This is a genomic window from Micrococcus sp. 116 (genome assembly GCF_902506395.1).
GTDB classification, from domain to species: Bacteria; Actinomycetota; Actinomycetes; order Actinomycetales; family Micrococcaceae; genus Micrococcus; species Micrococcus luteus.
Genome location: NZ_LR732370.1, coordinates 295,626 through 398,011, shown reverse-complemented (window position 1 = coordinate 398,011; position 102,386 = coordinate 295,626). Strand labels below are relative to the sequence as shown.

The following is a 102,386-nucleotide window of genomic DNA, read 5'->3' as shown; positions in this document are numbered from 1 at the left end:
CCCCGTCGCGACGCGCCGCACGCCCCCTGACCCGACAGGGGCCTCGAGGAGCACCGAAGGCCCCCGCGACTCGCGGGGGCCTTCTTCCATCCCTAGAATCTCCCCTATTGCATAGTTGCATGCAGTCCGATTGCACCGTAGTGTCTACCGTGTTGCACCCAGGGAACGAGGAGCCGGCAGGAGGATCCGATGCAGCTGCAGTGGGTTGGCACGATCACCACCGATCTGCCGGTGACGTGCGCCCAAGTAGCGCAGTGGGTGGTCCGCGAACGCCCAGAGCTGGTCCGCCGCCTGCATGGTGCCGCTCAGGCTCCCACGGCAGCCCAAGTCGAGACCTTCATGGGCGTTCAACCTCACTTCGCCCAGACACTCGCAGGCCTCTACGCACAGGCACATGGGCTACTCCCCGCGGGTGCCGAGCTGCGCGTGCGCCGCATATGAGCAGGCTCAGTCCGTCGAGCTCGCGGCTCCCGGGGCGTAGCGGTTCTTGAAGCGCCTCGGGTAGGCCGAGTGCTGGACGCGCCAGGACAGGAACGCCTCCACGTCCTTCTCGTCCCAGAGGCGCACCGTCACGGCCGGCGCCGGGAAGTCCGTGACCTTCGACCGGGCCACACGTGCTGCGGGGCGCTCCATGCCCTGCAGCTGCGCCACACGGGCCTCACTCACCAGGCCGATGCTGCGCGGGTCCAGCCCCGCCGAGCGCAGCTGACCGGCTGCGGCGATGACGCGAGCGCGCTGGCCGGCGGTGGCCGTGCGCCAACTGGCGGCCCCGCCTAGATTCGCCAGGATCTCCAACAGCGCCGGCTCAGGGGCGTACTCCCCGGCGTGCTGGTCGGGGTCCAGTCGCGTAGGGCGGTTCTTGGGAGGCGGTGTTGCCTCGGTCATGTCCACCTCGTTCCGGTCCACTTGCGGTTCCATCGGCGGGAGCCGGCCTCGTCCTGGGCCACGCGCTCGGACTTGGAGCGGGTCGCGTTGAAAGTGGTCATGGTGACCGAGACGACGCGGGCCTGACTGCCGAGCTCTTCGACGTACCGGTTCCCCATCTGCCCCCGCAGCCATGCGGTCATGTCGCCGCCGGCGCGGTCGCGCACATCCGAGACGACATCGTTGGCCAGATAACCGGCCTTGTCGCCCACCGTGACCCGGCGGGTCCGACCGCCACCGATGTCCACGGTGGCCTCCAGGCGCACACGCTTGTCCTTGTGCTTGGTGCCGCGAGCGACGTTGACGATCTTCTGGCGCAGTTCCTTGACGCCCTCCTCACGACCCCGGGCGCCCTGGGTCTTGGGCATCTCGATGGTGTGAATGCGGTTACCGTCGGGAAGGTAGGTCGTCTCCGAGGAGAACTGGCGCCGCGGCGAGCGTGACCGACGCGAGCCATCCGAGGGGGCGCCGGGTGCACGGGCATCATCACGGTCCAGCTCTGCACCGTCCTGGGCCGCCGGGGTGGCAGGCAGGTCGGCCGGGGTCACCGTGGTGGATCCGGTGCCGCGCTTGGCGCGGACCTTGACCAGTTCACCGCCCTTGCCCCGGCGTCGCGGGGGTCGGTGCTCGATGCGACCGGACTCGTGGAGCTCGGTCAGAGCGGCCCGGTAGGACTCTCCACTGGTCTCCTCGCGGGCGATCTTGCGCATCATGCGGCCCGAGCGCCCCATGGCTGCACCCATCTCGTCCCAGGTCATGCCGTAGGAGCTGCGGATCTGGTTTACCAGCTGGGCGGGGCTCAGCTGCGTCTGCTCGCTCATGCTTCGGCGCCCTCCATGTCGATCTCGTAGCTGGAGTTGTCCCCGGGGGTGGTGAACTCGTGGTCGCTGAATGCGCCGTCCACGCCGCGGGCGGCGGCCTTCTGGCGCAGGGTGTTGCGGTCGGCCTCGGTCAGGGGCGTCTTGATGGGTCCGTCGAGCCAGCCCTGCAGGCGCATGCGGCCGATCTTGCCGTCGTCGCCGCCACCACGCTCCACAGGCAGGGACCACTGGGGCAGCTCGGTGGTGTAGATGGCATCACCGCGCACGCCCAGCAGCGTGTGGGCAGGCACGTGCAGTGCCCCGCCCTTGAGGCCGTTGGCCATGGGACCAGAGAGCAGGCGCGCCCGGCCCCGAGCCCAGACCTGCATAGCCAGCTCGGGCCGGTAGAACTTCTGGGTGGCTGGATCGACCACCGGGGTGGTGGTCCACACGAACGCCTTGCCCTGCCGGCGCACGTCGGAGGCGTTCGGGTCAACGTCCTTGGGGTCGTAGCTCACGAACGTCTGGCGGCGGCCGCGGGAGGCGAAGTTGCCGATCGTCTGGATCAGCATCGCGCGCATCGCCCCAGACACGGCGGTCTTGATGATCTGGGGCATCTCCATGTCGGCGTCCACGGCCTCGCGGGCCTTGATCAGGCGGCTGGCCCAGGTGTCCAGAGGGCGGGCGGTCACGGTCTTGGTCTTGTCGTGCAGCCCTGGCACCCGCGTGGTGAAGACCACCGCTTCCTGGGGGTCCACCATCCATCCGTGGGCACGGGCGATCTGGATCTCCGCGGCATCGGCCCAGGTCTCACCGATCGCGCCGGGACGGTTGGGGTAGTACCAACCGTGGCGCACGTCGGCATGTTGGCATCCGAAGATGCCGATGTGGTTCCAGGTCTCCGGGACGCGGAACTGCACGTAGATGCGAGCTCGGGCGTAGGGGTCGCGCTCGAGCATGTCCCAGGTGTCGGCCTTGTTCAGGCGGATCGCCGGCCCGATGCCGAGCTCGCGACAGAGCGCCGCGTACATGAACCGGCCGTCTACATATCCGAAGCCGGGGATTTTGGGGGTCTGTTCTGGATCGACCAGCGCCACGCAGTCTTCGTGGGTGTCCAGCGAAGGACCGGCGACCAGATGCTCGATGTGGTGCTGGCCCGAGGTGCGGTGGAGCTCCTCCGCGATGTCCGATGTCACGGGCATGGGATCGACGTTGGCCGGCAGGGACAGCGCCCAGAGGTTGGCGCCGGTGCGGGCGGGGGTCTTCATCAACTTGGCGTCGGGGAAGAACGCTCCCACCACGGTCTCGAGCGCGTCCCATGCGGTGCGGGCCTGGTCGGGGTTCAGGGGGGTGGAGCCGAACCACTCGCTGGCCGTGCGCACCTCGACCTTCTGACCAGTGGCGGTGCGCTCGAAGCGGCCGGTAATCGGGGTGCCCAGCCAGTGGCCGTGACTGCTCCAGCCCGGGGTCTGCACGAGCAGCCAGTGCCGCTGACCCTGGTCCGCCGCCGGCACCTTGCCGGTGAACATGATGCGCTCGGCACCCACGTCGGCGGCGGTGTCGAGCATGTCCTGCAGGTTCGGATTCTTACGTCGCGCCCCGATCTTCGGCTGCACGCGCTGTCCGTTGCCGAGCACTCCCTGGCCGGTCGTGTAGTCGGCCCAGAGTGTGGGGATCCGGCCGACATGACGGAACGGCGTGGGACGGAATCGCGCACTCTCACGCTTCGGCGCGGACCCCCTGCCCCGGTTCCCCGTGGTGCGGTTCTGGTAGGGCATCGGTGCCTCCTGATCGGTGAGATGCAACAACCCTCGTGAGGTAACCCTATATTACCTCACGAGAGTTGGTTGGTGCAGCTGGTGTTGCCCTCAGCGGTCGAGGAGCTCGTCGGGGAGCATGTCGAACAAGTCCACCTGCCCAGGCAACAGAGGCGGCTGATCCGAGGGGAGCGCCTCAACGCTCACATCCCTTACCGGCCCCCCGGCCGGCAGGCGGTCTTGGGAACTCGCCGCCACCATGGGATCAGGCATGGGCCGGGATCGGGTGGGAGGCCCCCAGCATCACCAGCTGTTGATCGCCGACAGGGGTGCGCAGCACCGCGTGGGAGGCATCACCCCAGGCGGTTCCTTCGCCCCACTCCTCCGAGTGGCCGGCCGTCAGGGACGTGAGGGTCGTCAGGTAGCTGTCCTGCGCCATGAAGGCGCTGGACCGCTCCGACATGGAGACGCAGAGGTGCACACCGAGCGTGTTGCCGTACTCCGCGAGGGTTTCCAGAGTGAGCAGCGCATCGGCCGTCCGACGGTAGCCCCCGGGGCCCTGGGACCAGCGGTGGAATAGGGCCTCGAGCCGGTCCACGAGTACCAGCGTGGGGGTGAAGCCGGGCCGGCTGCCGCCCAGGGGGGCCGCCTGCGCCTGGGCATGCCGGGAGTCAATGAGCTCACGCACCTCCTGGAGCAGCGCGTGCTGGGCGATCGTGTCGGCGGCGACCTGAACAGACGGATGCTGCGCGGTGCTCGCCACCGCGGTGCCCGGGGAGACGAGTACACGCACCTGCCACTGCGCCGCGGCAGCGTCCTCGATCAGCCGACGGCATAGAGCGGTGGTGTCCTCACGGGTGATCACGAGAAGGGAACCGTCGGTGACGGGGCCCCAATGGACTGGGGTGCCATCCTCCGTGACCCCCAGGGAGAACTCGACGGCCGCCGGCGAAGGGGACTGGGAAGGGACGGGAGCGGTGTACCGGTCAGGGAGGAAACCGCTCCAGCACTCACCGGTGTCCTCGTTGACCGTGAAGGGGGTTCCGGTGCCACCGAGCGCGGCGACGCGCTCAGCTGCCCCAGGATCCTCACGGATGTTGACGATGGTGTGCGCGATGCCGCGGCGCTTGAGCATGGCGGCCAGGCTGATGCAGGGGCCGCATCCGGGCTGGGAGTAGATCGTGTAGCTCACGGGGTGTCCTCTCCGGTGGGGGGTGTCTCCACTCCAGGCAGGCCACTGGCGGGGGGCAGGTGTTTCAGAGCGGAAGGTAGTGGGAGACCAAGGGCAGGTCTATGCCGGCGTGGACCAGGGCGGGCAGTAGCTGAGCCATCACGACGAGGGTGTAGAGGGTGATGGGGGTGATCAGCAACCACTCGCGCCAGGATCCCGTGGTGCCCACGAGCATGATGCGGAACCGGCCGTCCTGGCCCCAGACGGGGTTGGGGACGGGAGGAGCAGGCTTGGCCGGCCAGAGCAGGGGGACACCCTCCTTGGTGAGCCCGTCTCCGATGATGTGCAGGCTCACCCCCAGTGCAACGGACACCGGGATCCACCAGGCGCCCGGGGCGGTCGTGGCAGCCAGCGCACCGACGGCCAGCCCGATGGCCCAGGCGCTGATGTAGCCGGAGGGGGGGATGATGCGCAGCGCCTTGGCTGCCACTGCGACCAGGAACGCGGCGACGATGCCCTGACCGATGGCATAGGTCTGACCGTCGAGGGTGATGCGCAGCGGAGTCAAGGCTGCGGTCAGTGCGGTGAAGGCGACCACGGCGAGCAGAGAGTGGGTGCCCTGGCGGTGGCCGCCGGCGATCGCTCGGATGCCGGCGGCGAGCACGTTGGTGATCGGAGGCAGGGCGTAGGCGATGGTGGCACGGGGGTGGTCCCAATCGCTGATCAGGGCTGCGCCGGCTGTTGTGAGGGCGCCGATGATCTGCAGCTGTGGGTCCGCGTGGATGCCCACGGCCGCCGCCAGGGGACCGGTGAGCACCAGCCACCCCGCGGCGCCGGTGATCGCGTGGGAGGCGCCCATCATCGTCGGTCCCCGTTCTTGGGGTGGCGCACCTTGGGGCCGACCACGATCAGCAGGCAGACCAGGCCCAGCAGCGTGAGGAGGGACCAAGCGGAGGGCCCGGTGCCGGTGTCGGCTAACTCGAACACGGCCTGGCTGGCAGGGACCAGGATGCCGTTGTCCATGAGGAACGCCTGGACAGGGGGGAAGACGGCGCCGGCCACCATGGACAGTCCGCCGCCCATCAGGAACAGGGTGCCCACCAGCATCAGGGTCATCTGGTCTTTGGTGTTCTCGTCCATCACGCCTCCTGCAGGACTCGTCGGGTGTGGACCATCTCGGTTGCGGACAGGGACACGCCTTCGGGTTCACCGGTGCTCCAGTCCACGAGATCCAGGAACACCTCATCCTCGGCGTCCGCCTCCGGGTCTTCCTGCACGACGGCCCAGCGGCCGGCGCCGGGGTCGATCAGCACCAGATCCCCGGCTGTGAGCTCAAGCACGCCCACCTCGTCGGACTCGTCCTCGAAGCCCTCGAACTCGCCCTCCGTGGCCGCCTCGAACTCCAGGGGCGCCAGGGGCTCCTCGACGCGCTCCGGGCTGAGCCCGGGTGGGATTCCGCCGTGGGTCTCGGGCTTGGGGGTGATCTTGTCCTTGGAGCCGGTGAGGTTCTGCAGCACGCTCAGCGCGGAGGGGGCCGGGGCCGCCACGGTCGGATCGACGACGCCCCCGACCCGGGGCTGGTCCTCGGCCACGTACACGCGGGCGTCCATGTAGTCGTCATAGCTCAGGGGCACCTCGTCGCCGTCGATGTCGGTCTGCGTGGAGCCGAGCACCTCGATCAGCTTGCGGGGGTAGAGCAGTTCGCGCGGACGGACCGCCTCGGTGGCCTTCTCGTCGTAGCCCGGGGCGTTGGGGTCAGGGTTCTGGGCGAGGTAGGTCTGCAGGGCCACGGGAGTGCCGTTGGCATTCAGGGCGGTGCCGCGGCCCTTGATATGGCGAGGCACCGCGGTGCCGATGGCCGCGGAGTCCCACATCATCATCGCGCCCTGTGGGGAGAGCCGGCCCATGGCCACACGGGCGCCGAAGTTGTCGCGCATCTCGCCTCCGATGAACTCCACATCAGGACGCTGCAGGCCCAGCACGAGGTGGATCTTCGCGGAGCGGGCCAGGCGGGCCATGTCCGCCATCAGGTCCAGCACGGGCGGCTTGGCCGGGGCACCCTTGGGCTTGACCTGCTTCCACCACCGGTCCACTCCCTTGAGGAAGGTTGTTGCCTCGTCAATGATCAGGGCGAGGGGCTCGAAGTCAGCCAGGCTGGCCGAGCCGTCCTCGATCTTCTCGTAGCGCTCCATCATCAGCGCGTGGGCGTCCACGATCATCTTGACCTGATGCTCCAGGCGCGATGCCACGAGCTCCACGTTCGGCCACGACCTGAAGCCGATGAACTCGATGCGCTTGCCGTCCAGGATCCACGTGCGCCACCCGGCCTGAGTCAGACGCTCTGCCACGTTGTGCTGCACGACCGTTTTTCCAGAACCGGACTGGCCGGTGATCAGCAGGTGCGCCTGCTTTCGCGGGAACCACGTGAGCACCTCGCGGTCCTCGTCCACCCCCAGCGGCACCTGGAAATCCTGGTAGGCCTCATGTGCCACAGCGGTGGAGGAGTGCTCCTCCGGCGGGAAAAGCAGAGTCGGCATCGGGGTGCGGATGAAGAACTCCACGGTGTCCTGCTGCAGATCCCATCGGGCCTGCCACTCCCCCGGGATACGAGTCGCCAGGATCCGCTGCACGCGCTGACGGCGGTTCGCCATGGCCATCGCATTGCCCTGGTCGTGGGAGACCTGGATGCGAGCCGGTTCGCCCTCGTTGTCCAGCTCGATCTTCACCTGAGCCGACTCCCCCAGCAGCTCACCCACAACCTGCCGGGTCCGCGAGATGGCCTGCTCCTCCTGCGGCGCCTGCTCCGGCTCGAACCGTTCCAGCTCCAGCCGATGCTTGCGCTCCTGCAGGGACTTCACCCGGTACCGCCCGCCCAGGCTGTTCTCCACCACCGCGGTGACCTTGCCCGTCCAGATCGCATCCGGGATCACCCGCGCGGGGTAGACCAACGTGACCTTGCCCGGCTCCCCGACGAAACCCTCCGACCAACCGGAGAGCTGCACCGCCTTGCGCGAGGGCACGGAGAGCCCCAGCACCGGGCAGACCTGTTCGGTGAGGTGATCGTGCAGCTCCTGCCGCTTCACCCCTCGACGGTTCGACGCACCGGCCAGCGCCGCCACCGCCACCCCCGCAGCCGAAGCGCTCAGCAACCCCGGGTCCGAGCCAACCACCGCCAGGGCCGTAGCCCCTACCGCGAACAGCCCGCCGGCTACCGCCGCACGGCCGTCCATGCGCTCCACCGGTTCCAGCCGGCGCACACCTTCATCGAGTTCCCAGTCCCCCTGCACCTGGCCGGCCTTCATCGTCTGGCTCATACTCGCCGCTCTCCTCGTCCGCTGGGCTGGCTTCCTACCCAGGTAGGCCGCAACGGAGACTGCGGCGTTTCACGCTGCCTGCCGCTCCACTTCCACGCCGACCGCCCACGACGACCCCATGCGGCCGGCACCCATTCTTGATCGGGCTTGACAGGGTGGGTATGCTCGCAACTGTGAGCGGAGCGAATCAGGCTGCGAGCAACCACCCCGCAAACCCCGCTCCAGAGGGTTGAATATCCCGTAGCCACCTGGGTGCCCACCTTCCAGAAACGGCTCGATGCCCACGCCCTCCAGTTGTCGAGATGCAACGAAGATTTCAGAAACGCGCCAATTTGATTCATACGCCGATCAGGCCCTGAAGGGTTGACACCGGCTCCTCCTGCCCCTCGCCTGACCAGCGCACGGGATCACGGTCGCTACGCTCGATCCATGCCCGTCCGTCTGCGCCCTACCGTCCTCGACGACGCCGAGGCCCTCGCCGCCCTGGCACGGAGCCAACGCGAGCACCTGGGCCCGTGGGAGCCGGAGCGCCCCGCCCACTGGTTCACGGAGGCCGGGCAGCGCGAGGCCCTCGAACAGGCAGACCGTGACCGGGCCGCCGGCCGCTCCTACGCCTTCGTCATCACCGACGACGCCGGGCACCTGCTCGGCCGTCTCACCCTGGCCAGCGTGGTCCGCGGGGCCGGCCAGTTCTGCTCGATCGGCTACTGGGTCGCCCGCGAGGCGACGGGCCGCGGTGTGGCAACCGCCGCCGTCGGGCAGGCCCTGCAGATCGCCTTCGGCGAGCTCGGCCTGCACCGCGTGCAGGCAGAGATCCTCCCCCACAACCACGCCTCCCGCCGCGTGCTGGAACACCACGGGTTCCAGCGGTACGGCCTGGCTCCGCAGTACCTGCGGATCGCCGGCCGCTGGCAGGACCACGAGCTCTGGCAGCTCCTCGCGCCGGCGGAGGGGCAGCAGTGACCCCTGACGACGCCGCCCGGGAAGGACTTCTCACCAACCGGGCCGCCTATGACGCCCGCGCGGCCGAGTACACGGAGCTGCTGGGGACCATGGACGCCGTGGCCGAGGACGACAGGCTGCTGGTCGAAGCCTGGGCCGACCGGGTGGATGGGGTTCTGGCCGACGTCGGCTGCGGGCCGGCCCACTGGACCGCGCACCTGGCCTCGCTGGACCATGAGGTGACGGGCATCGAGCCGGTCGAAGAGTTCGTGACCCACGCACACCGAACCCACCCGGAGGTACGCGTGGAGCCGGGCTCGTTCCAGACCCTGCCCGTAGCCGCCGTCGACGGGATCCTGGGCTGGTACTCAATCATCCACACGCCGCCGGTGGAGATGCCTCTCCTCCTGGAGCGCGCACACCAGGCACTGCGCCCTGGCGGGTCACTGCTGCTGGGCTTCTTCGCGTCAGACCAGGTAGAGGCCTTCGATCACGCCGTCACCACGGCGTGGTACTGGCCGGTCGATGAGCTCGCGGGCGTGATGACCGCGGCGGGGTTCACCGTGGTCAGCCGCGGCACACGGCAGGACACGGGGGCCCGCCGGCACGGGTGGATCGAGGCTGTCAGGGAATGAATCGTCTGGCGCTTTCCGCCCCAAATTTTCCAGGGAACCGTCCTTCGCGATTCGCGTTCGATCTTCACCGCGTCTGGACAGTCAGCGAGCGCTCCCCTTGGGCGCCGCGAACCGTCGTTTGTGGCCGGCGTTCCGGCCCTCCTGCCGCGGGCCGCCCCGACTCCACGCGTCCTGCACCGCCACCTTCCCAATGCCGACAACGACGCCCCCGACCCGCACGGTGAAGCGGTCCCCCGCCGTGAGGTAAGACCCCCGTAGCATGTTCGCGCTCTCCGGACGACCGGAGCTCCTGGACCACGCCTACTCAAGACGGCAGAAGCCCCATACGGCGGGTGCCTCGAGACCTCTGGACAGGGTGGCGGGGGTAACCGACGGGCTCGCAGCAGGAAGCAGACGCCTCGACTCCCGGCAAGCTCCAGTGGAGGGGTGGCCATGACAGACAAAATACGAACACAAGTCCTCGAGCCAGCCCCCGGGCAGGCCAGTGCCCACACCCGCAACCGTCAACGTCTAGGGGATGGGCACCATTGCGGCCGTGCAGGCTCAGTACCGGGTCACCTTAAGGGTGGCGTTCGCGCAGGACGCGGCCTTCTTCACCAGAAACGCCTTCTCCGTGGCATCAGCCTTCAACCCCCAGCGGATCTTCACCGCCGTCCAGTCCGCGATGTACTGGCACTGGTTCTTCGGCGGCAGCCACTGCTCCGGACCGCGGGCCTGCTTGGCCGAGTTCAACGCCGAGGTCTGCACGTTCAGCGACCGGGCATCCCCCAAGTCGTTGTAGAACGCCACCCGCTTGGCCTTGGTCCAGTACCGGGCTCCCGAGCCCCACGCCTCATGCACGGGCACCATGTGATCGATCTGCACCGTCGACGCCGAGGTGTGCGTGACCAGATCCCAACCGGTCACCCACTTGCCCTTGGCCACCGTGCACTTACGGGTCGTGGTGTACGTCGGGGACACCTTGGACTCGGCGATCAGCACCTCAGCCCGCGTGTTCTGGCAGTCCTTGTTCACGTCCTTCCAGCCACCGAACTGGGCGTCCCGGTCATAGCCGGTGTTCACCTCAGCGGCGACCGGCAACGACGACACCGCCGTGCGCAACGGGGCCGAATACGTGGTGCCGGCCGAAGCAGGAGTAGCACCCCCGAAGACAGCGGTGGCGACGAAAACAGCAGCAGTGGCCAGAGAAGCCAAAGAGCGTCGTGACAGGGGCGAGTTCCTTGCTCGAGTGAACGGGGATGCGCAACTGCATCAGCGCTGATCCTAAGCAGAACCAGCCGGCGCCCATAAACGGCCCTTCTACGCCGTCCCCAGCGCCTTGTAGATCGTGGGCCGGGAGACTCCGAACGAGCGGGCCACCGCTGCCACGGGCTGCCCGCCTGCCACCGCCGCCCGGACAGCAGCGATCTTCTCCTCATCCAACTTCGGCTTCGGGCCCGGCCGGCGCCCGGCCGCACGGGCCCGAGCCACACCCTCCCGGGTGCGCTCACGCAACAGATCCCGCTCCCACTCGGCCAGCATCAACAGCATGTTCAACATCAGCCGGCCCGAGGCCGTGGAGGTGTCCAGGTCCACGTCCAACGCCTGCAAACCGATCCCCCGATCAGCCAGGGCCTGCACGGTACGCAACGCATCCGGCAGGGACCGGCCCAACCGGTCCAGACGCGTGACGACGAGGGCGTCCTCGCCATCACACAGGTAGGCCAGCGCCTCGGCCAGGCCGGGCCGGTCGGCTCTGGCACCGGAGAGGCGGTCCCGGAAGATCTTCGAGCAGCCGGCCTGCCTCAGGGCGGCCTCCTGGCCCTCCAGGGATCCTTCCTGGTCCCGCGTGCTCACCCGGGCGTAGCCGACCTTCACGCTCGCACCCGACCGTCCATCAGTAGTGCTCCGCGATGTAGGCGTAGGCCTTCTCGAAAAGACCGTCGGCCGTGTGGAGCTGATGCTTGCGGAGTACCTGGCGCACGTGCCGGCGCACCAGCTTGTCTCCCTCGAGCGTGGCCTCCCACCCGTCGTAGGAGACCTGCTTCACGATGGCGTCGATGTCCTTCACGACACGTTCGACCAGCATCGGCGCATCGGCCGGCGCGTACTCCTGGAAGATCTGCGTCAGTGCCCCGATGCGGGGGTCCGGCAGGAGCTCGAGAGTGCCCTCGTCGTCGGCCTTCTCCGCGGCCGTGAGGTCCTTGGCCAACGTGAAGGCCTCACGCAGCCAGTCGATCGACTGCTGGGCGGCCGCCATCGTGCGCTCACGCAGACGGTCGAGCCGCTCCGCCAGGGACTTGAACTGCGGGCTCTGTCCCGAGGGCCCGGCCAGCCGCTTCTTCAGCCGCTCGGCGATCGAGTCGATGAGGTCGTCCGCGCTCTTGCCCTCGACTTCCTTCGGGTCATCCAAGAGGCCCTCGTCGATGAGCGTGCGCACCGTGTCCTCGTCGGCGACCACGACGTCGTCGGCGCGAGTGACGATGATGTCGTCCATGTGCCGGTGGACCAGCTCGAGCGTCTTCACACCCAGCCGATGCCATAGATGGTCTCCCTCGCCCGGGGAGGGCTGCAGGGAGGCGTAGACCTGGGACAGGAACCGGTACGCGCCCCGATGCGGCCGCAGGCCCTCGGTGGGCCACAGCGACTCCCATACACCCTCGAGCATCGCGTAGTCCGCAGCGAACTGATCCTGGTCGGCCTGGCCCGGGATGCGCGCCTGGGCGTCCATCAGTGTCTGGGGCCCGGGCTCGTCGATGTCGATGCCGGCGAACCGGGCCATCATGTGCTCGAGCTGGCCCTTGAACATCTCGATCAGGCCGGACACCTCGATCTGCGGTGCCACCTGGTCGGGGTTGGCCGGGGCCATCGCCTTGGCGAAGCCCGCGCCGAGGCCCACGTAGTCCACGATGATGCCGTAACGCTTGTCCGCGTCCGTCTGCGGGTTGCGCCAGGTGCGGTTCGCGCGCGTGATCGTCTGGAAGAGGGTGTGGTCCTTCAAAGGCTTGTCCAGGTACATCACCCCCTCGATGGGGGCATTGAACCCGGTGCCCAGCTTCGAGGTGCACACCAGAAACTTCAGCGGGTCATCGAAGGTGCGGAACCGCTTGAGCAGCGCCGCCTCCTGGGCGTCCGTGAGGGCGTACTTCTGCCACGCCGGGTCCTCACCCTTAGCCGTCCCGACGGTCATCACGACCCCGACCTCATCGCGCACGGGCGGCTCCGCGGAGGGATCCGTGCACGCGGCGACGCTCTGGCGTTCGTACCGTTCCTGGAGCAGACGGTCCAGCTCCTCGGTGTAGGCCACGCATGCGGCACGGTCGATCACCACGATCTGGGCCTTCATGCCCAGCGGGTCCACCGTCTCGTAGAAGTGGTCCACGATGTCGGCGCAGACTGCACGGATGCGCTCCGGGTTGGCGAAGAACGTCGCCGCCCGCGAGGCCCGGCGCGCGATCTGATCCTGCTGCTCGTCGCTGAGGTTCTCATCGGCGGCCATGACGGCGAAGGCCTGGTCCAAAGTCTCCTTGTCCAAGGAGAACTCCACCTTCCGAGGGGCCACATGGATCGGCACGGTCATGCCGTCACGGATGGACTCATCCGTCCCGTAGGTGTGCAGCGCGCTGCCCGGGTCGAACTCGTCCCCGAACGTGGCGAAGGTGTTGCGGTCCACATCGGCGATCGGCGTCCCGGTGAAGGCGAACAGGTTGGCGTTCGGCAGGGCCGCGCGCATGGTCTGGCCCAGGTCGCCCTCCTGCGTGCGGTGGGCCTCATCGACCATCACAACGACGTTCTCCCGGGTGTTCAGCACCCCGGCGCCGGCGAACTTGTGCACCGTCGTGAAGATCAACCCGCGCCGATCCGAGGACAGCGCAGACCGCAGGCCGGCCGCGGTGCCGGGCACCTGCAGCCGCGGCATGGACGTGGTGCGGAACTGGTCCCACAACTGCTGCACGAGCTGCACACGGTCCGCGACCAGCACGATCGTCGGGTTCTTCAGCTCCGGGTCACGCAGCAGCTTGCCGGCGGCGAAGACCATCGCCAGCGTCTTGCCCGAACCCTGGGTGTGGTAGATCAGGCCCTTGCGCTTGTCCGGGTCCTTCACGCGCTCGACGATGCGGTTGACGGCCTCGTACTGGGTGTAGCGGGCCAGGAGCTTGTTCAGCGAGCCGGCAGCCGACTGGGAGACCTCGAAGATGCTGAAGTCCTGCAAGAAGTCCAGCACGACGGCAGGCGTAAGCATGGAGGCTACGGTCTCCAGGACGTGGCTCAGCCGCGGCTGGTCGGAGACAGCACCCCACGTGTACCAGTGCTGCAAGGGTGTGCCCACGCCGGCGTACCGGTACTGCTTGCCCTCGGTAGCGAAGCACAACACGTTCGACACGAAGAACGGCGACCAGCCCGGCTGGTAGATCTTCACCAGCTCCCGCGCACCCGTGGCCCACGACTTGCCCTTCTGCAGGGGCGTCTTCAGCTCGCCGACGACCAGGGGGAAGCCGTTGACCCAGAGGACGATGTCGAACCGGGCGATGTGCCCGGGCGTGCCGTAGCGGACCTCCTCCGAGACGACGTAGCGGTTCTTCGAGAGGTCCTCGAAGTCGATCAGCCGGACCGGGACTGAGCCCTTCGTGCCCACGTACTCGTGGGTGATCTCGCCCTTGAGCCAGGCGGCGAAGTCCCGGTTCGCATCAACGAGCCCCGACTCGAGGGCCGTCAGCGGCAGTGTCCGCAGCCGGCGCAGGACCTCATGAACCCGCTCGGGTTCCTCGGCGATGGCCGGGTTCAGCCGCACCAGGGCGGCCTCGACTTCAGCCGGGATGAACGGGTCCTCGTCAGGACGGCCCAGCTGCTCACCGGGGACGTAGTCCCAGCCGTTCTCGGCCAAGGTCTTGACCAAGGGTGCCTGGACGCTGAGGAGCTCTCCCATGCCGCTCACGCGCTCACCTCCAGCAGTTCGTCGTAGGACTCAGGGATCACGTGTTCCCCGGACAGGAGCGCGGTGAGCAGATTGGAACGGAGGCCGCGGAGGCGGGTGACCGTGGACTCGCTTGCCTGCACAACAGCATCGACAGCGTCCGACAACTCCATCAGCTCCTGTTCGCGAGCCTCGGAAACCAACGGGATCGGGAACTCACGGAGCATCGCCCGGTTGATATTCCTCTGGGTCGCCCCGCGTCCGAGAGCGTCAAGCTTCACGCGATTCAAACGAATCCACGCAAAGATGAACTCACCGGTATGTCCGGCCTTCGGAACGCCCCAGGCGATGGCCTGGTTCGTGGTCATCTCTGTGGTGACGATGGCGCTGCGCCCGATGGTTCCGTACATGGACACCAGCACCGATCCGACGGGGGCTTTGCGGCCCACAACCGCGGCTCCGGCCTCAGTGAGGGACTTGGCCGTGCCGGAAATCGGCTTGTCCTGCACGTCGGCAATCACGGCCCAGGGGATGGTGCCGCCCTCGTAGAACTCAGGTTTCCCTGCCTTAGGAGTGGCCCCGCTGTACCACTTCGCAACATCATCCAAGATCCCCATGTCCGGGTCTCCAGCCAGCATGGCCTCGCCAACGACCTGCGCCCCTGCAACGAGCCCTTCACGATGATTAGCCTCAGCGGCAGCGGTCGCGTCGTCAACCGCACCGATCAGGTCCACGATCCGGTGCTGTTCCTCTACCGGCGGCAACGACACGATGGCCCCTGCGAGGGACCGCTGAGATAGGGAGACGTTGGCTGTCCCCTTCATCAAGGGCACAATGATGGAGTCTCGCTGGTGGTCCAACAACAGATGTAGGTACTTCATGTCGACCGGCGCATCATTACGCTTCTGCAAGGCGGTAATGATGTTGGCTACAGCGAACTTGCCGGAGGCGTAGTGGACACGCTTGAGAGATGCGTGCCCATGACCTGTGGAGGACACCATCGGCACGCAGACTGCTTCGCCTTCGAACTGATAATGGTCCGACGACAGGAACTCTGCGGCGGTGACGACCAGGGGATATTTACCGGGAATCGCTTTCTGAGTTGCGGTCGAGCCCTTGGTCATGGTCACGATGTCGCCCAGAGTGACCTTGATCCAGTCTTCAGACATCGAAGCCCGCCGCCTTCAGCTTCTCGTCCAGCACGCGCTCGGCTGCGCGCAGCTCGGCGCGGGCGTCCTGGTAGGCCGCCAAGGCTGCCTCCACGTTGACCTCGGCCGCGGCCTCGGTCGTGATGTATCGGCCGATGTTGAGGTCGAACCCGTTGTCCGCGATCTCGTCCACCTCGACCAGTCGAAGGTGCAGGCCCTGGTCTTCACCGTCGATGTCTTCACCGCGGGCGTACGCCGCGTGGACCGCCTCAATGTCCGAGTCGCCCATGGTGTTCTGGTTCTTGCCCGGCTGGAACTTCGCTGAGGCGTCCACGAACAAGACCTTGCCCTGCCGCTCGGCCGGCTTCGCCTTGCGCAGGATGAGCAGGCACACCGGGATCGAGGTGGAGTAGAACAAATTGGTCGGCAAGCCGATCACGGCCTCGATCAGGTCCTTCTCCAGCAGGCACTGGCGGATTGCCCCCTCCTTGCCTCCGCGGAACAGCACGCCGTGCGGCATCACGACGCCGACTCGGCCCGTGTCGTCTTTCATCGTGGCAACCATGTGCTGGATCCAAGCGAAGTCGCCGTTCTTGACCGGCGGGACGCCGCAGAACGCCCGCCCCCACGGGTCGTTCGACCACTGCGCCGCCCCCCAGTTCTGCAGGCTGAACGGTGGGTTGGCGATGACCACATCGAATTGGTCCAGCCGGCCGCCGGCCACGAAGCGAGGCTCGCGGAAGGTGTCGCCGCGGCGAATCGAGAAGTCGTGCAGCCCGTGAAGGTACAGATTCATTTTGGCGATCGCCGAGGTCGTGAGGTTGACCTCTTGGCCGTTGAGCTTGAGGGTGCGGGGGTCTCCACCCGCGGCGCGCACGGCGTTGACGGTCTCCACCAGCATGCCGCCGGAGCCACACGCCGGGTCGATCACGGACTCACCGGCCTGGGGATCGAGGATCTTTACGAGCAGGTGCACGACGTGGCGGGGCGTGAAGAACTCGCCGGCCTTCTTGCCCGAGGCCTCCGCGAACTCGCGCAGCAGATACTCGTAGGCGGCGCCGAGCATGTCGCCGCGGACGTGGTCCGGATCAAGCCGCACTTCGTGGAAGGTGTCCAGGAGGGTCACCAGGGCCGTCTCCGGCAGGCGGTCCTTGTTCGCCCAGTTCACGTCGCCGAACACGCCGGTGAGGTCGGGGTTGGCCTGTTCGATGCGCTGGAGGGCGCCGTTGAGCTCGACGCCGACGTTCGTCGTCTTATTGTGGACGTCGCTCCAGTGGCAGCCGTCCGGGATCGTGAAGGGCTGGTAGTCGGCCTCGATCTCCTCGGTCAGCTCATCACCCCACTCCTCGAGCGCGGTCGCGTGATGGAAGTCCCAGGTGTCGGAGATCCACTTGAAGAACATCACAGGGAAGACGTACGCCTTGAAGTCCCCGGGTTCGACCGGGCCGCGCAGCGCGTTCGCCGCAGCCCACAGGATGGACTCCAGCTGCCGCTGGGTCATGTAGGTGCCGTGGGTACTCTCCAGGGACACGCCGTCTCCTCACGCTCAAGCCGACCTGTCGATAATCGGTCGATCTGTTGCCAGTCTCACACGAGGGCGGCCACAGGCCGCCAGGCAAGGCATGGACCGTCAAAAACCCACGCAGAAGATAACTACGACCCAGGCATCATCTGCGACACCATCCCCTTACATGCCTAGCGCGTATGCAGAGCCAGGAACTGGAGAGGAGGCGGCGGAGAGCCGTCCGCGCGCCGGCCACCCCCGTCCAGTCATTTCGAAGGCCCTCCGCCGTGTATGTCCAATGGTCCAGTTCGGGGCCGAGGGGTGGTGTATTGGTGGAAAACCACCCGCCTTCACGAGGCCCTGGGCTACCGCACTCCCTCGGAAGTCGAAGCCGCCTAAACTAACGACCAGGACTCACCGCCCGTTGCATCCTGGCCCTGGAACGAAACCCAGCGCGCTTCAGTCCTCGCGAACGACGTAGTGGACGAGCCGGCTCGCTGGGTGTCGAGCCCTCACGGACGGTCCCTTCAGTGGTCACCCTGCTTCGGGAGGTACCGGGCGAATGCCAGAAGGTCGGCGCAGAGGCTGTTCACGGTCATCACGAGCTGGTCACGATCCTCGTAGTCATTGCCATAGGTGTCGGGCACCCCGGATACCTGGGCCTGAAAGGCATCGACCTCACGCTTCCTGGCAAGCGCGCCCAGCACCCGTACCGTCGCGGCCACGTCCTCAGAGGCGGCCTCGCGCTCGATGTGAGCAGCGATGATCTTGTAGGCGTCGTCGAGCACCTCAAGTGCAGTGGGGCTGCTCTTCGGTGTTTCAGGGGCGCTCATGCTGTCCTCCTGTGGTGGTGGCTAGTTGTAAGAGGTCATGACGTTGTTGACTCGTGCCGGGACCAACGAGGCCGGCGGGGCGTCCCCTATGAATGTAGGCCTCCCTCTCCGCGTTTTTCCACGTTCGATCGGCCTGGGGCGTCCCAGCACCCTCCCTCCTACGGGTGTGGGCCGATTATTCACCAACCTTTACACGCATGACCCCCGATAGAGCCTTAGCCCTCATTGAAAAGAATTACCAATGGATCGGTCAGTCTTGAATTTTGTTTCCAGTCTCGCCTGTATTCACGTCCTGGTGATCTCCGACGAGACCATTTAGTTCCAAGTCATCGTCGGAGTCGTTGCGTTTCTTAATATCATTTGCACTATTGCTATTAGGTGCCACTCCGCTGGAAGTGGCGCGGTCCAGTGAGGGAGCGCCACTGAACTTCTCCTGCTGTGACCGCTCCACCGATTCACGCATGGCGTCAGCTATATCGAGTCCCGTCGAAATTGCCTGAAATCCGACCCCTGTCAATGCAATAAGGAGCGCGATCAGAGCAAGAGTAAAGCTGACTTCTTGAGACCGTGCTTGTTTCGCGAACCATGAGCCAAATCCTGGCTTGGTCTGATCCAAGTCCCGGGCTGTATCTGCGATAACGCGCTTGAGGTCTTCGCCGTTCTCAAGTTTTTGTCGAGCACGCCCTAGCACTCTTTGCGCGTTCGCATACGTCTTCCGCGTCCAGTCTGGCCCGCTGAGGACTGTCGCTATCCCGTCCTTGTCAAAGTCGAACGTGCCCGGAAACACCTGCGAGGCTTGCTCGCAGACAGGGCACGGTTCCCAGAAGGGGCCGATGGTGACGTCGGTACTGTCGACGACCTCAATGGCTCTGGAGGTGAACGTGCCGTGTAGGCGACAGTGAGAGTAGACGGGTGACATGCCTGACAGTAAACCGTGACTCACGGTTAGGAGACACGCCCTAGGGCCTCGGCCAACTCGTAGCGGTACGAGATCCAGAGCGAGGCCGCCCTACTGGTGGGTTGATGCTCGACGGGCAATCGAGGTGTAGAGGGTCTGCCGACTCACCCCGAACGTGCGCGCCACCTCCGCCTTCGGGATCCCCATCTGGATCATCGCTTCGACCTGCTCCACATCAGTGTCCGAGAGCTTCGGGGTCTGTACGTACTTCCCGCGGGCCTTGGCCAAGGCGATGCCCTCGGCCTGACGCTCCTTGATCCGCCGGCGCTCGAACTCCGCGAACGCGGCCAGGATGCCCAGCATCAGCCCGTCCACCGGGGAGGTCCCGGACTTGTCCACGGTGATCCGCTCGGACACGAACCGCACCGCGCACCCCTTGTCCGTGAGCTCGTCCACGATCGCGTACAAGTCCCGGGTGTCACGGCCCAGCCGATCCATGGAGGCGACCTTCACCAGGTCCCCCTCCCGCACGTACGCCATCAGCTCCGCCAACCCGGCGCGCTTGGCGCGGGAGCTGCCGGAGATCTTGTCTTCGAAGATCCGATCACACTCCCCCACTGCCTCGAGCTGGCGGTCAAGGTTCTGCTCGGCCGAGCTCACCCGCACGTACCCCACAGTCTGTCCAACCACGTTTAAGACCCTCCGCCACTTGTGTCCAAGGGGTTCAAAATGGACCCACTCTGACGTGATCCTCTCTGTGAACAGCTTCGCTCTGTGTCGTCCTTCAAGCTTCTCTCCCTGTCGTCCCGCGTCACGAAGCGGACCGGTTCTCGAGGTGCGGAAGATCGTCGGTGCGGGCATGGGGTGGTGGGTGCATACTGGTGGTGTCTTCGGACCCGGCAGTGGGGCTTGCCGGACCCAACCTCGACACTCGTCGACAACAGTCCCTATCTCAGCTGGTTGCGCTTCTGTGCGCCTGAGGTAGGGAGATGTCATGGTCGAGTCGAACACTGCCGGTGTTGTCGTGGTCGGTGTGCAGTCCGGGCAGGGGCACGACGTCGTCGGTGTCGCGGCTGCCGTCGCTGAACGCTTCAGCGCCCGCCTGGTGTGTGTGGTCGTCGATCCGGCGCTGCTGTCAGCGGGGGTGCGTGCGGACGGGTCGGAGATCATCGAACCGATCGACCCGGACACGGCGGACAGCGACCCGCAGCAGCTCCCCGACGAAGACATGCGGGTCATCAGAGATCTTGCTGCGGCGCGATCGGTCGACGTGGACTTCGTCTCCCGCGTCGGGGACCCGAGTCACGCACTCGCTGCGGTGGCTGAGGAACGTGACGCGGTGATGATCGTCGTCGGATCCCAGGCTGGCCGACGCCGGATAGCGGAACTGCTCACCGGGTCCGTCGCCGCGCACCTGACGCATCAGCAGCACCGGCCGATACTGGTCGTCCCGCACGACCCGGTCGGCGCCACCGTCCTCCTCCCGTCGGAAGCCCCGTGACGGGCATGCTGACGCTCCTGCGGCATGGGGAGAGCACCGCGAACGAAGCCGGCACCTTCACCGGGCTCCTCGACGTCCCGCTCACGCACCGCGGCGAACGGCAAGCATCCGCAGCCGGACAGCTCCTCCGGTCGAACCACATCACGCCGGACGTCGTGGTCACCTCCACATTGCGCCGTGCCGTCCGCACCGCCGAACTGGTCTGCGACGCCCTCGGGACACAGCTGCCCACGGAAGCGGTGTGGCAGCTCAACGAACGCAACTACGGTGCCCTGACCGGGATGACGAAGACCGACGCCCGTCGGATGCTCGGTGACGACGAGTACGTGCGGCTCCGCAGGTCCCGTACCGGCACACCGCCACCGATGTCGCTGCACCTGTGGGAGGAACTGCGGTCGAGCTCCGCGCTGCGCGGCCTGCCCGACGGCGCCCTCCGACGCACCGAGGCACTCTCGGACGTCATCAAGCGGGTCCGCCCCGTCTTGCACGACCGGCTCCTGCCGATGGTGCGGTCAGGGCGGAGCGTCCTCGTCGTCGCGCACGGGAACTCGCTCCGCGCACTCTGCGCATGCATCGACGACCTCACCGACCCGGAGCTCGAGCAGCTCAACCTGCCGACCGGGCAACCCGTGCAGTACCACCTCGCCCCGACGGGTGCTCTCGTCCCGCGGGGTGGGGCGTTCCTGGATCCGGTAGCAGCACAGCACGCCGCGGCGCTGGTCGCGGCAGAAGGCGGAACATGACCACCCGAACGGACACCCCGATGCCCGACGACCAGCTCCCTCCCGACCCGGACGTCGACGTCTCCGACCCGGCAACGACCATGCGGCCGGTGCATCTGCGGTGGCGGTACGTCGGCCTCGTCGCCGTCGGTGGGGCCGGCGGTACTGCCCTCCGCGACGTCATCAGTAGCGTGCTCCCTGCCGATGGCGGGGTGAGTTGGTCGATCTTCTGGATCAACATCACCGGGGCGCTGGCCCTCGGTGTGCTGTTGGAAGCGCTCGCGCACCGTGGGCCCGATGCCGGTCGCCGGAGGGTGCTGCGGCTGCTCCTCGGGACAGGGGTCCTCGGCGGGTTCACCACCTACAGCACCCTCGCCGAGTCCACCGCCGCCCTGTTCCTCGACGGCCACGGCCTCGCTGGCACCGGCTACGCGCTCCTCACTGTCCTATCCGGCGCGATCGCGACCGCCTGCGGTCTCGTCGTCGCCGGCTGGTTCCGTCCCCGAACGGAGGAAGCATGAACGCCGCCCTCATCGTCGTCGTCGCCCTCGGTGGCGGTGCCGGCGCTGCCGGTCGGTTCCTCCTCGACGGGCTGATCAACACCGGCCGGGAGTTCCGGCTCCCCGTCGGCACGCTGACGATCAACATCACCGGGTCGCTGCTGCTGGGGATCATCGTCGGCGCCGCCACGCACCTCGGCGCGGTGCCGGTCGCGGTCCTCGGCACCGGGGTGATGGGCGGCTACACCACGTTCAGCACCGCCAGCTTCGAAACCGTCCGCCTCGCCCGCAGCGGACGGATCACCGCCGCCGCGATCAACGGTCTCGGAATGCTCGTCGTCTCCGTCGCCGCCGCGACCGCCGGCATCCTCCTCGGCGGCACCCTGTGACCACCCCACTCACTGACCACCCACCCGCTCCAGCACCGGAGGTACCCATGCTGTTCGACGTCACGATCGAGATTCCCCGCGGCAGCGGCAACAAGTACGAGGTCGACCACACCACCGGCCGGATCCGGCTCGACCGGGCGGTGTTCACCAGCATGGTGTTCCCCCAGGACTACGGCTCCATCGACAACACCCTCGGCGATGACGGCGACCCCCTCGACGCCCTGGTGCTCCTGCCCCGTCCCACGTTCCCCGGCGTCGTCATCACGGTCCGGCCGGTCGGGATGCTGCGCATGGTCGACGAGAACGGCGGCGACGACAAGATCCTCACCGTTCCCGCTGGCGACGACCGCTTCGCGCAGCTGCGGGACATCACCGATGTGCCGGAACACACGCTGGCGGAGATCGAGCACTTCTTCGCCCACTACAAGGAGATCGAGCACGGCAAGCACGTCACCACCAACGGGTGGGCCGACCGTGCTGCTGCCGAAGCCGTCATCCGCACCGCACAGAACGCCCACACCCGACACCCGTGACCCACGGGTCCACAGACTGCCGCGGGGAGGCACTGGCGCTGAGTGATCGCCAGCAGGTCGTCCCTCCGCCTCCCCGCGGCTTCCCCTTCCAACCACAGACCAGCTCGACGCATGACCCGAACCGAACCGAAGGAGCGTCACCATGAACGACTACATCAGCGGCATCCACCACCACGGAGCCCATCAGGGTGAGTACGTCACCCACCACGACCACCCCGTCACCATCGACGCCGTCCACGGCGCCCGCATCCTCGACTCCCGCGGCTACCCGACCGTCCGCGTGTCCCTCGAGCTCGACGACGGCCGCACCGTCACCGGGGACGCCCCCGCGGGCGCATCCACCGGCGCCCACGAAGCCGTCGAGCTCCGCGACGGCGGTTCCGCGTTCGGCGGCCGCGACGTCACCCAGGCGCTCCACCTGATCGACACCGACATCTCAGGGCTCCTCACCGGCCGGTCGTGGTCGGCGATCGGGCAGATCGACGCCGCCCTTGCCGAACTCGACGGCACCACCGGGTACCGCCGGCTCGGCGCGAACAGCGTTGTCGCCACCTCGATCGCCGCATCCAGGGCCCTCGCCCATGCCGCGGACCTCCCGCTCTGGCAGTGGATCGCTGAGATCACCGGCTCGACGCCGCGGATGCCGGTCCCGCACTTCAACGTCCTCAACGGCGGCGCGCACGCAGCGAACGAGCTGGACTTCCAGGAGTTCATGATCGCTCCCGTCAACGCAGGCTCGATGGCAGACGCCGTCCGAATCGGCGCAGACGTGTACCACGCTCTCGCGGCGCTGGTTCGGGACCGGTTCGGCAGCCTCGGCCTCGGCGACGAGGGCGGTTTCGCACCGTCGATCGCTGCGCCCGAGGAAGCGCTCGACCTGCTCGTCGACGCGATCCGTACCGCCGGCTACGAGCCGGGCGTCGATCAGGTGGCGATCGCGCTCGATCCGGCCGCGAACGAGTTCTCCCAGGGCGACGGCTCCTACCGGGTGCTCAACGACAGCCTCGACCGGGACGGGCTGGTCGACTACTACCGGCACCTCATCGACACGTATCCGATCCGGAGCATCGAAGACGCGTTCGCGGAAGACGACCATGAGGGGTTCCGCCGCATGCAAGCGGCGCTCGGCGACCGGATCCAGATCGTCGGCGACGACCTCTACGTCACCGACCCACAGCGGATCCGCGACGGCGGCGAGCAGCAGCTGACGAACGCGGCACTGATCAAGCCGAACCAGATCGGGACCGTCTCCCAGACCCTCGGCGCGATCGCCACCGCCAAGAGCATCGGGATGGCCAGCATGGTCTCCCACCGTTCTGGGGAGACCACGGACACGTTCATCGCGGACCTCGTTGTCGGGACCGGCACCGGGCAGATCAAGTCCGGCGCACCCGGCCGCGGGGAACGCGTCGCGAAGTACAACCGGCTCACCGAGATCGCCGAGCAGCACCCGGAGCTGCCCTACGGACTGATCTGACCACCGGTACTCGAGCTGCGAGCAGTGTCCAGGAACGCCGTCACAGCGGGCCCCGGGCGGCCTGACCAGATCGCTCGCAGCGGCCGGATCAGTGGCGGGCCGAGCAGTAGCGCCCGGACGAGGGCACCGTCTTCGAGGTCAGTGTCGACGGTGCGGAGACTCATCACCGCGGGCGCGATGCCCGCTCGAGCGTTGGCGCGGATGATGCCAGTCGTTTCCAGCACTGCAGCCGGCGGGACCAGGGTCAGACCCGCGTCGTCGAGCCACGCTTCGACCGTGGAGCGGGTGCCGGACCCTTCCTCACGGAGCAGCAGGGGTGTCTCCGCGAGGTCATCCGAGGTGATGGCCGAAGCGCTTGCCCAAGGATGGTGCGGGGCGACGACGACCACGAGTTCGTCCTCATCGACCACCAACGATGAGAGGCCAATCGGCGCAGCAGGAGTCTCCGTGAACCCGACGTCGGCAGCGCCGGAACGGACGAGGTCGGTCACGTCGGCGGAGTTCCCCGCGATCAAACGCACCGACGCATCCGGCGTGGCAGCACGGTGGGTGAGCAGCCATCCGGGCAGCAGGAGTTCGGCGATCGTCTGCGACGCTGCGATCACGAGGGATCCCGCCGGTTCCCGCAGCGCGGCGACGCCTGCTTCAAGCCGCCGGGAGGCCTCCAACACCGGGACGGCGAGACCGAGCACCACCCGGCCGGCGTCGGTCAGCGCGGTCCCGGATGCCGTCCGGTGCGCCAGCGGCTGACCGGTCGCCTGCTCCGCGGCACGCAAGCGCGCAGACACCGCCTGCTGTGTCACCCCCAACACCTCGGCCGCGCGGGTCAACGACCCGGTCTCCGCGACGCGGACGAGGACCTCGAGGGTGTCGAGGTCCAGGATCCGGTCCGTCAACCGCCGCAGTGCCACAAGCAACCATTGTGCCCTGCCAACGAGTCCGCCGTTCCCGAACCACGGGGCACACGCGCACGATGGGTGCATGTCCGCTCACCTCGCCCACGCACCCGCAGCCTCTGAGCACGGTGTGCGCGACCGGCGGCTGTTCCGGGAGCTGGAGCGGCCCGGCCTGATCGTGTCGAACCTGACCCCGAACTGGTTCGCGTCGATCATGGGGACCGGGATCGTCGCCGTCGCGGCCGCGTCGTTACCGCTGCAGTTCCCCGGTCTGCGCACGGCGGCGACGGTCGTCTGGGCGATCGCGGCGGTCCTGCTCGTCGCCCTCACCATCGCGACGGTCCTGCACTGGGTCCGCTACCGGAGCACCGCAGCGAAGCACCACCTCAACCCGGTGATTTCCCACTTCTACGGCGCACCGCCCATGGCGTTCCTCACCGTCGGCGCCGGCACGATCCTCCTCGGCAAGGACTGGATCGGCCTCCCCGCCGCCGTCACCGTCGACTGGGTCCTCTGGACCATCGGCACCATCGGCGGCCTGCTCACCGCGGTCCTGGTGCCGTACCTGGCGTTCACCCGCCACGAGAACACGCCCGAATCCGCGTTCGGCGGCTGGCTGATGCCGATCGTCCCGCCGATGGTGTCCGCCTCGACCGGTGCGCTCCTCCTGCCGTATGCCCCCGCCGGGCAGGCACGGGAGACCCTGCTGTGGTCCTGCTACGGCTTCTTCGGCCTCAGCCTCATCACGTCCCTGGTCGTCATTACGCTGATCTGGAACCGTCTCGCGCAACACAAGGTCGGTGCCGCCGGTATGGTGCCGACCCTGTGGATCGTCCTCGGACCGGTCGGACAGTCCATCACCGCGGTAAACCTCCTCGCATCGAACGCCCCCGCCGTCGTCGACGCGTCGACCGCCCACGCACTGCTGGTCGTGGCGCTGGTGTACGGGTTCGCGATGCTCGGCTTCGCGCTGCTGTGGACCGTCATCGCCCTCGCCATCACCATCCGCACCGCCCGCGAACACCTGCTGTTCAGCCTGACCTGGTGGTCATTCACGTTCCCCGTCGGCACCTGCGTCACCGGCCTGAACGGCCTGGCCCTGCACTCCGGACTCACCGTCGTCGCCGTCCTCGCAGTCGTCTACTACGTGGGCCTCGTCGCCGCGTGGATCACCGTTGCCGTCCGCACCTTCCACGGCTCCGTCATCCGCGGCACACTCCTCGCACCACCACAGCCGGCATGAGCACCCCCGACGAACTCGCGGACGAGGTCGCGGACGTTCGATCCCTGAACGCCCTCGCCGAGGCATGGCGCACCGCACCCGACGGTTCACGGCGGTTCGTCCCGAACTTCGACCCGAGATCCGGCGGCACATCCAGCCGCGTCCTGGTCCTCATGCAGTCGCCCGGCCCCCAGACGATCGCCGCAGCGCACACGGCGATCTGCAGCGAGGACAACCCGGGCCCGACCGCGGCCGCGTTCCGCGCAGCCCGCATCGAGTCCGGACTCGCACGCAACGACTACCTCCGCTGGAACCTCATCCCGTGGGAGATTCTCGGCCGCGTCCGACCTGTGGACATCGACGAGGGGCGACACGCCCTCGAAACTCTGCTCAAGGTGCTCCCCGTGCTCGATGCCATCGTCACGTACGGTACCGCCGCCCTCAACGGAGTCATGCGGCACCTCACCCTGGACGAGCACCCCCGACTCGTACCCGTCATCGCGGCACCACACCCCTCTCCGGCCAACGGCCGCCATCGCGCGGAACAACAACGACGTTCCGTCCAAGCGCTCCGGCTCGCGGCGCTGACTCACCGGCTGTAGCAAATACGAACGACTCCGCTACAACTGCCCGTGCCGACGGTTCGGCAGCGTGTGAGGCGGCGTGTCTTGTAACGGAACCCAATCCCGGAATCTACGTGCCGCCACTACCCCTCCTGGTCGAGTTTCGCTACGTTCTCTCCATGGGTCACCTCCTCGGGTACGCGCGCGTGTCCACCACCGACCAGGACGCGTCGCTACAGATCGACGCGCTGGGCGCCGCCGGCTGCTACCGCGTGTTCGTCGACACCATGTCCGGGTCGCTGCAACACCGGCCCGAGCTCGACAAGCTCCTCGACCAGCTCCGCCCCGGCGACACTCTCGTCGTCTGGCGACTCGACCGGCTCGGTCGATCCATCCGGCACCTCATCGACCAGCTGCACGCACTCGCCGAACGCGGCATCGGGTTCCGGTCGCTGCAGGAGACCATTGACACCACCTCACCCGGTGGCCGGCTTGTGTTCCACGTCTTCGCTGCGCTGGCGGAGTTCGAACGGGACCTCATCAAGGAACGCACCAACGCCGGCCTCGCCGCCGCCCGAGCCCGCGGCAGAACCGGCGGCCGACCATCTCGGCTCTCCGCGGACCAGGTGCGCACCGCACGCCGGCTCTACGAACAGCAGGACATGACCGTCGCGCAGATCGGCGATGTCCTCGGCGTCAGCCGCACCACCATCTACCGGACGCTCGCGAAGCACGCCGAACCCGTCGCCCGCCGACGCGCAAAGCCCTCACCGACGATGTAGCCGGTCATGGACGCGAGCGAGCGGTGGCGAATCCTTCGACTGCACGTCGAGGACGCAATCCCGCTTGCCACTCTGGCCCGCAGCACGGGCGTCACCGAGCGCACCCTGCAACGCTGGCTCGCCCGCTACCGGACAGGCGGATACGCCGCCCTCGCCGACGACGCTCGCGCCGACCATGGCGTCCGACGCACAGCACCGGAACTCGTCCGCCTGGTCGAAGGGCTTGCGCTCACCAAGCCGCGGCCGTCGATCGCCACCATTCACCGTCAGGTTGGCGTCCACTGCGCTGAACGGGGACTGCCGTCGCCGTCGTACTCCGCCGTGCGGTCGATCGTGAACGGGCTCGATCCCGGAATGGTGACGCTCGCACTCGAGGGGCCAGCGTCATACCGTGACAAACACGAGCTGCTGCTCCGACGTCGCGCGGACCGCCCGAACGCGATCTGGCAGGCGGACCACACGATGCTTGACCTGCTCATCGTCGGGCCCAACGGCAAGCCCGCACGGCCGTGGTTGACGGTGATCCTCGACGACTACTCCCGCGCGATCTGCGGGTACATGGTGTTCCTCGGTGCCCCGTCAGCGGCGAACACCGCGCTCGCGCTGCGCCAAGCGATCTGGCACAAGCCGGAACCGGACTGGCCCGTCTGCGGGATCCCGGACGTGCTCTACACGGACCACGGGTCCGACTTCACCAGCCATCGTCTCGGCGACACCGCCGCTGTGCTGCACCTCCGCATCATCCACTCGCAGGTCGCCCGGCCCCAGGGGCGCGGGAAGATCGAGCGGTTCTTCGGCACGATCAACACCGAACTGCTCCCAACGCTCCCCGGCCATTTCGCAGCCGGATCCTCGGCGCCGACGCCGGCGCTGGATCTCGGCGGCGTCGACAGTGCCATCAGCACGTTCATCCGCAGCTACAACGCCCGCACCCACCGCGAGCTCCGGACGAGCCCACTGCACGCGTGGATTGCAGACGGGTGGCTGCCACGGCTCCCGGAGTCCCTTGAACAGCTCGACGGGTTCCTGCTCACCGTCCCCACGACGCGGGTCGTGCAGCGCGATGGCATCCACTTCGAGGGCCTCCGCTACACCGCGGCCACTCTCGCGCCGTTCGTCGGTAGCACCGTGAGTGTCCGGTACGACCCACGCGACGTCACCGAGATCCGCGTCTTCCACCGCGACGTGTTCCTCTGCACCGCGATCAGCACCGAGCACCAGACCGAGACGATCAGCCTCAAGCAGATCCAAGCCGCCAGGAACGCTCACCGCCGGGCTTTACGCGGGCAGATCCACGAACGCATCGCGATCGTCAATCCCAAACTCGACGACACCACCACACCGGCAGCCGTCGAGACGGATCGGCCGCGACTGAAGACCTACGAGGAGGACCGGTCATGACGAGCCAGTTCATCGTCACCAAGGAGCACCGCCGGTTCGCAGAGTTTGCCGACGCGGTCCGGAAGCAGAACACCATCGGCGTCTGCTTCGGGCCCGCCGGCGTCGGCAAGACCCTCTCAGCGCGCCGCTACGCGCACTGGGACAGCATCGGCCCGTTCATCGCCAGGTGGGCCGCACGCAGTGAAGACGACACCAAGATCTATGCCGCGGCCCACCGCGCCCGGACCGTCTTCTACACGCCCGAGGTCTCCGCGACGATGCGCGCCCTGCAAGAGGACCTCCGGCACGACATGATCCGCACCGAACGCTGCATCGAGGAACACCTCGTCCTCCACGGCGGCCACGTCGACCACGCGCACGGCCCCAACCCGTCACTGCTCGAGCTGATCATCATCGATGAGTCCGAACGCCTCACCGGCAACGCCATCGAGTGGCTCCGCGACCAGTACGACCGAACAGGCATCGCGATGATCCTGATCGGCATGCCCGGCATCGAGAAGCAGTTCACTCACTACCCACAGCTCTACAGCCGACTCGGGTTCGCCCACCAGTACCGCCCCCTCGGCCACGACGAGCTGCTGTTCGTCCTCGAACGTCAATGGCGCAAGCTCGGCAAGACCCTCGACCCCGACGACTTCACTGACGCGCAAGCCATCGCCGCCGTCGAACGCATCACCCGCGGCAACTTCCGTCTCCTCGAACGTCTCCTCCCACAGATTCAACGTGTCCTGAAGATCAACGAGCTCGACGTCATCACCAACGACGTCGTCGAAGCCGCCCGCAGCACCCTCGTCATCGGCACCACCTAACCCGACACGGAACGCAGCGAAAACCGCGACACAGAGCGAAGCTGCTCACACGGGACACTCGGCGCCGCGGATTTTCGCGGCGCTCGGCGTCGTATCTGTGTGTGCCGGTAAGCGATCCCCTTACGGGACGCCTGCTACCCATAGCGCTATGTCACTTGACCGACCAAACGTTTGGTCGGTACTCTCGGGGCATGGCAAAGACGACCGAGCAGCTGCTCGATGATGCGATCGCCGTGCTGCGGCGCGGTGGCGTGGTGACGATCGATTCCGTCGCCTCCGAAGCAGGCATGAGTAAGGCGGGGGTGGTGCATCACTTCTCCTCGAAGGAGGCGCTGATGGTCGGCGTCGTCAATCGGGTGATGGACCTCTGGGAGGGACAGCTCGCCGCGACGATCGGGGAGGTCACCGATCCGGTCGAGCGGCTGCGCGCGTATGTGGACTTCGAGGTGCTCTCCGATTTCGACGGGGGCGATCTCGCGCTGCTCGCGGATGTGAAGCTGCGCGACACTCTCGCCGCCCAGTGGCGGGAGCGCCTGCGGCCCTGGTTCGGGGAGGACGCACCCGGCGACGCTGGCCAGAAAGCCGCGTTGCAGTCGGCGCGTCTGATCGCTGACGGCGCCTGGACCGACCAGGCGCTCGGACTTCTGAGCATGACCGGTGAGCAGCGTGCACTCGTGCGCGGCATCGCCCAACGACTGATCGATGAAGGAGTACAGAAATGAAGTGGGTGTTCCTCGCCGGGGCGATCGCGCTCGAGGTGACAGGCTCCCTGTCACTGAAAGCTGCCGTCGACGCCCCCGGATTCTTCGCGCTCGTCGCGGTCGGCTACATCGGAGCGTTCACGCTCCTGGCCGGCGCGCTCAAGCAGGGCATGCCCCTCGGCGTCGGGTACGGCATCTGGGGAGCCGCCGGAGTGGCCCTGACCGCGATCCTCTCCGCAGTCATCTTCGGAGAGCCGCTGACCGCGCTGATGACCCTCGGCATCGCCGTCGTCATCGGCGGGGTCCTGTGCGTCGAGCTCGGCTCGCAGGCCGCGACGAAGAAGCGTGAAGGGACCGTCTGATGGCCTACCTGTTCCTCATCATCGCGATCATCTTCGAGGTCGCCGGCATCCTCTCGCTGCGCATGGCGACCTCCGGCTCCAAGAAGAAGGGCCTGTGGCTGCTCGCCGTCCTCGGCGGCTACGGCATCGCGTTCTTCGGCATCACCATGGCCCTCGTGGAGGGCCTGGCCCTCGGAGTCGCCTACGGCATCTGGGCCGCGTCCGGTGTCGCGCTCACCGCGGTCCTCAGCCGCATCCTCTTCAAGGAACCGCTGACCAAGGTGATGGCGGCCGGTATCGGCCTGATCATCGTCGGGGTGCTCATGATCGAGCTCGGAGCCGCGCACTGACCCCCGCGCCGGTGGCCGCCGATCCATCTCAGGCGCGATCCGCGGCCGCCGGCGCCTCAGAGCCTGCGGCGGCACGATGTCCAGACGACGCGCCCCGTCTCTCTAGCCAGTTCCGCCTCGCAGCTACGCTCACCTCATGACCCGGATGAGCGTGCTCGAGGCCTGGACCTGGATCAACGAGTACGGCAGCGCGATCGGCGCCGTCGCCGGCGTTGTCGCCGCGCTCGTCGCGATCATCGCGCTCATCTCCGCCGCCCTGGACAGCAAAGCCCGATCCCAGCCGATGATCGCCGCCGAGTTCCGCCCCGCGGTCGATAGCGACTCCTCCATCGACTTCATCATCACCAACCTCGGACCGACCCCCGCGCGAGACATCACCGTCACCTTTAATCCGCCCATAGTCATCCCCGACGACTCCGACCGGCTCCTCGCGCCCTACCTCGTCAAGCGCTACGAACGCCCCATCCCGGTTCTTAACCCGGGCCAGATTCTCTCGAACACCTGGTGGGCCGGCCGCGCCGGCACCGGGAACGAGCTCACAAACCACGAACCGACGCCCGACGAGGTGAACGTCACCAAGATCTATGCCGCGGCCCACCGCGCCCGGACCGTCTTCTACACGCCCGAGGTCTCCGCGACGATGCGCGCCCTGCAAGAGGACCTCCGGCACGACATGATCCGCACCGAACGCTGCATCGAGGAACACCTCGTCCTCCACGGCGGCCACGTCGACCACGCGCACGGCCCCAACCCGTCACTGCTCGAGCTGATCATCATCGATGAGTCCGAACGCCTCACCGGCAACGCCATCGAGTGGCTCCGCGACCAGTACGACCGAACAGGCATCGCGATGATCCTGATCGGCATGCCCGGCATCGAGAAGCAGTTCACTCACTACCCACAGCTCTACAGCCGACTCGGGTTCGCCCACCAGTACCGCCCCCTCGGCCACGACGAGCTGCTGTTCGTCCTCGAACGTCAATGGCGCAAGCTCGGCAAGACCCTCGACCCCGACGACTTCACTGACGCGCAAGCCATCGCCGCCGTCGAACGCATCACCCGCGGCAACTTCCGTCTCCTCGAACGTCTCCTCCCACAGATTCAACGTGTCCTGAAGATCAACGAGCTCGACGTCATCACCAACGACGTCGTCGAAGCCGCCCGCAGCACCCTCGTCATCGGCACCACCTAACCCGACACGGAACGCAGCGAAAACCGCGACACAGAGCGAAGCTGCTCACAATCCTCTCGTGTCGGCGGGGGGGTGTGTAAAGGGGTATACCCCCTTGGACAGCCTGCTTCTCGACGGGGGCGGCACCGATGCGCAATGAAGGTGAGGACGATTCATCCTCGAGTCGCGCTCGGCACCAGCCAGATGGCAGCCGCATCCGTCTCGATGAGTTCCACGGGCCCGACTGCGACCACGCGCAGTCGGGAGTGGCCCGCCTCGGTCACCTCGACGACAGTGCCGGGAACGAGTCCGGCCTGCTGGAAGCGGACCAGACGCTGCGGGTCGGCGTCGGAGATGCGTAGGACCCGGTAGAACCCCGGCTCGGCCACGTCCAGGCGGACCGCGTGGGCTGGCTGTGCCCGCTGCCCTTCGGGAGTGGGAATGGGGTCGCCGTGGGGATCGCGCGTGGGGCGGCCCAGCATCTGGTCGATCCGCTCGATCAGCTCGTCGGAGGCGGCGTGCTCGAGTCGTTCGGCTTCCGCGTGGACTTCGTCCCAGGAGTAGCCCAGGGTCGCGGCGAGGAAGCTTTCCAGCAGCCGGTGTCGGCGCACCATCGCGATCGCGTGCTCGCGTCCCTTCCCGGTGAGGGTCACGGGCTTGTAGGGCTGGTACTCGACCAGGCCCTGAGCTGCCAGGCGCTTGACCGTCTCGGTGACGTTGGGCGCGGTGGTGCCCATTCGTGCGGCCAGGCTATTCGTGCTCAGCGGCGCGTCTCCCCACTCCGTGGCAGACCAGATTGCCTTGAGGTAGTCCTGGGCCACCGGAGTGATCTCGTCAAGGCTCATGGCCTGCACGATAGCGGGGCCTCCTTCACTCCTGCCCGGTCAACGTCAGCCACAGCAGCACGGCGTTCAGGGCCACGATCAGAGCCACGACCACCCATGCCGCCGTCTGCAGGGGCGCGGAGTTCACGTGTCGGCCCATCACGGCCCGGGCGCCGGTCAGGCGGACTAGGGGGATCATGGCGAAGGGGATGCCGACACTGAGCAGCACCTGGGAGAGGACGAGCGCCCAGGTGGGATCCACCCCGGAGGCGATGACCAACAGCGCGGGGATCAGCGTGAGCACCCGTCGCACCATCTGAGGGATGCGCCAGTGCAGCAGCCCGCCCATGATCTCCGACCCCGCATAGGAGCCCACCGCGGTGGAGGCCAGCCCGGAGGCCAGCAGGCCGACGCCGAAAAGGACACCCACCGTGGGGCCCAGCGCGGCCGTAATCGCCGCATGGGCACCTTCGATGCTGTCCGTCCCGGAGACCCCGGAGAGGTTGGCCGCCGCCAGCAACAGCATCGCGATGTTCACCGACCCTGCCACCAGAAGGGACAGTCCCACATCCCACCGGGTGGCCCGCAGCAGCCCGCCAAGCGTGGCCGGATTGGTGTGGGCTCCCTGGTGGCGGTCGCGCGCCAGAGCTGAGTGCACATAGATCGCGTGGGGCATCACTGTGGCCCCCAACATGCCGGCCGCCAAGAGCACGGTCTGGGTTCCCTCGAACCGGGGGGCCATGCCCGCCACGGCCTCACCCCAGGAGATGGGCCCGTAGAACAGCCCCGAGACGAACCCGAGGGTGATCACGGCCAGCAGGCCCACGACGACGAACTCGAAGGGCCGCTGCCCGCGCCGGGACTGCACACCCAGCAGGATCATCGAGACCACCCCGACGATCACCCCGCCGGCCAGCAGGGGGATGCCGAAGAGGATGTGCAGAGCGATGGCCCCTCCGATCACCTCGGCCAGATCCGTGGCGGCGGCCACGATCTCCGCCTGCACCCAGTACGCCAGACGCCGCCCGCGCGGCATCCGGTGTCCCAGCAGCTCGGGCAGCGAGCGGCCGGTGACGAGCCCGAGCTTCGCTGAGAGGTACTGCACAAGCATGGCCATCAGGTTCGCTGCGACCAGCACCCAGACCAGCAGATATCCGTACTGGGCCCCGGCCGTCAGGTTCGCCGCGACATTGCCGGGGTCCACATAGGCCACCGCCGCCACGAAGGCTGGTCCCAACAGCCGCACTCCCTGACGACTTGGCCGATCCGATCCGACGGCCATCCGGAGCTCGCGTGACGATGCAGGCATAAGATTTAATATAGCTGAACTCTTGGGGCGCCGGCCCTACGCTCACACAGGACGCGGACCGGCGTCCAAGCGAGTTGCGGGCTCAACCCTTCTTGCCGCGGTTGCGGTAGGCGTCCATGACCTCGACCGGGATGCGTCCGCGGTCCTTGACGTCGAACCCGTTCTCCACGGCCCACAGCCGCACGGTAGAGGCATCCACGCCGGAACCCGAGGAACGGCGAGCCGGGGTCCGCCCGGTGGACGCGGCGCGGCCGGCCGGCCGGGCGACGTCGGTGAACTTCTTCAGCCGGTCCTGGAACTCGGCCATGATCGCGTCCAGCTCGGCCCGGTGCTCCTTGGACAGGTCGATCTCGTAATCACGCCCCGCCACGGAGAAACGCACCGCCTCAGCAGGGGTCGAGCCGTCGAAGTCATCGGCCACGGTGGAGATGATCGCCATTGTCTTTCCTTTCACGAAATGGATTCTTTCCTGATGAACGTATTCCCTTATAAAGTGGACGTCAAATTCCACCCCACCCCCGAGAACGCTCACCGTAATTCCTGGGCGGATCGGAAGACGCCGTGATAGGCGACACCAGCCCGGGCCTTACCCGGCGCTGTTCACCTCGTGGGATCCTGTCCCCAAGAAGTCCGCCTCCGACACCGGGAATCTCCGCCTTCCAGACGAAGGGATCCCCATGCCCCGCAGAGACTCACACCAAGACCTCCGCCAGAAGCTCGAGGCGGTGGAGACGAAGATCTCCCACCACCTCTTTCAGTCACCGGGCATCGCAGAATCCCTGCGCATCGTGGACCAGTCCACGGGAAAGGAGGCCGACGCCGTCGATGCCGTCCTCACATCGCGCGGCCCGGCCTGAAAGAGCTGGGGGCGGAGGCAGCTTCGTACGGCAACCGCCTGGCCAGTCTCGGAGCGAGAATCACTCTCGAGCTCACTGAGGGGGCCAACCCCGAGCTGCACGTGCACGCGCCGTTCTACTCTCGCGCCATCCCTGTCCATCAGATCGCCACGATCACCTGCGGACCCGACGACGGCATGAACCATGGCCTGCTCAACTGGTTCGTCACCGGGCTGGCCACCTCCCCAGACGGGCTGCGGATCAACAACGGAGGCCAGGCCCACATCGACATGAGCACCACTGAGGGGCTGCGCTCTGTCGTGGTCGTCGACGACCTCAGTCAGACCGAGCAGCTCATATGTGCCGTGCGGACGACTTGCTCGCGTTGAGCCCGCCCAAACGGTCGTTTGTGGCGAGGGACCCCGCCATGCGCCGTGCGCGCCACATCCGACCCTGTCCGCCCGCCACATGACTCGCCACAACCGACCCGCCAGAGCGGCAGCCGCCCGTACGTTTCTGGCGGGCCCTGGGGCGCGCGGGAGCGCCCACCGGGACACCCAGATTTCACGCCGACCGGATCCCGCCTGATATGCGAAGAGTTCACCGCGCGTCGTGTGAACTCTTCGCTGCATCTCGACACCAGTCGGTCATCGACGCCGAGCCGGGACCGCCGTTTAGTACCACCAGTACCACTGGTACCTCCACATGTGTTGTCGCGAGTAGCCGACACGCACGAACCGACGGGACCAGTGGAACCGGTGGGACCAGTGGAACCGGTGGGACCGGTGGGACCGGCGAGACCAGTGGCACCGGTGGCACCGGTGGGACCAGTGGGACCAGTGGGGCCAGCGGGACCAGTGGGACCGGTGGGACCAGTGGGACCGGTGGGACCGGTGGGGCCAGCGGGACCAGCGGGACCAGTGGGACCGGTGGGACCGATGGGACCAGCGGGACCAGTGGGACCAGTGGGACCGATGGGACCAGCGGGACCAGTGGGACCAGTGGGACCGGTGAGACCGGTGAGACCGGTGGGACCAGTGGGGCCAGCGGGACCAGCAGGACCTCCGCGGCGCATGCAAGTACCTCCGGTACCAGTAGTACCGGTGGGCAACGCCTCGGGTGCGCGCCTCACGCGCCGAGATCCGGCCAGGGGTGGACCTATCCCATGAAGGCGCCCAGCAGCTCGACCGCCCCAGCGGCTTCCCTGCCGTTTTCCCGACACCGGCGCCGCCGTTTTTCCAGATGGTCATCCCCCTTGGGTAGGTACCAGTAGTACCTTCGGGCCCCAGGCGACATAAGTACCCCCAGTACCCGGGGTACTACCAGTACCGTGGGTACTTGTAGTACCACCCATAAACAACTAGCCTGGTACCAGAGGTACCAGCGGTACCTTTGAGACCCGTAGTACCACCATCGACAGAGGACATCTCATGGCGCACACGCTTGCGGTTGCCAATCAGAAGGGCGGGGTCGGGAAGACCTCCACGACGTTCCACCTGGCCGGTGCGGCCGCTCGTCGGGGTCTGCGGACTCTGGTGATCGACGCTGACCCCCAGGGCAATCTGACCTCCTCGCTGGGGCCGGCCGACTTGGCCGCGGACTCTGTGGGCCTGGCCGATGCGCTCTCCCCGAACACCGACGAGACGCTCTCGGATGTGATCGTCCAGACCGAGTGGGAGGGTGTGGATCTGGTCCCCACAACCGGCACCACTCTGGCCGCGGTGCAGCAGGAGATCGCGTCGCTCTCTCTTGGCCGCGAGCACGTGCTGCGGCAGCGCCTCGAGCTGCTGGGGGACACCTACGAGCTCGTGCTGATCGACTGCCCGCCGAGCCTGGACGCGCTCTCCATCAACGCATTCACGGCCGCCAGTGAGGTCGTGGTGATCACCCACGCCGACAAGTACGCGGGGGAGGGCCTGATCAAGCTCGCCGGAACCATGTCCCAGGTGCGCCAGTTCTGCGCCCGCCCCGACTTGCGGATCGCCGGGATCATCTTCAACGCCTACGACCCGAACGTGAAGGAGCAGGCGCACTGGTACCGGGAGATCAACGCGGCTGCCGAGCAGATGGAGATCCCGGTGGTGCATCCTCCGGTCCCCAAGCGGATCACTCTCGTGGAGTGCACGTTCTCCGGCACGCGCCTGGACCTGTCCAGAGACCGGCGCGCAGCCGATCTGGTGCCGATCTTCGACCGCCACCTGCAGACACTGCACCCTGCCTCCTGACCCTGCCCCTACGACTGAAAGAGACCACCATGAGCGACAAGCGCAGCCTGCTGAACGGGAACAACTCGATGTTCAGCCAGAACGCCCCGCAGCGGGGGCCCTCGAGCACAGCGGCCATGTCCCTCGCCGACGGCGCTGGTACTTCGACGCCGGCCCCGGAGGTCGTCAAGAAGACCCCTCGCCAGCAGGTGAAGTTCTACGCGGAGCAGGAGCCCTACGAGGAGTTCAAGCGGGCCCACCGGCTCCTGCAGGTGTACGACGAGTCCCTGGGATCACTGAGTGACCACCTCAACCGGCTCATGGTCGAGGAGACCGCACGGATCAACCGCGAGCACGGCGGCGCCAGCGACCGCGCTTCCTGATCAGCACCGGCGCCCGTCTCGAGTGGCGCACATGAAGAAGGCCCCCGCCGTCTCGGCGGGGGCCCTTGCTTGTCCGGGTCATGCACTGCGGCGCAGGGCCTTCTTCCGCTTGCGAGCGACATGAGTGGCGGAGGGGTGCAGCCGCAGCCCGGCATCGGTGACGGCCACACGGGCGCGCGGGTACACCACGCGCACGGCATCCAGGTGCTTGATCAACTTGGCCTTGAACTGACGCAGCTGGGCGTACTCCCCGCCGAACTGGCCCGCCAGCTGCGCCCAGGTGATCGTCACAGGACCTCGCAGGGTCGCCATGCGGTAGGCAAGCCACACGTAGAGATCCATCCGCAGGGGGGAGCCGGAGAGGGCTTTGAGGGCTGCGGTGTAGACCGGGACGGGAGCGGCGATCACGTCAGCGAAGTAGTCCTCGCTGAGCACGATCGAGGCGGTGGTGGCCTGAGCCTCGGCGGCGCGCGGGAACACGAGCTCATAGCGGCTGGCCACGTGGATGTTCGCCCCGGAGACGCGACGAGTCTGCTCCGTGACCCGAGTGTCCTCGACGGTGATCGAGCAGGTCGCAAGGCGGTGCAGCTGGTCCGCCACCCGGCGGGCGCTGGCGCCGGAAGTGTTCATGCCCAGGGCACGCAGAAAGGCATTCAGGGACTGCCCCGGGTTCAGGTGGCGGTCTTGAGTGCGCACCGCTTCGGTGGACATCCAGATCAGCAGGTACCGCGCCACGACTCCGAACGGGTAGCCGGCGGGTCCGGGGGTGACGGTCACGGTGATCGAGCCGTTCTGCCTGCTCCAGCGCGGCAGGTCTCCGGGGTCGCGGTAGGGCAGGGAGAGCTGGGCCCACAGGCGCGCGGAGAAGGAGATCTCACCGGGGTTGAGCTCGATCTGCTCGCCGGCTTCGACCAAGCGCAGCTGACGGTCCGAGATCAGCGTCGGCGTGGCGGAGATAGCGGTGGGGTTGGTCATCGTGGAGGGGCTTTCTGGTCGAGTCATGGAGCGTGCGCCGCGGGAGGGGTCAGGGCTGTGGACGGAGGTAGTTATCCACGTGCATTTGGTGACGCACCCACTCACGACCGCCCTGCAGGGTGCAAGGGGGGAGACGATCGGCCTGATAGGCGGGAAGGAGCGCGTGCATTTGGTGACGCCCCCCTCGGAACGGCCGAAGTTGTCCACGTGCATCTGGTGACGGGCAGTACGTGCATTTGGTGACGCATAGCCCCCTCTTTCCCCGCTCTGACAAGGCGCGATGCGATTCCCCCATGTAGTAAGAACCCATGTAGTTACTCCCTGTAGTGGGTGGGGTGCGTCGTGTGGATCCGTGGATAGCCATCACTCAAGCCGCCATCTGAGGCATCAGATCAGTGCGCTGCAGGGCATGCGTCTGCACCGCCTGACGAAGGCTCTGCCGCACGCGGTGCACACGCAGACGCAGCGCCTGGGACTCGATACCGAGCGTGGCTGCCAGACGCTTGCGCTCCTGGCAGTTCGCGAGCTCGTAGGACACCAGCAGGGAGGTCTCGGCCTCGGTGAGCACCTCACGGTCACGAGCCCAAGCCGCCAGTGCGAGCACCTGCTGCGTCGCCGCCTCGGTCGAGGACACCTCGTTGTCGATCCTGGCGAGCTCGTTGAGGGTGCGGGGCTCGAACATGGCGCCGTCGGTGGTGTCTGCGGGGATCTCGGCGTCCGCCGCGGTGTAGTACGCCAGGGAGAGCTTGAGCAGGTCCATGGCGAGGTTGCCCAGTACGCTGCCGCGGCGGTGCAGGGGGGCGTTCTTGATGCGCTCCAGAGCCAGGGCCACGGTCACTGCCAGCGGCTCCTCGTAGACACCTGCGTGCTGCACGCGCTGACGCCGGGCGCACTGGGCGGCGATGGACACCACGCGGGGAAGGATGATCTGCAGCGCCGTACGCGCGCACACAGTGTCGTTCGGGCCGTCCTGGGCTGCGGAGGTAAGCAGGCCGCGCAGCACGGCATCCGCGTTCTCCTCGCGGCGGGAGACGATCTGCAAAGTCTGCTCGCACGTCATGCGCCCGTGAGGGAAGTCGTACTCGTGCTGGGCCCAGCGCGCCTGCCATTCGCGGTTCAGGCGGGTGATGACGGACGGGGCGGCGGCGGTGATCATGTGCGGTTCTCCACGGTCATGGCCGCGGGGGAGCGGCCGGGGTAGGGGATCGCACTCAGCCTGTTCAGCGGGTCGGGAAGTGAATCGGGATAGCGGAAGCGGCTGGATTTCCAGATCCGCGCTGGCGCGCGCAACCGCATGACGATGCCGATTTCGGCGGGGGTGAAACGTCTATGGGCCCAGAACGGCATACCTGGGTAGAGAGACGCCGAACTGCCCCTGCCCGTGCGAGGAGACACCGATGACGGAGCGACCCACCCCCCAGAACGAGGCCCTGGACGACGCCGAGCTCCAGACGCTCTACGGCGATGCCGTGGTCATGTTCGACGCCGAGCGCGAGCTGGACAGTGCTGTGGCCGATCTCGTCCAGGCCCCCTTCGACGCCCGGGTGCAGCAGACCCTGGCCAACTACCTCGGATCCGAGCAGCTGCAGCGGGCGACTGAGGCCGCCCGGCGGATCGGTGGGCAGGGCTGATGAAGCTCTGGAAGAAGCAGGGGAAGGACAGCCCCGTGGAGGCCGGTGCGGACCGTGCTCTGCCGACGACCGACGGCAAGGGCAAGAAGTCCCGCTCAGAACGCCAGCCAACGGGGCCGGAGCGCACGGGTGTGAACTCCGTGGCGACCCGGGCGATGGTCGCGGGGGTGTACGGGCTGATCGGGCTCGGCGCCCTCGGCGGGGTAGTGGGTGTGGCCGGCGCGCTCAGCCCGGCCGAGACTGTCGCTGCCCCGGTGGAGTACGTCCCCACGACCTCCGCGGAGGGGGCCGCGTTGACCTACGTGACGGCGTGGCTGCAGGCGACCCAGGCCGACCAGGAGCTCGTGAAGGAGACCTCCGGGTCGGGCCTTCCGGTGGCTCCGTTGAAGCCTCTGCGTTTCTCCAACGTGGCTGTGGCTGATGCCCAGCGCAGCCCGGATTCCGACGTGGTGGCGGTGACTGTCTCCGCTCTCGTGGAGTCCGGTGGCTCGGACACAGCTGACGAGGGGGAGACGGCTGCCCCGAAGTCAGGGCCAGCCTCGTCCGCGGCGGCTTTGCCTTCCGCCCCTGGCACGCAGGCCGAGCAGACCGCCCAGGAGGCCGAGCAGCTGGCAGAGGAGGCCAAGCGGGACGCCGAAGGGCCGCGGCTCGGTGAGGGCAGCCAGTTCGAGGTGCGCTACTGGCAGGTGGCGGTCCATGTGGGCAGCGGCGGCCAGGTGCAGGTGGTGGGGTACCCCACGCCTGTGCCGGCGCCGCCGGGCACCGACAAGGAGCTCGTCCTGGACTACTCCGAGCGCCTGGACCCGACCACGGAGCTCGGTCAGACCGTCAACGGCTTCCTGCAGTCCTACGTCGCTGGGCAGGGCGACACGAGCCGCTACGTGGCGTCCGGCTCCACTGTGCGTGGCATCGAACCGGCCCCCTATGCCCAGGCGCATCTGAGGGAGTTGCGCGCCGACCAGCCGGTCGAAGACGCCGCCGGTCAGCCCGTGCGCCTGCTCGTCCAGGCCGAGGCAGAGCTTCCCTCCAGCGAGGGAGACCGACAGGCGATCACGATCGCCTTGACCATGCAGAAACGAGAGGACCGCTGGGAGGTAACCACCGTCGATCCGGCGCCGCTGATCACCGCCAAGGACATCTCCTGAGTCCCCACGACTCCACCCGCATCTGAACCAGAAGGAAGACCCATGAACTTCACCTCGAACATCACCTCCGGCCTCCACGACTCCATCGTGGTCGGCAACATCTTCACCGAGATCAACCGCCTGGTGGGCCAGGCCACCACCACCGTGCAGGTCGTCGTCGCCCTGCTGGGCATCATCGCCGCCCTGGTCATCGCCGCGAAGGGATCCTGGCGCATCAACTCCATCGTCATTGGCGTGCTCGTGGGCGGCCTGCTGATCTGGGGCGCCGTCGCTGGTGTGCCGTGGATGGCCGATCAGGCCCAGTCCACGATCGGCGCGGCCGTGATCATCCCGGCCCTGGCCGGCTGAACCCGCACGGAGTCCGGCCCCCATGAGCGAGTACGGCAGGTTCTTCACCTCCACGCGGCACATCCCGATGACCTTCGGGACCAACCCCGCCACCGGCGAACGGCTGCCCGGAGGGCCCTACACCTCGGTGCAGGCCTTCGGCGGCATCGGGGTGGGGCTGCTGCTGTGGCTGACGAACTCGCTCTGGGGGACCGGCCTCGTGATCGCGGATCTGGTCATCGGGGCGGGACTGACCGCCCTCACCGTGTGGCTGCTGCGGTTCATGCCCGATGACCTGACCGAGCTGTGGACCCTGGGCATCGGGGCCACCAAGATCCTGGACGCCCCCTCCGGGGGCACCTACGAGGGCAAGCCCCTCAAGACCAGCCGCCCGCCCAAGGTGCCTGCGGGGCTGGTCGTCCCGACCCTGGCCGACACCGGGACGGTAGAGGAGATCCGTGCAGAGCACGAGCTGGATGACCCGCAGCCGCGCCGCCACCTGGGCACCTCGTCCGTCGATCGCCTGCTGGCGCACACCTCCGAGGAGACACCGCGATGAGCTTCCGCAATCCGATCCAGCACCTGCACTCCAACCTGCTGTGGACCCGGCAGGGCACCGTGTGGGCGATGTGGAGGCTGCACCCGATCCCCTACGGCTTCGGCAACGAGGAGGAGAAGCAGCGCGTGCTGCTCTCTCACCAGCACCTGTTCCAGGCGTTGCCCGGCGAGTCGATGCTGTTGGGGTTCTGTGCCGACCTGGACCCTGCAGCCGTGGTCGAGCGCATGCTCGAGGGCCTGGACCTCAACGCCTGCCAGACCTACCTGGAGGAGGTCGAGCTGACCCTGGCCGAGCTCGAGGAGATGCCGGTGGGCGAGCGGGCCTTGTGGCTGGCTGTCCCGCTGCGCAACGCCACCAGCGCCGACCGCGCCAAGACGCGCCTGGCCTCCGTGGACGCCGTGCTGCGTGAGCGGCTGGCCTTGCCCACCCGCGTTCCCTCCGTGGAGGAGATTCGCGCCTGGCAACAGTCGGCCGACGCCGTGCAGGAGGCCATCCCCGCGGTGTTCACCCCTCGCCGGGCCACAGCCGCCGAGTACGCCTGGATCACCGCGCACTGCCACAGCCGTGGGCTGGGCATCGACCAGGGTGTGCCGGCGGAGAAGTCGGCCGAGCCTGGGGTGACCCGAACCAGCTCCTACGTGCCGGCGCCGTGGCTGGACGAGGGCGGCCGCTCCGACCGCGACCCCAAGGACCGCACCTCCAAGGCCAACCCGTTCCGTGACCGCTTCATCAAGGTCGCCTCCGAGACCACCGACGGTCAGGCCTCCTATCAGGTGCTCATGGCGCTCACCGGCACCCCCGTGGGCGGCTTCGCCTTCCCCGGCGGGGAGTACATCTCCTACCTGGACCGCCTGCCCGTGGACGCCGACTGGGCGATCCGCATGACCATCTCCCCGGCCTCCAAGGTCGGCCGGCGCAACCGCCGCGCCGAGACCCACCTGCAGGAAGAGGTCAAGCAGCAGGGCGAGGGCACCACGATCACCGGCGCCTCCACCAAGCTGGACCGGCTCGCCGCGGACCTGGGCGAGTACCACGCCGCGCTCAACGCCTCCGAGCGGGAGGTCGAGGTGCAGGCCACCATCATCGTCGCCGTGGGCGGGCCCACCCCCGACGACGCCGAGGCCGACGCCCGCTACATCGCCCGGCACTACGCCGATCGGGAGTTCAAGCTGACCGCACCTCTGGGGCATCAGGAAGATCTGTGGGGGGCCATGATCCCCGGCACCGCGTTGACCCGAGAGGTACAGAGATTCCAGCAGGTCACGACCGGCCGGTACTTCGCCATGGGCGTGCCGCTGGTCTCCGACGACCTGGGCACCGAGACCGGGTTCCAGATCGCCACCAACATCTCCTCCAGCCGCCGCTCGCCGGTCTACATGGACATCGGCGGCCTCATGGAGCAGGACGGCTCCGGCTCGTTCGGAGTCACCGGGGAGAACGGGTCGGGCAAGTCCACCTTCCTCAAGATCATCGCCGGCAACGTCTACGACCGGGGCGGTCAGATCATGGCCGTGGATCGCTCCGACAACCTCGAATGGGCCGCCCTGGGCAAGCTCCTGACCTCCGCTGCCGGGGCCACTCCCACCGTGGTGGACATCTCCGACCCCATGTGGTCCCTGGACCCGATGCGCATCTTCGAGGACCGTGAGGCCTTCCGCATCACCCAGTCCCTGTGCGCGGTCATGCTCGGCGTGCACCCCCAGTCCGACCGCGGCGCCCTGATGGGCCGCATGCTGAGGGAGGACTACCGGGCAGAGCACGGGATCGACTCCCTGAACGCGCTGCGCCGGCACCTCGAGGCTGGCGACGCGGGCCTGGCACGGGAGAACGCCCAGGTCGCCCGCGACATCGGCTTCCTGATGTCCAACATGGCGGCCACCGACCTGGGCCGGGTCATGTTCGACGAGTCCCTGCCGCCGCTGCAGATCCACTCCCGCTGCCTGGTGTTCTGCACGCACGGCGTGGACCTGCCCAGCGCCGACGAGCTCAACTCCGCCTCCCTCAAGGCCGAGATGCCCGTGGAAAAGATCATGGGCCGCGGCATTTACGCCCTGATCGTGGCGATCTGCAAGGCCGTGGGCTTCGCCGACGACTCCCAGGAGTCGCTGTTCATCGTGGACGAGGCCCACCACGCCACCGGCTCTCCCGAGACGGTCAAGGAGATCAAGGACATCGTCCGGTACGGCCGCAAGCACAAGCACGCCGTTGGCCTGGGATCCCATGACGCCTCCTCGGACTTCGGCCCCCAGGAGCTGCAGGCGCTGATCCCCATCCGATTCGTCTTCCGATCCCGCGACGAGGGCATGGCCCGCCGCAACCTCAAGTGGCTGGACTCCATGGACCAGGACGAGTGGGTGGAGATGGTCATGGAGGACATGTCTCCAATGGGCGTGGACGGTGTGCCTATGGAACGCCGAGGAGAGGCACTGATGCGCGACGCCCGCGGCCGCGTCGGCAAGATCCAAGCCCGCCTGCCCCGCTCCGAAGTGCGTCGCAAGGCCGTTCTGACCACCCCGCCCAAGCGCAAGAGTTCCACCCTGGCCAGCCACGCCGCTCACACGCTGACCAGTGCCCCTCAGACGATGGCGGTGACCCCGTGACCACCACCCAGCGCGCCCGCCCGATCGCCGCCCTGATGGCCGTGATGGCACTCAGCGCGATCATCGCCCCCGGCGCTTCCGCGGAGACCGTGGGCCTGCAAGAGTGGCTGTCTCAGACCACCGACGCCTACGGCGTCCCCTTGGACCACTACCAGACCCTGCCCCTGGACCGCGGGGATCTCCTGCACTCCGACCTCATGCTGCTGGCCGGCATCATGGGCTTCATCTGGGGTCTGCACTACAGCCTCGTTACCGCCCTGCTGTGGCTGCTGCAGTTCCTGCTCAGCTTCGAGTGGGTCTCGATGATCATCACCCCCATCAAGCCCATGGCCGAGCAGATCCAGGCCCTGCTCTCAGGCCTGAACTGGGTGCCCTTCGCCGCCACCGTCGCTGGAGCCACCATCGGCCTGCTGTTCATCGCCGGCCGCCGCAACCAAGGCTGGGGCGAGCTCGTCCTGAGCGTGACCATGGTGGTGCTGGCCACCGGAGCCCTGATGAACCCCGTCACGTGGATCACCGGCCCCGGCGGCATGCTCGAGAAGTCCCAGATCTTCGGCGCCCAGATGGCCGTCGAGATCGTCGGAGGCGACAGCAGCCAGGTCACCAGCCCCGAGGATGCCTCCGCCGCCCTCAACGAGACGGTGATGACCGACCTCGGCACCCTGCTGCTCCGCAACCCGGCCCAGACCTCCGCCTTCGGGCACATCCTGGATGGCGAGTGCGGGCAGGCCTTCACCGACGCCACCATCGCCGCCGACCCCCTGGACACCACCTCCACGGACGTGCGCGACGCAGTGAGCGACTGCGACGAAGCAGCCAAGGCTTACGTCTCCGCGGCGGACTTCTTCAAACCCGCCCAGATGCTGTTCATCGGCGGCGGCGTCCTGGTGCTGCTGGTACTCGGGTTCGCCCTGGCGCTGATCTTCATCATCAGCGTGCTGCTGGCCATGTTCTACGGCACCTGGCAGATGATCTCGGTGCTGATCGCCATCCTCCCGGGCAGCTCCCGCACCTCGTTCCTCCGCGCGTTCTTCGGCGTCCTTGCCTGCATGGCCGCCATCATCACCACCACCGTGCTCACCGCAGCCGCGGTCAACCTGCTGGTCTCAGTGCTGGAGGCCACCACCGGCCTGGGCGTCGTCCTGCAGATGATGATCCTGTTCCTGGTCACCGTCGCCGTGATCGCCCTCGTCTTCAAGATCCGCAACGACCTCCACAAGAAGGGCAAGTCCCTGGCCGACTGGGCCGCCCGGCTGGGCCTGTCCAAGACCACCCCCACCAAGCCCTCCAAGCTCGCCCGCTTCCCCCGGGCCGCAGCCCAGCTCAGCCGAGACGAGCTGAACCGGCGGCTGACGGCCCGCCGGCTGAACCCGAAGCCCGCAGGGACGAACCCGGGCGTGTCAACTTGTCTGTGTAAGCGGGGTGGTCACAGGTAGGGGTTGATCCGGTCGGGGTAGGCCGCGGCGAGCTGGGCGAGGGCCTGCTTCCAGTTCGTGACGGCCTGGCCTTCGACGAGCCGGCCCTGGGCTTTGCGCTGGCCGGCGGGTTTGCCCCGGTCCCGAGCGCGTTCGGCGGCGCGTTTGTCTTCGATGTTGCAGATCGCCAGCCAGAGCAGCTTCACCGCCGCCTCGGTCGAGGGGAAGTGGCCGCGGTTCTTGGTCACCTTCCGTAGCTGGAAGTTCAGCGACTCGATGCTGTTGGTCGTGTAGATGACCTTGCGGAGCATGGGTGGGAACTGCAGGAACGGGATGAACCGCTCCCAGGAGTTCGCCCAGGTCGCGGCTGCAGACGGGTACTTCGTGCCGAGCTCGGAGGCCTCGAACTCGGCCAGCGCCTTCCTCGCGGTCTCTTCGTTGGGGGCGGTGTAGATCGGCTTCAGCGCGGCGGCGACCTTCTTGCGGTCCTGGTAGGCCACGAACCGCATCGCGGCCCGGATCAGGTGAACCACGCAGGTCTGGACCATCGAGTCCGGCCACGTCGCCTCGATCGCCTCCGGCAGGCCCTTGAGCCCGTCGCAGCACACGATCAGCACGTCCTGCACGCCCCGGTTGGCGAGATCGGCGCAGACGTGGGCCCAGAACGCCGAGCCCTCGGTGTCCTGGACCCAGATCCCCAGCACGTGCTTGATGCCCTCGAGGTCCACGCCGACGGCGATGTAGGCGGCACGGTTGAGGACCTGGCTGTTCTCTCGGATCTTGATCCGGATTGCGTCGAGATAGATCACCGGATAGAACTCCTCCAGCGGCCGCGACTGCCACGCCAGGACCTCTTCGCTCACGGCGTCGGTGATGTTGGAGATCGTCTCGTGCGACAGGTCCGTGCCGATCGTGGAGGCCAGGTGGTGCTGGATGTCCCGGATCGTCATTCCGCCGGCATAGAGGCTGATGATCATGTCATCCAGGCCCCCGAGGCGCCGCTGGCCCTTGGGCACCAGGCGCGGGGTGAACGACCCGCCCCGGTCTCGCGGGACGTCCAGCTCGATCGGCCCGACCTCGGACTCCACGGTCTTCGGGGTGGTCCCGTTGCGGGAGTTGGCGTGCTTCGGCGCCTCGCTCGAGCCCTTCTCGTAGCCCAGATGGCTGGTCAGCTCGGCCTGCAGGCCCCGCTCGAGCGCGGCCTTGACCAGCGCGGGCACGAACCCGCCGTCACCGGTGAGCTCGACGCCGCCCGCGTCGATCTGCGCGAACAGGGCATCAAGCTGCCCTGAGGCTTTCAGCTGCTCGACCAGGTCCTGGCCCGAGGGCTCGCCTGGGTTCTTCTCGTCGATCATGGTCATGATTCTTACCGTTCCTCTCGGTACGGCTTACACAGACCATCTGACACGCCCCCCCTGAGGCTTTCAGCTGCTCGACCAGGTCCTGGCCCGAGGGCTCGCCTGGGTTCTTCTCGTCGATCATGGTCATGATTCTTACCGTTCCTCTCGGTACGGCTTACACAGACCATCTGACACGCCCCGGCGGCACCGGCGATGGCCCGCACGGATGCGCCCTCATAGCCGAGTTCGGCGAACAGTTCCTTCGCGGCGTCGAGGATCGCGTCTCGGGTGCCGCTGTCGCCCGAGCGGCGCCCGCTTGGCCGCGCGCCATAACGGAAAGGTCGAGCGGTACAACCGGCTGATGGTCGATGAGGTCCTCTACGCCCGCCCGTACTCCTCAGAGCAAGCTCGGCGTGAGGCCCTGGCGGTGTGGGTGAACCACTACAACTACCATCGGCCTCATACCTCCTGCGGAGACGCTCCTCNCCTAGGGCGTGTCTGAGAATAGATGCACGAGTCAGCTGAGACCCTGGGGACATGTCCCGGTTCCAGATGCTCTCCGACGCCCAATGGGAGTTGATCGCCCCGATGCTCCCGACCCGGACCGGCCGCGCCGGCAGGCCGTTCGCCGACGCCCGCGCCATGGTGGAGGCGATCATCTACCGGTACCGGTGCGGAATCGCTTGGAGGGATCTGCCCGAGGTCTACGGGCCCTGGCAGACCGTGTGGACCTGGCATCGGCGCTTGGCCGAAGAAGGCACCTGGGACACGGTGCTGGCCACGCTGACCGCCGCCGCTGACGCCGAAGGCCTGATCGATTGGTCGGTCTCGGTGGACTCCACGATCGCCCGCGCCCACCAGCACGCGACGAACATCACCCGCCACACAGGGGGATGGATCGAACTACAAGAATCCGCGTGAGGAGCCGGCCGATCACGGCATCGGGCGCTCCCGTGGCGGGCTGAGCACGAAGATCCATCAGCTCGTCGATGGGACCGGGCTGCCGCTGGTCAGCCTGATCACCCCCGGCCAGGCAGGGGACTCCCCGATGCTGCTTCCTCTTCTGGAGCAGCTGCGCGTGACCCGGCCAGTAGGGCGGCCCCGGACCCGCCCCGAGGCCGTGCTGGGCGATAAGGCGTACTCCTCCCGGGCGATCCGCACCCACCTACGAAGCGGTCATCCCCGAACCGGCCGACCAGCAGGGCCACCGCAGACGGCGCGGTGCCCGCGGCGGGCGCCCCGTCAGCCTCGACGCGGACGCCTACAAGGGCCGCAACGTCATCGAGCGTCAGTACGCGCACCTGAAGCAGTGGCGGGGTCTGGCGACCCGGTATGACAAGTACGCGATCGTCTACCGGTCCGCTGTGGTGCTGAATGCTGTGATCGCATGGTCCAAACGATTGTCAGACATGCCCTAGTCGGTCATCCTCAAAGTGACGCTGCCGGAGCGGGCGGACTTCTACCGCGAGTTCGTGGACCATCCCCGAGTGATCCGCGTCCTGGCCCTGTCGGGCGGCTATACCCGGGCCCAGGCCACCACCCTGCTGGCCCGCAACCACGGCGTGATCGCCAGCTTCTCCCGCGCCCTGACCGAAGGGCTGAGTACGGCCCAGAGCCCAGCGCAGTTCAATGCGGTGTTGGATGAGGCCATCAACGCGATCGCGACGGCCTCTCGCACCTGACCGGAGGCCATAGGACCGCTGCGGTAGTCTGCGGCCGCCGAAGCGGTGTCCGACCACCCCCCATTCCTGGGGCCGGGCACCGCCTCAGCGGCGTCTGCCGCGCAGTTCAACGGGCAGCCACCGAGGAGCGCACGAAGTCCTGGCGCACCCCCAAGGCGCGGTCGGTGCGCCGGATGGACTCGCCGCCGTCGTCGACGGTTCCGGTGAGGGCCCGGATCGCGTCGATGTTCTCGGGGACGACGATCGCCTGGTTGTCCACCGTGTAGGTGTAGTACAGCTCGTTGCCGTCCACGGTGAGGATGTCTTCCCAGAGGGCCACCTCATACATATCACCCCGGGGCCGGCCCAGGTCCTCCATGAGTTCCACGGTGCTATTGACCGCCACGACGCCGTCCGAGCGCCGGACGAAGGCGATCCGCGGCATCGCCCGGAACGCCTCCAACACCTCCTGCTTCTCGGCCGGGCGGGTGAGCTCGATCGTCCAGTAGTGCAGGTGGTTCTGAGTGTGGGCTCCCTTGGCGGCCATGGTGACCACGTCCAGGTCCGGGACCACCGACTGGGCGTCGGGCCCCTGATGGCTGGGGATTCGGCCCTCGGGGACGATGGTGTTCATGATCCCCGAGTGGTCCGATTCCCACGGATCGGTGGCCCGGCGGATGAGCACCCCCCGGGCCTTGGACAGCAGTCCGACGTCCTTCAGCGCGGTAAGGGCCCGGACGGTGGCGGTGGTATTGCAGGACACCACCCGGGTGCTGTCCCGGCCCAGGGCGGTGGCGTAGTTGGCGTGGGCGACGAAGGAGTGGCCGGTGAGATCGTGCTTCTCCCCGCCCTGGAACACGGATTTGACCCCGTGGGCACGGTAGAGCTCCAGGTTGCCGGCGCCCACCTGGGCCGGGGTGCAGTCCACCACGACGTCAACGTTCTCGAGCAGGTCGTGCAGGCCTCCGACGACGGGAAGGCCGGCATCCGCCATCACCGGTAGGGCCTGCTCGGTAGAGGCGTAGACGGGGATACCCTTCCCGGCCGCAGTCGCGATCCGGTAGTCAGCGATGACGTCACTGACTCCGACCAGCGCCATGTCCTCCTGGGCCCGGACCGCGTCGGCGACGCGTTTGCCGATGACCCCGTACCCGTTCACCGCGACCTTGATCTTGTCCTGCATGCTCGTCTCCTTTCCTGGAGGACCCGTTCCGGTTTCGGGGTCTATCGCCAGCCGCGTCTCACCGGATGCCCGCAGCGGACGACGGTGCTCAGAGCTTGTCGAGCATCTGTTGCATTTCGGTAATCTCGGCCTCCTGGTCGGCGATGACCTGCTCGGCGAGCTGCACGGCCTGCGGGTTCTGGCCGTCCTCGACCTCGTCCTTGGCCATGTCCACGGCGCCCTTGTGGTGGGCGGTCATCTGCTCCAGGTACAACCGGGCGGCCTCGGTGCCCTGGGCCTGCTCCAGGGCGGCCATGTCCTCCTCGGACATCATCCCGGACATCCCGCCGTGGTCCATGCCCTCCATACCGTCCGTGTCCACGGGGTCTTGGCCCCAGGCGGTGAGCATGGCGTTCATGCGCTCGATCTCCGGGCCCTGGGCGTCGATGACCTTCTGGGCGAACGCGGCCACCTCCGCCGGGACGTCATCCTTGGCCAGCAGCATCTCGCTCATCTCAACGGCCTGCTGGTGGTGCGGGATCATCATTTGGGCGAACATCACGTCCGCGTCGTTGTGCTCGGCGGAGACCTCCTCGGCCGAACCGGTCGCCGTGGTGGACGGTGTCGCGGTGGCCGTGGCCGCAGGGGTGGCGGCGGGGGCGGAGCTGGTCGCGGTGGCCGAGGCCTCAGCGCCGGCGTTCTCGTCCTGGGCGCCGGTGCCGCAGGCGGTCAAGGTCAGGGCGGAGGCCAGGGCCAGGGCGGTCAGCGTCATGGTGCGTTTCATGGTGGGTCCTTCCACAGTGGGTTGAGGGTTCATATCAGAGTTAGCGCCAAGAGGCGCGATCAGGAGGTCGCGGGTTGAAGGGCAGCCTGCGACCGGGGGCGCTCGAGAGGAGCCAGGTGCTCCGGGTCCAGGTCGATCCGGCGCAGCAGCTGGGCGTTGAGGGCCACCACGATGGTGGAGACGGACATCAGGATCGCGCCCACCGCGGGGGAGAGCACGAACCCGATCGGGGCGAGCACGCCGGCGGCCAGCGGCACGGCGAGCACGTTGTAGCCGGTGGCCCACACCAGGTTCTGGATCATCTTGGTGTAGCTGGCCTGGGAGAGCTCGATCATCGACAGCACCGCGCGGGGGTCGTTGCTGGCCAGCACAACGCCGGCGGACTCCATGGCCACGTCGGTGCCGGCGCCGATGGCGATGCCGACCTCGGCCCGCGCCAGCGCCGGGGCGTCGTTGACGCCGTCGCCCACCATGGCCACGGACAGTCCCCGGGACTGCAACTCGGTGACCTTGGTGTCCTTGTCCTGGGGGAGGACCTCGGCGAAGACCTCGTCGATGCCCAGGTCCGCCCCGACGGCCTCGGCGACCTGGCGGGCATCGCCGGTGATCATCGCGACCTTGATGCCGCGGGCGTGCAGGGCGGCCACGGCGGCCCGGGACTCGGGGCGGACCTTGTCCTCCACGGCGACCGCGCCGATAACGGACCCCTCGCGCAGCACGTGCAACACCCCGGCCCCGCGCGCGGTCCAGGAGGCGGTGTGCTCAGTGATCTCCGCCGGCATGGTCAGGTTAAGCTCGCGCAGCATGTTCGGGCCCCCGACGAGGATCTCGGAGCCGTCCACGGTGGCGCGCACCCCGCGGCCCATGGCAGCACTGAAGTCCGTGCCGCGCTTGCGCAACGTGCTGGCCTGCGGGTGCTGCCCGGCGGCGGTGACGATGGCCCGGGCCACGGGGTGCTCGCTGTCAGCCTCGGCCGCGGCGGCCACCGCCAGCAGTTCTGCCTCGGACACGCCGGGCATCGCGGTGACGGCGGTGACGACGTGGGCGCCCTCGGTCAGGGTGCCGGTCTTGTCGAACAGGACCACGTCGATGGTGCGCATCCGCTCCAGGGCCATCCGGTCCTTGATCAGGACCCCGGACTTGGCGGCCTTCTCCGTGGAGAGGGCGATCACCAGCGGGATGGCCAGGCCCAGGGCGTGCGGGCAGGCGATGACCAGCACGGTCACGGTGCGGGTGACCGCGTCGGTGGGCTGGCCGATCGCGGTCCACACGATCGCGGTGATGATCGCCGCGACCAGGGCGAACCAGAACAGCAGGGCCGCCGCCCGGTCGGCCAACGCCTGGGCGCGGGAGGAGGATTCCTGGGCGTCAGCGACCATCCGCTGGATCCCGGCCAGGGTCGTGTCGGTCCCGACGGCGGCCACCTTCACCCGCACGGTGTTGTCGGTGGCCACGGTCCCAGCGACCACCGTGTCCCCGGCCTGGCGCAGCACAGGCTTCGACTCCCCGGTGATCATCGCCTCGTCGAACTCCGCGGCGCCCTCGAGGATGGTCCCGTCGGCCGGCACCCGGGCCCCGGCCCGCACTAGCACCACATCGCCCACGGCCAACTCGGTGATCGGCACGGTGATGGTGTCACCGTCCACGACCTTCTCGGCCTCCTCCGGCAGCAGCGCCGCCAGCGCGTCCAAGGCGGAGGAGGCCGCGCCCAGGGCGCGCATCTCCATCCAGTGGCCCAGCAGCATGATGACCACCAGCAGCGCCAGCTCCCACCAGAAGTCCAGCATCAGGTCCCCGATGCCCAGGGTCGTGACCCAGGAGGCGACGAAGGCCACCGTGATGGCCATCGCGATCAGCAGCATCATCCCGGGCTGGCGGGCGCGCAACTCGGTCAGCCCGCCCTTCAGGAAGGGCATGCCGCCATAGAGGTAGATCACGGTGCCCAGCACCGGGGCGATCCACGCCGAGCCCGGGAACTCGGGGACGTGGTAGCCCAGCAGCTGCCCGACCATGTGGCTGAAGAACACCACCGGGATGGAGAGCACCAGTGAGACCCAGAACCGGTTCTTGAACATCGCGGTGGAATGCCCGGCGTGCTGACCGTGGTCGTGGACCTGGTGCTCCTCGTCCAGGGCCGAGTGGGCGTGGCCCTGGGGCATGGCCTGCCCGTGGGTGGCCGCGTCCGCGGGGTGGTGGGCGGCATGGTCGGTGTGGTTGGCGTGGCCGGCGTGGGGGTTCGGGTCTGGGTGTTCGGCGGTCTGGTCGGTGGGGTGATCGTGGTGGTGCGGGGTGCTCATGGTGTTCCTTCTGCTCGGCGGTCTGTTCGGCGACCGGCTCGGCGGTGGGGCGCCGACCTCGAGGGGATGGGTCGGTTAGATCCGGACGCGGTAGCCGGCCGCTTCGATGGCCGTCCGCACGGAGTCCGCGGAGGCGGGCCCGGTCACGGTGACGGGGGAGGCCCCGCCGGCGACCAGTTCGACCCGGACATCGTCCACCCCGTCCAGGGCGCTCACGGCCTCGGCGACGGAGCCCACGCAGTGTCCGCAGGTCATGCCCTCCACCTGGTAGGTCGCGTCGCCGGCGCTCGTCCCGGTTGGGTCGGCACTCTGGTGCCCGGCGGGGGCGGTGGCGTCGGCGGCTGGGGCGCAGCACGAGCAGCCGTTGGTGGCCCCCGGCAGCGGGGTGCGGGCGGATTCGGTCATGACGGTCTCCTTCAGGTCTGAGGGCGGCGCCGGACGGCGCCTCTCCTCTTGGTATATACCCCCCGGGGGTATCATTCAAGGGGTGGAGCGCCGGTGTTCACGGTGGATAAACGGGTGCGCCGGTAGGTGGGCTGGTCGGGGGCTGCTTGGTGGGCAGGTCGATGGTGAACGTCGCCCCGGCCGTGGTGGAGGTGGCGCTCAAGGTGCCGCCGTGGGTCTGGATGAGAGCTCGGGAGATGGCCAGGCCGACCCCGGAGCCGCCGTGGTCACGGTCGCGGGCGGTGTCCCCGCGGTAGAAGCGTTCGAAGACGTGCGGCAGGTGCTCGGGAGAGATCCCCTCCCCGGTGTCGGTGACGCTGAGCGTGACCCCGGACGGGCTTTGTCGGGCCTCGAGGGTGACCCGGCCCCCGGCCGGGGTGTGGCGCAGGGCGTTGGTGAGCAGGTTGCCCAGGACCTGGCCCATGCGCTGGCGGTCCACGTCCACGGCCAGGCCCGGATCGGCGTCCATGGTCAGGGCCACGCCCTTGGTGGCGTAGGCCTCCTTGTGGGCCTCGGTCGCGGCATGCAGCAGCCCGCTGACCCCTTGGGGGCTGCGGTCCAGTTCGATCCGGCCCTCCTCGGCGCGGGAGACGTCGTTGATGTCCTCCACCAGCCGGGTCAACCGGGCCAGCTGCTCGCCCATCAGCTCACCGGTGGGCTCGTCCCAGTGGGACACCCCGTCTTGCAGGGCCTCGTGGTAGACGGTCAGCACGGAGACGGGGGTGCGCAGCTCGTGGGCCAGGTCCGAGAGCATCCGTCGACGGGTGTCCTCGGTGCGCTGAAGCCGTGCGGCCATGGTGTTGAAAGACCCTGCCAGCTCCTCCACCTCGGTGCCGGCGCCCATGGCCGGCACGCGGGTGTCGTACCGTCCACCGGCCATGGCCTTGGCCGCCTGGGTCAGGGCGTTGATCGGACTCTGGATCCGGCGGGCGACATGCCAGGTCAATGCCAGACAACAGATCAAGGCCGTGGCCAGGGCCACGCCCAGGGTCCAGAAATTGGCGTCCCGGTAGGCCTGCTCCACGTGCAGCATCTGGGCTGCATCGTGTCCGGCCCCGGCCTGTTCCAGGTGCTCGTGGAACAGTGGTGGGCCGGCCAGGGAGGCCACCACCACCGCGGCCAGCACGCTGGCCCCCACCACCAGCAGCTGGGCGAGGAAGAACCGGGCCGCTAATCCTTGGTAGCGCCGCCGGCCGGTCATTGCTCCGCCATCCGGTAGCCGACCCCGCGGACGGTGTCGATATAGCGGGCCGGGTCCGCGTCGAGCTTGCGGCGCAGGTTCTTGATGTGCACGTCCACGAGCCGTTCATCGCCCACCCAGGCCGGGTCCCAGACGATATCGATCAGCTGGCGCCGGGAGAAGGCCTGGTGCGGGCGCCCCGACAAGGCGGCCAGCAGGTCGAACTCCGTGCGCGTTAGTTGCACCACCTGGCCCGACACGCGGGCCTCGTGGGCGGCCAGGTCGATGACCAGGTCACCGCAGACCCGTTCCGGTTCGGGGGCTGACACCGTTGTGCGCGGCCGGCGCATGACCGCCCCCACCCGGGCGACCAGCTCCCGGACGCTGAAGGGTTTGGTGATGTAGTCATCGGCCCCCACCGCCAATCCCTCCAACCGGTGGTGCTCATCGCCGCGGGCGGTGAGCATCAGCACATAGCACTCGGAGAAGGCCCGCACCCGCCGGCACACCTCGATCCCGTCCAGCCCGGGCAGGCCCAGGTCCAGGACTATCACGTCGGGCTCGTGAACCCGGGCGGCCTGCACTGCGGCCGGGCCGGTGTGGGTGAGGGCCACCTCGTAGCCGGCCCGCTCCAGGTAGGTGGCCACCATGCGCGCCAGCGGCTTCTCGTCATCGACCACCAACACCCGGCCGGCCGCCGGACCAGTCCCAGTGTCAGTCCCAGTGCCAGTGCCAGAGTTCATGGGTCCAGTCTCGCTCTGTCTCGCGCCCCGGCGGCTCAGAACGGTGCCGGGGCGGGGAATCTTCATCGAATCTTCAAGGCAAACCGCCCCATCCCGGCGCGTCACCGGCCGACAATGGTAGAAGCCCCGCCTTTTGGCCCGGGGCGGAAAGGCTCCATGACCCCCCTGACCCGCAGAACCCTGATCGCCGGCGGGCTGACCCTGCTCGGCGCTGGCACCCTCACCGCCTGCGCCGCGCCGAACCCCGCGACATCCCCGGCGGCCGGCACCGGCACGCAGGGCACCGGCACGGCCATCACCCACGTCCATGCCCTCACCCGGGACCCCGAGTCCGGTGAGGTGCTGCTGGCCACCCACCAGGGCCTGTTCCGGCTCCAGGACGGGGAGCTGACCCAGGTCGGTCCGGTCGTGGACTTCATGGGTTTCACTCTGACTCCCGAGGGCCGCTACCTGGCCTCGGGTCACCCCGCGCCGCGCACCGACCTGCCCGAGCCGCTGGGCCTGGCCGAGTCCACCGACCGGGGCCAGAGCTGGACGGTGCTCTCCCGCGGCGGCGCATCCGATTTCCACGCCCTGGCCGCCGGCCCGAACGGGGTCCTCGGCTTCGATGGGCAACTGCGCGCCAGCACCGACGGCCTCACCTGGCAGAGCCTTGAGATCCCCGTCGCCCCGGCATCGCTGGCGATCTCCCCCAAAACCGGGACCGTGCTGGCCACCACCGAAACCGGCATGTTGCGCTCGACCGACCACGGCGCGACCTGGACCACCCTGGACACCCCCCAGCTGATGCACCTGGTCGCCTGGGCCGATGACACCACCGCCGTGGGCGCCGGCACCGAGGGACACCTGCTGACCAGCACCGACGCCGGCGACACCTGGACCGCCAGCGACCGCCCGGTCGGCACGGCCACCGCCCTGGGAACGGGCATCACCGACGACGGGCAGACCGAAGCACTGCTGGTCGTCGGCTCGACCGTGCTGTCCACCACGGACGGCGGGAACACCACCGAATCGCTGCTGTGACCTCCCCCCGCCGCCCCCTGTCCGGCTGGCCCGCCCTTCGAACCGTTCTGGGCACCCTCGTGTTGATCCTGGGCCTGCTCGGGATGCACGCTGGTACGGGCACCAGCGCGGCTTGGGCCGCCACCGGTACGGCCGCCGCCACAACTGTTCATCACCTCGGGCCGGGGCCATCGGTCCGGCCGGCATGGTGCCCGAGGTCGTGCTCCCGGCCGAGCCTGCCGGGGATGAGGCAGCCGACCCCGGGCTGCCGGTCTGTGCCCTGGAGGCCGTGGACGATACCTGCGCCTCGGCCCTGACCAAGGCACCTGTCGTGTCCCACTTGGCCTCCCGGGCCCTCCTGCCTAGCCCCGGTGGGGGACTGACCGCACCACCCCTGCCCTGGGTTGCCCATTTCCGGCCCCCGTGGACCCTTCACTGGCTCAACTGGCCGTCAGCCGCACCTAAAGCCCCCGGCCGCGCCCCACCGGTGAGCGCAGGGTCCGCCAATACCTCCGGGTGACAGCGGCACGCAGCCCCGGTACGCCACCGGCCTCACCCAGCAACTGATCAGCCATGCCCGGCCCCGTCGCGCCCGCCTGCGACACGGGGCCGGATGACGGAAAGAAGAACCGATGACCTCCTCACTGACCACCCGCCGCACCTTCCTGGGCGCCTCCGTCGGGGCCCTGGCGCTGGCCGGGCTGGCCGCCTGCGCCGATCCCGCCATCAGCCCCCAACCGTCAGGGCGCATCCTGCCCACCGACCCGCTGGTCGCCGAGTACGAGAAACGACGCGCCGCCTCGGGCACCACCGTCACCCACCGGCTCTCCGCCGCACCCCTCGAGACCTCCCTCCAGGGTCGGGGCCTGACCACCTGGGGATACAACGACGGCCTCAACGGGCCGCTGCTGCGCGCCCAGACCGGGGACCTGCTCAAGGTCAGCGTCGCCAACGACCTGCCCGAGGACACGAGCGTGCACTGGCACGGGCTGGCCCTGCGCAACGACGCCGACGGAGTCCAGGGGGTGACCCAGGACCCCATCGCCGCCGGAGGACGCTATACGTACGGCTTCCGGCTGTCCCATCCGGGCACGTACTGGTACCACTCCCACTTCGACACCCAGCGCGAACGCGCCCTGTACGGGGCCCTGATCGTCGAGGACCCCAACGAGCCCCTCAGCTACGACCAGGAATGGGTCGTGATCCTGGACGACTGGCTCGACGGGATCACCGGAACACCGCAGGACGTCGTCGAGGAACTCTCCGCCGGGATGGACATGTCCGGCGACATGGAGGGCATGGCCGGCATGGCGGGCATGGACCACGGGTCCATGAGCCAGGACAGCTCCTCGGGCATGCCCATGAAGCACATGCTCATGGGCGCTGAGAGCGACTATCTGGGCGGGGACGCCGGCGACGTGAAGATCCCCGTGCACCTGTTCAACGGCCGCCCCCCATCCGACCCGGACACCTTCTCCAGCACCCCGGGCAACCGGATCCGCCTGCGCTTGATCAACGCGGCCGGAGACACCGCCTACCGGGTCGGGATCCCCGGCCAGGAACTGACCATCACCCACACCGACGGGTTCCCGGTCCAGCCCCGCCAGGCCGATGCCGTCGTCCTGGGGATGGGCGAACGCCTGGACGTGCTGATCACCCTCGGCGACCAGGCGGTGCCCGTACTGGCCCTGCCCGAGGGCAAGACCGGCCACGCCTACGGCATCATCGCAGCCGGTCCAAAGACCACGCTCTCCGGTCGGCTCCCGCAGACCCTGGGCGGAACCGTGCTCGATGGCAGCCGACTGAAGGCACACGAATCCGTCCTGCTCCCACCCAAGGACCCGACCAGGACCCACGAGGTACGCCTCACCGGATCGATGATGGAGTACGACTGGGGCATCAACGGGCGACGCTTCGACCCGGCCAACCCCTTCGAGGGCGCCTTCGAACTCCGGTTGGACGAACGCGTGCGGGTCACGATGACCAACGACACCGACATGTGGCACCCCATGCACCTGCACGGCCACACCTTCCAGCTGGCCGACCATGGCGCCCGCAAGGACACGGTCATCATCAAACCCCGGCATACCATCGTCTTCGACTTCGAGGCGGACAACCCGGGCCAGTGGCTAACCCACTGCCACAACGCTTACCACGCCGAGGCCGGGATGATGGGCGTCTTCTCCTACATCCACTGACCCTCCCGCCCGGCCCACACCCCTCCATCCACGGGGGGATCGCACGGTGGCCGCCCAGGAAAGAACATGCCTTTATCGCTCACCCCGCATCACCGTGGACCGGGTGATCACGGACAACGGGAACAACTATCGGGCTGCGGACTTCACCGCGAAGGTGGTCTCGCTCGGGGGCCGGCATCACCGGATCCGCCCCTACACCCCGCGCCATAACGGGAAGGTCGAGCGGTACAACCGGCTGATGGTCGATGAGGTCCTCTACGCCCGCCCGTANCCCGCTCGAGCGCGGCCTTGACCAGCGCGGGCACGAACCCGCCGTCACCGGTGAGCTCGACGCCGCCCGCGTCGATCTGCGCGAACAGGGCATCAAGCTGCCCTGAGGCTTTCAGCTGCTCGACCAGGTCCTGGCCCGAGGGCTCGCCTGGGTTCTTCTCGTCGATCATGGTCATGATTCTTACCGTTCCTCTCGGTACGGCTTACACAGACCATCTGACACGCCCCAAGCCGATCCGCCCGCGCCCGTCCCCGTAGCGAGACTCGGTGTCCACCAGGCCCAGGTCTCGCAGGCGGGCGATGTGCCGCTCCACCGAACGCACCGTCTGGGCCGACCGCCGGGCCAACAACTCCTGGCTCGGGTGGCACGACCACGCCTCGTCCGCATGGTCACCCAGCAGCAAAAGCACGAACGCCTGGCCGGTGTTGAGTTGGCCTGTCTCCGCGACTTTCTGCGCCCACTTCATCGCTTCGATGCTCATGCCTGCTCCTCCTCGGTCCCGAATGCCTCGGCGTGCGCCTCACGGGCATCGGCCAAGCGGCGGCGCCCGGTGCGCTCTGAGCACCCGAACTTCTCTGCGACCTCCGCCGCCGAGGGCACCTGGCCCTCCTGCGCACGGGCCACGATCCATGCGGTGATGTCCGCACCCGATGCCTTCTCCACCGTCTTCGTCTCTGCGGCGACCGGCTCTGACGACGCCACGGTCTCGACGACCTCGATCCCCTGGGCGACCTGCGATTCCTCGACCACGGCCTGCGGAACCTCGCGGGCCTCGCGTTCGGTCTCGAGTTTGGCTTGACGCTCCATCCGTTCCAGCTCCTGCCGGTGCCGAGCCTCGGCCACCTCGGCCTCCCGCTCGGCCTCGCGCCGCTGGGCCTCGATCTGCCAGCGGCTCGCTGCGAGTTCGGCCTCCAGCTCCGCGCGCTGACGATCCAGCTCCGCCTGAGCCTTCAGCTGCTCTGCTTCCTCCGACACCTGCGATGCGCGCTCGGCCCGCCGCGAGTCCGGGTTCTCCACCGCGACCCGCGCCAGCTGATCCGTGGCCACGAACACCGCCACCGGAACCATCACCGCGATGAGCGCACCCACCACGGACTGCCACACGCTCGCGTTCTCAGCACTCCACGCATGCGCCCCGTTGGCGATCATCGACAGCCCCGTGAACGCCCCCAGCGCCCACCACGACGCCCGCGCGGACTCCCCTCGAGACTCGTGCACCAGTACGGAGCCTGCGTAGACCAGGATCGCCAGGTCTATGAAGACCGGCACTGCCCAATGCATGAACGGCGGCAGCCCCAGCCACGCCGCGACCTCGTACAGCGCCGCGAACGAAATGGAGAACGCCACCAGCCCGGCCACAGCGGTCCCGGCCACCACGGCCCGGATGAACCGCCCATCGTTCGGGTTGACCCGGCGCGGAAGCGTCCGAATCCCACTGTCCGTGGGCCGCGCCCCGGTGCTATCCTTTGAGTGCTCGACCAGCGTGTTCTTTGGAATGTGCACCGTCTCGGATTGAGCGTTTTCGGAAGCCCCGACAGCCTGCCCGCTGGCCGGGGCTTCCGCCCTTTTCGGCCCAGACGTTCGGGCCTCCCACATCTGCTGCGCGCTCATCGCGTGCCCTCCTCGATCTTCTTCAGCACCTCATCCAGGTCGTCCACCGCGTCCCGCAGCGTCGACCGGATCTCCGCCTGGGACTCGCCCTCGACATGCCCCACGGACCGGATCACGTGCGCCAGCGTCCGCACGCACCGCACCGAGTCCCACACGACCCCGTGCAAGTCCTCGTCTTCGACCAGCGCCTTACCCGTCGCCGGAGACACCAGCGAGGCCACCGGGGTAGCCGCCTTGATCAGCGCTGGCACCGCGGCCGCACCCGACCCGTTGAACGCAGTCAGCACACGACGCGCGCGGCCCTTCTGTTCCTCGTCGTGCCGGACCAAGTTCAGCGGCTCGATCCCGAAGTCCTCGGCCGGCATGTCCAGCACCGAGTCCAGGCCCATCTGGCCCTCGAGCACCGCCTCTGGCCCTTCGGACGACGTCGCGGCTCGCTCGCGCACCGGCTGATAGGTCTTCCCGTCCGTGCCAGTCACCCGCCGAGCGTTTCCAGGTGTCCCATTTGGGACATCTCGACCCGCCGTCGCGTCGAGTTCCCGGTGCACGGTGCTCTTAGACAACTGAGTGGCGGTTGCGATGGCGCGTGCGCTCATGCCGGCCTCACGAAGTGAGAGGACCACGTCCTGCCGATATTCCAAGGGCGGACGGAGGTGGAGGTTTCCGAACTCACGGGTCACGTAGTCGTCCCAGCTGCGGTAGCCAAGAACGGCCCAGGCCCGTCCTCGATATGCCGAACGGATGAGGTGGTAGACCGACTCCATGCCAGTCTTAATCTGGTCCGTGAGGTCACGCGCTGCCGCAGCAGTCATGGACGCGCCGTGGTCAGGGTCAACCACTGTCGCCGTCACGGCTTCCCCTCCTCGGCCTCGAACACGAAGAGGTCTCGCATCGACAACCCAAGAAAGTCAGCGACGGTCTCGAGTTCCGTGAAGGTGAAATCGCGGTGCCCGTTCATACGTGCTGACACCGATGCGCGGCTTAGACCGAGGGCTTCGCCCAGGTCCCCCATGCTTTTGTCGGCCAGGGCCAACCTGGAGCGGATTTGCAGAGTTAACTGCTTCTGTCTCGTCATGGCCACCAGTGTTGTGCTACCCGCAACACTGGTCAAGCCGTATGTTGCTTATGTAGCAATTTTTTTTCGTATCCCATGACGACTGGCCTGCCCTTCGCTACGCTGGACACATGGATGAGTCAGAAATCAAGACCGCGCTCCTCGCGGAGATCCGCGCCTGGATGGGCCGCCGGCAGGTCAACCAGTCCGACATGGCCCGGCACATGGGCCTGACACGCAGCGCGGTCAGCCGGCGGATGAGCGGACAGCAGGACTTCACGTTCCCCGAACTGGCCTCGATCGCGGGGTGGCTCGACATCACGCTCGCTGAACTGTTCGGCCCGGTCGTCCTCCAGGCACGAAGAAGCCCCCGCACCGACATGGTCGGTGCAGGGGCCTCAGGATCGCTCCCCCGGTTGGATTCGAACCAACAACCCTTCGATTAACAGTCGAATGCTCTGCCGTTGAGCTACGGGGGAATGTGCCGCGAACCGCCGGAGCCGTTCGGACAACGGATGGAACTCTACCAGAGCCCCTGCCTGCGCGCCACCCGGCCGCGGGGCGCCGTCGTCGTCCTACCCACGCCCGGGGACCGGGCCCTTGCCAGGCACGGTTCCGGCGGGCCTACGGTGCGCGGACACCCCAAAACCATCAGGAACGGACCCGAAGGAGAGACGTGTCCATGACCATCACGACCCTCACACGCAAGACCGCCCTGACCGGCACGGGCATGCTCGCCGCCCTCGCCCTCGCGGCCTGCGGCACCACCTCCGACAACGGCGACGACGGCTCCGCCTCGCCGGGGGTCGACGCCTCCTCGGCGGTGGCGAGCACCCCCACCACGGACGACGCGTCGGGCTCGGCGTCGTCATCAGCCTCCTCCGCTTCGGCCTCGTCGACGGCCGCCGCGGCCGGCAGCGGCTCGGCCACCGGCCAGGCCGACGAGCCCGCCTACGCGGTGATCGACGCGGTCCTGGAGAAGTACGCCGACGGCATCATCGTCGCGGTGGATGCCAACGACGATGACACGACCTGGGAGGTCGACGTCGTGGTGGGCGAGGGGGCCAAGGAGCTGGACGTCACCGCCGACGGCGACATCACCGAGACCGATCGCGAGTCGGATCCCGAGGACGTCCAGAAGGCGAAGGAGGCCGAGGTCACCGCCCAGCAGGCCCTCGACACCGCCCGGGAGGGCCGTGACGGGGTGACCCTGGACGAGATGGACCTGGAGGACGACAACGGCACCCTCCAGTGGGAGGTCCGGTTCGATCGCGAGGACGGCTCCGACGGCCCCGAGGTCGAGATCGACGCCACGTCCGGCGAGGTGCTCACGGTCGACGAGCGCTGACGCCGCGCGGCCGACGGGCCGCCGTTTCCCGAACGAAAACGCGCCTGGAGCCGCCGTTTCCCGAACGAAAACGGGTGGGGGTCAGTCGTCGGCTCGGAGGGCCCGGCGGCGCGCCTCCAGTTCCATGAGCTCGCTGTTGAGGCGGGTGAACTCGGCGGGGTCGCCCTCGGGGCCGAGCCGCTGCAGTCGCCCGAGCAGCTCCTCCTTGCGGTGCACGATCTGCAGGGCGAACAGGCGGTTCATGATGTCCCGGCAGTACCGGTCCACATCCTCGGGAGTGCGGGCGGGCAGGTCGCGGACGGCCAGCTCGGAGACGACGCCGGCCACCTCCTGGGGCACCGCGTCCCGCACGGCGTCGACCCAGCGCTGCGGCGTCGCCCCCGCCGACCCGGCCATCTTCACGCCCTGGTGGACGGCGGCGTACTGCGGGACCGTGAAGCGGGCGGCGTACAGCGCGGTCCACTGCTCCGCGGAGAGCAGGGTCGGATGCTGCAGCACCACCTCGAGGGACTCCCGCTCCCGACGGGCGACGGGGTCGCGCGGATCCACCGGCACCACGATCCGCGGCGCCGGGGCGGCAGCCTCCCCGTGGCGGCCCTGGGGCCCGATCGCCTGCCCGTCGTCCGCCGGGGCCGGCCGCGCCTCGGGCTCGGGCCCCCGCCGCGGTGCGCGCCCGGCCGCGGCCACAGCGCGGTGCACGGCGTTCGGGTCGAGGCCGAGCCAGCCGGCCAGCTCCCGCTCGTAGCCGGGACGCAGGACGGCGTCCTTGATGCCCGCCACGATCGGAGCGGCATGGCGCAGGGCGCCGGCGCGGCCCTCCACGGTGTCCAGGTCGTAGTCCTTGAGCCCGGCCCGGATCGCGAACTCGAAGAGCGGCCGCCGCGAGGCGATGAGCGCGCGCACCGCCTCGTCGCCCTTCTGCATGCGCAGATCGCACGGGTCCATGCCGCTGGGCTCCACGGCCACGAACGTCTTGGCGAGGAACCGGTGGTCCTCGTCGAACGCCTTGAGAGCAGCCTTCTGCCCGGCCTCGTCACCGTCGAAGGTGAAGATCACCTCGCCGCCCGTGCCGTCGTCGGAGATCAGGCGGCGGGCCACCTTGATGTGGTCCGCGCCGAACGCGGTGCCGCACGTGGCCACCGCCGTCCCGACGCCGGCCAGGTGGGCCGCCATCACGTCCGTGTACCCCTCGACGAGCACCAGCTGACGCTCCTTGGCGATCGTCCGCTTGGCCAGGTCGATCCCGTAGAGCACCTGCGACTTCTTGTAGAGCGGCGTCTCGGGGGTGTTGAGGTACTTGGGCCCGGGGTCGTCGTCGTACAGCTTGCGCGCGCCGAAGCCGATGGTCGCGCCGGTCATGTCCCGGATGGGCCAGAGCAGGCGGCCGCGGAACCGGTCGTACAGGCCGCGCTGCCCCTCGGACACCAGCCCGGAGGCGCGCAGCTCCTCGTCCCGGAACCCCTTCTGCCGGAGGTGGTCCAGCAGATGCGACCACCCCTGCGGGGCATATCCGAGGCCGAACTGCGCCGCGTGCTCCTGCGTGAATCCGCGCTGGGTGAGGAAGTCGCGGGCGACCTGGGCCTCGGGCGAGCCGAGGGCCCGACGGAAGAACTCGTCCGCCACCTTGTTCGCCTCGAACAGGCGACGACGGCGCCCCGTCTCCGCCTTGTCCGGGCCGGTGCCGCCGTCCTCGTAGTGCAGCTCCACCCCCACGCGGGACGCCAGCCGCTCCACGGTCTCCGTGAACGTGGTGTGCTCGAGTTCCATCAGGAAGCTGATGACGTCCCCGTGCGCGCCGCAGCCGAAGCAGTGATAGGTGCCCACGCCGGGGCGCACGTGGAACGACGGCGTCCGCTCGTCGTGGAACGGGCACAGCCCCTTGAACGAGCCCACGCCCGCCGAGCGCAGGGTGACGAACTCCTCCACCACGGCCTTCAGGTCCGTGCGCTCGCGGACGAGGTCGATGTCCTTGCGCACGATCAGTCCAGCCATGCGGACCATTCTAGGGACGGGGCGGGGCGGTCAGCCCCGAGCGGAACCGGCCTCCGTGGACGGCTCGGCATCCGCTGCGGCCTGTGCAGGACCGGTCCCCGCCGCGCGGGGCGCTTCGGTCCGCGCCGCGCCCGCTCCCTCGGACGTGGGGCGCCCGGTCGCGGGGTCGATCACGGGCAACGCGCCGGTGGCCGCCTCGACCAGCGGATGGAACAGCGCGGCCGAAGCCAGGCCACCGTGACGGCGGCGCGCCGAGGACACGAACGAGAGGCTCATGTCGCCCACGATAGCCACCCGGGACCGTGATTCCGGTCACGGGAAGGCAACATTCTGGGCGGTCAGGTCACGGTTCGACGCGCGCCCGCCCCCGCGGACTGCCCGTGCAGCGGCAGCAGCCGGGGCACCAGCCGGACGAGGCTCACCATCGCCCCGAGCTCCACGAGCGTCTGCGTCACCACCACGAGCGGGGCCGGGTCCAGGCTCGCCGGCAGGGACAGCGCCAGCGGCAGCACGACCAGGGAGTTCCGCGTCGCGCCCGAGGACACGAGCGCTCGTCCTGCGGGCACATCGAGGCGCGCCCACCGCGCAGCCACCACACCGAGGGCCACCATCACGACGGCGAACGCCACGAACAGGGGCACGACGGCGGCCAGCGCGGGCAGCCGTTCCCCCACCCCGCGGATCTGCGAGGCGACCACCGTGAACAGCGTGACGACCATGAGCGGGACCATCGCCACCGTGAACCCGCGCACCACCCCGGCCGCCGTGTCCCGCACCCCACCGCGGCCGCGCACCGCACCCCACTGGAGCAGCGCCGCGAGCGCGAGCGGCACCAGAATCAGCATGACCAGAGCACGGACGAAGGGCCCGACGTCGACCGCGGCCACCGCCGCCCCGCCCGCGAGCGCGGTGAACGCGATGACATAGTCCACGCACGGGGCCAGCAGCACGAGGAGCACGCCCACGAGCAGCGCGTCGTCGTGGGCCACGAACCGGCTCAGCCCGAACACCACCGCCGGCACCACCACGAAGTTCAGGACCAGCAGTGCCGTGAGGAACCTGCCGTCCCGCAGGCCCGCGCCCAGCGCGGCGAACGGCACCGCCAGGAACGTCGCCAGCAGGAGCAGCGCGAGGACCGGCTCGACGAGCACCGCCCACGCGTCGGCCCCGGGCACGGCCCACCCGACGACGGCGCCCGCGGCGATCCCCGCGAGGTACAGCGCCACCTGGTGGCGTTCGAGCGCGGCGACCAGGGCGCGGCGGGGCGGTGCGGACGGCATGCCGCCAGCGTACGGAGCGATCCGGGCGGGGGCTGACCCCTACGCTGGGGGCCATGCCCACCGCCCCCGCACCGCCCGAGGCCGCCGCCACCCCGTTGCATGTGGCCGTGCGCACGCTCGACGCCGCGGCGCTCGCGGCGGCCGGGCACACGGCGGCGAGCGCCGTGGCCGCGGTCTATGCGCACGCCGTCATGCGCGGGGCCGCGTCGTTCTGGCTGGACTCCGCCCTGCCGGACCCGGCCGAGGCGCGCTGGTCCGTGGCGGGCGACGGGCTGGATGTGCTCGGCGAGGAACAGGGCCGCACGCCCTCCCCCGGCCCGCGCCTGGTCCGGCACGACGACCCCGCCGATCCGGACCGCGCGTGGGCTGACCTCGCGGCCGCGGCCGCGCCCCGGCCGGTGGTCGGCGGCGAGGGGCTGCCGCTGCGCGGCGGCCTGGTCGGCTGGCTCGGCTACGAGCTCGGCCTGGCGGATCTGGGGGTGACACCGCCCTCACGTCGAGCCGAGGACCCCGCGTCCCTGCCCGCTCAGTTCTGGGTGCGCCCGTCCCGCTACGTCGTGGCCGACCACGCGGCCGGAGTGCTGCACTGCTGCGTCGTCTCCCTCGCTCCGACCACCGCGGAGGCCGGGGCCGACCGCTGGGCGGCGGACGTGCGCCGCGCCCTCGCCGCGGCCCGCCGCGCTCTCGAGACGGCGGCGGGCGACGCCGTCGTACCCCCGCCGCAGGACGCCGTCCCGGGACCACGGGCCGATGAGGAGGCGCCGGGCACGTGGCGCGAGGACCGGGCGGCGTACGCCGAGCAGATCGCCCGCTGCCGCGCCGCGCTGCACGCCGGCGACTCCTACGAGCTGTGCCTGACCACCCGCTTCGACGCCGATCCCGGGCTGCGCGTGGACCCGCTGGTCCTCTTCCACGAGCTCGCCGCGCACCAGCCGGCCCCGTATGCGGCGCTGCTGGAGCACGGCACGGGCTCCCGCCGGTGGGCCGTGGTCTCCGCCTCCCCCGAGCGCTTCCTCTCCGGGCGCGAGGGCCGGTACAGCACCAAGCCGATCAAGGGCACCGCCGCCCGACTGGCCGACCCGGCCGGGGACGCCGAGGCCGCCCGCGCGCTCGCCGCCGACCCCAAGACGCGCGCCGAGAACCTCATGATCGTGGACCTGCTGCGCAACGACCTCTCCCGCGTGTGCGAGCCCGGCTCCGTGCAGGTGCCCTCCCTCATGGCGGTGGAGAGCTACGCGAGCGTCCACCAGCTCGTCTCCACGGTCACGGGGACCGCGCGGGCCGGCATCGAACCCGTGGACGTGGTGCGGTCGCTGTTCCCCGGCGGGTCGATGACGGGCGCGCCGAAGCGCCGCAGCGTCGAGCTGCTGGCCGCGTGGGAGGCCTCCCCGCGCGGGGTCTACTCCGGGGCGCTGGGGATGCTGAGCGCGGACGGGACGACGTCGTTGTCCGTCGTGATCCGCACGGCCGTGCTCGCCGGGGGCCGCTGGTCCGTGGGGACCGGCGGGGCGATCGTCGCGGACTCGGACCCGGCCGCCGAACACGACGAGGTCCTCCTCAAGGCCCGCGGCCTGCGCCGGGCCCTCGCCCGCGCCGCCGGAACGGGCCTGCCGACGACGGCGCCCGACGTCGCCTGACCCCACCCTGTGGTTCGGGGGCGATATTCGGCGGTATTCCGACGGAATAACGCCGCAAACCGCCCCCAAACGAGGGGGGCGCCCACCCGTGCGGCCTGCCTAGGCTGGGGACATGGCCGATCCGCACCCCGTCCTCGCCGCCTCCGCCCCCGACCTCGACCCTGACGCGCTGGACGCCGTCCGCGCGCTCGTGGCCGCCGCCGAGCGTCCCGTGGTGCTCTCCGGGGCGGGGATGAGCGCCGAGTCCGGCATCCCCACGTTCCGTGACGCCCAGACCGGCCTGTGGGAGCGCTTCTCCGCGGAACAGCTCGCCACGGAGGAGGCGTTCCTCGCCGATCCCGCGCTCGTGTGGTCCTGGTACCGGTGGCGTGCCCGGATGGTGCGGGCCCGCCGACCGAATCCGGGGCACGACGCCGTCGCCGCCTGGCAGCGCCGCACACCCGACCTGGAGGTGGTCACCCAGAACGTGGACGACCTGCACGAGCGGGCCGGCGCCCGCGTGCTCGCGCACCTGCACGGCTCGCTGTTCGAACACCGCTGCGCCGAGTGCGGGGCCCCGGCGGACGTGGACCCGGGCGCGCCCTCGGACGTGGACGCGGCCGGCTCGGAGGCGGACCTGGAGGCGATGCTGCGTGAGGCGCCGCCGGCGTGCCCGGCGTGCGGGACGGGACGGATCCGGCCGGGCGTGGTGTGGTTCGGCGAGATGCTGCCGCAGGAGCCGTGGGAGCGCGCCTACGAGGCGCTGGAGCGCTGCGACCTGGCCCTCGTCGTCGGCACCTCGGGCCTGATCCAGCCGGCCGCGTCCCTGCCGTTCGTGGCGCTGGGAGCCGGGGTCGCCGTCGTCGAGGTGAACCCCGTGGAGACCGAGCTGAGCGGCGCGGTGACGCACGCGCTGCGCGGCTCGGCCGGGGCGGTGCTGCCCGCGCTCGTCGCCGGCGTCTGGCCCGGGCCGTCGGGGGCCTTGTCGACTGCGAGGCACGTCACATGGTGACGCAATAGACAACACACGCATGACTTAATAGGCTCCCCTTGCCGGCCCGCCAGGAACCCCTGGCCCGCGGCGCCGCCCCCGCCACTCCTCCCGAATCGAGATTGCCATGCCCCAGTCCCGCGCCCTCTCGCGTGGTGTCCGCCTCTCGGCCGTGTCCGCCACGCTGCTGCTCGCCCTGACCGCCTGCGCCGGCGGCACCGGCGGCTCCGGCTCGGACTCCGCGTCCGGCGCGGCGTCCGGCTCCGCCTCCGCCGCCGAGTCGGACAAGAAGGTCACCCTGTACTCGGGCCGCAGCGAGGACCTCGTCCAGCCGATCCTGGACGAGTTCACCGACGAGACCGGCATCGAGGTGGAGGTCCGCTACGACAAGACCCCCGCCATGGCCGCGCAGCTGATCGAGGAGGGCGAGGGCTCCCCCGCCGACGTGTTCCTCTCCCAGGATGCGGGCGCGCTCGGCGCCGTCGCCAAGGAGGGCCTGTTCACGCCCCTCGCCCAGGAGACCCTGGACCGCGTGCCCGAGACCTACCGGGACGACGAGGGCGACTGGGTCGGCCTGACCGGCCGCGTCCGCGTGCTGGCCTACAACGAGGAGAAGGTCCCCGAGGCCGACCTCCCGACGTCGGTCGACGAGCTGACCGATCCGAAGTGGAAGGGCCGCGTCGGCGTCGCCCCCACCAACGCGTCCTTCCAGACGTTCGTCACCGCCCTTCGCCTGCAGAAGGGCGAGGACGAGGCCCGGACCTGGCTCGAGGACTTCGCCGCCAACGACCCGCAGCGCCGCGAGAAGAACGGCGAGATCCTCGCCGACGTGGACGCCGGCACCCTGGACACCGGCCTAGTCAACCACTACTACCTGTTCGAGCTGGCCCGGGAGAAGGGCGTCGCCCCGGAGGAGCTGGGCGCGTCCCTGCACTTCTTCCCCGACGGCGACCTCGGCTCGCTGGTGAACGTGTCCGGCATGGGCCTGGTGGGCGAGCAGGAGGACGGCGACGCCGCCGCCCTCGTGGAGTACCTTCTCTCCGAGGACGGTCAGTCGTACTTCGCCGAGGAGACCGGCGAGTACCCGCTCGTGGAGGGCGTGGAGCAGCCGGCCGGCTTCCCGGAGCTCTCCGAGGTCAAGGCCCCCGACGTGGACCTCAACGACCTGGACGACCTCCAGACCACCATCCAGATGATCCAGGAGGCGGGCCTGCTCTGACCCCCCGAGCACCGGAGCCGGCCGTCCGCCGCACGCGCGGACGGCGCGCTCCCGCGGCGCTGACCGCCGCGGCCCTCGTGGCCGCGGCGGTCGCGCTCGTCCCCATCGGCTACCTGTTCCTGCGCACCGCCCAGGGCGGGTTCGGCCCCTGGCTGGACGCCGTCGTGAGCCCGCGCGTGGGCGCCCTGGCCGCCACCTCGCTCGCGCTCACCGCCGTGGTGACCGCGCTGTGCCTGGTGATCGGCGTGGGCGCCGCCTGGCTCGTCACCCGCACCGACACGCCCGGCCGCGGCCTGCTGGCCGTCCTGCTGGCGCTGCCGCTGGCCGTGCCCTCCTACGTGGCGGCGTTCACGTGGGTGTCCGTCTCGGACCTGCTGCCCGGCGTGGAGGCGGGGCGCTTCGAGGGGTTCTGGGCCGCGGTGACGGTGATGACCCTCTACACGTACCCGTACGTATACCTGCCGGTGGCGGCCGCGCTCTCCCGCATCGACCCCGGCCAGGAGGACGTGGCCCGCTCGCTCGGCCGCGGCCCCGCCGCCACGCTGTTCACCGTCACGCTCGCCCAAGTGCGCCCGGCGATCGCCGGCGGCGCCCTGCTGGTGGCCCTCTACGTGCTCTCCGACTTCGGCGCCGTGGCCATCCTGCGCCTGGACACCTTCACCCGGGCGATCTTCACGGCGCTCGAGGTGGGCTTCAACCGGCAGCTCGCCCTCACCCTGGCCACCGTGCTCGTGCTGCTGACGGTGCTGGTGCTCTGGGGCGAGTCCCGCACCCGCCGGGCCGACGACGGCGTCCGCTCCGGTCGCACGGTCCGCCGGGTCAGCGTGCACCGGCTGGGCCGGTCCCGCTGGGTCGGCACCGGGCTCCTCGCCGTGGTCACGGGCGCCGCGCTGGGCGTGCCCGCGGTGAGCCTGGTCCGCTGGATGGGCGAGGGCACGTCCCTGTCCGCCGTCCGGGACCGCTGGCTCGACGCCGTCTCCGGCTCCGTGGTCCTGGCGGGCGCGGGCGCGGCGCTCACCCTCGCCCTCGCCCTGCCGATCGGCATCCTCGCCGCCCGCCACCCGGGGCGCGTCTCCCGGATCGCCGAGCGCGCCGCGTTCCTCGCGCACGGGCTGCCCGGCGTCGTCGTGGGGCTCTCCCTCGTGTTCCTCGGGGTCTCCCTGGTCCCGGCGCTCTACCAGACCACGTGGATGGTGGCCTTCGCCTACGCCACCCTGTTCCTGCCGCTGGCGGTCACGTCGGTGGCCGGGGCCGTCGCCCAGTCCTCCCCTGCCCTCGAGGAGGCGGCCCGGTCCCTGGGCTCCTCGGGCGCCGAGGTGCTGCGCCGCGTGACCCTGCCGCTGGCGCTGCCGGGGGTGGGCGCCGGCGTCGCGCTGGTGGCCCTCACCGCCATGAAGGAGCTGCCCGCCACGCTGCTGCTGCGGCCCACCGGCATGGACACGCTCGCCACCCGCCTGTGGAACGCCACCAGCGTGGGCCGGTACGCCGAGGCCGCCCCCTACGCGCTCACCCTCGTGCTGCTCGCCGCGGTGCCCACGTGGGTGGTGGTCCACCGCACGGGGATCGTCGCGGCCGTGCGCGGCCGCTCGAGCGCCCCGTCGACCCCGAACGAGGTGTCAGAATGACCGCCATGCCCTCCCCCGCCGCCTCGACCCGCGCGTCCCGCCCGGCCGGTCCCCGGCCCGGCGTCGGCCACGCCGTGTCCGTGGCCGACCTCGGCGCCTCCTACGGGGAGGGGCCCGTCCTGGAGGGCGTGCAGTTCGACCTGGAGCCGGGCGAGCTGCTCGCCGTGCTCGGCCCCTCCGGCTGCGGGAAGACCACGCTGCTGCGCTGCCTGGCCGGCTTCGAGCGCATCGAGTCCGGCCGCATCAGCCTTGCCGGCTCCGTGGTGGCCCTGCCCCGCGTGCACGTGCCCGCCCACCGCCGGCACGTGGCCGTGGTGCCCCAGGACGGCGCCCTGTTCCCGCACCTGAGCGTGGCGGAGAACGTGGGCTTCGGGCTGCGCCGCCGCCGGCCCGGGCGGATGGCCCGCATCCAGGAGTGCCTCGAGCTCGTGGACCTCGCCGGCCACGGCGAGCGCATGCCGCACGAGCTCTCCGGCGGCCAGCAGCAGCGCGTGGCCCTGGCCCGGGCGATGGCCCCGCGCCCGCCGCTGATCCTGCTGGACGAGCCCTTCGGCGCCCTCGACGCCTCCCTGCGCAGCGGCCTGCGCCGGGACGTGCGCCAGGCGCTGAAGGAGGACGGCGCCACGGCCGTGCTCGTCACCCACGACCAGTCCGAGGCCCTGTCCATGGCCGACCGCGCGGCCGTGATGCGGGCCGGGCGCCTGCGCCAGCTGGGCACGCCGGACGAGGTGTACGCGCACCCGGCCGACGCCTGGGTCGCCGCGTTCGTCGGGGAGGCCTCCCTGCTGCCGCTGCTGGACGTGACCGGGCCGGAGCGCGACGGCGGCCGGCGGATCGGGCGCACCGCCCTCGGCCCGGTGCCCCTGCACGGGGCGCGTGCGGCCACGGCTGTGCCCGGGGACCTCGTGGTGGTCCGCCCCGAGCACGTGCGCGGCACCCTCGACCCGACCGTTGACGTGGACGGGGTCGAGGCCGCGCGCGTCTGGACGCCCGCCACCGTGGTGGACGTGGACTACCGCGGCCACGACTCGGTGGCCACGGTCCAGCTGGCCGACGGCACCCGGGCCCAGGCCCGCGTGGAGGGGGCGCTGCCCCCGCTCGACGCCGCCTGCGGGGTCCGGCTCGCGGGCCCGTGCGCCGTCGTCGCCCCGGGCGAGTGACCGGCCCGGGGCGGCCCCTCAGAGCCAGACGCGCCGGAACTCCGCGCCCTGCACCAGGGTGTGATGCCACTCGACGGCGGTCGAATCGGTGAGCGAGGCGATCTGGTCGATCACCACGCGCCGCCGGGCGGCGTCGTCGGGGGCCTGCGCCCAGTCGAAGGCGAACATCGGCTCGAGGTACCGGTCCCCCGTGGCGTCGAGCAGCGTCACGAGCTCCGCGAGCACCTCGCGCTGCCGCGCGTAGAGCGGCTGGCGCTGCTCCGCGGTCATCACGTAGGCCGCCGCGATGCCCTTCATCACGGCGATCTCGGTCTCCGTCTCCTCGGGCACCACGACGTCGGCGCCGTGGCGGGTGAGCGGCTCGTTGCCGAACACCTGGCGCGTGGCGTCGAAGGCGGCGCTGCAGAACCGGCCGATCAGCTGGCTCGTCATGTCCTTCATCGCCGCGAGCGCCCGCCGGGAGCCGTCCATCTCGGAGACCCACGCGTCGGTGGCCTCGAGGCGGGCCAGGGCCGCGTCGACCTCGGCCGGGTCCGTGTGCGGCAGGTACCACTGGCGGGTGGTCTCCACGACGCGCTCCCGGTGCTCCGGGATGGCCAGCCACTTGAGCTGGAACACGGCGTTGACCACGCCGTCCTCGACGTCGTGCACGGAGTAGGAGATGTCGTCCGCGAGGTCCATGACCTGGGCCTCCATGGACGTGCGCGTGCCGGGCACCCCGGCGCGGAACCAGCGGAACACGGGCAGGTCGTCCTCGTAGACGCCGAACTTGCGCGAACGCGTGCCGTCCGGGCGCAGCGGGGCGTCCTCACGGGTCCATGGGTACTTGCACGCGGCGTCGAGGGCGGCGCGCGTGAGGTTCAGGCCCGCGGAGGAGCCGTCCGCGAAGAGCTTCTTCTGTTCGAGGCGGGCCAGCAGGCGCAGGGTCTGGGCGTTGCCCTCGAAGCCGCCGACGTCCTCGCTGAGCGCGTCGAGCGCCTTCTCCCCGTTGTGCCCGAAGGGCGGATGGCCGAGGTCGTGGGACAGGCAGGCGGTGTCCACGAGGTCGGGATCGCAGCCCAGCGACCGGCCGAGCTCACGCCCCACCTGCGCCACCTCGAGCGAGTGTGTCAGGCGGGTGCGGGCGAAGTCGTCCGCGTCCGGGGCGACCACCTGGGTCTTGGCCCCCAGCCGGCGCAGGCCCGCGGAGTGCAGCACGCGGGCACGATCCCGCTCGAAGTCAGAGCGGTACGAGGACTTGGGCGGCTCGGGCAGCCACCGCTCCCGGTCCCACGGCGTGTAGCCGGGGGTCTGCACGGCGCGGCCGGCATACGGGGGCCGGCCCTCGGGGCCGAACAGCACCGGCTGGTGGGCGGCGCCGGTCCAGGGCGACGACGGCGCGGCGGGCGTTCCGGCGGCGGGCACCGGCGTTGTGGGCTCAGCCACCGGAGACGTCCAGCTCGGCGGCCTGGATCATGGCCTGCTGCTCGGCGTTGAGCTCGCGGGAGTCCAGCCAGCCGTCCGGCAGGTGCGGGCGCTTGGGGGCGCCGGCCCGGCCGCGCGGGCCCTCGGCGGCCTCGCCCGGGTAGGGCTGGTCCCGGTCCACGCGGGCGAGGATCTCGCGCATCGTGGCGAGGTCCGGGACGGTGGACAGCGCGGTGCGGATCTCCGAGCCCACGGGGTAGCCCTTGAAGTACCAGGCCACGTGCTTGCGGATGTCCCGCAGCGCCTTCGTCTCGTCGCCGCCGAAGGTGTCCACGAGCAGCTCGGCGTGGCGGTACAGCGTGTCCGCGACCATGCCCAGGGTCGGCTGGAACCGGTCCTGCCGGCCCTCGAACGCGGCCTGCAGGTCCCCGAACAGCCAGGGCCTTCCCTGGCAGCCGCGGCCGATCACGACGCCGTCCACGCCCGTACGCTCGACCATCGCGATGGCGTCCTCCGCGGACCAGATGTCGCCGTTGCCGAGCACGGGGATGTCCGGCAGGGCCTCGCGCAGCCGGGCGATGTCGTCCCACACGGCGGTCCCCGAGTAGAACTGGCGCGTGGTGCGGCCGTGGAGGGCGACGGCGGCGACGCCGAGGTCGCGGGCCGTGCGGCCGGCGTCGAGGAAGGTCAGGTGGTCCTCGTCGATGCCGCGGCGCATCTTCACGGTCACCGGGATGTCCTTCTTGGCCGCCTCGGTAACAGCCGCCTTGACGATCGAGGCGAACAGCTCCGCCTTCCACGGCAGGGCGGAGCCGCCGCCGCGCCGGGTCACCTTCGGCACGGGGCAGCCGAAGTTCATGTCGATGTGGTCGCAGCGGTCCTCCTCGACCAGCATCCGCACCGCCGCGCCGGTGGTGACCGGGTCCACCGAGTAGAGCTGCACGGAGCGGGGCACCTCGTCCGGGTCGTGCTGGATGATCCGCATCGACTCGGGCTTCCGCTCGACCAGCGCGCGGGCCGTGACCATCTCGTTGACGTAGAGGCCGCCGCCGTACTCCCGGCACAGGCGCCGGAACGCGGTGTTCGTGATGCCGGCCATCGGGGCGAGCACCACGGGGACGTCGATGGTCAGCGGTCCCAGCCGCAGCGGGGGCAGGGTCAGGCGGTCCGTCGTCGGGGCGGGGTGGCGGGCCTCGTGGAGCTGATCGTCGTCGGTGATGCGTCGACCCGCGCCGGCGGACTTGGCGTAGTGCGCGACGTCGTCGGCGTCGGTCACCGCCGCGGCGGGGAGGGTGTGGGAAGAAGTCATGTCGGACCCCATTCTTCCATTCCGCCCGGCACCCGCGTCACCGTGCCCCACGACGAGGCCCGCTGGGAGGCGATCGCAGAGGCACCCCGCCGGGACGGGCAGACCGTCCTCCCGGCGGGTCAGGCCTCCGACGCCGGCGCCGCGTCCCCGCCGTCGAGCACCGCCAGCAGGTCAGCACCGGCGAACATCTGAGCGGTCTGACGCGCCGAGGGGGTGCCCGCGTCCGGGTCCGCACCGGCCGCGAGCAGATGCCGCATCGAGGCGACATCCCGTTTGAACGTGGCGCAGGTCAGGGCGCGCTGGCCGCGATCGTTGGCGTGCTCGATCTCGGCGCCGGCCTCGATCAGCATCGCCACCGTGTCCGGGTGCTCGTGATAGGCGGCGAGCGTGAGGAAGGAGTCGCCCGCGTGGTTGCGCAGGCGCGTGCTCACCCCGGCGTCCAGGTACGCCTTCAGCTGGGCCGTGTCCCCGTCACGCGCCATGTCGAAGAGCCGGTTCGCCAGCTCGATGTCCTTCTCGCTCCACTGCTCACTCATGCCCGCCAGTATGGCGGACGCCGCGACGATCGACCGCTCCGCAGCGACATCTCCGCGGGTCTGCCCGCAGGTGATGTCGCCGGCCGGCGGTCAGACGAGCACCGGGAACAGCCCCGCCCGCCCCGCGGTTGCACCCGGCATGACCCGCAAGCACCTCGGCTTCCTCAACTTCGGCCACTGGATCCACCGTCCCGGCGCCGAACCGGACGCGCGGCAGGCCCTCGACGACGTCGTCGCCATGGCCGTGGCCGCCGAGGACGCCGGACTCGACGGCGCCTGGCTCCGCGTCCACCACTTCCAGCGGATGTTCTCCTCGCCGTTCCCGATCCTCGCCGCGATGGCCGCCCGCACCGAGCGGATCAGCCTCGGCACCGGCGTGATCGACCTGCGGTATGAGAACCCCCTGTACATGGCCGAGGCCGCGGCCACCACGGACCTCATCTCCGGCGGCCGGCTCGAGCTCGGCGTCTCCCGCGGCTCACCCGAGGCCGCCCTCGACGGCCAGGCGCAGTTCGGCTACGCCCTCGACGAGGGGCAGACCTGGGCCGACGTGACCCGAGAGCGCGGACGCCGGTTCCTCTCGGCCGTGCGCGGCGAGGGCATCGCAACGCCGGACCTCACCTCCGGCTGGGCGCACAGCTCGCAGCCGCTGCGGATCGAGCCGCACTCCCCCGGGCTCGCGGACCGCATCTGGTGGGGGTCCGGCTCCGTGGGCTCGGTGGCCGGCGCCGCCACGGACGGCTACAACATGCTCTCCTCCACCCTGCTCCTGCAGGACGACGGCCGCCCCTTCCACGTCCAGCAGGCCGACCAGATCGCGCGCTACCGGGAGGCCTTCGCCGCGGCCGGCCACGCCGGTCCGGGCCGCACGGCGGTCACGCGCTCCGCGTTCGTCATCCAGGACCGGGAGGACGAGCTGTACTTCGGCCGGGAGCGGGCCTCGCGCGACTCCTCCGGCATGCTCGAGGGCGGCGCCGCCCGCTCCGGCCCGACCTATGCCGGGTCCGCCGAGGAGGTCGCGGAGAAGCTCGCCGCCGACGACGCCGTCGCCGCCGCCGACTGGGTCCTGTTCGCCAACCCCAACCAGCTCGGGGTCGAGTACAACGCGAAGATCTTCGCCGGCTGGGCGGAGGTCTGGCGCCTGCTCGGCTGGGATGCATGAGCCAGGCCGCGCCGCACGTTCCGGCCGCCGACGGGTTCACCCGAGCCCGTCGCGCGCGCTGGGCCGTCACCGCCGCCTTCGCGACGAACGGCGCCCTGCTCGGCGCGCTCATCCCGCACTACCCGGAGGCCAAGGCCGCGTTCGGCCTGGACCCGGCCGCGTTCGGCCTGCTCGTCATCGCGCTCGCCGTGGGCGGCACGCTCGCCGGGCCCCTGCCCGCGCCGATCCTGCGCCGGTTCGGCGCCCGACGCGTCATGCTCGCCGGCAGCGTGGCCATCGCCCTGCTCACGACGGCGGCCGGTCTCGTCCTCGACGTCGCCGGGGCGGGTGCGGGGGCCGGGCACGGTGCGGGCACGGCCGCGGCCTGGCCGCTGTGGGTCTTCGCGGGCCTCGTCCTGGCCTCGGGGGTGCTCGACGCCGTCGTGGACACCGCCCAGAACGCGCAGGGCCTGCAGGTGCAGGCCCGGCTGGCCCGGCCCGTGCTCACGACCATGCACGCCGGCTGGAGCCTCGGGGCGGCCGCCGGTGCCGGGCTCGGTGCGGCGGTCATCACCGTGGGCGGCCCCGCGGCCCTGCACCTGGGGCTCAACGGCGCCGTGTGCGTCGCGGTGCTGCTGGGGGTCCGGCGCCTGTTCCTGGCGGAGGCTCCCGTGGACTCGGCGTCCGCCCGCGGCGCCGCGGATCAGTCACCCGCACCGTCGGAGACGTCCACGCCGCCTGCCCCGGCCGCCCAAGCCCTCCCCCGCCGCGCCGCCGTGGCCGTGCTCGTCCCCGCCGTGGTGATCGCGATGGCCGGGTTCGGCGTGGAGGAGTTCGGCAACGCGTGGGCCACCCTGTTCCTGATCACGGAGCGCGGCCTGGATCCGGCCGCGGCGGTGCTCGGCGCGTCGACGCTGCTGGGCGCGCAGTTCGTCGGACGCCTCGCGGGCGACCGAACCCTCACCGCCCTGGGACGCCGCGGGGCGCTGACGGCGGGGCTGGGCGCCGTCGTCGTGGGGCTGGGGCTGGCCCTGGCGCCGCTGCCCGAGCCGGTGGCCGTGCCTGCCGCGTTCGCGGGGCTGGCCCTGGCGGGGCTCGGCTGCGCCGTGGTGGTGCCCGTGGCCTATGCGCTCGGCGACGAGGCGCCCGGGCTCCGGCCGCAGACCGGGCTGGCGGTGACGAGCTGGTGCATGCGGCTGGCCGGGGTTGGGCTCAGCCCGGCGGTCGGGGCGCTGGCCGGCGCCGTCGGTCTTGCACCGGCGCTGACGGTGTTCCTGGGCCTGGCCGCCGTCGGGGCGGTGCTCGCCGCCCGGCTGCCCGCCGCCCCGTAGGAACCGCTCAGTCGTCGTCGACCTCGCCGGCGAGGGCCTGGGCCGCCAGGTGCTCCTCGGTCGCGGCCTCCCAGATCTCCTTGGCGGCGGAGCCGTTGAGCAGCACGAGAAGCACGCCCACGATGATGTCCGCCCAGCCCGACGCCGTCAGCACCGTGATCCCGGACAGGGCGATCAGCACGACGCCGGCCACGAGGTCGTTGCGCGCCGCGAGCCAGGCCGCCCGGGTGAGGGAGCCGCCGTCGACGCGGACGCGGGCCAGCAGGACCACGCACACGATGTTCACGAGGAGCGAGCCGACGGCCGCCCCCAGCAGCACGCCCGCGGCCGGCGGCTCGGGGTCGCCGATCTTCGTGGCCGCCATGACGAGCGCCGCCACGGCCGGCAGCACGATGATCCCGGCCATGACCTTGCCGATGACCGCCTGCCGGGCCGCCGTCCACCCGAGCGCCACGAAGATCAGCAGGTTGACGGCGAAGTCCTCGAAGAAGTCGACGGAGTCCGCCACGAGGGCCACCGAGCCGATCCCCACCGCCAGGATGATCTCGACCACCAGGTAGGCGCCGTTGAGCAGGGCCACCGCCAGGACGGTGCCCCGCAGGGTGCGGGTGCGCCGGCGGTCCGCTACGGCCGCCCGGTTCACGCGCCCGGCGCGTCGTCCACGAACACGTACGTGTCCACCAGCGTCCGCGCCGCGTTGCCGCCGATGAGCCCGTCCACGATCCGCTCCAGCGGGGCCATCGCCTCGTCCACCTCGATCTGCACGGGGTACTGGGCCACGAGCAGGGCGAGCAGGTCGGCCACGGCCTGCAGCGCGTCCTCCTCCCCCAGCTCCGGATCCCAGCCCACGAGCACATCGGCCGGCGCGTCCTGGCGCTCCGGGGTGTAGGACACCGCGAACGCGCGGATGCGCCCGCCCTCGGCCTTCGGCGCGTCGCGGAGCACGACGGCGCCCGCGGCCCCGGTGGCCGGGCCCAGCAGCAGCTGCTGGGCGGCCCCGACGCTCAGGGTCGACGGGTCCCACGCGTGCACGGCGTCATAGAACGCGGCGACCGCCTGCGTCAGCTCGACGGAGCCGGTCGAGGCCTCCTCGAGGACCACGCCGTCCGGGTGCTCCTCCCCGCGCACATCCGGCAGGCCGATGGCCCCCGGGGCGATCGCGACGCGGCGGGAGCGCTGCACGGGGGTGAAGCCCTGGGCCACGAGGAACGCCTCGGTGCCGGCGGCCAGTGCGGCGGTCTGGGACCGCACGGCCTCCGTGTCCACGGGCGGGCGGCCCGTCGCACCGTCGGCCTCGGTCTGCGGGTCGGCGCCGGCCACTCCGGGCACCAGGGCGTCCTTGGCGAACCGAGCCTTCAGAGCCGTCGTCGGGATGGCGCCGGCGGCGTGCGCCTCCGCGGCGAGCCCCCGCAGGGCCGCCACGAGCGCCCGGCCGATGCCCCGGCGCCGCTCGGCAGCCGCGGTCTCGACGTACAGCCACAGCCGCCGCGGGTGCACGGACGAGGCATAGACGACGCCGGCCGCCACCGGCACCCCGGCGGCCTCGGCCACGAGCGCGCGGCGCCAGGGCCGTTCCGCGTCCTCGGCGAGCATCGCCCGGTCCTGGTGCTGCTGCGCGTTGGCCGGGTCACCCCACACCTCGAGCAGGGCCAGGTCGTCCCCGGGCCGCCAGGGACGCAGCACGATCTCCCCGCCGGCGACCGCGGCGGAGTCGAACAGCGCGCCGCCGTCGTCGTGTCCCGCGGCCCCGGCCGCTCCCGTCACGTCCCCGCTCACTTGACCAGGCGCTCCAGCAGGTAGGACTTCACCTGGGACAGCGCCACGCGCTCCTGGGCCATGGTGTCCCGCTCGCGGATGGTCACGGCCTGGTCCTCGAGGGTGTCGAAGTCCACGGTGATGCAGAACGGGGTGCCGATCTCGTCCTGGCGGCGGTAGCGACGGCCGATCGCGCCGGAGTCGTCCGTCTCGATGTTCCACAGGCCGCGCAGCTCCGCGGCGAGGGACTGGGTGGCCGGCTGCAGCTCGGGCTTCTTGGACAGCGGGAGCACGGCGGCCTTGACCGGGGCCAGGCGCGGGTCCAGCTTGAGCACGGTGCGCACGTCCACCCCGCCCTTGGCGTTCGGGGCCTCGTCCTCGGCATAGGCGTCCACGAGGAACGCCATCATGGCGCGGGTCAGGCCGAAGGACGGCTCGATCACGTACGGGGTGTAGTGCTCGTTGTTGGCCTGGTCGAAGTACTGCATCTTGGTGCCCGAGTGCTCGGTGTGCCGGCCCAGGTCGTAGTCGGTGCGGTTCGCGATGCCCATCAGCTCGCCCCAGCCGTCGCCGCCGGTGAAGCCGAAGTCGTACTCGAGGTCGATCGTGGCGTCCGAGTAGTGCGCCCGCTCGTCCGCGGGGACGTCGAACTTGCGCAGGTGCGCGGGGTCGATGCCGAGGTCGATGAACCAGTCCCAGCAGTCCTCGACCCAGCGGTCGAAGTGCTGGCCCGCCTCGGCCGGCGGCACGAAGTACTCGATCTCCATCTGCTCGAACTCACGGGTGCGGAAGATGAAGTTGCCCGGGGTGATCTCGTTGCGGAACGCCTTGCCGATCTGGCCGATGCCGAACGGCGGCTTCTTCCGGGCCGCGCCCAGAACGTTGAGGAAGTTCACGAAGATGCCCTGCGCCGTCTCCGGGCGCATGTAGTGCAGGCCCTCCTCGTTGTCCACGGGGCCGAGGTAGGTCTTGACCAGGCCCGAGAACAGCTGCGGTTCGGTCCAGGCGCCCTGGGTGCCGCAGTCCGGGCACACGATCTCGGCCATGCCCTCGGCCGGCCGGCCCTTCTTGGCCTCGAACGCCTCGAGCAGGTGGTCCTGGCGGTGGCGCCTGTGGCACTGGGTGCACTCCACGAGCGGGTCGGTGAAGGTCTCGACGTGGCCGGAGGCCTCCCACACCGCGCGCGGCAGGATGATGGAGGAGTCCAGGCCCACCATGTCCTCACGGGAGCGCACGAAGGTCTTCCACCACTCGGCCTTGATGTTCTCCTTCAGCTCCACACCCAGGGGCCCGTAGTCCCACGCGGAGCGCGAACCGCCGTAGATCTCACCGGCCTGGAACACGAAGCCTCGGCGCTTGGCGAGGTTGATGACGTTGTCCAGCGGGGACTTGGCAGCCATGGGGGCATCACTTCCGTACTCATCGGCGGGGCGGGAGGGGATCACGACGACGACGGCACCCGGCCGCCTCCGACGCGGCGGGCCCGTTCCGGCGCGGCGCGCCGGTCGATCCCGTCCAGCCTACCGGCCATGATGGACACCATGACCGAGACGAACGCACCCGACGCCCAGCCCCTGCCCATCCGTGACGAGTCCATCCGCCTCGGCCAGGCGCTCAAGCTCGCCTCCCTCGTGGAGGACGGGGCCATGGCCCGCGACGTCGTCACCGACGGGCTCGTCACCGTCAACGGCGCGGTGGAGACGCGCCGCGGCGCCCAGCTGCACGACGGGGACGTCGTCGAGTTCGCCGGCGAGGCGTTCGTCGTCCAGGCCGGGCAGGCCTGAGCCGACGCCCCGTCGGGCGGCCGCGGCGCCGTCGTCGAGCGTGTCCGGTGCGTCAGCCGCGGGGCGGCACCATGTGGGCGAGGTACTCCTTCACGTGGCCCAGCTCCTGCTCGTTGATCGCGTGGCCGAGCCCGGCGTAGACGATCTTCATGAGGTCCACGTGGGCGTTCAGCCAGGCATGGGTCTCCTCGACCCGGGGCTCGGAGATGATCGGGTCCTCCTGGCCGCGGCCCCAGAAGACCTTCGGTCGGACGCGGGCGACGTCGTCGTCGCGGGTGAACAGCTCACGCAGCTGCGGCTCCGCGAGCTGCGGGTCCACCACGAAGCCGGACAGCGCCACGGTGCACGCGTAGGCCTCCGGGTCCAGGCGCAGCAGCGACGTGGCCATGGCCATGCCCTGTGAGAAGCCGAGCAGGGAGACGGTGCGGAAGTCCCCGCGCACGGCCTGCACCCAGGCGTGCAGGGCCTTGACGGCCTCGCGGACCGGCTCGGCGGTGGAGCCCAGCTCCCCCGTGACCGGGTCTTGGGAGAGCGGGAACCAGGCGTGGGAGCCCGGCTGCAGGGGCAGGGGCGCGCGCACGGCGGCCACCGTGACGTGCTCGGGCAGGTGCGGGACGAGGCCGAACAGGTCGTCCTCGTTCGCGCCGTAGCCGTGCAGGACGATCAGCAGGTCCTCGGTGCGCTCGCCCTCGGGGCGGGACCAGCGGACGACGGGCTCGACGGCGGGGGTGGGGTTCGCGTTCACGTCCGCCAGCCTAGCGAGCGGCGCGGTCGGCCCCTCCCGGAGGTTGACCCCTCCCGCGCGACGCGGGCAGAATCCTACCCGTGGGTAACCCATCCTCCTCTCAGCCTCCGCACGCCTCCGACGCGACCCCGGTCGACGACCCCGCCGCCCATCCCTGGCGCCGCTACGTCGCCATCGGGGACTCGTTCTCCGAGGGCATCGGCGACCCGGACCCGGACCGTCCCGGCTACCACCGCGGCTGGGCCGACCGCCTGGCCGAGGAGCTCTCCCGCCTGACGCCGCCCGGCGAGGACCTGGCCTACGCCAACCTGGCGGTCCGCGGGAAGCTGCTGGACCAGATCGCCGAGGACCAGGTGGAGCCGGCGCTCGCCCTGCGGCCGGACCTCATCAGCGTGTGTGCGGGCGGCAACGACATCCTGCGCGGCGCGGACCCGGACGAGATCGCGGTCCGGCTGGACGCCGTCGTCGAGCGTCTGGCCTCCGACGGCGCCACCGTGCTGCTGTTCAACGCGACCGACGTGAAGGGCACGCCCGTCATCGGCCGCATCCGCGGCACCGTGGCGATCTACAACGAGAACGTGCGCACCATCGCCCTGCGGCACGACGCGCTGGTGCCGGACATGTGGTCACTCAAGGACCTCGCCCGGCGGGAGATGTGGGCCGAGGACCGCCTGCACTTCTCCGCGCTCGGCCACCACACGATCGCCGCGATGGTGCTGGACACCCTCGGCGTGGAGCACGGCCTCGAGCACCTGCGCCTGGCCCCGCCGGCGCCGCGCGCGTGGCGCGCGGCCCGCGCGTCGGACGCCGCATGGGTGCGCACGCACCTGGCGCCGTGGGTGGTCCGCCGCCTCCGCGGCGTCTCCTCGGGCGACGGCGTCACGGCCAAGCGCCCCGTCCCCGAGCCGCTCTTCGGCGCGCCGATGCCGCAGGGCTCGGACCACACCGAGCCGCTGGACATCGTCGAGCCCTGAGCCCGGCCGGCGGGGACCGGTGGCCGTTTCTCGAACGACAGTGCCGCGACACGCCGCCGTTTCCCGAACGAAAGTTCAGAGGGCGAGGGTGCGCTTCAGCGTGTCGGCCACCTGGCCGTATTCGGTGAGGAAGCCGTCGTGGCCGATGGGCGAGGCGATCGTGTGCACCGGCGGCCGCGCGGGCAGCGCCGCCGCGAGCGCCTCGGACTCGGCCGGCAGGTAGAGCCGGTCCGAGTCGACGGCGGCCACGAACGCCCGGCCCCGGTAGTCCGCGAGCGCCGCCGCCACGCCGCCGCGCCCGCGCCCGACGTCGTGGCCCATGAGGGCCTCGGTGACCACGAGGTAGGAGTTCGCGTCGAACCGGTCGGTGAGCTTGGCCGCCTGGTGGTCCAGGTAGGACTCCACGGCGTAGCGCCCGCGCCCGCCCGGCACCCCGACGACGGCGCCGAACGGGTCCTCGACGCCCTGCGGTTCCCGGCCGAACCGCTGGCCGAGCTCGCCCGCCGTGCGGTAGGTGGTGTGGGCGATGCGCCGGGCGATGCCCAGGCCGGCCACGGGGCCGGGGCCGGGGTAGTAGTCGCCGCCCTGGAAGTCCGGGTCGAGGCGGATGGCCGCGGTCTGCGCCTGGCCCCACGCGATCTGGTCGGCGGAGGAGGCCGCGGTGGCGGCCAGCACGCCCACCCCGGCGACGCGCGCGGGGTGGGTCGCGGCCCACTCGAGGGCGCGGGCCCCGCCCATCGATCCGCCGATCACGGCACGCCAGGCGCCGATCCCGAGGTGGTCGGCCAGGCGCCGCTCGGCCTCGACCGCGTCCCGCAGCGTGAGGAACGGGAACCGGGAGCCCCAGGGCCGCCCGTCGGGGGCCGGCGTCGAGGGCCCGGTGGAGCCGTGGCAGCCGCCGATCATGGCGGGGGCGACCACGAACCACCGGTCCGTGTCCACGGCGCGGCCCGGGCCGACGAGGGCGTCCCACCAGCCCGGCGTCGGGTCCTCCTCGTGCGCGGCCACGTGCGCGTCGCCGGTGAGGGCGTGCAGCACGAGCACGGCGTTGGAGCCGTCGGCGGCGAGGGTGCCCCAGGTCTCGTAGGTCAGCTCGACGTCGGGCAGCAGCCCGCCGGTCTCGGTGCGCAGCTCGCCGACCCGCAGACGGTGGCGGCCGCCGCGGGGCAGCGCGGTGCGCGACGGACGCGTGGCAACGGCGGTCATGCCCGCTCCCCCGCGTCGTCGTCGCCGCGGCGAGCGGCGGCCGCGAAGCCGCGCTCGAGGTCGGCGAGGATGTCCTCGATGTCCTCCACGCCGAGCGAGAGCCGCACCAGGCCGGGGGTGACGCCGGCGGCGCGCTGCTCGTCGTCGGTGAGCTGGGAGTGGGTGGTCGAGGCCGGGTGCACCACGAGCGAGCGGACGTCGCCGATGTTGGCCACGTGGTGGTGCAGGGTGAGCCCGTCCACGAACGCGGCCCCGGCCTCGCGGCCGCCCGCGATCTCGAAGGAGACGAACGCGCCCGCGCCCTTCGGCAGGTAGCGCTGGGCGCGCTCGTGCCACGGGCTGGACTCCAGGCCGGCGTAGACCACGTGCTCGACGTCGTCGCGACCCTCCAGCCAGCCCGCCACCGCGGCCGCGTTGGCCACCTGCCGCTCCATGCGCAGGGACAGGGTCTCCAGGCCGAGGTTCACCAGGAAGGCGTTGAACGGGGAGATGGCCGAGCCGTAGTCGCGCAGCAGCTGCACGCGCGCCTTCAGGATGAAGGCCAGGTTGGCGCCGAGCGGCGAGCCCACCCCGAGGTCCCGCGCGTAGACGAGGCCGTGGTAGGACTCGTCCGGCTCGTTGAAGCCGGGGAAGCGCTCGGCGTGCTGCGCGTAGTCGAACGTGCCGGCGTCGACGATCACGCCCGCGATGGCCGCGGCGTGCCCGCCGAGGTACTTCGTGGCGGAGTGGGTGACGACGTCGGCGCCGTGCTCGATCGGCCGCAGCAGGTACGGGGTGGCCAGCGTGTTGTCCACGATCAGCGGCACGCCGGCCTCGTGGGCGGCGTCGGCGACGGCGCGCACGTCCAGGACGTCGCCGCGCGGGTTGCCGAGGGTCTCGCCGAAGAACGCCTTGGTGTTCGGCCGGACGGCGGCGCGCCAGGACTCGAGGTCGTCCGGGTCGGCCACGAACGTCGTCTCGACGCCGACCTTGGCGAGGGTGTGCTTGAACAGGTTCTGCGTGCCGCCGTAGAGGCTGGCCGAGGCGACCACGTGGTCGCCGGCGCCGGCGAGGTTGAGGATCGCGAACGTCGTCGCCGCCTGACCGGAGGCCAGCAGCAGCGCGCCCACACCGCCCTCGAGCGCGGCGATCTTCTCCTCCACCGGGCCCTGCGTCGGGTTGCCGATGCGGGTGTAGAGCGGGTCGAGGTCCTTGAGCGCGAACCGGTCCGCGGCCACCTGGGCGGACGGGAAGTCGTACGAGGTGGTCTGGAAGATCGGCAGGGCGGTCGCACCGAAGGCGTGCTGGCCGACGGCGACGCCCGCGTGGACCTGCGCGGTGGAGAAGCCCCAGGCGTCGGGGGTCGGGGTGGGCTGGTCGGTCATGGCGGACCCTCCTGAAGGGTTCAGGGGCCGGACCCGGCCGCCCCGCCCGCCGGCCGACGTGCCGATCCGGGGACCGGCGTCGTCGAGGTGCCGGAGATGACCCGGCGCCGTCGAGAGGGGCCGTGGGATCGGCCCGCGCTTGCCGGCGTCCGTTGTGGGGCCGGCCTGGTCGTCACCCGGGGCACCCCACCGCGGAAGGAGGGTTGCCGGTCAGCATGCCGGGGCCTGTTGCTGACTCTCGTGACCGTGCCTCCGAGTGTAGCCCGCCGCCCCGCCACGATTTCGTCACGCGTGTCACCCGCGGATACGCTCTCCGCACGGGGCGCCCGACCCGTCAAGGGCTCGACGCCCCGCGACTCGCACCAGGTCAACCCCCGGGGCAGCCCGGGAACGGAGAGGAACAGCGCAGTGCACACCTGTCGCATGGACCACGTGTCCTACGCCGCCGGCCCCGAGGGCCTGGACGCCACGGTCGCCCGCATCGCCGAGACGCTGGGCATCGAGCGGATCAAGGGCGGTGTCCACCCCCGCTTCGGCACGCAGAACGCCCTGTTCCCCATGGCGGGCAGGCAGTATCTGGAGGTCGTCGAGGCCCTGGACCACCCGGCCTCCCTCAGCGCGCCGTTCGGCCAGCTCGTGCGCGCCCGCACCGAGCAGGGCGGCGGCTGGATGAGCTGGGCGGTGGCCACCACGGACATCGGCCGGTTCGAGCGCCGCCTCGGCCGTGAGGCCGTCCCCGGCAACCGTCGCTTCCCGGACGGCCGGGAGCTGTCCTGGCGGCAGATCGGCGTCAAGGGAACCCTCGCGGACCCGCAGCTGCCGTTCATCCTGCGCTGGGCCGACGGTCAGGAGGACATGCACCCCTCGCAGGCGGCCGAGCCGCAGGCCACCATCGAGCGCCTGAACATCGCCGGCTCCCCCGAGCGCCTCGCCGAGTGGCTCGGCGACGACGAGGACGGCCAGGTCCAGGACGTGAACATCGAGTACGTCGCGCCCTCCGGCACCCCGGGCATCGTCTCGGTCACCTTCCGCACCCCGAAGGGCGAGGTCACGCTCTGAGCGCGGGGGCGGGGCCGCTCAGCCGAGCAGCCCCGCCCGCGCCAGCAGCGGGTAGCCGACGAACCCGACGGCGTCCAGCAGCGTGTGCGCGATGACCAGCGGCATCACCCGGCGCACCCGCAGGAACACGAGCGCGAACACCACGCCCATCAGGGCGTTGCCCACGCCCGGCCCGATCCCCTGGTACAGGTGGTACGCCCCGCGCAGCAGCGCGAGGGCGAGCACGACGACCGCCACGCGGGTCGGCAGGTACAGCCCTTCGGCGCTCACCCACGACGACGGCACGGCCGGCGCCGGATCGTGCGCCAGGCCCGCGGCGCGCAGCCGCTGCAGATACCCGAGCCGGTCGACGAGCCAGGCGCCCACGATGACCTCCTCCAGCAGTCCGTGCCGCAGCGCGGAGAGCAGCAGGACCGGTACCTGGTACCAGCTCTCCCCGAGCGCCGAGCCGACGATCGCCGTCGTGATCCCCAGGGCCCGGCCGGCGGCGTAGACGCCGAGCGTGCCCAGCCCGATGGCCGCGAACAGGCCCAGGCCCCAGGCCAGGTCGCGGCCGGGGCGACGCAGGTCGAGGCCGAGCACCCGGAACGGGTTCCGGCCGCGCAGGTGCATCAGGTGCAGCACGAGGGCCACCGGCACGAGCGCGAACCCGATGCCGAGCAGCTGATAGGTCAGGTCGAAGGCCCAGCGGTCGGCCAGGGCCGGGTTGAGGACGGTGGTCTGCTCGCCGAGCGGGGCCTGGGTGGCCTTGTCGATGAGCTGGACGATCGCATAGACCGCCGACTTCCCCAGGGAGAGGCCGAGGACGATCGCGATCTCCCACCGCACCGTGCGCGCGGACGGGGCGGGCACGGTGCGGTGGGGTGCGGGACGTGCGCGGGGTGGCGGGCATGCCCTCCAGTATCGGCCCGCCCCTCTCCCCCCGGGCGCTTTCGAACGTGAGGTGGGGCCTTTCTCCCGTTCGAAAGTCCCCATTCCCCCGATGTCACGTTCGAAAGTCCGGGAGGGCGGAGGGAGCGTTAGCGTGGTCGTGTGGTCTCCCCGCCTGCCCCCAGCGAGCTCGAGCTGGTCCACCGCGCCCTGCAGCACCTCCGCCCCGGCCTCGACCCCGCCCTCGCCCGGCGGCTCCGCACAGCCGACTGGGCCGCGGCGTCCGTGGAGGAGGGCGGGCAGTTCCACCGCGTGCTCGTGCTCGAGGACGTCGGCGTCCTCCGGATGACGCGGGCCCACGAGGTGGGGGCCGCCCCGGCCGCGCGGTGGGCGCCCGAGCGGGACCCCGCGGCGCACCTGCCCCGGCGCCTGGCCCTCCTCGACGGGCTCGCCGCGGCCCTGGCCGAGCGCCGCGTGCCGTGGACCGTGCCGATCGCCCTCTCGGACCCCGTCCCCGCGGGCCCGGGCGCCGCGGTGCTGCAGCGCTTCCTCCCGGGCGGACCACACCCGCCGCACGAGGGCGATCCGGCCGTGCTGCGCGGCGTCCTCGACGACCTCGCCGCCGTGGACGTCACCGACCCGCGGATCGCCCCGCACCTCGGCCGCCCGTTCGCCTTCCGCGGCCCGTGGACGCCGGAGCGCGCCCGGCACGTCGCGGCGCTGCCGGGGGCGGTCGCCGCGCGCCTGGGCGCGTGGGAGGGGCACGACGTCGACGCGCGGCTGGGCGCCGAGGCGTGGCCGGACGCGGTCGCCGCCGTCACGGACGCCGTGACGGCGTGGACCGCCGCGCCGCCCGTGCCGCCGTCGCTCGTGCACGGCGACCTGGCCGGGCACAACATGCGCTGGCGCGCCGTGCCCGAGGACGAGGACCCGCGGGCCCCGCTGCGCTGGGCGCTGGCCGGGGTGCTGGACTGGGACTTCGCGTGCGCGTGGGACCCCGCCCTCAACGTCGCCTACCTGGCGCTGTGGCACGGCGAGGAGAAGGTGCCCGACCTGGCCCGGGACGCGGCCGAGGCGCGGCGGGCCCGCGTGTGGCTCGGGGCGATGGCCATGGAGACGCTCGACGACGCGGCGGCCCGGGACGCGATCGTCGGCGGGCTGGCCGCGGGGTCCTGGCGGCGTCTGCTGCGCAAGACCCTGCCCCGCGTGGCGCGGGCCCTCACCGCCCTGGACGGCTGAGGGCCCGCACGGACGTCAGGACACGCCCAGGCGCTCCAGCACGATCTCGCGGACGCGGCCGGCGTCGGCCTGCCCGCGGGTGGCCTTCATGACCGGGCCGATCAGGGCGCCGACGGCGGCCATCTTGCCGCCCTTGATCTTCTCGGCCACGTCCGGGTTGGCGGCGATCGCGGCGTCGACGGCCTCGGTGAGCGCGCCGTCGTCGGACACCACGGCCAGGCCCTTCGCCGCGACGACCTCCTTCGGGGCGCCCTCGCCGTCGGCCACCAGACCGAGCACCTGCTTGGCGATCTTGTCGTTGATCGTCTTCGCGGCGATCAGCTCCTCGACCTCCACCACGTGCGCCGGGGTGATCCCCAGCTCCGCGACGGCGACCTCGCGGACGTTCGCCAGGCGGGCGATCTCGCCCATCCACCACTTGCGGGCGGCCGCCGCGGAGGCGCCGGCCTCCACGGTCGCGACGATCTCGTCCAGGACGCCGGCGTTGACGACGTCGCGGAACTCCTCGTCCGAGAAGCCCCACTCTGCCTTGAGCCGCTTGTTCCGCACGGCCGGCAGCTCGGGCATGGCCGCGCGCACGCGCTCGACCCACGCGGCGTCCACGTGCACGGGCACGAGGTCCGGCTCGGGGAAGTACCGGTAGTCGTCCGCGTCCGACTTCGGGCGGCCCGAGGTGGTGCTGCGGGTGTCCTCGTGCCAGTGGCGGGTCTCCTGCGTCACGGTGCCGCCCGCGGCGAGCACCGCGGCCTGGCGCTGGATCTCGTGGGTGACCGCGTGCTGCACGGCGCGCGTGGAGTTCACGTTCTTCGTCTCGGTGCGGGTGCCGAACTCGGTGGCGCCCTTGGGCATCAGCGAGACGTTCGCGTCGCAGCGGACGTTGCCGCGCTCCATCCGCGCGTCGGAGATGTCGATGGCCTGCACGATGTCCCGGATCGCGGTGACGTAGGCGCGGGCCAGCTCGGGGGCCCGCGCACCGGCGCCGACGATCGGCTTGGTGACGATCTCGATGAGCGGCACGCCCGCACGGTTGTAGTCGACGAGGGACGCGGAGGCGCCCTGGATCCGCCCGGAGCCGCCCACGTGGGTGAGCTTGCCGGCGTCGTCCTCGAGGTGCGCGCGCTCGATCTCCACGCGGAAGACCTCACCGTCCTCCAACTCGACGTCCAGGTGGCCGTCGAAGACGATCGGCTCGTCGTACTGGGAGGTCTGGAAGTTCTTCGGCGTGTCCGGGTAGAAGTAGTTCTTCCGCGCGAACCGGCAGGTCTCGGCGACCTGCGCGTCCAGGGCCACGCCCAGGCGGATCGCGTACTCCACGACCTTGCGGTTGAGCACCGGCAGGGTGCCCGGCAGGCCGAGGTCGAGCGGGGTCACGTTCGTGTTCGGCTCGTCGCCGAACGCGTTGGGCGCCGAGGAGAAGATCTTCGTGGCGGTGTTCAGCTCCACGTGCACCTCGAAGCCCAGCACGGGGTCGAAGCGCTCCATCGCCTCCGCGAAGTCCATGGTCTGCTCTGCGTGGCTCATGCCCGGCCTCCTGCCGTGGTCGCGGTGGTGGCGCGCTGCGCGCCCTTCTCCAGCTCGGGGGCCTCGGCCCACACCGGCCCGCCCCGGCGCTGGGCCACGAGGCGTTCGAGCGCGGCGCCGGCCTCGTACAGGCGCGCGTCCTCGCGCGCCGGTGCCATCAGCTGCAGGCCGTAGGGCAGCCCGTCGACGACGCCACCCGGCACGGACATGCCCGGGATGCCGGCGAGGTTGGCCGGGATGGTTGCGAGGTCGTTGACGTACATGGTCATCGGGTCGTCCGTCTTCGCGCCCAGCTCGAACGCCGGGGTCGGCGCGGTGGGCGTGAGGATGACGTCCACCTGCTCGAAGGCGCGGGCGAAGTCCTCCTGCACGAGCGTGCGGACCTTCTGCGCGGAGCCGTAGTAGGCGTCGTAGTAGCCGGCGGACAGCGCATAGGTGCCCAGGATGATGCGCCGCTTGACCTCGGCGCCGAACCCGGCGGCGCGGGTGGCGCCCATGACCTGCTCGATCGTGCCGCCGCCGTCGGGCACCACGCGGTGGCCGTAGCGGACGCCGTCGAAGCGGGCCAGGTTGGAGGAGGCCTCCGAGGGCATGATCAGGTAGTACGCCCCGAGGGCGGCGTCGAAGCTGGGGCAGGAGACCTCCACGATCTCCGCGCCGGCCTCACGCAGGGCCGCGACGTGCTCGTCGAAGCCGGCCCGGATGCCCGGGTGGAACGCGTCCGCCGGCAGGTCCGTCACGACGCCGACGCGCAGCCCCGCCAGGTCGCGGCCGCGGGCCGCGCCGGTCAGGTCCGCCGGCGCCTCGGCCAGGGACGTGGAGTCCTGCGGGTCGTGGCCGGCGATGACCTGCTGCAGCGCCGCGGCGTCGGCCACGGTGCGGGCGGCGGGGCCGATCTGGTCCAGCGAGGAGGCCATGGCGATGAGGCCGTAGCGGGAGACCGCGCCGTAGGTGGGCTTCACGCCGACCGTGCCGGTGAACGCGGCGGGCTCACGCACGGAGCCGCCGGTGTCCGAGCCGAGGGCGAAGGGGGCCAGGAAGGCGGCCACGGCGGCCGCCGACCCGCCGCCCGAGCCGCCGGGCACGCGGTCCCCGTCCCACGGGTTGCGGGTGATGCCGAACGCGGAGTGCTCGGTGGAGCCGCCCATCGCGAACTCGTCGAGGTTGGTCTTGCCGAGGATCGGCAGGCGGGCCTCGCGGAGGCGGGCCACCACCGTGGCGTCGTACGGGCTGAGCCAGCCCTCGAGCATGCGGGAGGCGGCCGTGGTCGGCTGCCCGCGGGTGACGATGTTGTCCTTCACGGCCACGGGCACGCCGGCCAGCGGGTGCAGGGCGTCGGCCTCGGGGCCGCCGGCGGCGCGGATCGCGTCCACCTCGGCGGCGACGGCGAGGGCCTCGTCCGTGTTCACGTGGAGGTAGGCGCGCACGCCGCGGTCGCCGTCGGCGTCGGCGCGCACGTCGCCGTCGTGGGCCGCGATGCGGTCCAGGTGGGCCTGGACGAGCTCCACGGACGTGGTGGTGCCGGCGCGCAGGCGCTCGGCCATCTGCAGCGCGGTGAGCCGGACGAGCTCGTCGGCGCCGAGGGTCGCGTTCACGTCGAACGTCTCGGTCATGGGGGTGATCACTCTCCGTCCAGGATGGCGGGGACCTTGAACTGGCCGTCCTCGGAGTCCGGCGCCTGGTCGAGGGCCTCCTCCTGCGTGAGCATGCCGGCGGGCACATCCTCGCGGAACACGTTCTCCAACGCGATGGGGTGGGACGTCGGCGTCACGTCGTCGCCCGCGGCGGCCTGGACCGCGGAGACGTGCTCCAGGATCTTCTCCAGGTCGCCGGACATCGTGTCCAGCTCCTCGTCGGTCATCCGGATGTGGGCCAGGCGAGCCAGATGCTCCACCTGATCCCGGGTGATCTCAGGCATGGATCTCCTCGTGTGACGGGTCGGGGCGGGGTGGACGACGCCGGCGCGGCGGCGGCCACATCGGGGTCGAGTCTAGTGCCGGGGCCTGGACGGCCGCCGCCACCGCTTCGAGGCGGGAGATCCACCCCACCGCGGCGCTCCGGGCCCGCATGACAGGGATTTCCCGCCCCGAATGGGGTCCCGGTGCCGATGTCCCGCCCGGGGTCAGTCCAGCGCGAGCCGGTAGACGAGGAACGGGCCGGTCTCGTCGGCCGGGTCGAGGTCCGGCACCACGTCCGCGAGGAACCAGTCCCGCTCCGGGACGCGCACGAAGCCGGCGCGCTCGTACATCCGGTGGGCGCCGGTCATGGAGGGCATGGTGGTCAGCACGACGGCGTCCACGCCCTTCTCGGCGCGGGCCCGCGCCACGATCTCGGCCAGCAGGGCGCCGCCCACCCCGCGGCGGTGGAACCGCGGGTGCACGGCGAGCATGCGGAACTCGTACTCCCCGTCGCCGGAGGTCTCGGCCAGGGGCGAGCCGGGCGGGGTGAGCACCACTGACCCGGCCACCTCGCCGTCGACCTCGGCCACGAGCACCTCCGCGCGGCCGGCCCGGTCGGCCACGTCCATGAGGGTCTTCACGTAGGCGTCGTCGGGGGCGATGTGGCCGCCGTCGACATAGGACGCCAGGGTGAGCTCGGCGACCGCCTCGTGGTCCTCGGGGCGCAGCGGGCGGACGAGGGCGCTCATGCGTCGCCTCCGGCGTGCTGGCGCAGCGTGTCCTTCAGGCGGGCGCGGGTCGCGTCCGTGGCCACGACGTAGTCGCGCCGGCGCAGCCAGGCGGTGGGCACGGCCTGGTGGGGGTGGCCGTCGCGCGCCTCGTGCAGCCCCGCGAGGAACGTCGCGGCCGCCGGCTCCTGCCAGATGTTCACCCAGTAGGCGCGCTCCCGCTCCTGCGCCGTCAGTTCCGTGACCAGCCGCCTCGTGAACGAACAGCCCGGCCGCCAGAACACGACGACGCCGCCGCGCTCGACGTGCGCCTGCGCGCCGGCGAACGGCCGCGAGCGGACCCGGACCGCCCACCGGTACGTGACCGCGTAGCCGGCCAGGACGAGCCCGGCCACGATCATGCCGACCTGCTGCAGGCGCGTCCCCGCGATCATGAACGTCAGTCCGCCGGCCACGAACAGGACCGGGTAGAACCACGGGTCTCCGACGATCCGCCTCATGCCCTCTCCCCCGTCACGGCGGCCAGGGCGGACCCGTCCACGTCGCCGGCCACCATCCAGTCAGGATGTGCCGTGCCGTCCGCCGAGGCGGGCCGCGTCACCGCGACGCCGGCCTCCTCCGCCACCAACGCGCCGGCGGCCCAGTCGTACTCCTGCGTGCCGAACTCGGCGTACGCGTCCAGGGTGCCGTCGGCGACCATGCACAGGTCCAGCGCCGCCGAGCCGATCCGTCGCACGTCCCCGAACGCGGGCAGCAGGGCCGCGAGCGCCCGCACCTGCAGGGCCCGGCGGGCGGGGTCGTAGCCGAAGCCGGTGGCGAGCAGTCGCCCCGAGCGTCCGGGCAGGGGACCGGTGAGCCGCACGGGGGCGGCATCGCGGTCGGGCAGGTCCACGCCCGCCGTCGTCGCGTCCGCGGTGCTGAAGGCGCCCCGGCCCGCGCTCGCGTACCAGGTGCGCCCCAGCGCGGGCGCCGCCACGACGCCGGCCAGCCAGCGTTCGGTGCCCTCGGCCACCCCCAGCAGGTCGGCGGTCTCGGCGTCCACCGGGCCGGTGACGGCCACCGAGGTGCAGAACTGCGGAAGCCCGCGCACGAAGTTCGTGGTGCCATCCAGCGGGTCGATGGACCAGCGGTACCCGGACGGCTCGGCCGGACGGGTGGCGCCGTACTCCTCGCCGGTGATCTCGTCCGAGGGGCGGTAGCCGGCGACGACCTCCCGGACGGCCTGCTCGGCGCGGCGGTCGTAGTCGGTGACCCAGTCGGAGCCGGAGGACTTCGTCTGCGCGCCGATCTCCTCGATGCCCAGCGGGACGGCCGGGTGGTGACCGGTCCAGCGCCGGGCCAGGACGTCCGCGCCGGCGCGCGCGGCGGCCTTGGCGACCACGAGCAGGCCCGGGACCGTGGTGCGCGCGCTCATGCCGAGGCCTCCCCCTCTGCGGCGTCGTCGGTGGCGTCGTCCGTGCCCGCCGGGCGCACGGCGTCCGGGCCACCGGCCAGCAGCGCCGTGAACCCGGCCTCGTCCAGCACGGGCACGCCGAGGGACTGCGCCTTGTCCAGCTTGGAGCCGGCGGCCTCGCCGGCCACCAGGAAGTCGGTCTTCTTGGACACGGACCCGGAGGCCCTGCCGCCGCGCACGAGGATCGCCTCCTTCGCGGAGTCGCGGGAGAAGCCCTCGAGCGAGCCGGTGACCACCACGGTCAGGCCCTCGATCGTGCGCGGGGTGGACTCGTCCTGCTCGTCCTCCATGGCCACACCCGCCGCGGCCCAGCGGTCCACGATCTCCCGGTGCCAGTCCTCGGCGAACCACTCGATGAGCGCGTCCGCGATGATCGGACCGACGCCGTCGATCTCGGCCAGCCGGTCCCGGTCGCCGGCCTCGGCCGCCGCGCGCAGCGCCGCCATCGAGCCGAACGCCGTGGCCAGCGAGCGGGCCGCCGTCGGGCCCACGTGCCGGATGGACAGCGCCACGAGGGTGCGCCACAGCGGCTGGGACTTGGCCTTCTCGAGCTCGTCGAACAGGCGGAGCGTGTTGGCCGTGGGCGCGGACGGCTTCTTCGCGGTGCCGGCGGTGAAGAAGTACGGCTTGAGCGTGAACACGCCCGAGGGCACCATGCGGCCGTCCACCTTCGTACGGCCCTCGCGCCACACGCGGACCTCGCCGAGGGAGCGCTGCAGGTCCGTCAGCCCGTCCTCGCCGCGGGGGCCCGTGATCTCCTCCGGCGTGCCGGAGGCGAGGTCGAAGATCTGCGCCTCCGCCGTGATGGGGCCGGGACCCTCGGGGCGCACCTGCCCCTCGTGCTCGGCCGGGTCCTCGCCGGGGCCCTGGACGAGCCAGCGGGCGGCCTCCTCGCCGAGCGCCTCCACGTCGAAGGCGCCGCGGCTGGCCAGGTGCTCGACGCGGCCGGCCAGCTGGGCCGGGCAGGAGCGGGCGTTGGGGCAGCGCAGGTCCACGTCCCCCTCCTTGGCCGGGGCCAGCGGCGTGCCGCACGAGGGGCAGTGCGCGGGCATGACGAACTCGCGCAGCTCCCGGCCCGCCTCGATCGCCTTCTCGCGCAGCGGCAGCACGGGGCCCACGACCTCGGGGATCACGTCCCCGGCCTTGCGCACCACCACGGTGTCCCCGATCAGCACGCCCTTGGCCTTGACCACGTCCTGGTTGTGCAGGGTGGCCAGAGAGACGGTGGACCCGGCCACGGTGACCGGCTCCAACACCGCGAACGGGGTCACCCGACCGGTGCGGCCCACCGAGACCGCGATGTCCCGCAGCAGCGTGTGCACCTCCTCCGGCGGGTACTTGTACGCCGCCGCCCAGCGGGGCACGCGGGAGGTGTGGCCGAGGTAGCGCTGGTCCGCGAACGCGTCCGCCTTCACCACGATGCCGTCGATCTCGTGGATCAGCTCGTGCCGGCGCCGGCCGTACTCCTCGATCACCGCGACGACGGCGGCCAACGCCTCCTCGTCCGCACCCTCCACCACGCGGGTGTAGGGGCTCACGGGCAGGCCCCAGCCCGCGAGCGCGTCGTACACCTCGTGCTGGGACTCCAGTCCGAACGCCTCGACCGAGCCGATGCCGTGCACGAACATGGCCAGCGGGCGCTGCGCGGTGACGGCCGGGTCCTTCTGACGCAGGGCGCCGGCGGCGGCGTTGCGCGGGTTCGCGAACGGCGTCTGACCCTCCTCGGCACGACGCGCGTTGAGCTCGGCGAAGGCGGCGGAGGACATGAACACCTCGCCGCGCACCTCGAACTCGGCGGGCCAGCCCTCGCCGGAGAGCTCGTGCGGGATGTCCCCGATGGTGCGCACGTTGGCGGTGACGTCCTCGCCCGTGACGCCGTCGCCGCGGGTGGCGGCCTGCACGAGCCGCCCGTCCCGGTAGCGCAGGGCGACGGCGAGCCCGTCGATCTTCACCTCCACGAGCCAGCGGGGCGCCACGCCCGGTCGCACCTGCGTCAGGGCCTGCGCCGCGCGGCGGAACCAGACCTCGAGCTCCTCGACGGAGAACAGGTCCTCGAGCGAGTACATGCGGGCCCCGTGCCGGACGGGGGCGAACGCCTCCGAGACCTCGCCGCCGACCTCCTGGGTGGGCGAGTCGTTGGCCACGAGCTCGGGGTGCAGGGCCTCGAGGTCCTCGAGGCGGCGGTACAGCGCGTCGTACTCGGCGTCCGAGATCTCCGGGGCGTCCCGCTGGTAGTAGGCGGTCCGGGCGGCGCGGACCCGCTCCACGAGGTCCTCGTACTCCTCCCGCAGGTCCGCGGCGGGGATGTCCTGCGGATCGGGCTGGGCGGCGGATTCCTTGGGGGTGCTCACCCGGCCCAGCGTAGTCGGCGTCCCGGACGGCGCACCCGGGTCAGGGGATGCGCACGAGCACCGCCGTGATGTTGTCCCGGCCGCCGCGCCACAGGGCGGCGCCGATGAGCTTCTCGAGGGCGTCCTCGAGGGTGTCGGCGTCGTCGATCAGCGCGCGGATCTCCTCGTCCAGCAGCTCGCCGGTCAGGCCGTCGCTGCACAGCAGGACGAGGTCCCCGGAGGCGAGGGGGACCTCGGCCACGTCCACCGTGAGCGCCTCGCGCGAGCCGAGCGCGCGGGTGATGACGTTGCGGCGCGGGTGGACGCGGGCTTCGGCGGGGGTGAGCTCCCCCGCGTCGACGAGCATCTGCACCGCCGAGTGGTCCACCGTGAGCTGCTGGAGCACCGGCGAGCCGACGGGCCGCAGGTACACCCGGGAGTCGCCGACGTTCGCCACGGCCCAGCGGCCGCGCTCCGTGTCCAGGCAGGCCAGGACGGTCAGGGTGGTGCCGGAGCGCCCCAGCCCGGCCTCGACGACGGCGGCGTCCGCCTCGTGGATCAGGTGGCCGAGCTCCTGGGGCGTGTGGGCCGTGCCCGGGGCGAGCACCTCGGGGGCGCGGCGGCGCAGGGTCTCGATCGCGGCGGCCGAGGCCACCTCGCCGGCCTCGTGCCCGCCCATGCCGTCGGCCACGGCGGCGAGCACCAGCGGCTCCCCGACGAGGGTCCACGCGTCCTCGTTCAGGTCGCGGACGGCGCCCACGTGGGTGGCGCCCGCGGCCTGGGGCCGCGGCGCGGACGGGGTCTCGGGGCGGGGGTCCACGGGGTCCTCGATCAGTCGGCGAGCAGGGTCTGGGCCGACCCGTCCAAGAGCAGGGAGGGGCGGACCTCTCCGAACCCGCGGACGATCCTGGGCGGCTGCGGGACGAGCACGAAGCGCTCGTCCCGGGACAGGGCCGCAGCGGTCATGGCGTCCACGAGCACGGTACCCGGATCGGCCAGGGACGTCAGCCGCGCGGCGAGGTTCACGGTGGGCCCGTAGATGTCCCCCATGCGGGAGAGCACCCGTCCCCATGTCAGGGCGACGCGCGCCGAGGGCAGCTCCTCGTCCGCGGCGATGGTCTCGGCCAGGGAGAGCGCGATCGCGGCGCCGGCCTCGGGGGTCTCGGCGTTGAACATGACCTCGTCGCCGATGGTCTTCACGAGCCAGCCGCCGCCGGCCGAGATGGTCTCCGCGGCGAGGGACTCGAAGCGCAGCACCATGCGGGCCAGCGTCCGGTCGTCCATGGTCCGGGAGAGCGTCGTGTAGGAGACCATGTCCGCGAAGCCGACGGCGCGGGCCAGCGGCAGCGGCGCATCCGACTCGGAGCCGTCGCGGCCCTGGGCGCTGGCCGCCAGCCCGGCCTCCACGCGCACGGTCAGGCGCTGGACGGCGCGGTTGAGCTGGCGCCGGTAGACGATCCGCATGGCCTTCTCGAGCGGTCCGACCATGTCCGGGAGCATGTCGACGACGGCCCGCCGCGCCTCCGGGTCCGTCAGGTCCTCGGAGGCGATCTTGTCCTCCACGAGCGCCTCGATCTGCCACACCACCATGCGGTCCGTCATCTGCCCGATCGACCGGGCCAGCGAGATGGCGGTGTCCTCGTTCAGCGTCCCCGAGCGCACGAGCGTGAGCACGGACTCGAACGCCTCGATGTCCGCCTCGGTGAAGGCCTTGTGCCCCTCCGGCGACGTCGGATAGCCCAGCGCACGCCAGATCTTCCGGGCGGAGCCCATCGAGACGCCGAGGCGCCGCGCCACCTCCCGCGAGGTGTAGGCGCGCGGGCCCACCACCAGGCCGGCGTCGAGCGTGCGCATCGCGCTCGTCCAGCCGGCGGGCTGGGCGGAGCGCTCCTCGACGTCGCGGGCGGTCTCGTCCTCAGCCGACGGGACGATCGGCAGCGGTGCGGTGTCCGGTGTCTCCGGACGGCTCATCGGAGGTCTCCTGTCGGGACGGGGGCGGGCCAGGTTGCGGTGCGGGCCTGGCGGGTGAGGTGGGCCAGGGCCTCCTCGAAGCGCGCGGCCTCGGGGACGTCGCGCAGCCGCCAGTGGACCTGGCGGGCGGGCTCCTGGAAGAGGATGTGCAGGTCTCCGGCACCCGAGCCGCGGCGGCGCCGCTGCACGTCGGCGATGGACACGAGCGGCATGGCGGCCCCGGAGCCGCCGACGCCGGCGCCCTGGAGGATGCGGCGGTCGGTGAGCACGGTGCGCCGGAAGACCCAGCGCCACAGCGGGCGGATGGTGCCGGGGAGCAGGACGAGCGCCGCGACCACCCACGCGGCCGCCTCGAGCACGGCGCGGTTCGCGGCGACGATCCCGGGCAGGTCGGGGCGTGCGAGCACGCCGACGGCCAGGCCGAGCAGGAACGCGACGGCCACGAGGACCGCGGCCGGGCGCAGCAGCGCGCGCGGGTGGGTGCGGGTGCGCACCATCACCTGCTCACCGGGCTCGAGTCGCACGGCGGTCACCTCCTGACCGGGACGGGTGTGTCATGCGCCGCGATGGACGTCTCCGCGCAGGTGGGCCACGTCCCCCGCACTGACCTCGGTCTCGATTGTGCCACGGTCCGGTGTGACGTGCTTCACGCGCAGGGTGCCGCCGGGGCCGAGGCCCACGGCCGTGCCCTCCAGCACGCCGCCGCCGGGCAGCTCGGCGCGCACCGCGCGGCCCAGCGTGGAGAGCCGGTCCGCCACGGCCGCCACGGCCGGGTGACGCCCGTCCACGGCCGCCGTCTGCCCCGCCACGCCCGCCGCGAAGCGGTCCACGGCCGCCACGACGGCGTCACGCAGCTCGACCGCGAGGTCCCGGGGCGCGGGCACGGCGTCCGCGCCGATCCACTCCGCCAGGTCCGAGGCGGTGTCCACCGGGGCGGCCCCGCGGTGGTCCAGGTTCACGCCCATCCCGACGACGACGCCGGGCCCCTTGCCGTCCGAGGACAGCGCCACCGTGGCCAGCACGCCGCACAGCTTGCGCCCGTCGGTGGCGAGCACGTCGTTCGGCCACTTCACGTGCGTCAGGACGCCCCGGGCCGCGAGGCGCTCGGCGACCGTGGCGGAGGCGACGAGCGAGAGCCAGCTCAGATGGGCCGGGGAGACCGGCACCCCGCCGGACTCGGGACGCAGGTACACGGACAGGGCGAGCGCCGCACCCGGCGCGGCGCTCCACACCCGGGAGTGCCGTCCCCGGCCGGCCCGCTGGTCCGCGGTGGCCACGGCCGCACCGTGCCGGTGTCCCTCGCGGTCCAGCCGTGCGAGGAGCTCATCCTGCGTGGAGCCGGCGGAGTCCAGCCAGGTCAGATCCGGTGTGGGGGCGTCGTCGGGGTGCATGCCCCTAGATATACACGGCGTTCCCGGGGGCGGGCTGGGCGGGCCGATCCGCTCCCGGGGCGCGCGGAGGGGCGGCCCGGGCCGACGTCCTCGTCGTTTGTGGGCTTCCTCCAACCGAGGGCGTCCGCGGCGGCCCGTAGACTGGCCGACTGAGCCTCCGCATCTGGCGGACCACCACAAGGAGGACGTGTGACCGATCCCGATCTGACCACCACGGCCGGCCGGCTGGCCGACCTGCATCGGCGGCTCGAGGCGACGGCCGCGCCCGGCGGCCCGGACGCCGTCGAGCGCCAGCACGCGCGCGGCAAGCACACCGCGCGCGAGCGGATCGACCTCCTCCTGGACGAGGGCTCCTTCGTGGAGCTGGACGCGCTGGCCGTGCACCGCACCACCGCGTTCGGCATGGACGCCAAGCACCCGGCCGGCGATGGCCTGGTGTCCGGCTTCGGCACCGTGGACGGACGCCAGGTGGCCGTCTACTCCCAGGACTTCACCGTGTTCGGCGGCTCGCTGTCCGAGCGCAACGGACAGAAGATCGTGAAGGTCCAGGAGTTCGCCGCGCGCAACGGCTGCCCCGTGATCGGCATCCTCGACGGCGGCGGCGCGCGCATCCAGGAGGGCGTGGCCTCCCTCGCCCAGTTCGCGGACATCTTCCGGAACAACGTCCTGGCCTCGGGCATGATCCCGCAGATCTCGCTGATCATGGGCCCCTCCGCCGGCGGCGCGGCCTATTCGCCGGCGCTGACGGACGTCGTGGTGATGGTGGACCAGACCTCGCACATGTTCATCACCGGCCCGGACGTGATCAAGACCGTCACGGGCGAGGACGTGGACATGGAGACCCTCGGCGGCGCCCGCTCGCACAACGCCACCTCCGGCACCGCCCACTACATGGCCTCCTCGGAGGAGGACGCGATCGCCTACGTGCAGGAGCTGCTCGAGCTGCTGCCCTCCAACAACCTCGCGGAGGCCCCGACCTTCGAGGCCGCGGACCCGGAGCCCACGGACGAGGA

102 protein-coding genes, 1 tRNA gene, 4 pseudogenes and 1 riboswitch (1 of these 108 only partly in view) are annotated in these 102,386 nt (G+C 70.6%); of the genes and pseudogenes, 48 read left to right on the top strand and 59 right to left on the bottom strand.

Annotated features, from left to right (window positions below; genetic code table 11):
• Positions 1–189: 189 nt before the first annotated feature.
• Complete coding sequence (locus CITRIK5_RS01875) at positions 190–441, top strand: hypothetical protein (protein WP_023190137.1); 252 nt, start codon at positions 190–192, stop codon at positions 439–441.
• Between the two features lie 6 nt (positions 442–447).
• On the opposite strand, the gene CITRIK5_RS01870 is transcribed toward CITRIK5_RS01875, so the two are convergent.
• From CITRIK5_RS01870 to CITRIK5_RS01840, 7 genes are all read right to left on the bottom strand, one after another.
• Positions 448–885 carry a hypothetical protein gene (locus tag CITRIK5_RS01870; protein ID WP_023190135.1) on the bottom strand — a complete coding sequence of 146 codons (438 nt, stop codon included), beginning with the start codon at positions 883–885 and terminating at the stop codon, positions 448–450.
• A complete protein-coding gene (locus tag CITRIK5_RS01865) occupies positions 882–1,745 on the bottom strand; it encodes a hypothetical protein (protein WP_159832967.1) in 864 nt (287 codons plus the stop codon). Before CITRIK5_RS01865 ends, CITRIK5_RS01870 begins: the two co-directional genes overlap by 4 nt.
• The gene (locus CITRIK5_RS01860; RefSeq protein WP_236557125.1) at positions 1,742–3,340 is read right to left on the bottom strand and encodes a hypothetical protein; all 1,599 of its coding nucleotides are present in this window, start codon (positions 3,338–3,340) and stop codon (positions 1,742–1,744) included. The genes CITRIK5_RS01865 and CITRIK5_RS01860 overlap by 4 nt, the downstream gene beginning before the upstream one ends.
• A 406-nt stretch (positions 3,341–3,746) precedes the next feature.
• Positions 3,747–4,673 carry a glutaredoxin family protein gene (locus CITRIK5_RS01855; RefSeq protein ID WP_159832965.1) on the bottom strand — a complete coding sequence of 309 codons (927 nt, stop codon included), beginning with the start codon at positions 4,671–4,673 and terminating at the stop codon, positions 3,747–3,749.
• A gap of 64 nt (positions 4,674–4,737) precedes the next feature.
• The gene (locus CITRIK5_RS01850; RefSeq protein WP_159832963.1) at positions 4,738–5,514 is read right to left on the bottom strand and encodes a metal-dependent hydrolase; all 777 of its coding nucleotides are present in this window, start codon (positions 5,512–5,514) and stop codon (positions 4,738–4,740) included.
• Positions 5,511–5,792: a hypothetical protein gene (locus CITRIK5_RS01845; protein WP_049158155.1), complete on the bottom strand. Its 282-nt coding sequence runs from the start codon at positions 5,790–5,792 to the stop codon at positions 5,511–5,513. Before CITRIK5_RS01845 ends, CITRIK5_RS01850 begins: the two co-directional genes overlap by 4 nt.
• Positions 5,792–7,966 (bottom strand): FtsK/SpoIIIE domain-containing protein, encoded by a 2,175-nt coding sequence (locus CITRIK5_RS01840; RefSeq protein ID WP_140764624.1) that lies wholly within the window; start codon positions 7,964–7,966, stop codon positions 5,792–5,794. The genes CITRIK5_RS01845 and CITRIK5_RS01840 overlap by 1 nt, the downstream gene beginning before the upstream one ends.
• A gap of 429 nt (positions 7,967–8,395) precedes the next feature.
• On the opposite strand from CITRIK5_RS01840, the gene CITRIK5_RS01835 reads away from it, so the two are divergent.
• A complete protein-coding gene (locus CITRIK5_RS01835) occupies positions 8,396–8,929 on the top strand; it encodes a GNAT family N-acetyltransferase (RefSeq protein WP_159832961.1) in 534 nt (177 codons plus the stop codon).
• A gap of 89 nt (positions 8,930–9,018) precedes the next feature.
• On the top strand, positions 9,019–9,543 hold the full coding sequence (locus tag CITRIK5_RS01830; RefSeq protein WP_225941317.1) for a class I SAM-dependent methyltransferase: 525 nt from the start codon (positions 9,019–9,021) through the stop codon (positions 9,541–9,543).
• A 543-nt stretch (positions 9,544–10,086) separates the two neighbouring features.
• Here the strand turns inward: CITRIK5_RS01830 and CITRIK5_RS01825 are convergent.
• The 8 genes from CITRIK5_RS01825 to CITRIK5_RS01790 all read right to left on the bottom strand — a co-directional run bounded on the left by CITRIK5_RS01825 (position 10,087) and on the right by CITRIK5_RS01790 (position 19,510).
• The gene (locus tag CITRIK5_RS01825) at positions 10,087–10,632 is read right to left on the bottom strand and encodes an HNH endonuclease family protein (protein WP_236557197.1); all 546 of its coding nucleotides are present in this window, start codon (positions 10,630–10,632) and stop codon (positions 10,087–10,089) included.
• Between the two features lie 210 nt (positions 10,633–10,842).
• Entirely contained in the window at positions 10,843–11,400 is a 558-nt protein-coding gene (locus CITRIK5_RS01820; protein ID WP_159832957.1) for a recombinase family protein, read from the bottom strand.
• Positions 11,401–11,419: 19 nt separating this feature from the next.
• On the bottom strand, positions 11,420–14,449 hold the full coding sequence (locus CITRIK5_RS01815; RefSeq protein ID WP_236557196.1) for a type I restriction endonuclease subunit R: 3,030 nt from the start codon (positions 14,447–14,449) through the stop codon (positions 11,420–11,422).
• 5 nt (positions 14,450–14,454) lie between these two features.
• Positions 14,455–15,606, bottom strand: coding sequence for a restriction endonuclease subunit S (locus CITRIK5_RS01810; protein ID WP_159832953.1), 1,152 nt, complete (start codon positions 15,604–15,606; stop codon positions 14,455–14,457).
• Positions 15,599–17,116, bottom strand: coding sequence for a class I SAM-dependent DNA methyltransferase (locus CITRIK5_RS01805; protein WP_159832951.1), 1,518 nt, complete (start codon positions 17,114–17,116; stop codon positions 15,599–15,601). The genes CITRIK5_RS01810 and CITRIK5_RS01805 overlap by 8 nt, the downstream gene beginning before the upstream one ends.
• A 500-nt stretch (positions 17,117–17,616) precedes the next feature.
• Positions 17,617–17,922, bottom strand: a complete 306-nt coding sequence (locus CITRIK5_RS01800; protein WP_159832949.1) for a hypothetical protein — start codon at positions 17,920–17,922, stop codon at positions 17,617–17,619.
• 250 nt (positions 17,923–18,172) lie between these two features.
• Entirely contained in the window at positions 18,173–18,841 is a 669-nt protein-coding gene (locus CITRIK5_RS01795; protein ID WP_159832947.1) for a hypothetical protein, read from the bottom strand.
• A gap of 90 nt (positions 18,842–18,931) precedes the next feature.
• The gene (locus CITRIK5_RS01790; protein WP_159832945.1) at positions 18,932–19,510 is read right to left on the bottom strand and encodes a recombinase family protein; all 579 of its coding nucleotides are present in this window, start codon (positions 19,508–19,510) and stop codon (positions 18,932–18,934) included.
• Between the two features lie 304 nt (positions 19,511–19,814).
• Between CITRIK5_RS01790 and CITRIK5_RS01785 the strand changes: the two genes are divergently transcribed.
• From CITRIK5_RS01785 to eno, 6 genes are all read left to right on the top strand, one after another.
• A complete protein-coding gene (locus CITRIK5_RS01785; RefSeq protein ID WP_002854163.1) occupies positions 19,815–20,321 on the top strand; it encodes a universal stress protein in 507 nt (168 codons plus the stop codon).
• 5 nt (positions 20,322–20,326) lie between these two features.
• Positions 20,327–21,064, top strand: coding sequence for a 2,3-diphosphoglycerate-dependent phosphoglycerate mutase (locus tag CITRIK5_RS01780; protein WP_063718739.1), 738 nt, complete (start codon positions 20,327–20,329; stop codon positions 21,062–21,064).
• Between the two features lie 20 nt (positions 21,065–21,084).
• Positions 21,085–21,564 carry a CrcB family protein gene (locus CITRIK5_RS01775; RefSeq protein WP_020625841.1) on the top strand — a complete coding sequence of 160 codons (480 nt, stop codon included), beginning with the start codon at positions 21,085–21,087 and terminating at the stop codon, positions 21,562–21,564.
• On the top strand, positions 21,561–21,932 hold the full coding sequence (locus CITRIK5_RS01770; RefSeq protein ID WP_002854166.1) for a CrcB family protein: 372 nt from the start codon (positions 21,561–21,563) through the stop codon (positions 21,930–21,932). The genes CITRIK5_RS01775 and CITRIK5_RS01770 overlap by 4 nt, the downstream gene beginning before the upstream one ends.
• Before the next feature lie 47 nt (positions 21,933–21,979).
• A complete protein-coding gene (locus tag CITRIK5_RS01765; protein WP_002854167.1) occupies positions 21,980–22,465 on the top strand; it encodes an inorganic diphosphatase in 486 nt (161 codons plus the stop codon).
• Positions 22,466–22,607: 142 nt separating this feature from the next.
• On the top strand, positions 22,608–23,942 hold the full coding sequence (gene eno / locus CITRIK5_RS01760) for a phosphopyruvate hydratase (RefSeq protein WP_002854168.1): 1,335 nt from the start codon (positions 22,608–22,610) through the stop codon (positions 23,940–23,942).
• On the opposite strand, the gene CITRIK5_RS01755 is transcribed toward eno, so the two are convergent.
• Positions 23,927–24,853, bottom strand: a complete 927-nt coding sequence (locus CITRIK5_RS01755; protein WP_002854169.1) for a LysR family transcriptional regulator — start codon at positions 24,851–24,853, stop codon at positions 23,927–23,929. The two genes, eno and CITRIK5_RS01755, sit on opposite strands and share 16 nt — an antisense overlap.
• Before the next feature lie 70 nt (positions 24,854–24,923).
• Between CITRIK5_RS01755 and CITRIK5_RS01750 the strand changes: the two genes are divergently transcribed.
• The 9 genes from CITRIK5_RS01750 (at position 24,924) to CITRIK5_RS01710 (ending at position 32,199) form a co-directional block, all read left to right on the top strand.
• A complete protein-coding gene (locus CITRIK5_RS01750) occupies positions 24,924–26,081 on the top strand; it encodes a TDT family transporter (protein WP_002854171.1) in 1,158 nt (385 codons plus the stop codon).
• A complete protein-coding gene (locus CITRIK5_RS01745; protein ID WP_002854173.1) occupies positions 26,078–26,662 on the top strand; it encodes a uracil-DNA glycosylase family protein in 585 nt (194 codons plus the stop codon). The genes CITRIK5_RS01750 and CITRIK5_RS01745 overlap by 4 nt, the downstream gene beginning before the upstream one ends.
• Before the next feature lie 140 nt (positions 26,663–26,802).
• Complete coding sequence (locus CITRIK5_RS01740) at positions 26,803–27,405, top strand: recombinase family protein (protein ID WP_002857200.1); 603 nt, start codon at positions 26,803–26,805, stop codon at positions 27,403–27,405.
• Between the two features lie 6 nt (positions 27,406–27,411).
• Entirely contained in the window at positions 27,412–28,806 is a 1,395-nt protein-coding gene (locus CITRIK5_RS01735) for a Mu transposase C-terminal domain-containing protein (RefSeq protein ID WP_002857201.1), read from the top strand.
• Positions 28,803–29,615: an AAA family ATPase gene (locus tag CITRIK5_RS01730; protein ID WP_002857202.1), complete on the top strand. Its 813-nt coding sequence runs from the start codon at positions 28,803–28,805 to the stop codon at positions 29,613–29,615. Before CITRIK5_RS01735 ends, CITRIK5_RS01730 begins: the two co-directional genes overlap by 4 nt.
• Positions 29,616–29,806: 191 nt before the next feature.
• Positions 29,807–30,337 carry a TetR/AcrR family transcriptional regulator gene (locus CITRIK5_RS01725; RefSeq protein WP_002857203.1) on the top strand — a complete coding sequence of 177 codons (531 nt, stop codon included), beginning with the start codon at positions 29,807–29,809 and terminating at the stop codon, positions 30,335–30,337.
• Positions 30,334–30,678: a multidrug efflux SMR transporter gene (locus CITRIK5_RS01720; protein ID WP_031943843.1), complete on the top strand. Its 345-nt coding sequence runs from the start codon at positions 30,334–30,336 to the stop codon at positions 30,676–30,678. Before CITRIK5_RS01725 ends, CITRIK5_RS01720 begins: the two co-directional genes overlap by 4 nt.
• On the top strand, positions 30,678–31,007 hold the full coding sequence (locus CITRIK5_RS01715) for a multidrug efflux SMR transporter (protein WP_145032551.1): 330 nt from the start codon (positions 30,678–30,680) through the stop codon (positions 31,005–31,007). Before CITRIK5_RS01720 ends, CITRIK5_RS01715 begins: the two co-directional genes overlap by 1 nt.
• A 373-nt stretch (positions 31,008–31,380) precedes the next feature.
• Positions 31,381–32,199 (top strand): AAA family ATPase, encoded by an 819-nt coding sequence (locus CITRIK5_RS01710; protein WP_370450140.1) that lies wholly within the window; start codon positions 31,381–31,383, stop codon positions 32,197–32,199.
• A 152-nt stretch (positions 32,200–32,351) separates the two neighbouring features.
• Here CITRIK5_RS01710 and CITRIK5_RS01705 read toward each other — a convergent pair whose 3' ends face one another.
• The 3 genes from CITRIK5_RS01705 to CITRIK5_RS01695 form a co-directional block, all read right to left on the bottom strand.
• Positions 32,352–33,023, bottom strand: a complete 672-nt coding sequence (locus CITRIK5_RS01705) for a metal-dependent transcriptional regulator (RefSeq protein WP_049147408.1) — start codon at positions 33,021–33,023, stop codon at positions 32,352–32,354.
• Between the two features lie 25 nt (positions 33,024–33,048).
• Positions 33,049–34,284: an Nramp family divalent metal transporter gene (locus tag CITRIK5_RS01700; protein WP_104318904.1), complete on the bottom strand. Its 1,236-nt coding sequence runs from the start codon at positions 34,282–34,284 to the stop codon at positions 33,049–33,051.
• A gap of 109 nt (positions 34,285–34,393) precedes the next feature.
• Positions 34,394–34,750: an Lsr2 family protein gene (locus CITRIK5_RS01695; protein ID WP_104318905.1), complete on the bottom strand. Its 357-nt coding sequence runs from the start codon at positions 34,748–34,750 to the stop codon at positions 34,394–34,396.
• Between the two features lie 286 nt (positions 34,751–35,036).
• On the opposite strand from CITRIK5_RS01695, the gene CITRIK5_RS12315 reads away from it, so the two are divergent.
• From CITRIK5_RS12315 to CITRIK5_RS01675, 4 genes are all read left to right on the top strand, one after another.
• The gene (locus CITRIK5_RS12315; protein ID WP_255476802.1) at positions 35,037–35,168 is read left to right on the top strand and encodes a hypothetical protein; all 132 of its coding nucleotides are present in this window, start codon (positions 35,037–35,039) and stop codon (positions 35,166–35,168) included.
• Positions 35,169–35,269: 101 nt separating this feature from the next.
• A complete protein-coding gene (locus tag CITRIK5_RS01685; protein ID WP_003038478.1) occupies positions 35,270–35,536 on the top strand; it encodes a hypothetical protein in 267 nt (88 codons plus the stop codon).
• A 1,041-nt stretch (positions 35,537–36,577) separates the two neighbouring features.
• A complete protein-coding gene (locus CITRIK5_RS01680) occupies positions 36,578–37,372 on the top strand; it encodes a ParA family protein (RefSeq protein ID WP_049161927.1) in 795 nt (264 codons plus the stop codon).
• A gap of 29 nt (positions 37,373–37,401) precedes the next feature.
• On the top strand, positions 37,402–37,734 hold the full coding sequence (locus tag CITRIK5_RS01675; RefSeq protein WP_140764666.1) for a hypothetical protein: 333 nt from the start codon (positions 37,402–37,404) through the stop codon (positions 37,732–37,734).
• A 78-nt stretch (positions 37,735–37,812) separates the two neighbouring features.
• On the opposite strand, the gene CITRIK5_RS01670 is transcribed toward CITRIK5_RS01675, so the two are convergent.
• Both CITRIK5_RS01670 and CITRIK5_RS01665 read right to left on the bottom strand, forming a co-directional pair.
• Complete coding sequence (locus CITRIK5_RS01670; RefSeq protein WP_159832943.1) at positions 37,813–38,709, bottom strand: replication protein RepA; 897 nt, start codon at positions 38,707–38,709, stop codon at positions 37,813–37,815.
• A 367-nt stretch (positions 38,710–39,076) separates the two neighbouring features.
• Positions 39,077–39,865, bottom strand: coding sequence for a hypothetical protein (locus CITRIK5_RS01665; RefSeq protein ID WP_159832941.1), 789 nt, complete (start codon positions 39,863–39,865; stop codon positions 39,077–39,079).
• A 241-nt stretch (positions 39,866–40,106) separates the two neighbouring features.
• Between CITRIK5_RS01665 and CITRIK5_RS01660 the strand changes: the two genes are divergently transcribed.
• The 6 genes from CITRIK5_RS01660 to CITRIK5_RS01635 are packed head-to-tail and all read left to right on the top strand — an operon-like array spanning position 40,107 to position 46,407.
• Complete coding sequence (locus CITRIK5_RS01660) at positions 40,107–40,340, top strand: hypothetical protein (protein ID WP_023190105.1); 234 nt, start codon at positions 40,107–40,109, stop codon at positions 40,338–40,340.
• Positions 40,340–41,485 (top strand): conjugal transfer protein, encoded by a 1,146-nt coding sequence (locus CITRIK5_RS01655; RefSeq protein ID WP_159832939.1) that lies wholly within the window; start codon positions 40,340–40,342, stop codon positions 41,483–41,485. The genes CITRIK5_RS01660 and CITRIK5_RS01655 overlap by 1 nt, the downstream gene beginning before the upstream one ends.
• A gap of 42 nt (positions 41,486–41,527) precedes the next feature.
• Positions 41,528–41,833, top strand: a complete 306-nt coding sequence (locus tag CITRIK5_RS01650) for a hypothetical protein (protein ID WP_140764461.1) — start codon at positions 41,528–41,530, stop codon at positions 41,831–41,833.
• Between the two features lie 22 nt (positions 41,834–41,855).
• Positions 41,856–42,371 carry a hypothetical protein gene (locus tag CITRIK5_RS01645; RefSeq protein ID WP_159832937.1) on the top strand — a complete coding sequence of 172 codons (516 nt, stop codon included), beginning with the start codon at positions 41,856–41,858 and terminating at the stop codon, positions 42,369–42,371.
• Entirely contained in the window at positions 42,368–44,971 is a 2,604-nt protein-coding gene (locus tag CITRIK5_RS01640) for an ATP-binding protein (protein ID WP_140764455.1), read from the top strand. The genes CITRIK5_RS01645 and CITRIK5_RS01640 overlap by 4 nt, the downstream gene beginning before the upstream one ends.
• Entirely contained in the window at positions 44,968–46,407 is a 1,440-nt protein-coding gene (locus CITRIK5_RS01635) for a hypothetical protein (protein ID WP_159832935.1), read from the top strand. The genes CITRIK5_RS01640 and CITRIK5_RS01635 overlap by 4 nt, the downstream gene beginning before the upstream one ends.
• Here CITRIK5_RS01635 and CITRIK5_RS01630 read toward each other — a convergent pair.
• Positions 46,398–47,741, bottom strand: a complete 1,344-nt coding sequence (locus tag CITRIK5_RS01630; protein ID WP_012750929.1) for an IS256-like element ISMlu11 family transposase — start codon at positions 47,739–47,741, stop codon at positions 46,398–46,400. The two genes, CITRIK5_RS01635 and CITRIK5_RS01630, sit on opposite strands and share 10 nt — an antisense overlap.
• Before the next feature lie 11 nt (positions 47,742–47,752).
• Positions 47,753–48,004 (bottom strand): helix-turn-helix domain-containing protein, encoded by a 252-nt coding sequence (locus CITRIK5_RS12360; protein WP_305075840.1) that lies wholly within the window; start codon positions 48,002–48,004, stop codon positions 47,753–47,755.
• 47 nt (positions 48,005–48,051) lie between these two features.
• Between CITRIK5_RS12360 and CITRIK5_RS01620 the strand changes: the two are divergent.
• The 3 genes and pseudogenes from CITRIK5_RS01620 to CITRIK5_RS01610 all read left to right on the top strand — a co-directional run.
• Positions 48,052–48,211, top strand: a pseudogene (locus CITRIK5_RS01620) (integrase core domain-containing protein); the annotation flags it as partial.
• Between the two features lie 52 nt (positions 48,212–48,263).
• Positions 48,264–49,144: pseudogene (locus CITRIK5_RS01615) on the top strand (IS5 family transposase).
• Positions 49,145–49,159: 15 nt separating this feature from the next.
• Positions 49,160–49,408: a hypothetical protein gene (locus tag CITRIK5_RS01610; RefSeq protein ID WP_060974079.1), complete on the top strand. Its 249-nt coding sequence runs from the start codon at positions 49,160–49,162 to the stop codon at positions 49,406–49,408.
• A 106-nt stretch (positions 49,409–49,514) separates the two neighbouring features.
• Here the strand turns inward: CITRIK5_RS01610 and CITRIK5_RS01605 are convergent, their stop codons facing one another.
• From CITRIK5_RS01605 to CITRIK5_RS01580, 6 genes are all read right to left on the bottom strand, one after another.
• Complete coding sequence (locus CITRIK5_RS01605) at positions 49,515–50,570, bottom strand: type II glyceraldehyde-3-phosphate dehydrogenase (protein ID WP_002854314.1); 1,056 nt, start codon at positions 50,568–50,570, stop codon at positions 49,515–49,517.
• Between the two features lie 88 nt (positions 50,571–50,658).
• Positions 50,659–51,333, bottom strand: coding sequence for a DUF305 domain-containing protein (locus CITRIK5_RS01600; RefSeq protein WP_060974078.1), 675 nt, complete (start codon positions 51,331–51,333; stop codon positions 50,659–50,661).
• A 59-nt stretch (positions 51,334–51,392) separates the two neighbouring features.
• Positions 51,393–53,630, bottom strand: a complete 2,238-nt coding sequence (locus CITRIK5_RS01595; RefSeq protein WP_060974077.1) for a copper-translocating P-type ATPase — start codon at positions 53,628–53,630, stop codon at positions 51,393–51,395.
• Positions 53,631–53,705: 75 nt separating this feature from the next.
• Complete coding sequence (locus CITRIK5_RS01590) at positions 53,706–54,035, bottom strand: heavy-metal-associated domain-containing protein (RefSeq protein ID WP_002854303.1); 330 nt, start codon at positions 54,033–54,035, stop codon at positions 53,706–53,708.
• Positions 54,036–54,132: 97 nt separating this feature from the next.
• Positions 54,133–55,275 carry a cell wall metabolism sensor histidine kinase WalK gene (locus CITRIK5_RS01585; protein ID WP_002854301.1) on the bottom strand — a complete coding sequence of 381 codons (1,143 nt, stop codon included), beginning with the start codon at positions 55,273–55,275 and terminating at the stop codon, positions 54,133–54,135.
• Positions 55,272–55,997, bottom strand: coding sequence for a response regulator transcription factor (locus CITRIK5_RS01580; protein WP_036340673.1), 726 nt, complete (start codon positions 55,995–55,997; stop codon positions 55,272–55,274). The genes CITRIK5_RS01585 and CITRIK5_RS01580 overlap by 4 nt, the downstream gene beginning before the upstream one ends.
• A gap of 156 nt (positions 55,998–56,153) precedes the next feature.
• Here CITRIK5_RS01580 and CITRIK5_RS01575 point away from each other — a divergent pair, with 156 nt between their 5' ends.
• The 3 genes and pseudogenes from CITRIK5_RS01575 to CITRIK5_RS01565 form a co-directional block, all read left to right on the top strand.
• Positions 56,154–57,020, top strand: a complete 867-nt coding sequence (locus CITRIK5_RS01575) for a F510_1955 family glycosylhydrolase (protein WP_036340675.1) — start codon at positions 56,154–56,156, stop codon at positions 57,018–57,020.
• 611 nt (positions 57,021–57,631) lie between these two features.
• Complete coding sequence (locus CITRIK5_RS01570; RefSeq protein WP_159832933.1) at positions 57,632–59,197, top strand: multicopper oxidase family protein; 1,566 nt, start codon at positions 57,632–57,634, stop codon at positions 59,195–59,197.
• 94 nt (positions 59,198–59,291) lie between these two features.
• Positions 59,292–59,467: pseudogene (locus CITRIK5_RS01565) on the top strand (integrase core domain-containing protein); the annotation flags it as partial.
• Position 59,468: 1 nt separating this feature from the next.
• Here CITRIK5_RS01565 and CITRIK5_RS01560 read toward each other — a convergent pair.
• The 5 genes and pseudogenes from CITRIK5_RS01560 to CITRIK5_RS01540 form a co-directional block, all read right to left on the bottom strand.
• Positions 59,469–59,637: pseudogene (locus tag CITRIK5_RS01560) on the bottom strand (IS256 family transposase); the annotation flags it as partial.
• A 33-nt stretch (positions 59,638–59,670) separates the two neighbouring features.
• Entirely contained in the window at positions 59,671–59,949 is a 279-nt protein-coding gene (locus tag CITRIK5_RS01555; protein ID WP_236557123.1) for a helix-turn-helix domain-containing protein, read from the bottom strand.
• Positions 59,946–61,079 (bottom strand): DUF2637 domain-containing protein, encoded by a 1,134-nt coding sequence (locus CITRIK5_RS01550; RefSeq protein WP_044659678.1) that lies wholly within the window; start codon positions 61,077–61,079, stop codon positions 59,946–59,948. The genes CITRIK5_RS01555 and CITRIK5_RS01550 overlap by 4 nt, the downstream gene beginning before the upstream one ends.
• On the bottom strand, positions 61,076–61,843 hold the full coding sequence (locus tag CITRIK5_RS01545; protein WP_230956249.1) for a helix-turn-helix domain-containing protein: 768 nt from the start codon (positions 61,841–61,843) through the stop codon (positions 61,076–61,078). Before CITRIK5_RS01545 ends, CITRIK5_RS01550 begins: the two co-directional genes overlap by 4 nt.
• Before the next feature lie 83 nt (positions 61,844–61,926).
• The gene (locus CITRIK5_RS01540; protein ID WP_060974140.1) at positions 61,927–62,154 is read right to left on the bottom strand and encodes a helix-turn-helix transcriptional regulator; all 228 of its coding nucleotides are present in this window, start codon (positions 62,152–62,154) and stop codon (positions 61,927–61,929) included.
• Between the two features lie 110 nt (positions 62,155–62,264).
• Between CITRIK5_RS01540 and CITRIK5_RS12400 the strand changes: the two genes are divergently transcribed.
• The gene (locus tag CITRIK5_RS12400) at positions 62,265–62,579 is read left to right on the top strand and encodes a helix-turn-helix domain-containing protein (protein WP_081097766.1); all 315 of its coding nucleotides are present in this window, start codon (positions 62,265–62,267) and stop codon (positions 62,577–62,579) included.
• Here CITRIK5_RS12400 and CITRIK5_RS01530 read toward each other — a convergent pair.
• A tRNA-Asn gene (locus tag CITRIK5_RS01530) sits at positions 62,541–62,612 on the bottom strand. The genes CITRIK5_RS12400 and CITRIK5_RS01530 overlap by 39 nt on opposite strands.
• A 203-nt stretch (positions 62,613–62,815) precedes the next feature.
• On the opposite strand from CITRIK5_RS01530, the gene CITRIK5_RS01525 reads away from it, so the two are divergent.
• Positions 62,816–63,481 (top strand): PepSY domain-containing protein, encoded by a 666-nt coding sequence (locus CITRIK5_RS01525; RefSeq protein WP_060974139.1) that lies wholly within the window; start codon positions 62,816–62,818, stop codon positions 63,479–63,481.
• 81 nt (positions 63,482–63,562) lie between these two features.
• On the opposite strand, the gene dnaG is transcribed toward CITRIK5_RS01525, so the two are convergent.
• From dnaG to CITRIK5_RS01510, 3 genes are all read right to left on the bottom strand, one after another.
• Complete coding sequence (gene dnaG / locus CITRIK5_RS01520; RefSeq protein WP_159832931.1) at positions 63,563–65,473, bottom strand: DNA primase; 1,911 nt, start codon at positions 65,471–65,473, stop codon at positions 63,563–63,565.
• 30 nt (positions 65,474–65,503) lie between these two features.
• Positions 65,504–65,749, bottom strand: coding sequence for a hypothetical protein (locus CITRIK5_RS01515; RefSeq protein WP_159832929.1), 246 nt, complete (start codon positions 65,747–65,749; stop codon positions 65,504–65,506).
• A gap of 62 nt (positions 65,750–65,811) precedes the next feature.
• Positions 65,812–66,753, bottom strand: coding sequence for an arsenic resistance protein (locus CITRIK5_RS01510; protein ID WP_159832927.1), 942 nt, complete (start codon positions 66,751–66,753; stop codon positions 65,812–65,814).
• Between the two features lie 53 nt (positions 66,754–66,806).
• Here CITRIK5_RS01510 and CITRIK5_RS01505 point away from each other — a divergent pair, with 53 nt between their 5' ends.
• The 5 genes from CITRIK5_RS01505 to CITRIK5_RS01485 all read left to right on the top strand — a co-directional run bounded on the left by CITRIK5_RS01505 (position 66,807) and on the right by CITRIK5_RS01485 (position 73,364).
• Positions 66,807–68,390, top strand: a complete 1,584-nt coding sequence (locus CITRIK5_RS01505) for an anthranilate synthase component I family protein (RefSeq protein ID WP_159832925.1) — start codon at positions 66,807–66,809, stop codon at positions 68,388–68,390.
• A gap of 112 nt (positions 68,391–68,502) precedes the next feature.
• Positions 68,503–69,381 carry an NAD-dependent deacylase gene (locus CITRIK5_RS01500; RefSeq protein WP_061867370.1) on the top strand — a complete coding sequence of 293 codons (879 nt, stop codon included), beginning with the start codon at positions 68,503–68,505 and terminating at the stop codon, positions 69,379–69,381.
• A 106-nt stretch (positions 69,382–69,487) separates the two neighbouring features.
• Complete coding sequence (locus CITRIK5_RS01495) at positions 69,488–70,579, top strand: iron ABC transporter substrate-binding protein (RefSeq protein WP_036317448.1); 1,092 nt, start codon at positions 69,488–69,490, stop codon at positions 70,577–70,579.
• 77 nt (positions 70,580–70,656) lie between these two features.
• The gene (locus CITRIK5_RS01490; RefSeq protein WP_010079202.1) at positions 70,657–72,204 is read left to right on the top strand and encodes an iron ABC transporter permease; all 1,548 of its coding nucleotides are present in this window, start codon (positions 70,657–70,659) and stop codon (positions 72,202–72,204) included.
• 5 nt (positions 72,205–72,209) lie between these two features.
• The gene (locus tag CITRIK5_RS01485) at positions 72,210–73,364 is read left to right on the top strand and encodes an ABC transporter ATP-binding protein (protein ID WP_197458565.1); all 1,155 of its coding nucleotides are present in this window, start codon (positions 72,210–72,212) and stop codon (positions 73,362–73,364) included.
• 18 nt (positions 73,365–73,382) lie between these two features.
• Here the strand turns inward: CITRIK5_RS01485 and CITRIK5_RS01480 are convergent, their stop codons facing one another.
• The 3 genes from CITRIK5_RS01480 to CITRIK5_RS01470 form a co-directional block, all read right to left on the bottom strand.
• Entirely contained in the window at positions 73,383–74,789 is a 1,407-nt protein-coding gene (locus CITRIK5_RS01480; RefSeq protein ID WP_159832923.1) for a deoxyguanosinetriphosphate triphosphohydrolase, read from the bottom strand.
• A complete protein-coding gene (dusB, locus tag CITRIK5_RS01475; protein ID WP_236557122.1) occupies positions 74,782–76,077 on the bottom strand; it encodes a tRNA dihydrouridine synthase DusB in 1,296 nt (431 codons plus the stop codon). Before dusB ends, CITRIK5_RS01480 begins: the two co-directional genes overlap by 8 nt.
• Positions 76,078–76,196: 119 nt before the next feature.
• Positions 76,197–76,613 carry an ankyrin repeat domain-containing protein gene (locus CITRIK5_RS01470; RefSeq protein ID WP_002856236.1) on the bottom strand — a complete coding sequence of 139 codons (417 nt, stop codon included), beginning with the start codon at positions 76,611–76,613 and terminating at the stop codon, positions 76,197–76,199.
• A 139-nt stretch (positions 76,614–76,752) separates the two neighbouring features.
• Here CITRIK5_RS01470 and CITRIK5_RS01465 point away from each other — a divergent pair, with 139 nt between their 5' ends.
• Together CITRIK5_RS01465 and CITRIK5_RS01460 are read left to right on the top strand one after the other, a co-directional pair.
• On the top strand, positions 76,753–77,775 hold the full coding sequence (locus tag CITRIK5_RS01465; protein WP_020628395.1) for an LLM class flavin-dependent oxidoreductase: 1,023 nt from the start codon (positions 76,753–76,755) through the stop codon (positions 77,773–77,775).
• Positions 77,772–79,085 carry an MFS transporter gene (locus CITRIK5_RS01460; protein ID WP_095353461.1) on the top strand — a complete coding sequence of 438 codons (1,314 nt, stop codon included), beginning with the start codon at positions 77,772–77,774 and terminating at the stop codon, positions 79,083–79,085. Before CITRIK5_RS01465 ends, CITRIK5_RS01460 begins: the two co-directional genes overlap by 4 nt.
• Positions 79,086–79,092: 7 nt before the next feature.
• Here CITRIK5_RS01460 and CITRIK5_RS01455 read toward each other — a convergent pair whose 3' ends face one another.
• Genes CITRIK5_RS01455 through CITRIK5_RS01445 form a run of 3 tightly spaced genes read right to left on the bottom strand, consistent with a single transcriptional unit; the run spans position 79,093 to position 82,240 of the window.
• Positions 79,093–79,728: a cation transporter gene (locus tag CITRIK5_RS01455; RefSeq protein WP_041103529.1), complete on the bottom strand. Its 636-nt coding sequence runs from the start codon at positions 79,726–79,728 to the stop codon at positions 79,093–79,095.
• Positions 79,725–80,861, bottom strand: coding sequence for a GNAT family N-acetyltransferase (locus tag CITRIK5_RS01450; RefSeq protein WP_036317592.1), 1,137 nt, complete (start codon positions 80,859–80,861; stop codon positions 79,725–79,727). The genes CITRIK5_RS01455 and CITRIK5_RS01450 overlap by 4 nt, the downstream gene beginning before the upstream one ends.
• Positions 80,858–82,240 (bottom strand): glycine--tRNA ligase, encoded by a 1,383-nt coding sequence (locus CITRIK5_RS01445; RefSeq protein ID WP_044659691.1) that lies wholly within the window; start codon positions 82,238–82,240, stop codon positions 80,858–80,860. Before CITRIK5_RS01445 ends, CITRIK5_RS01450 begins: the two co-directional genes overlap by 4 nt.
• 141 nt (positions 82,241–82,381) lie before the next feature.
• On the opposite strand from CITRIK5_RS01445, the gene CITRIK5_RS01440 reads away from it, so the two are divergent.
• Positions 82,382–82,624: an RNA-binding S4 domain-containing protein gene (locus CITRIK5_RS01440; RefSeq protein WP_036317588.1), complete on the top strand. Its 243-nt coding sequence runs from the start codon at positions 82,382–82,384 to the stop codon at positions 82,622–82,624.
• Positions 82,625–82,676: 52 nt separating this feature from the next.
• Here CITRIK5_RS01440 and CITRIK5_RS01435 read toward each other — a convergent pair whose 3' ends face one another.
• The gene (locus CITRIK5_RS01435; protein ID WP_134377310.1) at positions 82,677–83,369 is read right to left on the bottom strand and encodes an alpha/beta hydrolase; all 693 of its coding nucleotides are present in this window, start codon (positions 83,367–83,369) and stop codon (positions 82,677–82,679) included.
• Positions 83,370–83,449: 80 nt separating this feature from the next.
• Between CITRIK5_RS01435 and CITRIK5_RS01430 the strand changes: the two genes are divergently transcribed.
• Complete coding sequence (locus CITRIK5_RS01430) at positions 83,450–84,343, top strand: SGNH/GDSL hydrolase family protein (protein WP_036317586.1); 894 nt, start codon at positions 83,450–83,452, stop codon at positions 84,341–84,343.
• A 75-nt stretch (positions 84,344–84,418) separates the two neighbouring features.
• Here CITRIK5_RS01430 and CITRIK5_RS01425 read toward each other — a convergent pair whose 3' ends face one another.
• A complete protein-coding gene (locus tag CITRIK5_RS01425; protein ID WP_010079225.1) occupies positions 84,419–85,549 on the bottom strand; it encodes a homoserine O-acetyltransferase in 1,131 nt (376 codons plus the stop codon).
• Entirely contained in the window at positions 85,546–86,913 is a 1,368-nt protein-coding gene (locus CITRIK5_RS01420; protein ID WP_095353460.1) for a bifunctional o-acetylhomoserine/o-acetylserine sulfhydrylase, read from the bottom strand. The genes CITRIK5_RS01425 and CITRIK5_RS01420 overlap by 4 nt, the downstream gene beginning before the upstream one ends.
• Before the next feature lie 130 nt (positions 86,914–87,043).
• Positions 87,044–87,159: riboswitch (SAM riboswitch) on the bottom strand.
• Between the two features lie 177 nt (positions 87,160–87,336).
• Between CITRIK5_RS01420 and CITRIK5_RS01415 the strand changes: the two genes are divergently transcribed.
• Positions 87,337–87,972: a VOC family protein gene (locus CITRIK5_RS01415; protein ID WP_078025700.1), complete on the top strand. Its 636-nt coding sequence runs from the start codon at positions 87,337–87,339 to the stop codon at positions 87,970–87,972.
• A gap of 18 nt (positions 87,973–87,990) precedes the next feature.
• Here CITRIK5_RS01415 and CITRIK5_RS01410 read toward each other — a convergent pair whose 3' ends face one another.
• The gene (locus CITRIK5_RS01410; RefSeq protein ID WP_236557121.1) at positions 87,991–88,824 is read right to left on the bottom strand and encodes a CPBP family intramembrane glutamic endopeptidase; all 834 of its coding nucleotides are present in this window, start codon (positions 88,822–88,824) and stop codon (positions 87,991–87,993) included.
• Positions 88,825–89,004: 180 nt separating this feature from the next.
• Here CITRIK5_RS01410 and CITRIK5_RS01405 point away from each other — a divergent pair, with 180 nt between their 5' ends.
• A complete protein-coding gene (locus CITRIK5_RS01405; RefSeq protein WP_095353458.1) occupies positions 89,005–90,081 on the top strand; it encodes a phosphotransferase in 1,077 nt (358 codons plus the stop codon).
• A 15-nt stretch (positions 90,082–90,096) separates the two neighbouring features.
• On the opposite strand, the gene gatB is transcribed toward CITRIK5_RS01405, so the two are convergent.
• From gatB to CITRIK5_RS01350, 11 genes are all read right to left on the bottom strand, one after another.
• Entirely contained in the window at positions 90,097–91,602 is a 1,506-nt protein-coding gene (gene gatB / locus CITRIK5_RS01400; protein ID WP_078025703.1) for an Asp-tRNA(Asn)/Glu-tRNA(Gln) amidotransferase subunit GatB, read from the bottom strand.
• Positions 91,599–93,215 (bottom strand): Asp-tRNA(Asn)/Glu-tRNA(Gln) amidotransferase subunit GatA, encoded by a 1,617-nt coding sequence (gatA, locus tag CITRIK5_RS01395; RefSeq protein WP_179288526.1) that lies wholly within the window; start codon positions 93,213–93,215, stop codon positions 91,599–91,601. The genes gatB and gatA overlap by 4 nt, the downstream gene beginning before the upstream one ends.
• An 8-nt stretch (positions 93,216–93,223) precedes the next feature.
• The gene (gene gatC, locus CITRIK5_RS01390) at positions 93,224–93,520 is read right to left on the bottom strand and encodes an Asp-tRNA(Asn)/Glu-tRNA(Gln) amidotransferase subunit GatC (RefSeq protein ID WP_002854348.1); all 297 of its coding nucleotides are present in this window, start codon (positions 93,518–93,520) and stop codon (positions 93,224–93,226) included.
• 204 nt (positions 93,521–93,724) lie between these two features.
• Positions 93,725–94,249, bottom strand: coding sequence for a GNAT family N-acetyltransferase (locus tag CITRIK5_RS01385; protein WP_060973931.1), 525 nt, complete (start codon positions 94,247–94,249; stop codon positions 93,725–93,727).
• Entirely contained in the window at positions 94,246–94,728 is a 483-nt protein-coding gene (locus tag CITRIK5_RS01380; protein WP_060973932.1) for a hypothetical protein, read from the bottom strand. Before CITRIK5_RS01380 ends, CITRIK5_RS01385 begins: the two co-directional genes overlap by 4 nt.
• Complete coding sequence (locus tag CITRIK5_RS01375) at positions 94,725–95,642, bottom strand: inositol monophosphatase family protein (RefSeq protein ID WP_020625516.1); 918 nt, start codon at positions 95,640–95,642, stop codon at positions 94,725–94,727. The genes CITRIK5_RS01380 and CITRIK5_RS01375 overlap by 4 nt, the downstream gene beginning before the upstream one ends.
• Entirely contained in the window at positions 95,639–98,032 is a 2,394-nt protein-coding gene (gene ligA / locus CITRIK5_RS01370) for an NAD-dependent DNA ligase LigA (protein WP_159832919.1), read from the bottom strand. Before ligA ends, CITRIK5_RS01375 begins: the two co-directional genes overlap by 4 nt.
• A gap of 40 nt (positions 98,033–98,072) precedes the next feature.
• Entirely contained in the window at positions 98,073–98,831 is a 759-nt protein-coding gene (locus CITRIK5_RS01365; protein WP_020625514.1) for a PP2C family serine/threonine-protein phosphatase, read from the bottom strand.
• An 11-nt stretch (positions 98,832–98,842) separates the two neighbouring features.
• Positions 98,843–99,982 (bottom strand): adenylate/guanylate cyclase domain-containing protein, encoded by a 1,140-nt coding sequence (locus CITRIK5_RS01360; RefSeq protein WP_060973731.1) that lies wholly within the window; start codon positions 99,980–99,982, stop codon positions 98,843–98,845.
• Positions 99,979–100,506, bottom strand: coding sequence for a PH domain-containing protein (locus tag CITRIK5_RS01355; protein WP_041103555.1), 528 nt, complete (start codon positions 100,504–100,506; stop codon positions 99,979–99,981). Before CITRIK5_RS01355 ends, CITRIK5_RS01360 begins: the two co-directional genes overlap by 4 nt.
• A gap of 30 nt (positions 100,507–100,536) precedes the next feature.
• The gene (locus tag CITRIK5_RS01350) at positions 100,537–101,373 is read right to left on the bottom strand and encodes a biotin--[acetyl-CoA-carboxylase] ligase (protein WP_041103545.1); all 837 of its coding nucleotides are present in this window, start codon (positions 101,371–101,373) and stop codon (positions 100,537–100,539) included.
• 189 nt (positions 101,374–101,562) lie between these two features.
• On the opposite strand from CITRIK5_RS01350, the gene CITRIK5_RS01345 reads away from it, so the two are divergent.
• A protein-coding gene (locus CITRIK5_RS01345; protein ID WP_041103546.1) for an acyl-CoA carboxylase subunit beta crosses the window boundary here: on the top strand, positions 101,563–102,386 show its 5' portion. Its footprint extends 760 nt past the window's final position; the window shows 824 of its 1,584 coding nt (coding positions 1–824); its start codon is at positions 101,563–101,565; the stop codon falls past the right edge of the window.

Excerpts from the sequence above, each read along its gene's own strand:
- CITRIK5_RS01460 (WP_095353461.1), top strand. The coding sequence starts at position 77,772 with ATGAGCCAGGCCGCGCCGCACGTTCCGGCCGCCGACGGGTTCACCCGA.
- CITRIK5_RS01700 (WP_104318904.1), bottom strand. The coding sequence starts at position 34,284 with ATGGCCGTCGGATCGGATCGGCCAAGTCGTCAGGGAGTGCGGCTGTTG.
- CITRIK5_RS01500 (WP_061867370.1), top strand. The coding sequence starts at position 68,503 with ATGGCCGATCCGCACCCCGTCCTCGCCGCCTCCGCCCCCGACCTCGAC.
- CITRIK5_RS12400 (WP_081097766.1), top strand. The coding sequence starts at position 62,265 with ATGGATGAGTCAGAAATCAAGACCGCGCTCCTCGCGGAGATCCGCGCC.
- CITRIK5_RS01465 (WP_020628395.1), top strand. The coding sequence starts at position 76,753 with ATGACCCGCAAGCACCTCGGCTTCCTCAACTTCGGCCACTGGATCCAC.
- CITRIK5_RS01350 (WP_041103545.1), bottom strand. The coding sequence starts at position 101,373 with ATGCACCCCGACGACGCCCCCACACCGGATCTGACCTGGCTGGACTCC.
- CITRIK5_RS01650 (WP_140764461.1), top strand. The coding sequence starts at position 41,528 with ATGAACTTCACCTCGAACATCACCTCCGGCCTCCACGACTCCATCGTG.
- CITRIK5_RS01720 (WP_031943843.1), top strand. The coding sequence starts at position 30,334 with ATGAAGTGGGTGTTCCTCGCCGGGGCGATCGCGCTCGAGGTGACAGGC.
- dnaG (WP_159832931.1), bottom strand. The coding sequence starts at position 65,473 with ATGGCTGGACTGATCGTGCGCAAGGACATCGACCTCGTCCGCGAGCGC.
- CITRIK5_RS01830 (WP_225941317.1), top strand. The coding sequence starts at position 9,019 with ATGGACGCCGTGGCCGAGGACGACAGGCTGCTGGTCGAAGCCTGGGCC.
- CITRIK5_RS01725 (WP_002857203.1), top strand. The coding sequence starts at position 29,807 with ATGGCAAAGACGACCGAGCAGCTGCTCGATGATGCGATCGCCGTGCTG.
- CITRIK5_RS01775 (WP_020625841.1), top strand. The coding sequence starts at position 21,085 with ATGCCCGACGACCAGCTCCCTCCCGACCCGGACGTCGACGTCTCCGAC.
- CITRIK5_RS01570 (WP_159832933.1), top strand. The coding sequence starts at position 57,632 with ATGACCTCCTCACTGACCACCCGCCGCACCTTCCTGGGCGCCTCCGTC.
- CITRIK5_RS01385 (WP_060973931.1), bottom strand. The coding sequence starts at position 94,249 with ATGAGCGCCCTCGTCCGCCCGCTGCGCCCCGAGGACCACGAGGCGGTC.
- CITRIK5_RS01870 (WP_023190135.1), bottom strand. The coding sequence starts at position 885 with ATGACCGAGGCAACACCGCCTCCCAAGAACCGCCCTACGCGACTGGAC.
- CITRIK5_RS01360 (WP_060973731.1), bottom strand. The coding sequence starts at position 99,982 with ATGAGCCGTCCGGAGACACCGGACACCGCACCGCTGCCGATCGTCCCG.
- CITRIK5_RS01730 (WP_002857202.1), top strand. The coding sequence starts at position 28,803 with ATGACGAGCCAGTTCATCGTCACCAAGGAGCACCGCCGGTTCGCAGAG.
- CITRIK5_RS01585 (WP_002854301.1), bottom strand. The coding sequence starts at position 55,275 with ATGACCGGCCGGCGGCGCTACCAAGGATTAGCGGCCCGGTTCTTCCTC.
- CITRIK5_RS01715 (WP_145032551.1), top strand. The coding sequence starts at position 30,678 with ATGGCCTACCTGTTCCTCATCATCGCGATCATCTTCGAGGTCGCCGGC.
- CITRIK5_RS01445 (WP_044659691.1), bottom strand. The coding sequence starts at position 82,240 with ATGGCTGCCAAGTCCCCGCTGGACAACGTCATCAACCTCGCCAAGCGC.
- CITRIK5_RS01850 (WP_159832963.1), bottom strand. The coding sequence starts at position 5,514 with ATGATGGGCGCCTCCCACGCGATCACCGGCGCCGCGGGGTGGCTGGTG.
- CITRIK5_RS01740 (WP_002857200.1), top strand. The coding sequence starts at position 26,803 with ATGGGTCACCTCCTCGGGTACGCGCGCGTGTCCACCACCGACCAGGAC.
- CITRIK5_RS01600 (WP_060974078.1), bottom strand. The coding sequence starts at position 51,333 with ATGAAACGCACCATGACGCTGACCGCCCTGGCCCTGGCCTCCGCCCTG.
- CITRIK5_RS01515 (WP_159832929.1), bottom strand. The coding sequence starts at position 65,749 with ATGAGCCTCTCGTTCGTGTCCTCGGCGCGCCGCCGTCACGGTGGCCTG.
- CITRIK5_RS01705 (WP_049147408.1), bottom strand. The coding sequence starts at position 33,023 with ATGAGCCTTGACGAGATCACTCCGGTGGCCCAGGACTACCTCAAGGCA.
- CITRIK5_RS01470 (WP_002856236.1), bottom strand. The coding sequence starts at position 76,613 with ATGAGTGAGCAGTGGAGCGAGAAGGACATCGAGCTGGCGAACCGGCTC.
- CITRIK5_RS01655 (WP_159832939.1), top strand. The coding sequence starts at position 40,340 with ATGAAGCTCTGGAAGAAGCAGGGGAAGGACAGCCCCGTGGAGGCCGGT.
- CITRIK5_RS01420 (WP_095353460.1), bottom strand. The coding sequence starts at position 86,913 with ATGACCGACCAGCCCACCCCGACCCCCGACGCCTGGGGCTTCTCCACC.
- CITRIK5_RS01550 (WP_044659678.1), bottom strand. The coding sequence starts at position 61,079 with ATGAGCGCGCAGCAGATGTGGGAGGCCCGAACGTCTGGGCCGAAAAGG.
- CITRIK5_RS01595 (WP_060974077.1), bottom strand. The coding sequence starts at position 53,630 with ATGAGCACCCCGCACCACCACGATCACCCCACCGACCAGACCGCCGAA.
- CITRIK5_RS01735 (WP_002857201.1), top strand. The coding sequence starts at position 27,412 with ATGGACGCGAGCGAGCGGTGGCGAATCCTTCGACTGCACGTCGAGGAC.
- CITRIK5_RS01780 (WP_063718739.1), top strand. The coding sequence starts at position 20,327 with ATGCTGACGCTCCTGCGGCATGGGGAGAGCACCGCGAACGAAGCCGGC.
- CITRIK5_RS01415 (WP_078025700.1), top strand. The coding sequence starts at position 87,337 with ATGGACCACGTGTCCTACGCCGCCGGCCCCGAGGGCCTGGACGCCACG.
- CITRIK5_RS01555 (WP_236557123.1), bottom strand. The coding sequence starts at position 59,949 with ATGAGCATCGAAGCGATGAAGTGGGCGCAGAAAGTCGCGGAGACAGGC.
- CITRIK5_RS01845 (WP_049158155.1), bottom strand. The coding sequence starts at position 5,792 with ATGGACGAGAACACCAAAGACCAGATGACCCTGATGCTGGTGGGCACC.
- CITRIK5_RS01545 (WP_230956249.1), bottom strand. The coding sequence starts at position 61,843 with ATGGAGTCGGTCTACCACCTCATCCGTTCGGCATATCGAGGACGGGCC.
- gatC (WP_002854348.1), bottom strand. The coding sequence starts at position 93,520 with ATGCCTGAGATCACCCGGGATCAGGTGGAGCATCTGGCTCGCCTGGCC.
- CITRIK5_RS01770 (WP_002854166.1), top strand. The coding sequence starts at position 21,561 with ATGAACGCCGCCCTCATCGTCGTCGTCGCCCTCGGTGGCGGTGCCGGC.
- CITRIK5_RS01695 (WP_104318905.1), bottom strand. The coding sequence starts at position 34,750 with ATGGCGATCATCTCCACCGTGGCCGATGACTTCGACGGCTCGACCCCT.
- CITRIK5_RS01525 (WP_060974139.1), top strand. The coding sequence starts at position 62,816 with ATGACCATCACGACCCTCACACGCAAGACCGCCCTGACCGGCACGGGC.
- CITRIK5_RS01495 (WP_036317448.1), top strand. The coding sequence starts at position 69,488 with ATGCCCCAGTCCCGCGCCCTCTCGCGTGGTGTCCGCCTCTCGGCCGTG.
- CITRIK5_RS01510 (WP_159832927.1), bottom strand. The coding sequence starts at position 66,753 with ATGCCGTCCGCACCGCCCCGCCGCGCCCTGGTCGCCGCGCTCGAACGC.
- CITRIK5_RS01680 (WP_049161927.1), top strand. The coding sequence starts at position 36,578 with ATGGCGCACACGCTTGCGGTTGCCAATCAGAAGGGCGGGGTCGGGAAG.
- CITRIK5_RS01875 (WP_023190137.1), top strand. The coding sequence starts at position 190 with ATGCAGCTGCAGTGGGTTGGCACGATCACCACCGATCTGCCGGTGACG.
- CITRIK5_RS01425 (WP_010079225.1), bottom strand. The coding sequence starts at position 85,549 with ATGACCGCCGTTGCCACGCGTCCGTCGCGCACCGCGCTGCCCCGCGGC.
- eno (WP_002854168.1), top strand. The coding sequence starts at position 22,608 with ATGAACGACTACATCAGCGGCATCCACCACCACGGAGCCCATCAGGGT.
- CITRIK5_RS01575 (WP_036340675.1), top strand. The coding sequence starts at position 56,154 with ATGACCCCCCTGACCCGCAGAACCCTGATCGCCGGCGGGCTGACCCTG.
- CITRIK5_RS01540 (WP_060974140.1), bottom strand. The coding sequence starts at position 62,154 with ATGACGAGACAGAAGCAGTTAACTCTGCAAATCCGCTCCAGGTTGGCC.
- CITRIK5_RS01590 (WP_002854303.1), bottom strand. The coding sequence starts at position 54,035 with ATGACCGAATCCGCCCGCACCCCGCTGCCGGGGGCCACCAACGGCTGC.
- CITRIK5_RS01380 (WP_060973932.1), bottom strand. The coding sequence starts at position 94,728 with ATGAGGCGGATCGTCGGAGACCCGTGGTTCTACCCGGTCCTGTTCGTG.
- CITRIK5_RS01785 (WP_002854163.1), top strand. The coding sequence starts at position 19,815 with ATGGTCGAGTCGAACACTGCCGGTGTTGTCGTGGTCGGTGTGCAGTCC.
- CITRIK5_RS01645 (WP_159832937.1), top strand. The coding sequence starts at position 41,856 with ATGAGCGAGTACGGCAGGTTCTTCACCTCCACGCGGCACATCCCGATG.
- CITRIK5_RS01630 (WP_012750929.1), bottom strand. The coding sequence starts at position 47,741 with ATGATCGACGAGAAGAACCCAGGCGAGCCCTCGGGCCAGGACCTGGTC.
- CITRIK5_RS01815 (WP_236557196.1), bottom strand. The coding sequence starts at position 14,449 with ATGGGAGAGCTCCTCAGCGTCCAGGCACCCTTGGTCAAGACCTTGGCC.
- gatA (WP_179288526.1), bottom strand. The coding sequence starts at position 93,215 with ATGACCGAGACGTTCGACGTGAACGCGACCCTCGGCGCCGACGAGCTC.
- CITRIK5_RS01440 (WP_036317588.1), top strand. The coding sequence starts at position 82,382 with ATGACCGAGACGAACGCACCCGACGCCCAGCCCCTGCCCATCCGTGAC.
- dusB (WP_236557122.1), bottom strand. The coding sequence starts at position 76,077 with ATGACTTCTTCCCACACCCTCCCCGCCGCGGCGGTGACCGACGCCGAC.
- CITRIK5_RS01675 (WP_140764666.1), top strand. The coding sequence starts at position 37,402 with ATGAGCGACAAGCGCAGCCTGCTGAACGGGAACAACTCGATGTTCAGC.
- CITRIK5_RS01800 (WP_159832949.1), bottom strand. The coding sequence starts at position 17,922 with ATGAGCGCCCCTGAAACACCGAAGAGCAGCCCCACTGCACTTGAGGTG.
- CITRIK5_RS01580 (WP_036340673.1), bottom strand. The coding sequence starts at position 55,997 with ATGAACTCTGGCACTGGCACTGGGACTGACACTGGGACTGGTCCGGCG.
- CITRIK5_RS01660 (WP_023190105.1), top strand. The coding sequence starts at position 40,107 with ATGACGGAGCGACCCACCCCCCAGAACGAGGCCCTGGACGACGCCGAG.
- CITRIK5_RS01840 (WP_140764624.1), bottom strand. The coding sequence starts at position 7,966 with ATGAGCCAGACGATGAAGGCCGGCCAGGTGCAGGGGGACTGGGAACTC.
- gatB (WP_078025703.1), bottom strand. The coding sequence starts at position 91,602 with ATGAGCCACGCAGAGCAGACCATGGACTTCGCGGAGGCGATGGAGCGC.
- CITRIK5_RS01835 (WP_159832961.1), top strand. The coding sequence starts at position 8,396 with ATGCCCGTCCGTCTGCGCCCTACCGTCCTCGACGACGCCGAGGCCCTC.
- CITRIK5_RS01665 (WP_159832941.1), bottom strand. The coding sequence starts at position 39,865 with ATGATCACCGCCGCCGCCCCGTCCGTCATCACCCGCCTGAACCGCGAA.
- CITRIK5_RS01485 (WP_197458565.1), top strand. The coding sequence starts at position 72,210 with ATGCCCTCCCCCGCCGCCTCGACCCGCGCGTCCCGCCCGGCCGGTCCC.
- CITRIK5_RS01745 (WP_002854173.1), top strand. The coding sequence starts at position 26,078 with ATGAGCACCCCCGACGAACTCGCGGACGAGGTCGCGGACGTTCGATCC.
- CITRIK5_RS01750 (WP_002854171.1), top strand. The coding sequence starts at position 24,924 with ATGTCCGCTCACCTCGCCCACGCACCCGCAGCCTCTGAGCACGGTGTG.
- CITRIK5_RS01670 (WP_159832943.1), bottom strand. The coding sequence starts at position 38,709 with ATGACCAACCCCACCGCTATCTCCGCCACGCCGACGCTGATCTCGGAC.
- CITRIK5_RS01605 (WP_002854314.1), bottom strand. The coding sequence starts at position 50,570 with ATGCAGGACAAGATCAAGGTCGCGGTGAACGGGTACGGGGTCATCGGC.
- CITRIK5_RS01810 (WP_159832953.1), bottom strand. The coding sequence starts at position 15,606 with ATGTCTGAAGACTGGATCAAGGTCACTCTGGGCGACATCGTGACCATG.
- CITRIK5_RS01795 (WP_159832947.1), bottom strand. The coding sequence starts at position 18,841 with ATGTCACCCGTCTACTCTCACTGTCGCCTACACGGCACGTTCACCTCC.
- CITRIK5_RS01505 (WP_159832925.1), top strand. The coding sequence starts at position 66,807 with ATGCCCACCGCCCCCGCACCGCCCGAGGCCGCCGCCACCCCGTTGCAT.
- CITRIK5_RS01865 (WP_159832967.1), bottom strand. The coding sequence starts at position 1,745 with ATGAGCGAGCAGACGCAGCTGAGCCCCGCCCAGCTGGTAAACCAGATC.
- CITRIK5_RS01375 (WP_020625516.1), bottom strand. The coding sequence starts at position 95,642 with ATGAGCGCGCGCACCACGGTCCCGGGCCTGCTCGTGGTCGCCAAGGCC.
- CITRIK5_RS01640 (WP_140764455.1), top strand. The coding sequence starts at position 42,368 with ATGAGCTTCCGCAATCCGATCCAGCACCTGCACTCCAACCTGCTGTGG.
- CITRIK5_RS01765 (WP_002854167.1), top strand. The coding sequence starts at position 21,980 with ATGCTGTTCGACGTCACGATCGAGATTCCCCGCGGCAGCGGCAACAAG.